The sequence below is a fragment of the Kribbella sp. NPDC051952 genome, assembly GCF_040680855.1.
Lineage (GTDB): Bacteria > Actinomycetota > Actinomycetes > Propionibacteriales > Kribbellaceae > Kribbella.
Genome location: NZ_JBFAXQ010000007.1, coordinates 225813 through 340890, shown reverse-complemented (window position 1 = coordinate 340890; position 115078 = coordinate 225813). Strand labels below are relative to the sequence as shown.

At 67.9% G+C, this 115078-nt stretch carries 110 protein-coding genes (2 of these 110 only partly in view); 54 read left to right on the top strand and 56 right to left on the bottom strand.

Going from position 1 to position 115078, the window contains the following annotated elements; translation table 11 throughout:
• The 4 genes from AB0L70_RS16715 to AB0L70_RS16700 form a co-directional block, all read right to left on the bottom strand.
• Positions 1 to 2873 carry the 5' portion of a S8 family serine peptidase gene (locus AB0L70_RS16715; RefSeq protein WP_363684764.1) on the bottom strand. 1000 nt of this gene lie to the left of the window's left edge, so 2873 of the gene's 3873 nt are visible here — the first part of the coding sequence; it begins with the start codon at positions 2871 to 2873; its stop codon lies beyond the left edge, outside the window.
• Between the two features lie 176 nt (positions 2874 to 3049).
• Entirely contained in the window at positions 3050 to 3925 is an 876-nt protein-coding gene (locus AB0L70_RS16710; RefSeq protein WP_363684762.1) for a hypothetical protein, read from the bottom strand.
• Between the two features lie 5 nt (positions 3926 to 3930).
• Complete coding sequence (locus AB0L70_RS16705) at positions 3931 to 4845, bottom strand: hypothetical protein (RefSeq protein ID WP_363684760.1); 915 nt, start codon at positions 4843 to 4845, stop codon at positions 3931 to 3933.
• A gap of 37 nt (positions 4846 to 4882) precedes the next feature.
• A complete protein-coding gene (locus AB0L70_RS16700; RefSeq protein WP_363684758.1) occupies positions 4883 to 9004 on the bottom strand; it encodes a S8 family serine peptidase in 4122 nt (1373 codons plus the stop codon).
• Positions 9005 to 9280: 276 nt separating this feature from the next.
• On the opposite strand from AB0L70_RS16700, the gene AB0L70_RS16695 reads away from it, so the two are divergent.
• Together AB0L70_RS16695 and hypB are read left to right on the top strand one after the other, a co-directional pair.
• On the top strand, positions 9281 to 9610 hold the full coding sequence (locus AB0L70_RS16695) for a hydrogenase maturation nickel metallochaperone HypA (protein ID WP_363684756.1): 330 nt from the start codon (positions 9281 to 9283) through the stop codon (positions 9608 to 9610).
• A gap of 1 nt (position 9611) precedes the next feature.
• A complete protein-coding gene (gene hypB / locus AB0L70_RS16690) occupies positions 9612 to 10382 on the top strand; it encodes a hydrogenase nickel incorporation protein HypB (protein WP_363684754.1) in 771 nt (256 codons plus the stop codon).
• Here the strand turns inward: hypB and hypE are convergent.
• From hypE to AB0L70_RS16665, 5 genes are all read right to left on the bottom strand, one after another.
• On the bottom strand, positions 10379 to 11440 hold the full coding sequence (gene hypE, locus AB0L70_RS16685; protein WP_363684752.1) for a hydrogenase expression/formation protein HypE: 1062 nt from the start codon (positions 11438 to 11440) through the stop codon (positions 10379 to 10381). The two genes, hypB and hypE, sit on opposite strands and share 4 nt — an antisense overlap.
• Positions 11433 to 12551: a hydrogenase formation protein HypD gene (gene hypD, locus AB0L70_RS16680; protein ID WP_363684750.1), complete on the bottom strand. Its 1119-nt coding sequence runs from the start codon at positions 12549 to 12551 to the stop codon at positions 11433 to 11435. Before hypD ends, hypE begins: the two co-directional genes overlap by 8 nt.
• The gene (locus AB0L70_RS16675) at positions 12548 to 12886 is read right to left on the bottom strand and encodes a HypC/HybG/HupF family hydrogenase formation chaperone (protein ID WP_363684748.1); all 339 of its coding nucleotides are present in this window, start codon (positions 12884 to 12886) and stop codon (positions 12548 to 12550) included. Before AB0L70_RS16675 ends, hypD begins: the two co-directional genes overlap by 4 nt.
• A 25-nt stretch (positions 12887 to 12911) precedes the next feature.
• A complete protein-coding gene (hypF, locus tag AB0L70_RS16670; protein WP_363684746.1) occupies positions 12912 to 15191 on the bottom strand; it encodes a carbamoyltransferase HypF in 2280 nt (759 codons plus the stop codon).
• Between the two features lie 82 nt (positions 15192 to 15273).
• Complete coding sequence (locus tag AB0L70_RS16665; RefSeq protein ID WP_363684744.1) at positions 15274 to 15741, bottom strand: helix-turn-helix transcriptional regulator; 468 nt, start codon at positions 15739 to 15741, stop codon at positions 15274 to 15276.
• Between the two features lie 180 nt (positions 15742 to 15921).
• Here AB0L70_RS16665 and AB0L70_RS16660 point away from each other — a divergent pair, with 180 nt between their 5' ends.
• The 9 genes from AB0L70_RS16660 to AB0L70_RS16620 all read left to right on the top strand — a co-directional run bounded on the left by AB0L70_RS16660 (position 15922) and on the right by AB0L70_RS16620 (position 23748).
• Positions 15922 to 16995, top strand: coding sequence for a hypothetical protein (locus tag AB0L70_RS16660; protein ID WP_363684742.1), 1074 nt, complete (start codon positions 15922 to 15924; stop codon positions 16993 to 16995).
• Positions 16996 to 16998: 3 nt separating this feature from the next.
• A complete protein-coding gene (locus AB0L70_RS16655) occupies positions 16999 to 18798 on the top strand; it encodes a nickel-dependent hydrogenase large subunit (protein WP_363684740.1) in 1800 nt (599 codons plus the stop codon).
• 28 nt (positions 18799 to 18826) lie between these two features.
• Positions 18827 to 19672, top strand: coding sequence for a NifU family protein (locus AB0L70_RS16650; protein ID WP_363684738.1), 846 nt, complete (start codon positions 18827 to 18829; stop codon positions 19670 to 19672).
• The gene (locus AB0L70_RS16645; RefSeq protein WP_363684736.1) at positions 19669 to 20337 is read left to right on the top strand and encodes a DUF5947 family protein; all 669 of its coding nucleotides are present in this window, start codon (positions 19669 to 19671) and stop codon (positions 20335 to 20337) included. The genes AB0L70_RS16650 and AB0L70_RS16645 overlap by 4 nt, the downstream gene beginning before the upstream one ends.
• The gene (locus AB0L70_RS16640; RefSeq protein WP_363684734.1) at positions 20330 to 20962 is read left to right on the top strand and encodes a DUF6084 family protein; all 633 of its coding nucleotides are present in this window, start codon (positions 20330 to 20332) and stop codon (positions 20960 to 20962) included. The genes AB0L70_RS16645 and AB0L70_RS16640 overlap by 8 nt, the downstream gene beginning before the upstream one ends.
• Positions 20959 to 22257: a hypothetical protein gene (locus AB0L70_RS16635; protein WP_363684732.1), complete on the top strand. Its 1299-nt coding sequence runs from the start codon at positions 20959 to 20961 to the stop codon at positions 22255 to 22257. The genes AB0L70_RS16640 and AB0L70_RS16635 overlap by 4 nt, the downstream gene beginning before the upstream one ends.
• Entirely contained in the window at positions 22254 to 22730 is a 477-nt protein-coding gene (locus AB0L70_RS16630) for a hydrogenase maturation protease (protein ID WP_363684730.1), read from the top strand. Before AB0L70_RS16635 ends, AB0L70_RS16630 begins: the two co-directional genes overlap by 4 nt.
• A gap of 110 nt (positions 22731 to 22840) precedes the next feature.
• Positions 22841 to 23059, top strand: a complete 219-nt coding sequence (locus tag AB0L70_RS16625; protein ID WP_363684728.1) for a HypC/HybG/HupF family hydrogenase formation chaperone — start codon at positions 22841 to 22843, stop codon at positions 23057 to 23059.
• Positions 23056 to 23748: a DUF6390 family protein gene (locus AB0L70_RS16620; RefSeq protein WP_363684726.1), complete on the top strand. Its 693-nt coding sequence runs from the start codon at positions 23056 to 23058 to the stop codon at positions 23746 to 23748. The genes AB0L70_RS16625 and AB0L70_RS16620 overlap by 4 nt, the downstream gene beginning before the upstream one ends.
• On the opposite strand, the gene AB0L70_RS16615 is transcribed toward AB0L70_RS16620, so the two are convergent.
• Genes AB0L70_RS16615 through AB0L70_RS16605 form a run of 3 tightly spaced genes read right to left on the bottom strand, consistent with a single transcriptional unit; the run spans position 23700 to position 25788 of the window.
• The gene (locus tag AB0L70_RS16615; RefSeq protein WP_363684724.1) at positions 23700 to 24086 is read right to left on the bottom strand and encodes a hypothetical protein; all 387 of its coding nucleotides are present in this window, start codon (positions 24084 to 24086) and stop codon (positions 23700 to 23702) included. The two genes, AB0L70_RS16620 and AB0L70_RS16615, sit on opposite strands and share 49 nt — an antisense overlap.
• A gap of 42 nt (positions 24087 to 24128) precedes the next feature.
• Positions 24129 to 24407, bottom strand: a complete 279-nt coding sequence (locus tag AB0L70_RS16610; RefSeq protein ID WP_363684722.1) for a muconolactone Delta-isomerase family protein — start codon at positions 24405 to 24407, stop codon at positions 24129 to 24131.
• A 1-nt stretch (position 24408) separates the two neighbouring features.
• Positions 24409 to 25788 (bottom strand): NAD(P)H-quinone dehydrogenase, encoded by a 1380-nt coding sequence (locus AB0L70_RS16605; RefSeq protein ID WP_363684720.1) that lies wholly within the window; start codon positions 25786 to 25788, stop codon positions 24409 to 24411.
• 31 nt (positions 25789 to 25819) lie between these two features.
• Between AB0L70_RS16605 and AB0L70_RS16600 the strand changes: the two genes are divergently transcribed.
• Together AB0L70_RS16600 and AB0L70_RS16595 are read left to right on the top strand one after the other, a co-directional pair.
• On the top strand, positions 25820 to 26281 hold the full coding sequence (locus AB0L70_RS16600) for a gamma-glutamylcyclotransferase (protein WP_363684718.1): 462 nt from the start codon (positions 25820 to 25822) through the stop codon (positions 26279 to 26281).
• Between the two features lie 38 nt (positions 26282 to 26319).
• Positions 26320 to 27957: a phospho-sugar mutase gene (locus AB0L70_RS16595; RefSeq protein WP_363684716.1), complete on the top strand. Its 1638-nt coding sequence runs from the start codon at positions 26320 to 26322 to the stop codon at positions 27955 to 27957.
• Between the two features lie 28 nt (positions 27958 to 27985).
• Here the strand turns inward: AB0L70_RS16595 and AB0L70_RS16590 are convergent, their stop codons facing one another.
• From AB0L70_RS16590 to AB0L70_RS16575, 4 genes are all read right to left on the bottom strand, one after another.
• Complete coding sequence (locus tag AB0L70_RS16590; protein ID WP_363684714.1) at positions 27986 to 28438, bottom strand: hypothetical protein; 453 nt, start codon at positions 28436 to 28438, stop codon at positions 27986 to 27988.
• A gap of 178 nt (positions 28439 to 28616) precedes the next feature.
• Positions 28617 to 29552 (bottom strand): neutral zinc metallopeptidase, encoded by a 936-nt coding sequence (locus tag AB0L70_RS16585; protein WP_363684712.1) that lies wholly within the window; start codon positions 29550 to 29552, stop codon positions 28617 to 28619.
• Positions 29553 to 29664: 112 nt separating this feature from the next.
• Positions 29665 to 30528 (bottom strand): alpha/beta hydrolase-fold protein, encoded by an 864-nt coding sequence (locus AB0L70_RS16580; protein WP_363684710.1) that lies wholly within the window; start codon positions 30526 to 30528, stop codon positions 29665 to 29667.
• A gap of 11 nt (positions 30529 to 30539) precedes the next feature.
• Entirely contained in the window at positions 30540 to 31100 is a 561-nt protein-coding gene (locus tag AB0L70_RS16575; protein ID WP_363684708.1) for a PH domain-containing protein, read from the bottom strand.
• Between the two features lie 46 nt (positions 31101 to 31146).
• On the opposite strand from AB0L70_RS16575, the gene deoC reads away from it, so the two are divergent.
• The 4 genes from deoC to AB0L70_RS16555 are packed head-to-tail and all read left to right on the top strand — an operon-like array spanning position 31147 to position 35421.
• Entirely contained in the window at positions 31147 to 32103 is a 957-nt protein-coding gene (gene deoC / locus AB0L70_RS16570; protein WP_363684706.1) for a deoxyribose-phosphate aldolase, read from the top strand.
• A 5-nt stretch (positions 32104 to 32108) separates the two neighbouring features.
• Entirely contained in the window at positions 32109 to 33545 is a 1437-nt protein-coding gene (locus AB0L70_RS16565) for an aldehyde dehydrogenase family protein (RefSeq protein WP_363684704.1), read from the top strand.
• On the top strand, positions 33535 to 34410 hold the full coding sequence (locus AB0L70_RS16560; protein ID WP_363684702.1) for an aldehyde dehydrogenase family protein: 876 nt from the start codon (positions 33535 to 33537) through the stop codon (positions 34408 to 34410). The genes AB0L70_RS16565 and AB0L70_RS16560 overlap by 11 nt, the downstream gene beginning before the upstream one ends.
• On the top strand, positions 34411 to 35421 hold the full coding sequence (locus AB0L70_RS16555) for a S66 peptidase family protein (protein WP_363684700.1): 1011 nt from the start codon (positions 34411 to 34413) through the stop codon (positions 35419 to 35421).
• Here the strand turns inward: AB0L70_RS16555 and AB0L70_RS16550 are convergent.
• Complete coding sequence (locus AB0L70_RS16550; protein WP_363684698.1) at positions 35418 to 36032, bottom strand: hypothetical protein; 615 nt, start codon at positions 36030 to 36032, stop codon at positions 35418 to 35420. The two genes, AB0L70_RS16555 and AB0L70_RS16550, sit on opposite strands and share 4 nt — an antisense overlap.
• A gap of 32 nt (positions 36033 to 36064) precedes the next feature.
• Positions 36065 to 37081, bottom strand: a complete 1017-nt coding sequence (locus AB0L70_RS16545; RefSeq protein WP_363684696.1) for a serine/threonine-protein kinase — start codon at positions 37079 to 37081, stop codon at positions 36065 to 36067.
• Positions 37082 to 37135: 54 nt separating this feature from the next.
• Here AB0L70_RS16545 and AB0L70_RS16540 point away from each other — a divergent pair, with 54 nt between their 5' ends.
• Positions 37136 to 37675, top strand: a complete 540-nt coding sequence (locus AB0L70_RS16540; protein ID WP_363684694.1) for an RNA polymerase sigma factor — start codon at positions 37136 to 37138, stop codon at positions 37673 to 37675.
• Here the strand turns inward: AB0L70_RS16540 and AB0L70_RS16535 are convergent.
• From AB0L70_RS16535 to AB0L70_RS16520, 4 genes are read right to left on the bottom strand one after another with little or no spacing between them, the layout of a single operon-like run.
• The gene (locus tag AB0L70_RS16535; RefSeq protein ID WP_363684692.1) at positions 37662 to 38975 is read right to left on the bottom strand and encodes a S28 family serine protease; all 1314 of its coding nucleotides are present in this window, start codon (positions 38973 to 38975) and stop codon (positions 37662 to 37664) included. The genes AB0L70_RS16540 and AB0L70_RS16535 overlap by 14 nt on opposite strands.
• 43 nt (positions 38976 to 39018) lie before the next feature.
• Entirely contained in the window at positions 39019 to 41460 is a 2442-nt protein-coding gene (pepN, locus tag AB0L70_RS16530; RefSeq protein ID WP_363684690.1) for an aminopeptidase N, read from the bottom strand.
• Positions 41438 to 41833, bottom strand: coding sequence for a hypothetical protein (locus AB0L70_RS16525; protein WP_363684688.1), 396 nt, complete (start codon positions 41831 to 41833; stop codon positions 41438 to 41440). Before AB0L70_RS16525 ends, pepN begins: the two co-directional genes overlap by 23 nt.
• Positions 41830 to 42711: a LysR family transcriptional regulator gene (locus tag AB0L70_RS16520; protein WP_363684686.1), complete on the bottom strand. Its 882-nt coding sequence runs from the start codon at positions 42709 to 42711 to the stop codon at positions 41830 to 41832. The genes AB0L70_RS16525 and AB0L70_RS16520 overlap by 4 nt, the downstream gene beginning before the upstream one ends.
• An 83-nt stretch (positions 42712 to 42794) precedes the next feature.
• On the opposite strand from AB0L70_RS16520, the gene AB0L70_RS16515 reads away from it, so the two are divergent.
• The 3 genes from AB0L70_RS16515 (at position 42795) to AB0L70_RS16505 (ending at position 45225) form a co-directional block, all read left to right on the top strand.
• Positions 42795 to 43538: a sulfite exporter TauE/SafE family protein gene (locus AB0L70_RS16515; protein WP_363684684.1), complete on the top strand. Its 744-nt coding sequence runs from the start codon at positions 42795 to 42797 to the stop codon at positions 43536 to 43538.
• Positions 43535 to 43813 (top strand): hypothetical protein, encoded by a 279-nt coding sequence (locus AB0L70_RS16510; protein WP_363684682.1) that lies wholly within the window; start codon positions 43535 to 43537, stop codon positions 43811 to 43813. The genes AB0L70_RS16515 and AB0L70_RS16510 overlap by 4 nt, the downstream gene beginning before the upstream one ends.
• 176 nt (positions 43814 to 43989) lie before the next feature.
• Positions 43990 to 45225, top strand: coding sequence for an MFS transporter (locus tag AB0L70_RS16505; RefSeq protein ID WP_363684680.1), 1236 nt, complete (start codon positions 43990 to 43992; stop codon positions 45223 to 45225).
• On the opposite strand, the gene AB0L70_RS16500 is transcribed toward AB0L70_RS16505, so the two are convergent.
• From AB0L70_RS16500 to AB0L70_RS16475, 6 genes are read right to left on the bottom strand one after another with little or no spacing between them, the layout of a single operon-like run.
• Complete coding sequence (locus AB0L70_RS16500; RefSeq protein WP_363684678.1) at positions 45113 to 45622, bottom strand: YkvA family protein; 510 nt, start codon at positions 45620 to 45622, stop codon at positions 45113 to 45115. The two genes, AB0L70_RS16505 and AB0L70_RS16500, sit on opposite strands and share 113 nt — an antisense overlap.
• A gap of 19 nt (positions 45623 to 45641) precedes the next feature.
• Positions 45642 to 46571, bottom strand: a complete 930-nt coding sequence (locus AB0L70_RS16495; protein ID WP_363684676.1) for a trypsin-like peptidase domain-containing protein — start codon at positions 46569 to 46571, stop codon at positions 45642 to 45644.
• Positions 46572 to 46582: 11 nt separating this feature from the next.
• On the bottom strand, positions 46583 to 47521 hold the full coding sequence (locus AB0L70_RS16490) for a VWA domain-containing protein (RefSeq protein WP_363684674.1): 939 nt from the start codon (positions 47519 to 47521) through the stop codon (positions 46583 to 46585).
• Entirely contained in the window at positions 47518 to 48459 is a 942-nt protein-coding gene (locus AB0L70_RS16485) for a DUF58 domain-containing protein (RefSeq protein ID WP_363684672.1), read from the bottom strand. Before AB0L70_RS16485 ends, AB0L70_RS16490 begins: the two co-directional genes overlap by 4 nt.
• Positions 48456 to 49439, bottom strand: coding sequence for a MoxR family ATPase (locus AB0L70_RS16480; protein ID WP_363684670.1), 984 nt, complete (start codon positions 49437 to 49439; stop codon positions 48456 to 48458). Before AB0L70_RS16480 ends, AB0L70_RS16485 begins: the two co-directional genes overlap by 4 nt.
• Positions 49436 to 49624 (bottom strand): hypothetical protein, encoded by a 189-nt coding sequence (locus tag AB0L70_RS16475; protein ID WP_363684668.1) that lies wholly within the window; start codon positions 49622 to 49624, stop codon positions 49436 to 49438. Before AB0L70_RS16475 ends, AB0L70_RS16480 begins: the two co-directional genes overlap by 4 nt.
• 125 nt (positions 49625 to 49749) lie before the next feature.
• Between AB0L70_RS16475 and AB0L70_RS16470 the strand changes: the two genes are divergently transcribed.
• Entirely contained in the window at positions 49750 to 50442 is a 693-nt protein-coding gene (locus AB0L70_RS16470; RefSeq protein ID WP_363684666.1) for a response regulator transcription factor, read from the top strand.
• Complete coding sequence (locus AB0L70_RS16465) at positions 50439 to 51698, top strand: HAMP domain-containing sensor histidine kinase (RefSeq protein WP_363684664.1); 1260 nt, start codon at positions 50439 to 50441, stop codon at positions 51696 to 51698. Before AB0L70_RS16470 ends, AB0L70_RS16465 begins: the two co-directional genes overlap by 4 nt.
• Before the next feature lie 276 nt (positions 51699 to 51974).
• Here the strand turns inward: AB0L70_RS16465 and AB0L70_RS16460 are convergent, their stop codons facing one another.
• Together AB0L70_RS16460 and AB0L70_RS16455 are read right to left on the bottom strand one after the other, a co-directional pair.
• Entirely contained in the window at positions 51975 to 52766 is a 792-nt protein-coding gene (locus tag AB0L70_RS16460) for a phosphotransferase (RefSeq protein ID WP_363684662.1), read from the bottom strand.
• 6 nt (positions 52767 to 52772) lie between these two features.
• On the bottom strand, positions 52773 to 53726 hold the full coding sequence (locus AB0L70_RS16455; RefSeq protein WP_363684660.1) for a sugar-binding domain-containing protein: 954 nt from the start codon (positions 53724 to 53726) through the stop codon (positions 52773 to 52775).
• Between the two features lie 137 nt (positions 53727 to 53863).
• On the opposite strand from AB0L70_RS16455, the gene AB0L70_RS16450 reads away from it, so the two are divergent.
• The 7 genes from AB0L70_RS16450 (at position 53864) to AB0L70_RS16420 (ending at position 61432) form a co-directional block, all read left to right on the top strand.
• Positions 53864 to 55228 carry a sugar ABC transporter substrate-binding protein gene (locus AB0L70_RS16450; RefSeq protein WP_363684658.1) on the top strand — a complete coding sequence of 455 codons (1365 nt, stop codon included), beginning with the start codon at positions 53864 to 53866 and terminating at the stop codon, positions 55226 to 55228.
• A 93-nt stretch (positions 55229 to 55321) separates the two neighbouring features.
• Positions 55322 to 56284, top strand: a complete 963-nt coding sequence (locus AB0L70_RS16445; protein WP_363684656.1) for a sugar ABC transporter permease — start codon at positions 55322 to 55324, stop codon at positions 56282 to 56284.
• Complete coding sequence (locus tag AB0L70_RS16440; protein WP_363684654.1) at positions 56281 to 57123, top strand: carbohydrate ABC transporter permease; 843 nt, start codon at positions 56281 to 56283, stop codon at positions 57121 to 57123. The genes AB0L70_RS16445 and AB0L70_RS16440 overlap by 4 nt, the downstream gene beginning before the upstream one ends.
• On the top strand, positions 57120 to 58601 hold the full coding sequence (locus AB0L70_RS16435; RefSeq protein WP_363684652.1) for a mannitol dehydrogenase family protein: 1482 nt from the start codon (positions 57120 to 57122) through the stop codon (positions 58599 to 58601). Before AB0L70_RS16440 ends, AB0L70_RS16435 begins: the two co-directional genes overlap by 4 nt.
• Positions 58602 to 58610: 9 nt before the next feature.
• Positions 58611 to 60074 carry an FGGY family carbohydrate kinase gene (locus AB0L70_RS16430; protein ID WP_363684650.1) on the top strand — a complete coding sequence of 488 codons (1464 nt, stop codon included), beginning with the start codon at positions 58611 to 58613 and terminating at the stop codon, positions 60072 to 60074.
• A gap of 10 nt (positions 60075 to 60084) precedes the next feature.
• Positions 60085 to 60684 (top strand): ATP-binding protein, encoded by a 600-nt coding sequence (locus tag AB0L70_RS16425; protein ID WP_363684648.1) that lies wholly within the window; start codon positions 60085 to 60087, stop codon positions 60682 to 60684.
• 85 nt (positions 60685 to 60769) lie between these two features.
• Positions 60770 to 61432 (top strand): hypothetical protein, encoded by a 663-nt coding sequence (locus tag AB0L70_RS16420; RefSeq protein WP_363684646.1) that lies wholly within the window; start codon positions 60770 to 60772, stop codon positions 61430 to 61432.
• A 14-nt stretch (positions 61433 to 61446) separates the two neighbouring features.
• On the opposite strand, the gene AB0L70_RS16415 is transcribed toward AB0L70_RS16420, so the two are convergent.
• From AB0L70_RS16415 to AB0L70_RS16390, 6 genes are all read right to left on the bottom strand, one after another.
• Complete coding sequence (locus AB0L70_RS16415) at positions 61447 to 62721, bottom strand: thymidine phosphorylase (protein WP_363684644.1); 1275 nt, start codon at positions 62719 to 62721, stop codon at positions 61447 to 61449.
• Positions 62718 to 63125, bottom strand: a complete 408-nt coding sequence (locus AB0L70_RS16410) for a cytidine deaminase (RefSeq protein WP_363684642.1) — start codon at positions 63123 to 63125, stop codon at positions 62718 to 62720. The genes AB0L70_RS16415 and AB0L70_RS16410 overlap by 4 nt, the downstream gene beginning before the upstream one ends.
• 4 nt (positions 63126 to 63129) lie before the next feature.
• Positions 63130 to 64392, bottom strand: a complete 1263-nt coding sequence (locus tag AB0L70_RS16405; RefSeq protein WP_363684640.1) for an ABC transporter permease — start codon at positions 64390 to 64392, stop codon at positions 63130 to 63132.
• Entirely contained in the window at positions 64389 to 65498 is a 1110-nt protein-coding gene (locus AB0L70_RS16400) for an ABC transporter permease (protein WP_363684638.1), read from the bottom strand. The genes AB0L70_RS16405 and AB0L70_RS16400 overlap by 4 nt, the downstream gene beginning before the upstream one ends.
• Positions 65498 to 66997 (bottom strand): ABC transporter ATP-binding protein, encoded by a 1500-nt coding sequence (locus AB0L70_RS16395; RefSeq protein ID WP_363684636.1) that lies wholly within the window; start codon positions 66995 to 66997, stop codon positions 65498 to 65500. The genes AB0L70_RS16400 and AB0L70_RS16395 overlap by 1 nt, the downstream gene beginning before the upstream one ends.
• A 141-nt stretch (positions 66998 to 67138) precedes the next feature.
• Entirely contained in the window at positions 67139 to 68197 is a 1059-nt protein-coding gene (locus AB0L70_RS16390) for a BMP family ABC transporter substrate-binding protein (protein WP_363684634.1), read from the bottom strand.
• Between the two features lie 333 nt (positions 68198 to 68530).
• Between AB0L70_RS16390 and AB0L70_RS16385 the strand changes: the two genes are divergently transcribed.
• The 5 genes from AB0L70_RS16385 to AB0L70_RS16365 all read left to right on the top strand — a co-directional run bounded on the left by AB0L70_RS16385 (position 68531) and on the right by AB0L70_RS16365 (position 72987).
• Positions 68531 to 69082, top strand: a complete 552-nt coding sequence (locus AB0L70_RS16385; RefSeq protein WP_363684632.1) for a hypothetical protein — start codon at positions 68531 to 68533, stop codon at positions 69080 to 69082.
• Positions 69083 to 69096: 14 nt separating this feature from the next.
• Positions 69097 to 69480: a hypothetical protein gene (locus AB0L70_RS16380; protein WP_363684630.1), complete on the top strand. Its 384-nt coding sequence runs from the start codon at positions 69097 to 69099 to the stop codon at positions 69478 to 69480.
• A 17-nt stretch (positions 69481 to 69497) separates the two neighbouring features.
• Entirely contained in the window at positions 69498 to 70679 is a 1182-nt protein-coding gene (locus AB0L70_RS16375) for an amidohydrolase (RefSeq protein WP_363684628.1), read from the top strand.
• Between the two features lie 24 nt (positions 70680 to 70703).
• Entirely contained in the window at positions 70704 to 72002 is a 1299-nt protein-coding gene (locus AB0L70_RS16370; protein ID WP_363684626.1) for a hypothetical protein, read from the top strand.
• Between the two features lie 112 nt (positions 72003 to 72114).
• Positions 72115 to 72987, top strand: coding sequence for an alpha/beta hydrolase (locus AB0L70_RS16365; protein ID WP_363684624.1), 873 nt, complete (start codon positions 72115 to 72117; stop codon positions 72985 to 72987).
• Between the two features lie 657 nt (positions 72988 to 73644).
• Here the strand turns inward: AB0L70_RS16365 and AB0L70_RS16360 are convergent.
• Positions 73645 to 74355, bottom strand: a complete 711-nt coding sequence (locus AB0L70_RS16360) for a hypothetical protein (RefSeq protein WP_363684622.1) — start codon at positions 74353 to 74355, stop codon at positions 73645 to 73647.
• 138 nt (positions 74356 to 74493) lie between these two features.
• On the opposite strand from AB0L70_RS16360, the gene AB0L70_RS16355 reads away from it, so the two are divergent.
• From AB0L70_RS16355 to AB0L70_RS16340, 4 genes are all read left to right on the top strand, one after another.
• On the top strand, positions 74494 to 75111 hold the full coding sequence (locus AB0L70_RS16355; RefSeq protein WP_363684620.1) for a hypothetical protein: 618 nt from the start codon (positions 74494 to 74496) through the stop codon (positions 75109 to 75111).
• On the top strand, positions 75108 to 75704 hold the full coding sequence (locus AB0L70_RS16350; RefSeq protein WP_363684618.1) for a hypothetical protein: 597 nt from the start codon (positions 75108 to 75110) through the stop codon (positions 75702 to 75704). Before AB0L70_RS16355 ends, AB0L70_RS16350 begins: the two co-directional genes overlap by 4 nt.
• A 648-nt stretch (positions 75705 to 76352) precedes the next feature.
• Positions 76353 to 76658, top strand: coding sequence for a type II toxin-antitoxin system prevent-host-death family antitoxin (locus AB0L70_RS16345; RefSeq protein ID WP_363684616.1), 306 nt, complete (start codon positions 76353 to 76355; stop codon positions 76656 to 76658).
• Positions 76655 to 76906, top strand: a complete 252-nt coding sequence (locus AB0L70_RS16340; RefSeq protein ID WP_363684614.1) for a type II toxin-antitoxin system RelE/ParE family toxin — start codon at positions 76655 to 76657, stop codon at positions 76904 to 76906. Before AB0L70_RS16345 ends, AB0L70_RS16340 begins: the two co-directional genes overlap by 4 nt.
• Positions 76907 to 77503: 597 nt before the next feature.
• Here the strand turns inward: AB0L70_RS16340 and AB0L70_RS16335 are convergent.
• Positions 77504 to 79084, bottom strand: a complete 1581-nt coding sequence (locus AB0L70_RS16335; protein ID WP_363684612.1) for a methylmalonyl-CoA mutase family protein — start codon at positions 79082 to 79084, stop codon at positions 77504 to 77506.
• A 153-nt stretch (positions 79085 to 79237) separates the two neighbouring features.
• Here AB0L70_RS16335 and AB0L70_RS16330 point away from each other — a divergent pair, with 153 nt between their 5' ends.
• The 3 genes from AB0L70_RS16330 (at position 79238) to AB0L70_RS16320 (ending at position 84774) form a co-directional block, all read left to right on the top strand.
• Entirely contained in the window at positions 79238 to 82321 is a 3084-nt protein-coding gene (locus AB0L70_RS16330; RefSeq protein WP_363684610.1) for a M14 family zinc carboxypeptidase, read from the top strand.
• A 192-nt stretch (positions 82322 to 82513) separates the two neighbouring features.
• A complete protein-coding gene (locus AB0L70_RS16325; protein WP_363684608.1) occupies positions 82514 to 83638 on the top strand; it encodes a glycosyltransferase family 1 protein in 1125 nt (374 codons plus the stop codon).
• Complete coding sequence (locus AB0L70_RS16320) at positions 83635 to 84774, top strand: glycosyltransferase (RefSeq protein WP_363684606.1); 1140 nt, start codon at positions 83635 to 83637, stop codon at positions 84772 to 84774. Before AB0L70_RS16325 ends, AB0L70_RS16320 begins: the two co-directional genes overlap by 4 nt.
• Before the next feature lie 91 nt (positions 84775 to 84865).
• Here the strand turns inward: AB0L70_RS16320 and AB0L70_RS16315 are convergent, their stop codons facing one another.
• Positions 84866 to 85681, bottom strand: a complete 816-nt coding sequence (locus tag AB0L70_RS16315; protein WP_363684604.1) for an MBL fold metallo-hydrolase — start codon at positions 85679 to 85681, stop codon at positions 84866 to 84868.
• Positions 85682 to 85820: 139 nt separating this feature from the next.
• Here AB0L70_RS16315 and sdhC point away from each other — a divergent pair, with 139 nt between their 5' ends.
• The 8 genes from sdhC (at position 85821) to AB0L70_RS16275 (ending at position 94278) form a co-directional block, all read left to right on the top strand.
• On the top strand, positions 85821 to 86198 hold the full coding sequence (gene sdhC / locus AB0L70_RS16310; protein WP_131352855.1) for a succinate dehydrogenase, cytochrome b556 subunit: 378 nt from the start codon (positions 85821 to 85823) through the stop codon (positions 86196 to 86198).
• Position 86199: 1 nt separating this feature from the next.
• A complete protein-coding gene (locus tag AB0L70_RS16305) occupies positions 86200 to 86655 on the top strand; it encodes a succinate dehydrogenase hydrophobic membrane anchor subunit (RefSeq protein WP_363684602.1) in 456 nt (151 codons plus the stop codon).
• A gap of 7 nt (positions 86656 to 86662) precedes the next feature.
• On the top strand, positions 86663 to 88405 hold the full coding sequence (gene sdhA, locus AB0L70_RS16300) for a succinate dehydrogenase flavoprotein subunit (protein ID WP_363684600.1): 1743 nt from the start codon (positions 86663 to 86665) through the stop codon (positions 88403 to 88405).
• Positions 88405 to 89109, top strand: coding sequence for a succinate dehydrogenase iron-sulfur subunit (locus AB0L70_RS16295; RefSeq protein WP_363684598.1), 705 nt, complete (start codon positions 88405 to 88407; stop codon positions 89107 to 89109). The genes sdhA and AB0L70_RS16295 overlap by 1 nt, the downstream gene beginning before the upstream one ends.
• 196 nt (positions 89110 to 89305) lie before the next feature.
• Complete coding sequence (locus AB0L70_RS16290) at positions 89306 to 89785, top strand: hypothetical protein (protein ID WP_363684596.1); 480 nt, start codon at positions 89306 to 89308, stop codon at positions 89783 to 89785.
• A gap of 138 nt (positions 89786 to 89923) precedes the next feature.
• Positions 89924 to 92416 carry an ice-binding family protein gene (locus AB0L70_RS16285; RefSeq protein WP_363684594.1) on the top strand — a complete coding sequence of 831 codons (2493 nt, stop codon included), beginning with the start codon at positions 89924 to 89926 and terminating at the stop codon, positions 92414 to 92416.
• A complete protein-coding gene (locus AB0L70_RS16280) occupies positions 92413 to 92985 on the top strand; it encodes an LPXTG cell wall anchor domain-containing protein (RefSeq protein WP_363684592.1) in 573 nt (190 codons plus the stop codon). The genes AB0L70_RS16285 and AB0L70_RS16280 overlap by 4 nt, the downstream gene beginning before the upstream one ends.
• A 129-nt stretch (positions 92986 to 93114) precedes the next feature.
• Positions 93115 to 94278: a hypothetical protein gene (locus AB0L70_RS16275; protein ID WP_363684590.1), complete on the top strand. Its 1164-nt coding sequence runs from the start codon at positions 93115 to 93117 to the stop codon at positions 94276 to 94278.
• A gap of 10 nt (positions 94279 to 94288) precedes the next feature.
• On the opposite strand, the gene AB0L70_RS16270 is transcribed toward AB0L70_RS16275, so the two are convergent.
• Both AB0L70_RS16270 and AB0L70_RS16265 read right to left on the bottom strand, forming a co-directional pair.
• Positions 94289 to 94675, bottom strand: coding sequence for a DUF2000 domain-containing protein (locus tag AB0L70_RS16270; RefSeq protein WP_363684588.1), 387 nt, complete (start codon positions 94673 to 94675; stop codon positions 94289 to 94291).
• 85 nt (positions 94676 to 94760) lie between these two features.
• Positions 94761 to 95591 (bottom strand): M55 family metallopeptidase, encoded by an 831-nt coding sequence (locus tag AB0L70_RS16265; protein WP_363684586.1) that lies wholly within the window; start codon positions 95589 to 95591, stop codon positions 94761 to 94763.
• A gap of 22 nt (positions 95592 to 95613) precedes the next feature.
• On the opposite strand from AB0L70_RS16265, the gene AB0L70_RS16260 reads away from it, so the two are divergent.
• A complete protein-coding gene (locus AB0L70_RS16260) occupies positions 95614 to 96405 on the top strand; it encodes an AraC family transcriptional regulator (protein WP_363684584.1) in 792 nt (263 codons plus the stop codon).
• Here AB0L70_RS16260 and AB0L70_RS16255 read toward each other — a convergent pair.
• From AB0L70_RS16255 to AB0L70_RS16220, 8 genes are all read right to left on the bottom strand, one after another.
• The gene (locus AB0L70_RS16255) at positions 96377 to 96613 is read right to left on the bottom strand and encodes a hypothetical protein (RefSeq protein ID WP_363684582.1); all 237 of its coding nucleotides are present in this window, start codon (positions 96611 to 96613) and stop codon (positions 96377 to 96379) included. The two genes, AB0L70_RS16260 and AB0L70_RS16255, sit on opposite strands and share 29 nt — an antisense overlap.
• 147 nt (positions 96614 to 96760) lie before the next feature.
• On the bottom strand, positions 96761 to 99517 hold the full coding sequence (locus tag AB0L70_RS16250) for an AAA family ATPase (protein ID WP_363684580.1): 2757 nt from the start codon (positions 99515 to 99517) through the stop codon (positions 96761 to 96763).
• Between the two features lie 227 nt (positions 99518 to 99744).
• Positions 99745 to 101280, bottom strand: a complete 1536-nt coding sequence (locus tag AB0L70_RS16245; RefSeq protein WP_363684578.1) for an amino acid permease — start codon at positions 101278 to 101280, stop codon at positions 99745 to 99747.
• Between the two features lie 72 nt (positions 101281 to 101352).
• Positions 101353 to 102072, bottom strand: coding sequence for an FCD domain-containing protein (locus AB0L70_RS16240; RefSeq protein WP_363684576.1), 720 nt, complete (start codon positions 102070 to 102072; stop codon positions 101353 to 101355).
• A gap of 9 nt (positions 102073 to 102081) precedes the next feature.
• Complete coding sequence (locus tag AB0L70_RS16235) at positions 102082 to 102858, bottom strand: 3-oxoacyl-ACP reductase (RefSeq protein WP_363684574.1); 777 nt, start codon at positions 102856 to 102858, stop codon at positions 102082 to 102084.
• Entirely contained in the window at positions 102859 to 104205 is a 1347-nt protein-coding gene (locus AB0L70_RS16230; RefSeq protein ID WP_363684572.1) for an aldehyde dehydrogenase family protein, read from the bottom strand.
• Entirely contained in the window at positions 104202 to 104909 is a 708-nt protein-coding gene (locus tag AB0L70_RS16225) for a gamma-glutamyl-gamma-aminobutyrate hydrolase family protein (protein ID WP_363684570.1), read from the bottom strand. Before AB0L70_RS16225 ends, AB0L70_RS16230 begins: the two co-directional genes overlap by 4 nt.
• Positions 104890 to 106251: a glutamine synthetase family protein gene (locus AB0L70_RS16220; RefSeq protein WP_363684568.1), complete on the bottom strand. Its 1362-nt coding sequence runs from the start codon at positions 106249 to 106251 to the stop codon at positions 104890 to 104892. The genes AB0L70_RS16225 and AB0L70_RS16220 overlap by 20 nt, the downstream gene beginning before the upstream one ends.
• A 187-nt stretch (positions 106252 to 106438) precedes the next feature.
• Here AB0L70_RS16220 and AB0L70_RS16215 point away from each other — a divergent pair, with 187 nt between their 5' ends.
• Positions 106439 to 107413, top strand: coding sequence for a zinc metalloprotease (locus AB0L70_RS16215; protein ID WP_363684566.1), 975 nt, complete (start codon positions 106439 to 106441; stop codon positions 107411 to 107413).
• 55 nt (positions 107414 to 107468) lie between these two features.
• Complete coding sequence (locus tag AB0L70_RS16210; RefSeq protein ID WP_363684564.1) at positions 107469 to 108596, top strand: D-alanyl-D-alanine carboxypeptidase; 1128 nt, start codon at positions 107469 to 107471, stop codon at positions 108594 to 108596.
• Here AB0L70_RS16210 and AB0L70_RS16205 read toward each other — a convergent pair.
• Genes AB0L70_RS16205 through trpS form a run of 3 tightly spaced genes read right to left on the bottom strand, consistent with a single transcriptional unit; the run spans position 108593 to position 111299 of the window.
• Positions 108593 to 109672 (bottom strand): YihY/virulence factor BrkB family protein, encoded by a 1080-nt coding sequence (locus AB0L70_RS16205; protein WP_363684562.1) that lies wholly within the window; start codon positions 109670 to 109672, stop codon positions 108593 to 108595. The genes AB0L70_RS16210 and AB0L70_RS16205 overlap by 4 nt on opposite strands.
• A gap of 44 nt (positions 109673 to 109716) precedes the next feature.
• Positions 109717 to 110229, bottom strand: a complete 513-nt coding sequence (locus tag AB0L70_RS16200; RefSeq protein ID WP_363684560.1) for a 2'-5' RNA ligase family protein — start codon at positions 110227 to 110229, stop codon at positions 109717 to 109719.
• 8 nt (positions 110230 to 110237) lie between these two features.
• The gene (trpS, locus tag AB0L70_RS16195; RefSeq protein WP_363684558.1) at positions 110238 to 111299 is read right to left on the bottom strand and encodes a tryptophan--tRNA ligase; all 1062 of its coding nucleotides are present in this window, start codon (positions 111297 to 111299) and stop codon (positions 110238 to 110240) included.
• Positions 111300 to 111372: 73 nt separating this feature from the next.
• On the opposite strand from trpS, the gene AB0L70_RS16190 reads away from it, so the two are divergent.
• Positions 111373 to 111918, top strand: a complete 546-nt coding sequence (locus AB0L70_RS16190; RefSeq protein WP_363684556.1) for an alpha/beta hydrolase — start codon at positions 111373 to 111375, stop codon at positions 111916 to 111918.
• A gap of 1 nt (position 111919) precedes the next feature.
• Here the strand turns inward: AB0L70_RS16190 and AB0L70_RS16185 are convergent, their stop codons facing one another.
• From AB0L70_RS16185 to AB0L70_RS16170, 4 genes are all read right to left on the bottom strand, one after another.
• Positions 111920 to 112321 carry a hypothetical protein gene (locus AB0L70_RS16185; RefSeq protein WP_363684554.1) on the bottom strand — a complete coding sequence of 134 codons (402 nt, stop codon included), beginning with the start codon at positions 112319 to 112321 and terminating at the stop codon, positions 111920 to 111922.
• A 54-nt stretch (positions 112322 to 112375) separates the two neighbouring features.
• Positions 112376 to 113395 carry an iron-siderophore ABC transporter substrate-binding protein gene (locus tag AB0L70_RS16180; RefSeq protein WP_363684552.1) on the bottom strand — a complete coding sequence of 340 codons (1020 nt, stop codon included), beginning with the start codon at positions 113393 to 113395 and terminating at the stop codon, positions 112376 to 112378.
• Between the two features lie 50 nt (positions 113396 to 113445).
• Complete coding sequence (ngcE, locus tag AB0L70_RS16175; RefSeq protein ID WP_363684550.1) at positions 113446 to 114789, bottom strand: N-acetylglucosamine/diacetylchitobiose ABC transporter substrate-binding protein; 1344 nt, start codon at positions 114787 to 114789, stop codon at positions 113446 to 113448.
• Positions 114790 to 114854: 65 nt separating this feature from the next.
• A protein-coding gene (locus tag AB0L70_RS16170; RefSeq protein WP_363684548.1) for an SIS domain-containing protein crosses the window boundary here: on the bottom strand, positions 114855 to 115078 show its 3' portion. The gene runs 565 nt beyond the window's last position; only the last 224 of its 789 coding nucleotides appear in the window; its start codon lies off the right edge, out of view; its stop codon occupies positions 114855 to 114857.

Below are 115078 nucleotides of genomic sequence, written 5' to 3'. Positions count from 1 at the left end.
GAGTACACCTTGCCGTCGAGCACCGCCGAGCCGACCGCGCCCCACGGTTTCGGGTTGGCCGCGCCGGTGCTCCAGCGATCGGCCGCGGGGTCGTAGATCAGCGTCTGAGCGGACGCGAGATCCTGCGGACCCCATCCGCCGACCACATACAACCTGCCGTCGACGAAACCGGCCGCGGGCTTGCGACGCGACTCCGGCATGTCGGCAAGACGCCGCCACTGCAGCGTCGCCGGGTCGTACACGTATGACGTCGTGATGACCTGGCCACCGGAGAGTCCGCCGACCGAGTACACCAGACCGTCATGGGTGGCGACTGCGTTGTCGTTCACCGCCACGGGATAGTTGGCCGCGGACTTCCACCATCCGGCCACCGACTGCTCCGAGCTCGCCTGAGCACTCCCTCGAGCGGCGGCGCCAGCCAGGGTGTGACCGGGCTCGGGCCGGATCGGTTCACGGCGTACCGGCGCACCAGTGGTCCGATTTACTCCCTGCAACTCGAAGCCGAGCTGCGTGTCGGCCAGCGAGTACGACGCCGGCGCCGTCCCGTCGTTGGAGATGGTGAGCTCGCGCGTCGCCGACTTGCCGAGTCGCAAGGTCACGTCCACAGCGGACTGCTGGACCGTGAGCATCCCCGCGGCGAGCGAGAAGTTCAGCGGCTTCACCCAGTCGGTCTGAACTGCGACCGCCTTCTTCTGCTGCTGGTACCCGTGCATCCCGGCGGTGGCCTTCTCCGCGCTGGCCGGCGCGAACAACCAGTACAACCCGTCCGGCAGAGCGGGATCGTCCGGCGTCGTGACAGTCGTCGCCGTCTGCCCGGCGCGGGTGACGGTCGCCCCATTGACCGGCTGCTTGGTGTTCGCGTCGGTGACGAGTCCTTCCACCAGACCACCACGCACCTTCTGACACTGGGCGTCGTACCCGGGTGCCTTGCAGGTCTTCGTATCGATCGGTACGGCGACGTCCTGCACCAGATCGTCCGTGAGCTTCACATCCACGCTCGTGTCGGCGTATCCGCCGTACACGGGCTGCACCTTCAGCTTGTGGGTGCCCCCAACGGGCAGGTCGATCGCGTAGCGGCCGGTGGACGGCTTGGTGAACCACACCCCGGGCACACCCTCGATCGTCAGCTTGGCGTAGAGCGGCCAGCCGTGCCCCGAGCCGTCGCGGACCAGCCCGCTCAAGGTCGCCCGCGGAGTGGCTACGAGCTGGACATCCTTCGTGATCGTGGTCTGCTTCTCGACCGTGACCGTGAAGACCTGGGTGTCGTAGCCGAAGCCCTGCGCGGTCACTTCGTGGTCACCCGCGTCGAGATACAGCTGGTACCGGCCGTCCGCACCGGTCGTCACGACATTGCTGTCCGGCGTGCTGAGACTGATGCCGGCGATCGGCTTGCCGGCGCCGTCGGTGACCGTCCCGGTCACCTGGCCGGCATCCGGGCGCGGCGAACCGGCGACCGCATCGGCGATGTCGAGCATCCCTTCGCCGTAGACGTTGTTGTCCGCCGCCGTACCGCCGCAACTGGTGTCGTCGTGGTCGTGCGCGGTCCGGTCGAGGACGGCCCGGGTGGCGGCCACGTCTCCGATCAGGGCCGGCGACGCCGACCACAGCAACGCGACGGCACCGCTGAGATGCGGCGCGGCCATCGACGTACCGCTGTAGTAGGCGTACCGGTCGCCGGGAACGCTGGACAGGATCATCTGGCCCGGCGCGACGATGTCGGGCTTGATCCCCTCCACGGCCGGGTTGCCGCGCGACGAGTAGCTCGCGATGGCTCCCGTGTTGTCCACCGCGCCGACGGCGTACGCCTCCGGGTAGTCGCCGGGCGAGCCGACCGTGGAACAGCCCGGTCCGTTGTTGCCCGCCGAGTACGTCGTGAAGATCCCGGCCGCGACCCACTGCCGGACCCACTCTTCGAACCACGGGTCGCTCGCCGGGCTGGACCAGGAGTTGTTGATGATGTTCGGCCGCTTCGCCGGGTCCGGGTCGGAACCGTCCAGCTTGGTCGGCGCCAGCATCCACTGCGCACTCAGGGCCAGCGTGAGGTCGTCGCATCCGTCGGTCGCGCAGCCCTTGGCCGAGATCCAGCGGGCGCCGGGAGCGACGCCGACCTGATGGCCGGCGTGGTCGTCGCCGACCATCGTGCCGATCGTGTGCGTGCCGTGCCCGACGTTGTCGCACGGCGCGGCGGTGGCGCAACCCTGGCCCGGGTCGTACCAGTTGTAGTCATGGCTGAAGGTGCCGTCGCCGTTGGCACCCCGGTACGACGAGACCAGCGCGGGATGGTCGTACTGCGCGCCCGAGTCGATGCTTCCGACCACGATCCCCTGGCCGGTCGAGTGATAGCGGCTCCACACCTGGTCGGCGTGGATGGCCGAGACACCCCACTCGACACCGACGGTGGCGGCCTTCGGCTCGACCCGCGCCTCCGGAAGCGTGTACGTCGTCGGCGTCCGCAGCGACAGCACCTTCGGGTCGGCGGCGAGCTTGGCCGCGAGCTCCCGGCTGCCGCTGCGGACGTAGATCGAATTGTCGATATAGAGCGGGACGAAGTCGGTCTTCGCGTCCCGCAGCAGCTTCGTCGCGCCGGCCTGATCGACATCGGCCTTGCCGCGCAGCGCGGAGACCACGGCCTTGCCGCGCTCCGTCCAGTCGGTGATCCGCGCGGCCGCGGTCAGCTCGGGCTGCCGCTCGAACCGCACCCAGAAATCCGCCCGGCCGTCCTCGAGCTGCACGGCGAGCTTCGGTTCGAGCTTGCCCGACTGCTCGGCCGAGGCGGTGGGGAGGTTGACCGCGGCCGCTGCCACCAGGGCCGGCGACAACACCCCGATCAGGATGCTGCGCAGGCGTCGCCGGAACGGCGCGGAGATATCCACGGATCCTCCAAGGAAAAGGGGCGTCTGCGTGATCCTCGCTACCCGCCACCCCCGCAGACAAGACACTTCACTGGCCTGAAACCGCCATGTCGCGTCCCTGCCAAGTTGCCCGCAGCAAACAAACCGAGGCCCCGGTGACCACCTGGTCGCCGGGGCCCGGTCATCCGCTGCCCGGATCAGCCGCCGTTGAGAGCCGGCGCTCCCGCGACGGTCCGGCGGTAGTAGATGGGGTCCTTGTAGGTGCCTGGCACCTTGCCCAGCCCCTGGATCACGGTCGACGCACCGTTGGCGTGGCCGACGGCGTACAGGTACGCCGAACCGGTCTCCTTGTCGATCGCGGTGAGCAGGGTGCTCTGGGTCCCACACTTCTCCGCGACCAGCGACTCGAAGGTCTGCCAGGTGGACGTGCGGATCTTCGTGACCACCGGCTTCAGCGCGGGGTCGGCGTAGATGCGGATCGTGTAGAGCGCACCGCCACGGGCGTTCGCGAGGAACGTGTCGTAGGTGTTCGTCTGTGTGATCAGGGCCATCGTCTTCACCGCGGAGAAGCCCGGGTAGCGAGCAACCTTCGCGAACGAGTTGTCCGGCCAGCGGTACAGCACTCCGTCGTTCCGCAATCCGTAGATTCCCCAGTGGGTCGCGCCCTTGTGGTACGACGTCTCCACCCAGGTGTAGTCGCCCATACCGGTGGCAGTCGTGCTCAGCCCGGTCGGCGGGAGACCGGGCTCGTCGGTGTAGTACGCCGAGTACAAGGTGTTGTTCAGGATCACCATGCCGCTCGTGATCGACCCGGTCGGCTCAACCGAAGTCGACCAGCTGCCGCCGGCCTTCGCGATCCCCGGCGTGAACAGGTGAGTCCCGACCGACTGCTTCGCCGTGATCGGCGCCGAAGCCGTAATCGCCGCCGTACCGAGGTCACCGCCACTCGTGATCGAGCCGACGGTCGTCGTGCAGGCTGCGGTCGCGGACGCGTTCGCCGGGAGAGCAGTCGTGGCCAGTCCGCCGAGCAGTACGGCGGTCGCCGAGAAGGCAGAAACGAGTTCCCGCTTCATGGGTGTCATTCGCCGTAGAGGGGCGGGGTTGTTTGGTCGGTGCGGAGGTAGTAGACGGGGTCGGTGTACGTGCCAGGAACCTTGCCGAGGCCCTGGATCACGGTCGATGCGCCGTTGGCGTGGCCGACGGCGTACAGGTAGGCCGCGCCGGTCTCCTTGTCGATCGCGGTGAGCAGCGTGCTCTGGGTGCCGCACTTCTGCGCGATCAGGTTCTCGAAGGTCTCCCAGGTCGACGTGCGAAGCTTCTTCACGACCGGCAGCACCTTCGGATCCCGCGCGAACCGGATCGTGTACAGGGCTCCGCCGCGGGCGTTCGCGAGGAAGGTGTCGTAGCTCTTGGTCTGGCTGATCAGCGCCATCGTCTTCACCGACGCGAAGCCGGTGTAGCGGGCGACGTCGCCGCCGTTCTCACCGCTCCAGCGGTAGACCACTCCGTCGTCCCGCAGCCCGTACTGAGCACTCCAGTACGGCGAACCCGTGCTCGAGAAGGTGGAAACGCCAACGAAGTGGTATCCCTGCCAGCCCTTGCTGCCGTTGCTGATCCCGTTCTGCGGCGTCCCGTCGGCCTTGGTGCCGTACCAGGCCGAGTACAGCGCCGAGTTGAGTACGACGCGGCCGCCGGTGGACCGGCCGGACGGTGGGGTGAGCTGGGTGGTCCAGGTCGAGCTGAACTTCGCGACGCCAGGCGTGAACAGGTGGACGCCGGCGGTGCGCTTGGCGGTGATCGGCGACGTCGCGGTGACGTCGGTGTTGGCGATGTCGCCGCCGCTCGTGATCGAGCCGACGGTCATCGTGCAGGCGGCGGTCGCCGCGGTGGTGGCAGAAGTGGTCGCGGCCGCCGGGAGGGCAGTAGCCAGTCCACCGAGGAGTGCGGCGGACGCCAGTACGACGGAGGCGCGTTTCGGGTTGAGTGGGTTCACACTCTTCTCGATACGGCCTCCGCCGTAAAGGTTGCGATTATCTGGTGATCTTGATCGGGACGGACAGGGCAGCCGGAGCCGTGGACGGGCCGAGGAGCAGCTCGCCGTTGTAGGTCTGGCCGGGTGTCATCGCCTTGTTGTAGTCGACGTGCAGCGTGACCGGGGTGTTGGCCGGGACCGCACCGGTGGGTACGCCGGTCACGGTCAGGTCGTTGCCCTGGATCGCGTTGACGTTGAGCGTGAATGACGGCGTACCGGAGACCGAGAAGCCGTGCACCCAGATCTGGTAGTTGCCGTCCGGCGGGTTGACCAGCGAGACCGCTTCGTTCGCCGTACCACCGGCGGACGAGGCAACGATCTCCGACGGCGAAAAGACACCGTCGTTGTTCGCGTCCCGGAGCACGTACAGGTCCAGGTCGTTGCTGTCGAGCGCCGTACTCACGTCCAGCTTGGACGCGTGGGTGAGCGTGAGGTTCTTCTTCACACTCGCCGTCGACGGGTCGTTCGGGTCGTCCTGGTGGGCGACCTCACTCGTCGTACTCGGCTGGCTGAGGCCGTAACCGGCCGCCTTCAGCCCGTCCAGCGCCACGCTCGACTCGAACGTCACGTCGAACCCGCCGGTGTTACCGGTCGCGGTCTGGACGACCGACGACGGCGTGACCGACGCACTGCCGAGCTGCACCTTGAACGGGGTGTTGAACTTGTCACCCTGCCAACCGACCTGGTGCAGTGCGAGCGCCTGCAGGCCTTCCTGCGCCGGCGCGGTCACCACGTCGGCCGGTCCACCGGTCGCCGTGTCGAACCGCCAGGCACCCGCCCGGACATTGGTGTTCGGACTCTTCCCGACCGTGTTGATCGTGTACGGCGCGCCGTACACGGAGTCGGGTTCGATCTGGAAGTGGTTCTCCGACCGGCCCATGATCAACGTGTCCAGGTCGGTGTACGGACCGGAATCCTCCCAGCTGGTGTTGGCCAGGAACTTCGTCCCGTCCGCGGGTGTCTTCGGTACGTCGAGATAGAAGAATCTCCAGTCACCGGACTCGGCCCGCCAGGTCCAGTCGTTCGCACCGAACACCGACCCGTTGTTGTAGGTCAGGTTGCGTTGCGCCTGCGCGACGTCGTCGCCGCCGAAGGTGATCGCACCGGTGATCTTGCCGTTCGCGTCCTGCGTCGCCTTGGCCGCGACCGCCACGGACACCGGCACCACCATCGAGTCCGAGCCCCGGTTCAGTACGACGGCACCGGAGTACATCCCGTACGGCGCGTTGCCCGGCACCTTGATCGACGCCGTGAACGAGCCGCTGGCGTGGCTCGGCGTGCTGACCCACTTCCAGTCGCTGTTCTTGTACCAGTCGATCGAGATCTTGAACTGGGTGGTCGGGATCGAGGTGTTCTTGGTGGAGTGCTGCAGGCCCAGGAACAGGCCGTCGGCCATCCGCTTGGCCGGATCGGCGACGAACGACTGCAGCGCGTTCGAGCCGGCCCGGTGGTACATGAACCGCTCGTACTCGCCCTGCTCCATGTCCGACTTGGCGAAGTCCAGGTCGAGGAAGTTGTCGATGTTCGAGCTGGTCGTCTTGTCGGTGTGGTTGACGACGCCGTTGTGGTTCTTGTCGGTCCACAACTTGCCGTCGTGGTTCACGTCGGTCCAGTTGTAGGTCAGCAACCGCCACGCCTGGTCCTCGGTCAGGTCGTTGTTCCCGTCGAACTGCGCGCGGGGATACTCGAGCTTGACCACCATCAGATCGGCGTCTTTGTGCTGTTTGACCTTCTTGGTCAGATCGATCAGGTAGTCGGGTGCGTTGAAGTTCCCCGTACTCTCCTGGCTCAGATCCTTGCTGCTGAAGGACATCGTGTCGCTGTCGGTCCGGACCAGCTGCCGGTCGCTGACCTGCCAGACGCCCGGGCCGTTGAGCTTGAACTTCTGGCTGTCGGTGCCACCTGGCGAGATGACGTTCGCGAACACCGGGTACTCGGTGCCGCGGTAGTCACCGACCCGCCATTCGGTCGGCGAGACGGTGGCCCGGCGGCCGAGGGCGCCCGAAACCGCCTTGCCGACGTCGATTGATCCCGAGCCCTGCACGTTGGCGTCGTACCCGAGGTCCTTCGAGGTGGACTTGAGGATGTCCTGGGCGGTCGAGTAGAACCCGGCCGGCACGGAACCGCCGTGTGCCTTCTTGTAGGCCTGGTAGACCAGGGCCGTCGCACCCGCAGCGACTGGCGTCGAGCGACTGGTGCCACCCCAGGTGACCCAGGCGTTCCGGCCGTCGAGGATCGTGTTCAGGGTCGCGTCGCCCGGTGCATAGGAGCCGTCGGCAACGACATCGACGCCGTTGGTGGCGTTCGCGCCGAAGCCGCGGTTGGACCAGACCATCACGTCGTTGTCGGTGATCTGGCTGGTCCGGACGATCGAGTCCCAGCCGGTCCCGCCGAACTGCGTGGACGCGCCGACCTCGATCGCGGTCGACGGCGCGGCGGCTGTCGACGTACCGAAGCCGGGTGCGCCGTTACCGGTGGAGAACAGGGCCGTCGTCTTGGAGCCGTCGTGGATCACGTCGGCTTCCTGGCTGGCCGCGTCCCAGCCGTCGTTGTCCGAGGCGGAGTCGCCGTACGAGTTCGACGTGACGTCGACGCCTTGCCGGGTGGAGAGCAGGTACCCGAACTGGTCGGAGAACTCGTGGCTGAAGTAGATGTCGCCGAACGGAGCCAGCTTGGCCTTCGGAGCACCACCGAGGACGGCACCGGCGTACTTGCCACCGGGGATGTCCTTGAAGGTCGGTGCCTTGCCGTTGATCACGGCCTGGCCGACGACGTTCGACGCGGTCAGCGTGCCGTGGCCCTCGATGCCCGGGTCGAAGTCGCCGGTCCAGGCGACCAGCTGACCGGATCCGAACGAGGTGTCCAGGTCCCCGAACGCGTCCAGACCGCCGGGGATCGGGGTCTTGCCGTCGGAGATGTAGTACATGAGTCCACCGGACAGGTCGGTGTAGCCGTCACCGTTCATGTCCCGGTAGGACGCGGGCGACGACTTGCTCACCGGCTTCTCGTCGGCGAACGAGAAGTCGTCGTCCAGGTCGACGTACACGGTGTCGTAGACGCCGGCCGTGTGCGGGTCGGTGACCAGGAAGCCCGGGCGCTCGCCGTACAGGTCGAGCATGTAGTCGTCCGGATGGCTGCCGAGCATGACCTTGCCGGACTTGCTCCACTTCGCCGGGAACGTGTACGTGTGCTGCTTGGTCCCGGCCGGCAGGCTGAAGTTGCGCGACGGTCCGGTCATGGTGGCGAAGTCCACCGAGCAGGTGCCACCCGACGTGGTGCAGGTGGCCGGCGTCGTCTTGGTGTACCAGGACAGGCCCTGGTCGACCTGGGTCGGGTCGGACAGCCACTGCAGCGTGCCGAACGGGTCGAACGCCTTCGGCCAGCCGTTCCAGCCGGCCTTCGCGCCGGTCTGGCCGGACCAGGTCTGCCAGGTGTTGAGCAGGTCCGGGTGGCCCCAGTCGGTGCCACCGTCGAGGACGCCGACGGTCACGCCGTCGCCGGTGTAGCCCGCGTTCCAGGCGCCGGTGAAGTTGTGCGTCTTGGCGTCGAGCAGGTTCTGCTTGCGCAGCTTCTCGAAGTTGGATCCGCGCAGCGGCGGCGCCTCGTTGTACGGGACATCGTCGGACTTGACCTTGGCCAGCGCGGCCTGCTTCTCGGCGGCGGTCGGCGCCTTGTGCAACTCGGGATCGGGGTCGGACAGCGGCTGCCCGGTCTTGGTCATGTCGATCGGCTGGATCCCGACCACACCCGGTACGGCGGCCAGCTTCGGCAGCGCCTGGGCCGGGATCGACCCGACCACCAGGCTCGCGTCGCCGGACTTCGCCACCTTCGCGTTGTCGAGGACCTGCAGCGCCTGGGTGGCGTCGCCCTGCACGGTCGCGAACACCGGCACCGAGCCGGTGTCACCCTTCTTGACCTTGGCGGCCAGCTTCGGGTCGAGCTTGGTGAGAACGGCATCGGTCGCCGACTTCACCTGGAGTGCGCCCGGGCCCTGCCCCGGCGGCGGATGCTCACCGGTGGTGGCGGCCTGCACCGGCGCGGTCAGCGACACCAGGACCAAGGTGGCGACGGCGGTGACCGAGGCAGCGAGCGCACGGGTGTGCTTGGAGCGTCGTCTCATGAGTTCCCCTCCGGACAGGAGCGGTCCCCCCGCGGACCGCAGGCTCAACTGCGGTGAGAGTAAGTCCGTCCGGCACCCTTGCGACAGCGATCGGAACGGCCGATTTTCCCCGCTCCAAACGGTTGCTTCACGCAACAGTAACTATTCGTGGCCAATGTATTTCGCCGGCATCGATTCTGCCCGGAAGACCGCGGAAGACCCCGGTCACGCTCGGTGATCTGCGCCGGTGCAGGTTTTCCCGTGACTTCCAGGCTGCCCGGGCTTACGGTCGTTGGCGTGCACGAGCTCGCCATCACGGAGAGCATGGTCGATGCGATCGTCGAGAAGATCGGCGACGGACCGGTCGCCTCCGTGCGGCTGGAGATCGGCCGGCTGTCCGGGGTGGTGACGGACTCGATCCGGTTCTGCTTCGAGATCGTGGCCGGCGGCACCGGGCTGGAAGGCGCCCGTTTGGACATCGACGAGCCGTCCGGGCGGGCGTACTGTCGAACGTGCCGGCAGGAGTTCAGGCTCGACGATCCGCTCCTGTTGTGCACCTGCGGCAGCGCCGATCTCGACATCCTGGCCGGCCGCGAACTGCGGATCGTCTCGGTGGAGGTGCGTTGACATGTGCAGCACCTGCGGATGCTCGGACGCGACCACCCGGGTCAGCCTGGTCGACGGGCACGAACACGAACACGAACATGGCCATGATCACGGATATGGTCACGGCCATCCCCATGAGCACGAGCCGCAGACCAGAACAGTCCTGCTCGAACAGGACATCCTGGCGAAGAACGACGTACTCGCGGCCTCGACCCGGCACCGGCTGGCCGAGCACGCAATCACGGCGATCAACCTGATGAGCTCCCCCGGCTCCGGCAAGACGACCCTGCTGGAGCGCACCGTCCGCGATCTCGCCGGGCAGCGCGAGGCCCTCGTCATCGAAGGCGATCAGGAGACCTGGCTCGACGCCGAACGGATCCGGTCGACCGGCACCCGCGTGGTGCAGATCAACACCGGCGCCGGCTGTCACCTGGACGCGGAGATGCTCGACCGCGGGCTGGCCGAGCTCGCCCCGCCGGACGGCTCGCTGGTGTTCGTCGAGAACGTCGGCAACCTGGTCTGCCCGGCGCTGTTCGACCTCGGCGAGGCGGCCCGGGTGGTGATCATCTCGGTCACCGAGGGCGCGGACAAACCGGCCAAGTACCCGTACATGTTCCGCACCGCCGACCTGGTCCTGCTCAACAAGGTCGACCTGCTGCCGTACGTCGACTTCGACGTCGACCTGTGCTTCGACCTGATCCGGCGGCTGAAGCCGGACGTCGAGTTGCTGCCCGTCTCCGCGACCCGCGGAGACGGCCTCGACGCCTGGCACAGCTGGCTGGCCGAGCGCTAGCAGATCCGCGGCAACTGCTCCCCGATCGGCGTATCCACGACCCGCGTCGCTCCGAACGCCGTCTTCGTCACGACCATGCCCGGATGCGCCTCCACACACTGACCGATGATCGCCGCGTCCGCACCCAACGGATCCCGCCGCATCGCCGCCAGTACGGCGTCCGCATGGTCGCGCGCCACGATCGCGAGCAGTTTGCCCTCGTTCGCGACGTACAAGGGATCCAGGCCGAGGAACGAGCAGGCGTTGGCGACCGTCTCGGGCACCGGTAGCGCACTCTCGGTCAGCTCGATGCCGATGCCGGCCGCCTTGGCGATCTCGTTCAGCGAGGTTGCCACGCCACCTCGCGTCGGATCGCGCAGGACGTGGATATCAGGACAGACGTCGAGCATCGCCGACACCAGCCCGTTCAGCGGGGCACAGTCGCTGACCACCTCCGTGCCGAACGAGATGCCCTCGCGCACGCTCATGATCGCGACCCCGTGCACCCCGATCTGCCCACTGACCAGCACGACGTCTCCGGGCACCGCCCGCTGCGGCCGGATGTCGACGCCGGCCGGGACCAGCCCGACGCCGGCCGTGTTGATGTACACGCCGTCGCCGTGACCCGCGTCCACGACCTTGGTGTCACCGGTCGCGATCGTCACGCCGGCCCGCCGCGCGGCCGCCCCGAGGTCTGCCGCGATCCGGCCCACGACGGACAGCTCGACGCCCTCCTCGAGGATGAACCCGCAGGACAGGTACGCCGCCTGCGCGCCACTCATCGCGAGATCGTTGACCGTGCCGTTGACGGCCAGATCGCCGATACTGCCGCCCGGGAAGAACAGCGGCTGGACCACGAACGAGTCCGTCGAGAAGGCCAGCCGGGCGTCCCCGAGGGTGAACACCGCCGAGTCCGTGAGTCCGCCCAACACCGGATTCGCGAACGCCGGCACGAAGAGGTGCTCGACCAACTCGCCCGACATCTGCCCACCACCCCCGTGGCCCATCACGACCCTGGGGTGGTCGCGCAATGGCAGTGGGCAGGTCCAGCCTTCGAAGTCGACCACCTGCTCAGCCACCGGTGGTCACCACCTCGACCGGCGTCTCCAGCCGACGGTAGAGGTAGTACGCCGCACACGCGCCCTCACTGGAGACCATGGTCGCGCCGAGCGGATTGCGCGGCGTACACAGCGTCCCGAACGCCGAACACTCGTGCGGCTTGATCAGGCCCTGCAGCACCTCGCCACTGCGGCACACGGTCGACTCCTCCGTGGTGATGTCGCGGACCTTGAACCGGTACTCGGCGTCGTACTCGCGGTACCGCTCGGACAGCCGCCAGCCGCTCTGCGGGATCATCCCGATCCCCCGCCAGGCCCGGTCGGTCGACTCGAACACGTCGGCCAGCATCGCCTTCGCGGTCGGGTTGCCCTCGTCCTGGACGGCCCGCCGGTACGCGTTCTCGACCACGTGCTCGCCCTGCTCGAGCTGGGTGACCGTCCGCAGGATTCCGGCCAGGATGTCCAGCGGTTCGAACCCGGTCACGACGATCGGTACGGCGTACTTCTCGGCCAGCGGCGGGTATTCCGTCGTACCCATCACGCTGCAGACGTGGCCGGCGGCCAGGAAAGCCTGCACCCGGCAGCTCGGCGACTGCATGATCGCCTCGATCGCCGGTGGTACCCGGACGTGGGAGACGAGCAGGCTGAAGTTCGGGATGCCGAGCCGCTTGGCCTGGTAGACGGTCATCGCGTTCGGAGGTGCGGTGGTCTCGAAGCCGATGCCGAAGAAGACCACCTCCTTGTCCGGGTTCTGCTGAGCCAGCCGGAGCGCGTCGAGTGGCGAGTACACCACCCGGACGTCACCGCCCTCGCTCTTGACCCGGAACAGGTCGCGGCCGCTGCCGGGCACCCGCAGCATGTCGCCGAACGAGCAGAAGATCACGCCTGGCTGCGAGGCGATCTCGAGTGCCTTGTCGATCACTTCCAGCGGGGTCACGCAGACCGGGCAACCCGGTCCGTGGATCATCTCGACGCCGTCGGGCAGCAACTGGTCGATGCCGTGCCGGACGATCGTGTGCGTCTGACCGCCGCAGACCTCCATCATCGCCCAGGGCTTGGTCACCGTGGCGTGGATCTGGTCGACCAGCTTGCGGGCCAGCACCGGATCGCTGAACTCCTCCAGGTACTTCATCCCGTCACCTCCCCATTGGTGGTACCGGCACCACTCCATTCGGTGCCGGGCGGGCGGCGCTCACCGGCCTGGCGTGCGGCCAGTCCCCATTGATCGCCGAACTCCTCCTCGAGCGCGCCGAGCTTGCGGAACAGCTCGAGCGACTGCATCGCCGACTCCTCGTCCAGCCGCTGCAACGCGAACCCGACATGCACGATGGTGTACTCGCCCACCCGCAGGTCCGGCAGATACTCCAGGCAGACGTCCTTCAGCACCCCGCCGAAGTCCACCATGCCCATCCGGGTGCCGTCCTCGTCCCGGATCTCCACGACCTTTCCCGGTACGGCCAGACACATACTGATCCCCTCCCTCGGTGTTTCCTCATCGGGCCAGGCCGGCCGCTACAACCAGCTGCCCGAGTGCAAGTCCGGCGTCGGTCGGCGGTACCCGGCGCGGCCGCAGCACGGTGAACCCGGCTCCGGTCAGCGCCCTGGTAGTTGCCGACAGCAACACTGTGTTGACGAACACGCCACCGGACAGCGCGACGGTGTTCAGTCCCTGGACGGCGCGGACCCGATCGGCCAGCGTCACCATGAGTTCGGCCAGGCCTTGGTGGAACCGGGCACTGACGACGCCCGGTCCCACCCCACCCAGCACATCCCGTACGACGGCGGCCAGCATCGGCGCCGGATCGATCTCCTCCCCCGTAACCGCGAACTCGTACCTCCCGAGTCCTCGATCGGACGAGACCAGTCCTTCCAGCTCGATCGCGGCCTGTGCTTCGTAGCCGGACCGGTGACACACACCGGCCAGCGACGAGACCGCGTCGAACAACCTGCCCATGCTGGACGTCGGCGCGCACGCGATGTCCCGATCCAGTTGTACGGCGAGCAGTTCCAGCTCCGCCCGTGCACACGCACGGACCGACGGCAGGTCCGGGTGCCACGGCAACCCCGCCGCCCGTAGATGTGACAAAGCCATCCGGCAGGGATTACGAACCCCCGCGTCCCCGCCCGGCAACGGCACGTACTTGAGGTGCGCGACGCGTTCGAACCCGGCGTAGTCGGCCAGCAGTACCTCGCCGCCCCACACCGCGCCGTCGTCGCCGTACCCGGTCCCGTCGAAGGCGAAGCCGATCACCCGGCCCTGATGCCGATGCTCGGCCAGCACCGACGCGATATGCGCGTGATGATGCTGTACGCCGATCACCGGCCGCCCGTCCGCGTGCAGCTCGGCCCATTGCCGCGACCGGTACGCCGGATGCTTGTCCGCCACCAGCACCTCGGGCCGAACCCCGGTCAGGTCCTCGAGATGCCGTTCGGCCCGCTCGAACGCCTGCAGGGTTGCGAGATCGTCCATGTCCCCAACGTGTGCGGACAACCACGCGTACTGCCCGTCCCCCAGACAGAAGGTGTTCTTCAGGTCCCCACCCACCGCCAGAGCGGGCAACACCGGGACCGGCAGATCGATCGGGAACGGTGCATAACCACGCGACCGGCGTACCGGCAGCTCGACCGCATCCACGATCCGTACGACGGAGTCGTCGCACGGCACGTGGATCGGGCGATCGTGACCGAGCCACGCGTCCGCGAGACCGGAGAGCCGGGTCACGGCCTCGTCGTCGGTGGTGACGATCGGCTCACCGGACAGGTTTCCGCTCGTCATCACCAGTACACACGGGCCGGGCTGGTCGAACAGCAAGTGGTGCAAGGGGGTGTACGGCAACATCACCCCGAGGTCTGGGTTGCCGGGGGCAACGGCCTCGGCGACGGCCGCACCGGTCCGGCGGCGGAGCAGCACGATCGGATGCCGGCTGCCGGTGAGGAGCTCCTCCTCGGCCGCGTCGATCCAGGCGATCCGCCGGGCCGCGTCCAGGTCGGCAGCCATCACGGCGAACGGCTTGTCCCCACGATCCTTGCGCTTGCGCAGCGTGCTCACCACCGCCTGGTCGCCCGCGTCGCAGACGAGATGGAAGCCACCGAGCCCCTTGACCGCGAGGATCGCGCCGTCGACCAGCAGCCCGTGCGCGGCCGCCAACGCGTCCTCGTCGTACGCCGTCTCGAGGCCGGGCTGGACCAGTTGCAGCCGGGGGCCGCAGGCGGGACAGGCGATCGGCTGGGCGTGGAACCTGCGGTCGGCGGGATCGGCGTACTCGCGGGTGCAGTCGGGGCAGAGCGGGAAGTCGGCCATGGTGGTGGCCGGACGGTCGTAGGGCAGCTCGGTGATGATCGTGAAGCGCGGGCCGCAATTGGTGCAGCTGATGAACGGATGCCGGTAGCGCCGGTCGGACGGATCGGTGAACTCGGCCAGGCAGTCCGCACAGGTCGCCACATCGGGTGAGACCAAAGTCCGGCCCGGACCGGCCGTGGAGTCGAGGATGGCGAACTCGGTGCCGCCGCGCGAAGGCACCGGCTCGAAGGTGACGGTGGCGACCGCGGCCAGGGGTGGGGCGTCCGTGCGCACCCGGTGGCCGAAGGCGTCGACGGCTACCGCCGCACCCTCGACCTCGGCGATCACGCCGGCCGCGGTGTTACCCACCTGACCGGACAATCCGAGTTCGCGCGCGAGCGAATAGACGAACGGGCGGAAGCCGACGCCCTGGACGACGCCGGTGACCAGAAACCGGCCGCGCACACGTTCCGGCTCGTTCGTGATGCTCACCCACCGGGCGAAGGAAAATGACGAATTCCGCGATCAGCGGACAATTCGAACCCTAGACCCGGGCCAAGGTAGACGCCAGAGATCATGGACCGAAGATCTCATGCACTTTTCGCAGGTCCCGCAGCCGCGGTTCGGTGTCGCCGCGCAACCACCGGCTGATGGTCCGCACCGACACCCCGATCCGCTGCGCGGCGGCCTGCTGGGACAGTCCCTGACCACGCAGTACGCCGTTCAACCAGTCCGCGAACGGCTCTGCCGCAGGCTGCATCCGGCGTACGCCGGCACCGTTCAGGACCTCCACCTCCACGCCGTCGGGAAAGATCCGAACGGTCACGTCGAAGACGCCGTCCTGCGGTCCGGCGGCCGCCAGCAGTGCGGTCGTGATCGCCTTGTAGAGCGCCTGGTTCTCCTCGGGTTCGAGCGTGACCGGGTCGAGCGCCTCGCGGACGAACTGCTCGGCGTCCGGTATCGACCCCGGCCGGGCCGGAAAGGACTGCGTCGCCACGACCACGGGCGAGACGAACACCTCGCGATCGGGATCGTCCTCCATTGCCCAAGAATAGCGACGGAATGCTTGAGGGAACGCTGTCCTGATTGTCCTGGAATCCGGGAATCGGGGATTTCCGGACACCGACATTAATACCTGACACATGTGTCTGTCGGACCACCGGCGACGGCAGTACGGTCGAAAAGTGCCGCTGGGATGGGCCACTGGTTAGGGAGGCTGGTCGTGTCCACGACGCTGGAACCGGAACAGGCGAAGCAGGAGACCGACGAGGGTGTCGTCCACATCCTCTGGATGAACGGCGGACTCAGCTGCGACGGCGACTCGGTCGCCCTCACCGCGGCCACCCAGCCCAGTATCGAGGAGATCGTCCTCGGTGCGCTGCCGGGGCTGCCGCGGATCGCGGTGCACTGGCCGCTGATCGACTTCGAGTGCGGTCCCGAGACGGGCGCGGACAACTTCATCGAGTGGTGGCACAAGGCCGACCGCGGTGAGCTCGAGCCGTTCGTCCTGGTGGTCGAGGGATCGATCCCGAACGAGGCGATCCACGACGGCGAGGGCTACTGGGCCGGCTTCGGCAACAACCCGACCACCGGGCAGCCGATGAAGACCTCCGAGTGGCTGGACCGGCTGGCCCCGAAGGCCACCGCGGTGGTCGCCGTCGGCACGTGTGCGACGTACGGCGGGATCCACGCGATGGCCGGCAACCCGACCGGTGCGATGGGAGTGCCCGACTACCTGGGCTGGAGCTGGAAATCCAAGGCCGGCCTACCGATCGTGTGCGTGCCAGGTTGCCCGATCCACCCCGACAACCTGTCCGAGACGCTCGTGTACCTGCTCTACCAGGTGGCCGGGCAGGCGCCGATGATCCCGCTCGACGCCGAACTGCGGCCACAGTGGCTGTTCGGCCGGACCGTGCACGAAGGCTGTGACCGGGCCGGGTACTACGAGCAGGGCGACTTCGCCAAGGAGTACGGCTCGCCGAAGTGCCTGGTGAAGCTCGGCTGCTGGGGCCCGGTCGTCAACTGCAACGTGCCCAAGCGCGGCTGGATCAATGGTGTCGGCGGCTGCCCGAACGTCGGCGGCATCTGTATCGCGTGCACGATGCCCGGCTTCCCGGACAAGTTCATGCCGTTCATGGACGAACCACCGGGCAGCAAGATCTCCACCACCGCGAGCATGGTCTACGGCACCGTGATCCGGCGGCTTCGCAAGTACACCCTGAACGCAGGCAACAAAGAACCGAAGTGGCGGCGCAAGGGCTCCGAGCTCAGCACCGGCTACGAGAAGGTGTGGTAGGCCATGACGACCACCGATGCCAAACCCTCCACGACCAGCTCGAAGAGCTCCGATGTCGTCGAGATGGCGTGGGACCCGATCACCCGGATCGTCGGCAGTCTGGGCATCTACGCCAACGTGAACTTCAAGACCAAGGTGGTCGAGGAGTGTCACAGCACCTCGTCGATCTTCCGCGGCTACAGCATCTTCATGAAGGGCAAGGACCCGCGCGACGCGCACTTCATCACCAGCCGGATCTGCGGCATCTGCGGTGACAACCACGCCACCTGCTCGGTCTACGCGCAGAACATGGCGTACGGCGTCGTCCCGCCTGCCCTCGGTGAGTGGATCGTGAACCTCGGCGAGGCCGCCGAGTACATGTTCGACCACAACATCTTCCAGGAGAACCTGGTCGGGGTGGACTACTGCGAGCGGATGGTCAAGGAGACCAACCCCGGCGTACTGGAACTGGCGAACCGCACCGAGGCGCCGCACGCCGGCGACCACGGCTACCGGACCATCGGCGACATCATGCGTTCGCTGAACCCGCTCGAGGGTGAGTTCTACCGCGAGGCGTTGCACGTCAGCCGGTACACGCGCGAGATGTTCTGCCTGATGGAGGGCCGGCACGTCCACCCGTCGACGCTCTACCCCGGTGGTGTCGGCACGGTCGCGACGATCCAGCTCTTCACCGACTACCTGACCCGGTTGATGCGCTACATCGAGTTCATGAAGAAGGTCGTGCCGTTGCACGACGACCTGTTCGACTTCTTCTACGAGGCGCTGCCCGGTTACGAGCACGTCGGCGAGCGGCGCGTCCTGCTCGGCTGCTGGGGCAGTCTGCAGGACCCGGCGCACTGCGACTTCACCTACCGCAACATGGAGTCCTGGGGCCGGAAGATGTTCGTCACCCCGGGCATCGTGGTCGACGGCAAGCTCGTCACCAACAGCCTGGTCGACATCAACCTCGGCCTGCGGATCCTGCTCGGCAGTTCGTACTACGACGACTGGGCCGACGGCTCGCACGAGAAGTTCGTCGACATCGACCCGCTCGGCAACCCGATCGACGTCCGGCACCCGTGGAACCAGCACACCATCCCGAAGCCGCAGAAGCGCGACTTCTCCAACGCCTACAGCTGGACGATGTCGCCGCGCTGGTTCGACGGCACCGACCACCTCGCCCTCGACACCGGCGGCGGCCCGATCGCCCGGCTGTGGTCGACCGCGCTGTCCGGCCTGGTCAACACCGACTACGTCCAGGCCACCGGCCAGAGCGTGAAGATCCAGCTGCCGCGGACGGCGCTCAAGCCGGCCACGGAGTACGAGTGGAAGATCCCGCGCTGGAGCAACGCGCTCGAGCGGAACCGGGCCCGGACCTACTTCCAGGCCTACGCGGCCGCCCTCGCGCTGCACTTCTGTGAGAAGGCGATGGCCGAGGTCCGTGCCGGTCACACCGAGACGTGGACGCCGTTCAAGGTGCCGGACGAGGCGATCTCGTGCGGATTCACCGAGGCGGTCCGCGGAGTGCTCTCGCACCACATGGTGATCCGTGAGGGCAAGATCGCGAACTACCACCCGTATCCACCGACCCCGTGGAACGGCAGCGTCCGGGACACCTACGGCACACCTGGTCCGTACGAGGACGCCGTCCAGAACACACCGATCTTCGAGGAGAACCCGCCGGATCGGTTCAAGGGCATCGACATCATGCGGGCTGTCCGCAGCTTCGACCCGTGCCTGCCGTGCGGCGTGCACATGTTCGTCGGCAACGGGCAGGAGAAGACGCACCTGCATTCACCCACCATCGCCGTCAAACCGTACTGACCCAGTTGATCCGGGTAGGGGGAGTGAGATGGACCGGCATGACGTCCAGGCACTGAGTGAACGAATCGACGTGCTCCTGGACGAGGTCCAGCGACGGGCCGAACCGGCGGTCGCCGGGCAGGTCGAAGAACTGGTCCGCGCCGTGCTCACCTTGCACGGCGCCGGCCTCGGACAGCTGCTGAACCTGCTCGACGAGCCGCAGGTACGGCAGTTGGCCGGGGACGACCTGGTCGCGGGTCTGCTGCTGTTGCACGACCTGCATCCCGACGATGTCGCGACCCGGATCCAGCACGCCCTCGACGACGTACGCCCGTACCTGGGCTCGCACGCCGGTGGCATCGACTACCTCGGGATCGACGACGACGGTGTCGTCCATCTCAGCCTGCAGGGCAGCTGCGACGGCTGCCCCGGATCCACCGCGACGGTCCGGCTGACCGTCGAGAACGCCGTACTGGACGCCGCCCCCGAGGCGATCGCCGTCGATGTCGCGGGCATGGTGAAAGAGAAGGAACCGCAGAACCTGTTGACCATCCAGCCGTTCCGCCCCCACCGGGACGGCTGGCACCAGCTGGACCTGGTACCACCCCCCGGCCAGGTCCAGCACCTAACCGTTGCCGACCTCGACGTGCTGGTCGCGAACCTCGACGGCACCTTCCTTGCCTACCGCAACAACTGCCCGATGTGCTCGTCGGGTCTGCACCACGGCCAGCTCACCGGTGACCGGCTCATCTGTCCACGCTGCACGGCGGAGTACGACGTACGGCTGGCCGGGCGGGCGCTCACGCCGGAAGGCGCGCCACCACTGGAGGCACTTCCGCTACTGCCCGAGGGCACCGGCTGGAAGGTCGCCATCCCCGGGGTGCAGCCGGCGTGAGAACGTCGCCGACGCTGCGTTCACTCGCACGACCCAAACCTCAGCAGCAGGTCGACCCGGTCGCGGTTCTGCGGCAGTTCACCGGTGGAGTCCGCGAGCAGCGGGCGCCGGGTGAGCAGTGCGAGATGTGCGCCGTACCGATCGGGCCGGAGCACTCGCATCTGGCTGATGTCCAGGGCCATCGACTGCTGTGCACGTGCCGGCCCTGCTACCTGCTGTTCAGCGACGGCGGCGCGTCGCACGGGCACTACCGCGTCGTCCCCGACCGCTACCGCTCCAATCCGGACTTCAGCATGTCGGCGGTGCAGTGGGAGACGATGGGGATCCCGGTCAACCTGGCCTTCCTCTTCTACCAGTCCGACCAGGACCGGTACGTCGCCTTCTACCCGAGCCCCGGTGGTCCCACCGAGTCGTTGCTCGACCTGGCCGCATGGGACGAGGTGGTTGCCGGCGATCAGCTGCTGCAGGAGTTGGCTCCCGATGTCGAGGCCGTCCTGCTGCGCCGGCTCGACGACGGGTTCGAGTGCCACCTGGTCCCGATTGATGCGTGCTACGAGCTGGTCGGGATCGTGCGCCAGTACTGGGAAGGCTTCGCCGGCGGCGAGGACGTCTGGCAGCGGATCGACGCCTTCTTCGCGGCAATTCAGGAGCGCGGCCGTGGTTGACCTGACCTTCACCTGCGTCGACGCGGAAGCGGACCGGTACGCCGCGACCCCGTTGATCCAGCTGCACCTGCGCGTCGAGGAGACGACCGGTACGCCGGTGCACGCGTTGGCACTACGGTGCCAGATCCGGATCGAGCCGATCCGGCGCCGGTACAACGACGAAGAGGCGGAGGGTCTCGCGGACCTGTTCGGGGACCGCACCCGCTGGGGCGAGACGCTGAAGCCGATCCAGCTCGCCTTCGTCACCCAAATGGTTCCCGGCTTCACCGGCACGACCGAGGTCGACCTCCAACTGCCGTGCAGCTACGACTTCGATGTCGCCGCCCACAAGTACCTGTACGCCGTCCGTGAAGGCGGCGTACCGCTGTTGCTGCTGTTCAACGGGACGATCTTCACCGGTAGTCCCGGCACGCTCTCGATCACACCGGTCGCCTGGCAGAAGGAGACGACGTACCAACTGCCGGTGGCGGTGTGGCGGGCGGCGATGGACCAGCACTTCCCGGGTGCCGCGTGGATGCGGCTCCGGCAGGACACGTTCGACCGGCTCTATCGCTATCGCACCCGGGAGGCCCTGCCCGGCTGGGACGACGCGATCGAGCGACTCTTGAAGGAACAACAGGAATGAACAAGTTCGACGCGGTCCAGCAGGTGGCGGACGCGCTGTTGTTCGAGGGATACGTGCTCTACCCCTACCGGGCGTCGGACGGGAAGAACCGGGTGCGCTGGCAGTTCGGCGTACTGATGCCGTCGGCGTACTGCCTGGTCGATCCGTCCGAACGCAGCCGGTCGCAGACCGAGTGCCTGCTCGACGGCGACGAGGCCGAACTCACCGTGCGGGTGCGCTTCCTGCAAGCGCAGTGCCGGGCCGTCCTCGACGCCGATGAGGTCGAGGTCGCCGTACTCGAGACCGAGGACGCGACGTACCTGCCCTGGGACGAGGCCGTCGTCGGGACCTTCGACCTGCGCACCAACCTACGGAAGTTGCCGCTGGAGATGCCGTTCCGGCTTCCCGGCGGGACCGAGACCGAGGCGGTCGGAACGGTCGGTTTCCTCCGCCGGACCCGGGAAGCGATCAGCGGAACCGTCTCGTTGAGCCTCCAACCGCTCCCCGGCCCGTACGGCGCCACCCGGTTGCGGATCCAGGTCGAGAACACCACGCCGGACGGCAGCTCCGAGCGGATCGGGGCACTCCGCCAGGCGCTGATCGCGCACCACGTGATGGCGGCCGTCGACGGCTGCCGGTTCATCTCCCTGCTGGAACCGCCCGAGTGGGCCCGCGCCTTCGCGGCCGGCTGCGAGAACCTCGGCCTGTACCCGGTGCTGGCCGGCGACCTGATGCTGTCCTCGCCGATCATCCTGTACGACCATCCGCAGATCGCGCCCGAGAGCCAGGGCGACATGTACGACGCGACCGAGATCGACGAGATCCTCAGCCTGCGCACGATGACGCTGACCGAGGAGGAGAAGCGCGAGGTCCGTGGCACCGACGAACGCGCGGCCGAACTGCTGGCCCGGGTCGAGTCGATGCCGCCGGAGCTGATGGACCGGCTGCACGGCTCGATCCGCTATCTGCGCAAGGTGACCGAGCCGGAGCCGGGCTCGCCCTGGTGGGACCCGGGCAGCGATGCCTCGGTGTCCCCGGAGACGGACACGGTCCAGGTCGGTGAAGTTGCCGTTGGCAACGGTACGCGCGTCCGCCTGCAGCCGGGCATACTGCGCCATGGGACGAGGGGAGCGGACGCGCAGGACATGTTCCTGACCGGGCGGCTCGGCACAGTGGTCGCCGTCCTGTCCGATGTGGACGGCGAGACCCACGTCGCGGTCGCACTGGACGGCGAGGAAGGTGAGGTCCAGCGATCCCACGGTCGCTATCTGTACTTCAGCCCGGACGAGCTCGAGCCCTTGGGGAGTGCGACATGACCGTGTTGGTGGCCGGGTTGGGGAACGTGTTCTGCACCGACGACGCCTTCGGGGTAGCGGTTGTCGAGGAACTCGCCAGGCGGGAGCTGCCACCGGGGGTCGAAGTCCGGGATTTCGGGATCCGCGGGATCCATCTGGCGTACCAGTTGCTCGAGCCGTACGACCTCGTCGTACTGGTCGATGCGGTACAGCGGAACGGTCCGCCGGGGACGCTGTACGTGATCGAGGCCGAGCCGGCGGCCGAGCCCGGACCCGAGGTCAGTATGGACGCCCACGATCTAGGTCCTGACGCTGTGCTCTCGCTTGTACCGCGACTCGGTGGCACTGTGGGTCCTGTAGTGGTGGTCGGGTGCGAGCCGGGCGGCATCGAGGCGGGGATCGGGCTGACGCCGGCAGTGCGGGACGCGGTCGACACCGCCGTACAGATGGTGCTCGACCTGGCCGCGCGGCCGGTGGGAGCCGTAGAGGGGTGACGTCATGCGCTGGATGGTGATGGGAGTCGTGCTCCTGATCCTCGTCGGAGTCGGCTACTACGGGGTCGAGGATATGCGCCGGTATCTCCGGCTGAGAGACATGTAGACCGATGTGCCTGGGGATCCCGGGCCGGGTGGTCGACTGCCCGGATGGCGCGGACCTCGGCAAGGTCGAGGTGGCCGGAGTCGTCCGGGACATCAACGTGTCCCTGGTAGACGGACCCTTGGTGCCCGGTGAGTACGTGCTGATCCACAGCGGTTTCGCACTCGAGCGGATGTCGCCGGAGCGTGCCGCGGACGCGCTCGCGTTCTTCGGAGCCGAGCTGTGAGCGGGCCGGCGCTGTTCGTCCGGTACGCGTTCGCGCCCAACCGCCTGGGGTACTGCGGTCCTGCCGACGCCGGCTCGCTACTCGAGTACGGCGCGCTGGGCCGCAGCGGCAAGGGGTTCCGCAAGCTGGCGAAGCAGTTCGAGGGCGCCTGGCCGCAGCTGAGCGTGATCGCCGCGGCCACCGGTACGGCGGATCCGCTCGACCAGGAGGTGGTCGAGGCCTATTGGGTCGGCAATCGCCTGCTGGACCGGGCCGCGAACGACCAGGGCGGCTTGCCGCATCACAGTTTCCAGGTGTTCTGCCTGTATCCGTGGGCGAATCTGCTGCTGGACGAACGCCGTACGGAGCATGCGCTCCAGGTGCTCGACCAGTGCCGGATCCGGTGGGGCAGGGTGATCGCGGACACCACCGACCATGTCGTGGTGGAGTCACGCCCGCTGGTGTGGGACGGCGGCGAGCTCAGTCTCGGTCTGCCCTGCCAGGAGACCGCTATCCGGGGCTTCGACGGGGTGAACCTGATCGAGCGCTTGAATCCGGGCGAGTGGGTCTCGCTGCACTGGGGCTGGGTCTGCGACCGGCTGACCCCGGACCAATTGGTTGCCTTACGCCACTATTCGGCGTACCACCTGGGGCTGGTGAATCAGCGTCTGCGCGGACGGGCCGGGATATCCGGGCCGAGGATCCAGTGACCGTCGGGCTGCCCGACCTTCGGGGTGCTGAGGATGGCCGGCCGGTGGTCTGAGTTGCCGGACCGGTCGGGCTCCCAGCGGTCCGGGTCCTCGGTCAGGCCGAGCAGATAGGTGACGGTGCAGTCGAGCGCGGCGGCGAGCTCGGGCAGCCGGACCACGTCGACGCCGGCGCCGTGCTCGAAGCTGGAAAGGGTCTTGTTGGTGGTGCGGATCCCTCGGCGGGCCAACCGGCTGACGAGCTGCTTCTGGGTCAGGCCGAGCTGCAGTCTGCGGGCGCGCAGACGATGGCTGACGACCAGATGACGATCAACGGCCAGGTCGGTGCGGTCCTCGAACATGGACACCCCCTGCAGTCACGATCCACCGGCGCCGCGACCGCGTCAATCGCCCGACCGCGGTGAATCCATCTCAGCCAGTGCATGCACCGTGTACCGAGCGAAGTTGAACACCGGCGCCCGCCCGAGCAACCGCTCGAACTCCTCGTGCGAGTCCACCTGATAGATCCACGCCCCACCGTGCGAACCCACCACGTGATACCGCGCCAGCACCTTCCCCTCCCGCTCCAGCCGCTCCCCGTACTCCGGCATGGCTCCCACCGCCCGAGCCATCTCAGGCGACAACAGACTCAACTCCATCCGCCACAACACGAGGAACTTCATCTCAGCTCCGGAGGTGGAGACGACGGGCCGCTTCGGCTACGGAGCCGGAGACGGAGGGGTAGACGGTGAAGGACTGGGCCATCTGGTCGACGGTCAGGCGGGCGCCTACCGCGAGGGAGATGGGGTGGATCAGCTCGCTGGCCCGGGGGGCTACTACTACCCCGCCGACGATGATTCCGGTGTTGGGAAGGCAGAAGAGTTTTACGAAACCGTCTCGGACGCCTTGCATCTTGGCGCGCGCGTTGTCGGCCAGCGGGACCTTCACGACCATCGCCGTACTGCCGCCGGCGTCAACCACCGCTTGCGTCAGCCCGACGGTGGCGATCTCGGGGGCGGTGAAGACGTTCGACGACACCGTCGACTGGTCCAGCGGGGCGACCGCGTCGCCGAGCGCGTGGGACATCGCGATCCGGCCCTGCATGGCGGCGACCGAGGCGAGCATGAGTACGCCGGTGCAGTCACCGGCCGAATAGACCCCACGAGCCGTGGTCCGCGACACCCGATCCACCTGCACGAACCCGCCGTCGGTCAGCGACACGCCCGACTCGACCAGATTCATGTCATCGGTGTTCGGCAGCGATCCGACCGCGAGCAGTGCGTGCGATCCCTCGACCGTCCGCCCGTCTGTCAGCGTGACCACGACCCCGTCACCCTGCCGCCGTACCGACTCGGCCCGGGACTTGCCCAGCACCGTCAGCCCGCGCCGCTTGAACACGTCCTCCAGGACAGCCGCCGCATCCGCGTCCTCTCCCGGCAGCACCCGGTCCCGCGAAGACACCAGTACGACGTCACTGCCGAGCGCGTCGTACGCACTCGCGAACTCCGCGCCCGTCACCCCGGACCCGACCACGATCAGCCGCTCCGGCAGCTCCTCGAGCTCGTAGACCTGCTCCCAGGTCAGGATCCGCTCGCCGTCCGGCTCGGAGCCCTTGAGGATGCGAGGCCTTGCTCCGGTGGCGATCAGGATCACATCGGCATCCAGCCGCTCGTCGCCGACCACCACCCGCTCCGGCCCGTCCAGCCGGCCGCGACCCTGGATGATCCGGACCTTGTCACCGTCCAGCCGTCGGGTGATCCCGTCGGACTGGGCCGCCGCGAGCGCCTTGACCCGCTTGTTGACGACCGAGAGATCGACCCGGACCGAGTTGGCCGGATCGTCGTCACCGTCGTCCAGCCGGACGCCCAGCTCGCCGGCCTCCTCCACCTCGGTCATCACCTCGGCGGTGGCGATCAACGTCTTGCTCGGGACACAGTCCGTGAGCACGGCGGAACCGCCGATCCCGTCGGAATCGACGACCGTCACCTCCGCCCCGAGCTGGGCGGCCGCACTGGCCGCTTCGTACCCGCCGGGACCGCCTCCGATGATCACAACTCGCGCCACGAGAGGCCATTGTTCCGTATCCTGTGTCTCCGTGACCCTGTACGCCGCGTTTGCGTCGAATCTGGACCCGAACCTGATGGCCGAGCGGTGCCCGTACTCGCCCCTGCGCGGCACCGGCTGGATCACCGGCTGGCGCCTCACCTTCGGTGGCGAGGAGCTCGGCTGGGAGGGTGCGATGGCCACCGTGGTCGAGGACCCGGCCGACCCGAACAACCAGGTCTTCGTCGCCATGTACGACATCCACCCCAAGGACGTCGAGCGCCTGGACGAGTGGGAGTGGATCGACCAGGGCGTCTACCGCAAGATCCAGGTCCGGGTGATGACCCTGGACGGCGAGCAACTGGCCTGGATGTACGTCCTGAACGCCTACGAGGGCGGTCTCCCCTCGGCCCGCTACCTCGGCATCCTCGCTGAGGCCGCCGAGGCGGCCGGTGCACCCGACGACTACGTCGCCGACCTGCGCGCAAGGCCCTGCCAGTCGTCCGGGCATTAGCTCCTGCCCGTCGTCCCCGCATTAGCTATCGTGCGGAGGTGACCGATGACCTCCGGAGCGCCGCCGAAGCCTGGCTGAGCGAAGACCCAGACCCCGACACCCGCGCCGAGCTGCAGAAGCTCCTGGCGGCCGGTGAGACCGCTGAGCTGGCCGACCGCTTCGCCGGCACCCTCGAGTTCGGTACGGCGGGACTCCGCGGAGCCGTCGGCGCCGGGCCGAACCGGATGAACCGGGTGGTCGTGATCCGCGCCGCCGCCGGCCTCTGCGCCTACCTGAAGGCCAAAGGCCTCACCACCGGCCCGGTCCTGATCGGGTACGACGCCCGCCACAAGTCCGACGTGTTCGCGCAGGACACGGCGGCCGTGGTGCGTGGGGCCGGACTGGACGCCGTACTGCTGGATCGGCCGACGCCGACCCCGGTAGTTGCCTTCGGGATCAAGCATCTGAAGGCCGTGGCCGGGGTGGTCGTGACCGCGTCGCACAACCCACCCCAGGACAACGGCTACAAGGTCTACCTGGGCGACGGCTCGCAGATCGTCCCGCCCGCGGACGCGGAGATCGCGGCCGCCATCGCGGCGATCGGCGCGCTGGACTCGGTGCCGCGGGGGAAAGACTGGCAGTCGGCCGGCGACGACCTGCTGAACGCCTATCTGGACCGCATCGCCGAGCTCGTGCCCGAGGATGCGCCACGGGACCTGAACGTCGCTTACACACCCCTCCACGGCGTCGGGCGGACCCTTGTCGAGGGCGCGGTCGCTCGCGCGGGGTTCGCCGTACCGGCGGTGGTGGCGTCGCAGGCGGACCCGGATCCGGACTTCCCGACCGTGTCGTTCCCGAACCCGGAGGAGCCGGGCGCGATCGACGCCGCCCTGGAGCTGGCCCGGTCGGTGGACGCGGACATCGCGGTCGCGAACGACCCGGACGCGGACCGGTGCGCGGTTGCCATCCCGGACGCCTCGGCGACCGGTGGCTGGCGGATGCTGCGCGGCGACGAGCTGGGCGGACTACTCGGGGAATTCCTGCTCTCGTCGCAACCCGACGGAGTCGCCGCCTGCTCGATCGTCTCGTCGTCCCTGCTCGGCAAGATCGCGGCATCGTACGGCGTCCGGTACGTCGAGACGCTGACCGGGTTCAAGTGGATCGGGCGGGTGCCGGAGCTGGTCTTCGGCTACGAGGAGGCGCTCGGGTACTGCGTCGACCCGGAGGCCGTGAAGGACAAGGACGGGGTCTCGACGCTGGTCCGCGTACTGCAGCTGGCCGCCGGGGCCAAGGCCGAGGGACGCACGCTGCAGGATCTGCTCGACGATCTGGCCGTGAAGTACGGCCTGCACGCCACCGACCAGCTGTCGGTCCGGGTCGACGACCTGTCCCTCATCCAGTCCGCCATGAGCCGACTCCGCGCCACTCCCCCCACCGAGTTGGGGAGTCACACGGTCGAGCGGGTCGACGACCTGAACGAGGGAACCGAGACGCTGCCGCCCACGGACGGCCTGCGGTACACGCTGTCCGACGGAGCCCGGGTGGTGGTCCGGCCGTCCGGGACCGAGCCGAAGCTCAAGTGCTACCTGGAGGTCGTCGTACCGGTGACCGGGTCGGACGTGGCGAGTGCCCGCAGCCGGGCAGGTGAAGACCTGACCGGCATCAAGCAGGCACTCTCGACCACGCTGGGGATCTAGGAGCACCTGGCGGGTAGCTCCCGGAAGATCAGCGGGCTGCGGCTGCCGCGGCTTCGGCCTCTTCGCTGCGCAGTGAGCTCTGCAGCGAGGAGTGCAGGATGCGCAGCGTGCTGGTCGACTGCATCAGCGCGTCCCGCTCGTCCGGGTTCCGGTTGGCGAGGCTGACGATGTCGTTGATGCTCGCCTCGATCCGGGCGATCCGGTCCGCGACCGAACCCTCCTGGCTACTGGCCTTGCGGATCGCGTCCGACGTGACCGTCCAGACGTCTTCCTTGTCGTTGGTGCGCCGGGACATGTCGACCATCTGGCTCAGCGCGGCCAGGTCGTGGTCGATCTGGGTCCGCTCCACCGGCTCGGTGATGCCGGCGGTCGCCTGGCGCAGCCGGGTGACATGACCGGACAGCTCCGACCAGCTGCACCGGCCGCTCTTGATCTTGTCCAGCACCTTCGCGTACTCGGTGTTGAACTCGTCGTAGTTCACAGTCCTTGACTCCTGCCGTTCGACGCTCGACTCAGAACTCTAAGGCGTGCGGCCCCGAAACAAGTAACCACACGATCGCAGATCGTGCAGGTGTCTCCAAAACGCAACAGCCGCCCGGTACGCCAACGCGTCCCGGGCGGCTGAGTTACGTCTTATCGGACCTTACGGCACTGACCGGTCAGGCGACGTACGCCGAAGAGGCGCCGTACGTGTTGCAGTTGCCCGCGACGGTGTAGGTGTGCTTGGCGTTGAAGCCCATGGTGGACCAGAACGCGTGGTTCTTCGGTGCACCGTGGTCACGGGCGTGACCCGGCTGGTCGCCCATGTGGGTGACGAGGTAGTTGAACTGCGTCAGCAGACCGCCGCTCATCGGGTAGTACCGCTTGTCGGCGCCGATGTAGGCGGCGCTGAAGCAGGACGCCTGCAGCTCGAGACGACGGCTCTCCTCGAGCTTCGCGGCGTTCGTGCTGAAGGCCGCCCGGCGCTGCGACGACGCGCTCAGGATGCCGGTCAGGTACTGGATGTGGTGACCGTACTCGTGCCCGACCATCTGGGTCAGCCACGCACGGGCGTAGGTCGGGTTCTGCTTCCAGGTGTTCATGATCTGCGCGGCCGGGATGTAGATGGTGCCGTGGTTCGCGCTGCAGTAGTAGCCGGTGGTGTTGTAGAGGATCCCACAACCGGTGTTGATCTTGGTGCCGCTGTGAACAGACAGCCCCGGCTTGATCTTGTACGCCGCACCGGCCGCCTTCAGCGGGACGGCCCACGCCGCGTACATGCAGGTCCAGAGCTTGGTGGCGTAGGACGCGACGCCCGCCTGGGTGCGCAGCGAGACGTTCACCTCCTTGCACTTCGACGGCGTGACCGGCGGGGTCTTGTAGATCTTGTTGTAACGGACCACGTTCGTCAGCGAGGACTTGGTGGTCAGACCGTCACCGGCCGGCGGCTCGCTGACCGACATGTTCGGCGTCGCGGCCGGCTGCGGCAGGGCCGGGTAGACCACAGGGTCCGCCTGGGTGGTGGCCTGAGCGTTCGGAAGGGCCAGAGCTGCGAAAACGGCAACGGCTGCGGCGCCGGCCAGTCCACGCAGGGTGGTACGGGAGAGGTTGACCATGACTCCACTCTCGAATGATGAAGGGACCTGTCATGCCCATCCTGGGGTGAACAGGGGTTCATCCCGGGGGTGGACACGTGCTCTGACGTAGCGAAGTACGCCACAGTTCCGCTCAGCGCACCAGTTTCGCGCCGAGAAATCTCAACTGATCGGGCAACATCCTCCGCCAGTACCCGGGAGTATGCGCCCCGGCCTGCTGCCCACCCGCGGCGCTCAATTCGGTCCGGAGCTCCCGCGCGGCGTCCGCGAACGGGTCGTCCCGGCCACAATCGATGCGTACGGCAACATCCTTCAAGCCGTCGCCGCGGACCTGGTTGCCGGCGAAATCCTGGGCGTCGTCGAAGGCACCGGCCGCGGCGTCCCCGTAATGGCGGTAGAGCGCCGGGCTGAGCGCTCCCACCGCCACCGCGGAGTCGCGTGCGGCGAACAGGAGGGCGCCGAATCCGCCCATGGACCAGCCGAACAGGCCGTAGCGGTCGGTACGCAACCCCCGCTTCGCCAACAGCGGCAACAGTTCCTGGTCGAGCATGAAGACCGGATTGTCGCCGCTGGCCCGGGCATGCCAGTAGTTGTCGCGCCCGCCGTCCACAGTCGCCAGGGCGAAGGGCGGCGTACCTGCCTGGACGGCGGCGGTCAGGTAGCGATCGATGCCCAGATCGTTGACGGCCGACGTGTGATCGCCACCCCGGCCGTGCAGCACCAGTACGACGGGCAACTGCGCGGAGGGTGCGTGTCCGTGGGGATAGATGACGCTGTAGCCGACCGTCGTACGGCGAGCCTTCGACGCGAACGTGCCCGAAACCACCGGACCGGCCGGGACATCGGGTACGACGCCATCCGGGCCGCTCAAGCCGAGGACGTCGTGCACCCGGCCGCGGCCGGGGACAATCCCTGTCTCCAGGCCGGTGACGGCTGCTACACCTACAGCAGTGGCGGCGGCGCCGGTACGGAGGAGGGCGCGACGGGACAGCCGCATCCGCGCCGGGCTCAGCGGACCAGCGCCGCCACGACGGCGGCGACCGCGAGCACACCGATGACGATCAGCTCCGGCCGGGCCCACGCGGTGACCTGCTCCCCGCCGGACTGGTCGCCGTACTGGTTCATGTGGGACTCGATCCGGTCGACGACGAAGTCGGCGCGGGAGACCGAGCTGTCGGCGGCGAGCTTGGCACCGCCCACTCGTTGCTTCCTGAGGTCACGCATGACGAGTACGACGCCAGGAGCGCGCAGCCGGTTGTCACCGACATGCACACGGAGGATGTCGGTCACGTCGACGCCGGTCACCTTGCTCCACGGCACCAGGTGGTCCCGCAGGTGGTTACGCAGCAGGATGTGTTCGGGGCTGAGGGTGACCGACGGCCGGATCAGGCCGACGTACGCGAGCATCATCAGGATGCCGATGATGCTCCCGACCAGCACACCACTCGCGGTGCGCCACTCCACCACGATGTCGATCAGCGCAAGCACCCCGACCCCGATCACCAGCCACCCGGTGATCCGGTTCGACGTCGACAGGTACTGCTCGGACTCCGGCGATGTCAACTTCACCAGCACAAAGTAACTGGCCATGCAGAACGGCACTAGACTGCCTGAGGTGACCACTCTCGACAGCGGCGTCGACTCGTTGGCCGACGTGACCTCGTCCGAGGACCGGCTGCGCCGGTTCCTGCTCGGCCTGCCGGGCGTCGACCAGGTCGGCGCCGAGGCCAGGGCCGCCACACTGAGCACCCGGTCGATCAAGACCACCGCGAAGGCGTACGCGCTGGACCTGGCGATCAGCATGATCGACCTGACCACGCTCGAAGGCCAGGACACCCCCGGCAAGGTGCGGGCCCTGTGTGCGAAGGGAAAGCGGCCCGACCCGGCCGACCCGACCGCGCCACAGGTCGCGGCGATCTGCGTCTACCCGGACCTGGTGGCGACGGCGAAGTACGAGCTGCGCGGCTCGGGGATCAACGTCGCGAGTGTCGCAACCGCCTTCCCCAGCGGGCGTTCCAGCCTCGCGATCAAGATCCAGGACACCAAGGACGCGGTCGCGGCCGGTGCCGACGAGGTCGACATGGTGATCGACCGCGGCGCCTTCCTCTCCGGGCGGTACGGTCTGGTCTTCGACGAGATCGCCGCGATCCGTGAGGCCGCCGGAGACGCGCACCTGAAGGTGATTCTGGAGACCGGCGAGCTGGTCACCTACGACAACGTCCGCCGGGCGTCCTGGCTGGCGATGCTGGCCGGCGCGGACTTCATCAAGACTTCGACCGGCAAGGTGTCTCCCGCGGCCACGTTGCCGGTGACGCTGGTGATGCTGGAGGCGGTCCGCGACTACCACGAGGCCACCGGCCTGCACATCGGCGTCAAACCGGCCGGCGGCATCCGGACCGCGAAGGATGCGATCAAGTACCTGGTCACGGTCAACGAGACGGCCGGACCGGACTGGCTGGACCCGGAGCTGTTCCGGTTCGGAGCATCCAGCCTGCTGAACGACCTGCTGATGCAACGCACCAAGCTGGCCACCGGGCAGTACGCCGGCCCCGACTACTTCACCTTGGACTGACAGGCATGAGCAGATTCGAGTACGCACCGGCCCCCGAGTCGCGGGCCATCGTCGACATCAAGTCGTCGTACGGGCTGTTCATCAACGGCCAGTTCACCGACGCGACGGACGGCAAACCGTTCAAGACCGTCTCCCCGGCCTCCGAGGAGGTCCTCGCCGAGGTCAGCGAGGCCGGACCGGCCGATGTGGACAAGGCCGTTCGGGCCGCCCGCAAGGCGTTCGAGAAGGTCTGGGGCCCGATGGCCGGCCGGGACCGGGCGAAGTACCTGTTCCGGATCGCGCGGTTGATCCAGGAGCGCGCCCGTGAGCTGGCGGTGCTGGAGTCGCTCGACAACGGCAAGCCGATCCGCGAGTCGCGTGACGTCGACATCCCGTTGGTGGCCGCGCACTTCTTCTACTACGCGGGCTGGGCCGACAAGCTCGAGTACGCCGGAGTCGGCGACGACCCGCAGCCGTGGGGTGTCGCGGGTCAGGTGATCCCGTGGAACTTCCCCATGCTGATGCTGGCGTGGAAGATCGCCCCGGCGCTGGCCGCCGGCAACACCGTCGTACTGAAGCCGGCCGAGACGACTCCGCTGACCGCGCTCGCGTTCGCGGAGATCTGCCAGCAGGCGGATCTGCCGCCGGGTGTGGTGAACATCGTCACCGGCGCCGGCCGGACCGGTCAGGCGCTGGTCGAGCACCCGGACGTGAACAAGGTCGCCTTCACCGGTTCGACCGCCGTCGGTCGGGCGATCGCCAAGTCGGTCGCCGGCACGGACAAGGCGGTCACGCTCGAGCTCGGCGGCAAGGCGGCGAACATCGTCTTCGAGGACGCGCCGATCGACCAGACCATCGAGGGCATCGTCAACGGCATCTTCTTCAACCAGGGTCACGTCTGCTGCGCGGGTTCGCGGCTGCTGGTCCAGGAGAGTGTGTACGACGAGGTCCTGGCCCGGCTGAAGCGCCGGATGGGCACACTGCGCGTGGGCGACCCGCTGGACAAGAACACCGACATCGGCGCGATCAACTCCGCGGCCCAGCTGGCCAAGATCCGCGAGCTGTCCCAGGTCGGTGAGGACGAGGGCGCCGAGCGCTGGTCGCCGGAGTGCGAGCTGCCGCCGCAGGGCTACTGGTTCCCGCCGACCGTCTTCACCGGGGTCTCGCAGGCCCACCGGATCGCCCGCGAGGAGATCTTCGGGCCGGTGCTGTCCGTGCTCACCTTCCGCACGCCGCAGGAGGCGGTGGAGAAGGCGAACAACACCCCGTTCGGGCTGTCCGCGGGGATCTGGACCGACAAGGGCTCCCGGATCCTCTGGATGGCGAACCAGCTGCGCGCCGGCGTGGTCTGGGCCAACACGTTCAACCGCTTCGACCCGACCTCGCCGTTCGGCGGCTACAAGGAGTCGGGCTACGGCCGCGAAGGCGGCCGTCACGGCCTGGAGGCCTACCTTGCCCACTAAGGATTCTTCTCGGCTCGAGATCCGTAAGACCTACAAGCTCTACATCGGCGGCGCTTTCCCACGTAGCGAGTCCGGCCGTTCGTACGTCGTGAACGATGCCAAGGGCAAGTTCCTGGCGAACGCGTCGCAGGCCTCCCGCAAGGACGCCCGGGACGCGGTCGTCGCGGCCCGGAAGGCGTTCGGCGGCTGGTCCGCGAAGACGGCGTACAACCGCGGGCAGGTGCTGTATCGCATCGCCGAGGTGATGGAGGGCCGGCACGAGCAGTTCAGCTCGGAGGTCTCGCTGTCCGAGGGCCTGTCGATCAGCAAGGCCCGTGCGATCGTGGACGCGGCGATCGACCGCTGGGTCTGGTACGCCGGCTGGGCCGACAAGCTGGCCCAGGTGGTCGGGTCCAGCAACCCGGTGGCCGGCCCGTACTTCGACTTCTCGTTGCCTGAGGCAACCGGTGTGGTCGCGGTGCTGGCGCCGCAGGACTCCAGCCTGCTGGGACTGTCCAGCGTGATCGCGCCGGCGATCGTCTCCGGCAACACGGTGGTCGCGGTCTCGTCGTTCGAGCGTCCGCTGCCGGCCGTGACGCTGGGCGAGGTGATGGCGACTTCCGACGTACCGGGTGGTGTGGTCAACCTCCTCACCGGTTCGGCCTCCGAGGTCGGTCCGTGGCTGGCGTCGCACATGGACGTCAACGCGATCGACCTCTGCGGTATCGAGGACCCGGACGAAGCACGTGACCTGGAGGCCGCGGCCGCGGACAACCTCAAGCGGGTACGCCGTCCGGCCGAGGAGGACTGGACCGAGTCACCGGGCCTGTCCCGGCTCACGCAGTACCTCGAACTGAAGACCGTCTGGCACCCGATCGGCGTCTGAATGGTCCAGCCTGGTGACCGGGTCGCGATCGTCTCGCCGTCCGGTGGACTGCCCGAACTCTTTCCGGCGCCGTACGAACTGGGGCTCGAACGGCTCCGGTCGTTCGGACTGGAGCCGGTGGAGTATCCGACCACCCGCAAGCTCGGGACGACGCCGCAGGAGCGCGCCGCCGACCTGCATGCGGCGTGGTCCGATCCGACCATCCGTGCGGTGATCGCGAGTATCGGTGGCGACGATCAGCTGACCGTGCTCAAGCATCTCGAGCCGGCCATCTTCCAGGCGGACCCGAAGCCGTTCTTCGGGTACAGCGACAACACGAACCTGCTCAACTTCCTGTATTCGTTGGGGTTGCCGGCCTTCCACGGCGGCAGCGTGATGGTGCAGTTCGGCCGCGGCGGCGCGATGCACCCGGACAGCGAACGCTCGCTTCGCGCTGCCCTCTTCACGCCCGGCGACTTCGAGCTGACCCCAGCCAGTGGCTGGACCGATCACGACCGCGATTGGGCCGACCCAGTCAATCTGGAGACCGAGCCGCCGATGTTCCCCGGCACCGGGTGGACCTGGCAGGGCTCGGCGCCGGTCAGCGGAAGGCTCTGGGGCGGCTGCCTGGAGATCCTCGACTGGCAACTGTCCGCGAACCGCTGGATGCTGCCGACGGACTCGTACGGCGGCGTGCTCTTCCTCGAGACCAGCGAGGAGCTCCCGAACTCCGAAATGGTCTACCGCATCCTCCGCAACTTCGGCGAGCGCGGACTGCTGGAACGCTTCGACGCGGTGTTGTGGGCGCGGCCCAAGTCGTGGTCCCTCGACCATCGGTTCACCGCCGAGGAGTCCGTCGCCTACGTCACCGGCCAGTACCTCGCCGTCGACCGGGCGCTGATGGAGTACAACCCGTCGGCCGTCGTGGTCAAAGGCCTCGACATCGGTCACACCGACCCGCAGCAGGTCCTCCCGTACGGCGGCCAGGTCCGCATCGACCCAGCCGCCGAACGGATCACCGTCACCTACTAGCGGACGACCGTCCTGGTCAGCGCCGGATTCGGATCGGGATAGCAGGCGACCGGCGCGGTGATCGTGAGGAACTTCCATTTGATCTTGGCCTGCAGGGTGAGGCCGGGGTCGTCGTAGCTGGAGCCCTTCACCCTGGTCTCGATGGCGGCGCCGCGACGGCCGGCCTTCAACCGGACGGTGAGGGTGGGGAGTTGGTAGCTGGCGCCACCGGGGATCGGACCGGGGACCTTGATCACCACGACGCTGCCGTCCAGTTGGACAGTAGGAGTGGAGTTGAGGCCGGAGCCGCCGGTGAGTTTGGCGCTGACGTACGACGAGTTGGCCGGTACGGGCACGCGGAGAGCGAGGTCGCGGACCTCCTGGAGCTTGAAGCCCTTGACGTCGCCGGGCAGGGAGCCGGGCTGAAGATCGACGGCGATCGTGAAGCGGCTGTTGGGCCGCACGGTCGCGGGCGCCTTGGCGTCGACCCCCTGCCGCAATGACAGCTGCTGACGGCCGAACTTGGTGTCCGCTCGGCAGGCGAAGCTCGCCACCGGCGACGCGGCTGACGCGGTCGGCGTGATGAGAAATGGAAGCAGGGCGAGCACCACAAGACTGCAGTGAGTAGTCATACGACTACTCTATGCAATCAGAAGCCTTTCAGTCACTGGCCGAACAGGAACCAGCCGCCGACGCCGGCCAGGACGAACGCGACCGGCAGGGCCAGCAGGAACCACGCCCGCATCTTCCGGCGACGGCGTACGGGTGGGTCGGTGGCGACCGTGGTCGGGAGCTCGTTGTCGGTGATGCTGGTCCGCTCCTCGGCGCGTAGCGGCGCCTCCTGCTCCAGCCGGTAGGCCTCCGCCTCGAGGTGCTCCGCGAGGCTGTCGGCCCGCTCCCATCGCTCGGGCACCCGGTAGGCCAGGGTCCGGGCCATGATGTCGTCGAGGGCGCCGATCGACTCGTGCAGCACCGGGCGCAGGCTCGGTGGCGGCAGATCCGGGTCGCGGTTGAGCACGTCCCCGATCGAGGCCGCGTTGTACGGCGGATGCCCGGTGATGAGCGCGTAGGTCACCGCGCCGACCGCGTAGATGTCCGCCCGCTCGTCGAAGCCGCCATCACCCCGCCCCTGCTCGGGCGCCATGTACGACGGCGTACCGACGGCCTGGGTCAGTCCGGAGGCCTCCGCGGCCCGCTTCGCCAGCCCGAGGTCGGCCAGCACGATCCGGTGCGTGCCGCCGCCGGACTCGCCGCCCTGGTTGGCCCGGAGCAGCAGATTCGCCGGGGTGACATCACGGTGTACGACGCCCTCGTTGTGCAATGCGGCGACCGCCCGGGCCAGGTCCGCTCCCCACCACAACGCATCCACGACATCCAGCGGCCCATGCCGCAGTACGTCGCCGAGCGTGCCACCGCCGACGTAGTCCATCACGAAGTACGGACGCCCGTCCGGGAGCTTGCCGAGGTCGAAGACCCGGACCACCCGGTCGCTGGCGATCCGGCGCATCAATCGGGCTTCGGACAGGAAGCGTTCCCGGACGTCGGCACGCGACGCCCAGTTGTCGGCGAGGATCTTGACGGCGACGTCCACATCGAGGTCGTCGTCGTACCCACGCCACACGGTCGCGAACGCGCCCGCGCCGATCTTGTCCTGTAACCGGTACCGTCCGATGACATCCATCCCGGCTATTGTCATGCACAGCCGGGTGTATCGGCGTATTGACCCTGGGGGAGTATGAACGAGGAACTGGAACAACTCGCAGCCCGAGCGGCGACGGGGGACCAGTCGGTCGTGCCACAAATCCTGCAGGCGATCCGTCCGCAGGTGCAGCGACGGGTGGCCAAGTTCCTGCCCCACCGTGAGGACGCCGAGGAGGCGGTCCAGGACACCCTGCTCCAGGTGGCGAACAAGATCCACACCTTCAAGGGCACCGGCAGCTTCGCCGGCTGGGTCACGATCGTGGCCACCAACCAGGCCCGGCAGACCTACCGCTCGCTGAAGCGGCGCGCGGTCGAGCAGTCCGCCGAGATCCTCCCCGAGTCGGTCGACCCGCGGACGACCTCGGTGATCGCGGGTTCCCGGCTGGACCTGCTCGAGGCGCTCGAATCCCTCGAGTCCAGCCATCCCCAGCTGGTCCAGCCGCTGGTCCTGCGTGATCTGGGCGCGATGACGTACGCCGAGATCGCCGACGAGCTCGACGTACCGCTGGGCACGGTGAAAGCCCGCATCCACCAGGCCCGCAAGGCCGTCGCCGAACGCCTCACGGTCCGCTGACCCAGCCCCGCAGAATCTTCGTGGCCTCGGCCCGGGGAGCCGCGGGCAGACCGGCGATCTCCGCGTTGTGATTGCCGGCGGGGACCGTGTACCAATGTGAGTCGCGCGTCCCGGGGCCAGGCTCGAACTTCTCCGCGCTCCACGGGTCGTTCTCGCCGTACACGAAGAGCATCCGGGTCGCGGAGGTCTTCACCCACCGGTCTACGTCCTCGAGTGCCTTGGCATCGTGCTTCGGTTCGATCGCGGCCGGGACCGAGGCGGTGGCGGCACCTGCCTCCCGGTAGTGCAGGAGTCCTTTGAGCCACGTCGTACCGGTGGCGACGTCCGGCCAGTTGAGCTGGGCGGCCGCCTGGTAGTAGTACGCCAGGTACGGCGCGATGCCCGAGTCGGAGTACGACGACCAGTCGGCGATCTCGTCGATGAAGCTGAACAACTGCTGGTCCGTGGCAGTGCGGCCCGGGACGAGCAGACAGCTCAGTTGCGAATGGTACTGCCAGAACTTGAACGGCGTGTCGAGCACCGCGGCCTCGAAAGCGCGGTCGGCCGTTCCGAAGCTCTGGTCGTACTTCAGCCCTAGCTTCACCAGCATCGGGAGCAGCGTGGCGCGGTGATACAACGCGTTCCGCTGGACGGTCCGGAGCGCATCGTTGCAGGCGGCATCGGTCCCCACGTGCTGGATGAAGTCGACGTACGAGTCCTGCTCGTTGACGACGTCCTGCGGTGCCACGTACGCGACCGTTGCGTCCACGTCGGTCGGGTAGAAGCGGCGGTGGTAGACCGACGTCATCCCGCCTTTGCTGGCTCCGGTCGAGACCCATTTACCGTCGTACAGGGCCTTGAAGGCCTGGGCGATGCGGTGGTGATCGGTCGCGGCCTGCCAGAGGTCGAGCTTCGTCCAGTCCTTCGTCGCCGGAGTCGACTTGCCGAAGAAGCGTTCCTCGACGTTGAGCTGGTTGCCGTCGACGAGGCGGGTCGGCTCGGCGGTGAAGGCTCCGGCGACGCCGGCGTACCCGGTTGTCTGCAGGATGGTCGGGCGGTCGAAACCCTTGTGCCACAGGGTGATCCGCTGCTCGAACTGTGCGCCGTCCGGATGATGCTGATCCACGGGCTGCTTGAACCACAGCACGAAGAACGGCTTGCCGTTGATCAGCTGCCCGCTCTCGATCCGCAGCCCGGCGATCGTCTCGAGCCGCGCCCGCACGACCGCGACCGAGTCCACCGGCGCCGGGTCCACCGCGATCGCCGGTGGGGCGACCACGGTAAGGAACCCGAGCACGAGAAGGAACCTGATCAGACGCATTTGGTGACTCCTCGGGCTCGGGGCGACACTCTGCGTAATCAGACTACCCGTAGGTGCGGCGTACCTCCACGGCCCGACGGAGGTCGTCGAGGAAGTTGGCGGTCTGCCGGCGAATGGCCGGGCCGACGGTCTCGTCGGTGACCAGCGCCTGGGCCGGGACGATCAGTCCCGCGTCGACCGCGTACCGCGGCGCGATCCGCTGCACGGTCAGCCCGACCACCATGCCGGAGCGGATCTCGGTCGTCTGCGCGATATCGGTGAAGAACCGACCGACGTACGGCGCGGTGAGCGCGGCCTGACCGGGATGCCAGAAGCCCTCGGCCGCGGCGAGCAACTCCTTCACCCCGATCGCCGGATCGGTCATGATCCGCGTCCAAGCGGCCTCCTTGCCGTCCGGCAACGCGGCCCGGCAGCGGGCGGCGTGGTTGACGCCTTCGGTCGACGTGTCGCGCGCGAGCTCGGCGTCGATCTCCGCGGCGCCGAACGCGTTCAACTGGACCAATCGGAGCACCAGCGACCAGCGCAGATCCGCGTCGATCACCAAGCCGGCCGGGGCACCGGAGCCGTCCAACCAGGACTTCAGGAGCGCCGCGTCGTCCGTGGTCGCGATGAATCCACGGGCGGTGATCAACTGCAGGCTGCTGCCCGGCTCGGTGCTCGCCAACTTGTTGCCGAGGGCATCCGCGACAGGGCCGCGATACTCGTCGTACTCCACATAGCTGCCGAGGACGCGCTCCTCGATCCACCGGACCAGCGAGCCGACAGCGATGTCGCTGTCCTCGTGCTGGAGGGTGGTGAGGAAGAGGTCGAGCGCCTGCCGGGGATCCAGCTCGGCGTTCAAGGTGGCGTCGCGGATCGCGTTCCAGATCACGGCGCGGGTCGTGCCGTCGGTGATCTTCGGCAACACGTCCGAGAGGTTGGCGAGGCTGGTGGCGTCCAGGCGGATCTTCGCCCAGGTGTCGTCGTTCGCATCCGGCACGATCACCGCATAATCGTTGCCGAGTGCAACTTCCACGGTGTCCTGGTCGAGGACGACGTCGACGATCGAGCCGGCGCCGGTTTCGTCGTACCCGCCGACGCTCAGCTTGTGCAGGCGGCGTGAGCTGTCGGGGCTCCGGCGGTGCAGGACGACGCCGGTGGCGGTGCGCTCGACCGTGATCGTGTCCAGGCCGGACGTCCGCAGCCACTGATCGGACCACGTGTCCAGATCCTTGGCACCGGCTTCGGTGAGCTTCGCGATGAACTCGTGCAGGTCGGCGTTGCCGTACTCGTGCGCCTCCAGGTGCGCGTTCACGCCCTTCAGGAAGACCTCGTCACCGAGGTACTTCGCCAGCTGCTTGAGTACGGCGGCACCCTTGGCGTACGAGATCCCGTCGAAGTCGTCGAGCGACTGGCGCGCGTCCTTCAGGCTGTCCGGGGCGACCGGGTGGGTGGAGCTGCTCTGGTCCGTCTGCAGCCCCCACCACTTGCGCACGAAGGCGAAGTCGGTCCAGTTGTCGTCGTAGCTGGTGGCGTCCTCGGACACCCGGTGCGCCATGTACTCGGCGAACGACTCGTTCAGCCACATGTCGTTCCACCAGCGCATGGTCACCAGGTCACCGAACCACATGTGCGCCATCTCGTGCACGACGATCCGGGCCCGCGTACTCCGTTCCGCCTCGGTCGCCTGACCGCGGAAGACCAGGTGGTCGGCGAACGTCACGCAGCCCGGGTTCTCCATCGCGCCGAGGTTGAAGTCGGGCACGAAGACCTGCCAGTACTCGCCGAACGGGTACCGCTGCCGGAACATCCGGTGGTACTCGTCGAACGCTTCCCCAGTGGTTCGGAACAGATCCTCGGCGTCGCGCTCCAGCGACTCCTGGAGGGATTGCCGGCAGGCGAGGCCGAGCGGGATCCCGTCGTGCTCGCTCCGGATCTGGTGATACGGCCCGGCGACGAGCGTGACGAAGTACGTCGACAGCGGCTTGGTCTCCGCGAGCCGCCACTCCCCCGGCCCGGTCTGCGTGGCCGCGCCGTTGCCCATCACCACCCAGTCCTCGGGACACTTCACCGAGATCGTGTACGGCGTCTTGAGGTCGGGCTGGTCGAAACACGGGAAGTAGCGCGGCGCTGACTCGAGCGACGACATGCCGTACGTGTACACACGCCCGTCGGCCGCATCGACGGATCGCTGCAGGCCCTCGCCGTCCACGGAGTACTTCAGCTCGGCACTCACCACGAGTTCGTTCTCCGCCTGCAGCCCGCTCAGCGGGAACCGGCCGTCGTCGAGGGCGGCGACGTCGAGGGACTGCCCGTTCAGTACGACGCTGATCAAGCGCGCCGGCTTCACGTCCACCCAGCTCGCCTGGGTGGTGGCCGCGAACCGCAGCGTGCTCACCACCCCGAAGGTCGTTTCGCCGCCAGTCAGATCGAACGCGATCTCGGCGGATCGCACCGTCAACCCGGCGGCACGCTCACGAGCTTCAGTCACTGTCAGGGCGGGCATTCGTCTCCTCGGTAGGTACAGCGGCGGCCGCGAGCTGTGCGACTGCCTTGACCTGGTCGTTGGTGGTGGTTGCGAGAACGCGGGCGATCAGCTCGCCATCCTCTGGCTGGGCAAGGCTGCTCAGCACATTCAGTGCACTCACATGGTCGAACCCGGCCGGGGTCTCCTGGTCACCCTCGACGGGTGGGCCGGACAGGATCCGGCGCGCGACCACCCGGACCTCACCACCGAGCGGCTCGAGCGGGTTGCCACCACTCAGCCGGGTGTACGCCGCGGCTACCTGATACATGTTCAGCGCCCGGCACACGGTCGCGATGTTCTCGCTGTGCAACAGCGCACTGAAGGCCTGCAACGGGATGTCGGGCACGCTCATGGCTGCACGCTAGCTGCCGCGTGCAAGTGGGTTGCCAGGAGGTGGGCGGGCTCAGGGGCGTCGGTGGCGTAGCAGAGCAGGTGGGCGCGGGTGGACCACGAGTCCTGCAACGGGCAGATGTCGATCGAGGCGATCGCGGCGACGGCTCGGCGCGGGACGATCGCCAGTCCTGCACCAGCGGTGGCCAGCGTGATCAGGGTGTGCAGGGTCGGTACGACAGTGCGGTAGCGGGGAGCCGGGGCGTGCGGGCCGAGGCGTTCGTCCATCCACTGGGTGAGTGGCGAGTTGCGGTCGAGACCGACCAGGGGATGTTCGGCGACTTCGGCGTACGCGATCGAGGTGCGGCCGGAGAGGGTGCCGCCGGCCTGGCCGATCACGACCAGGGAGTCGTCGGCGAGTGGTTCGGTCCGGAGCGCGGTCGGTTCGTCGTCGAGGATGACGCCCAGGTCGGCCTCCCCGGCGGCGAGCAGGCGGACACTGCGGACGGTCCGGCGCTCGTGCACGTTCACGTCGTACTCGGGGTGGTCGCGGAGGAACGTGGCGAGCGCGACCGGGACGAGCTGGTGCATCGCGGAACCACCGGCGACCAGGCGGATCGGGGCCGTGCGGGAGACGGCGTACGACGCGACCGCGCTGTCGAGGCGGGTGGTCTCGGCCAGAACCTCGCGAGCGTGCCGGGCCAGGGTGGCGCCCGCGGGGGTGAGCCGGACGCCGCGGCGCTCGCGGATGAGCAACGGGACGCCGGCCTGCGCTTCGAGGGCTCTGACCCGCGCACTGGCCGAAGGCAGACTGAGGTGCATCACCCGCGCACCGCCGGTGATCGAGCCTTCGGCCGCGACGTACGTGAAGAGCCTGAGATCGTCCAGGTCGTACCGCATGGGCTAAGCCTACGTCTCAGCCTAAGGCTGGGTTCGTGGATCGCGCATTGTGCGGTGACAGGTCGAGCCCTGATCCTCGAAGGGTGCTGCTCATCCTCCTCGCCGGTGTCGCGGCCGGCGCGCTGAACGCCGTCGGTGGCGGCGGGAGCTTCGTGGCACTGTCCGCCCTGGTCGCGGCCGGGATGCCGCCGGTCACCGCGAACGCGACCACGACCGTGGCGCTGCTGCCGGGGAACGCGACCAGCGCGTGGGTCTACCGGCGCGAGATCGAAGGGCTCGCCCGGCCGTCGATCCCCGCGGTGACGCTGGCGAGTGTGTTCGGCGGCGCGATCGGTGCGGCCCTGCTGTTGTTGTTGCCATCGGCATCATTCGAGGCGGCGGTGCCGTGGTTGCTGGCGTTCGCAACCGTCGTACTGGCGTTCGGCCGGCGGCTGACCCGGGCGCTGCGGCTCGGTACGCCGGGGCCGGTGGCGATCCTGGTCGGGCAGTTCGTGCTGTCGATCTACGGCGGGTACTTCGGCGGCGCGGTCGGGCTGATGATGCTCGCCTTCTGGACCGCGACGACGTCGCTGGACCCGGCCCGCGGCAACCCACTGCGGGTGATCCAGGTCGCCGCCGTCTACCTGACGGCTGCGATCGTTTTCGTCTTTGCCGCAGACGTTCTGGCGCAACCGTGGCAGTTGGTCGCCCTCCTGGCCGGCGCCGTCTTCGGTGGGTACGCCGGTGCCCACCTCGTGCGGCGACTGCCCGCGACAGTCCTTCGCGCGCTGGTCTTGACCACAGCTGTCGCGATGACCGCGCTCTTCTTCGTCCGGGCGTTCCGATGAACCGGGCCCAGCTCGCGATGGCCTACCAGGCCTGCGAGGTCGTCGATCTCGCCCGCGCCGCCTTGTCCCTGGAGGATCCCGCGGAGGCCGCGGACCAGGCATCACGAGTCCTGGCAGCCGCACAGGAACTCGTTGCCGCCGCCAACCGTCTCGCCGAGCCGTCCGCCCCGACCGATCCCCTGCAACTGTTCGCCTACGAGAACCCCGAGGAAGCCGCCGACGACCTGGCCGACTGGGTACGCCGCAACCCGGCCGACGGGTGCGGGACGTCCTAGGACCCGCACCCGCGGGCTGTCACCAGTCCTTGTTCGGGGCCTTCAGGTCACGATCGCGCATGGCTGCACCTCCTTCCACGACTTGATGTTCCGGTGAGTCTGGCCGCCGCTGCTTTCAGGTCGCTTTCAATCCCGGCTGACAGCGATCTGTAAGAAGGTCGACCTAGCTTCCGTCCATGGACCAGCGGCCGACTGTTCGGGACGTCGTGGGCGTGGCCGAGTTCCGGGCACTGTGGATCGCCCACGCGCAGTCGCGCCTCGGCGATCAGCTCGCCCGCGTCGCGATCGCGATCCTCGTGTTCGACCGGACCAGTTCCGCGCTGCTGACAGCGGCGACGTACGCGTTGTCGCTGCTGCCGCCGTTGGTGAGTGCGCCGCTGCTGACCGGGCTGGCGGATCGGTTCCCGCGGCGGCGGGTGATGGTGACGACGGAGCTCACCCGGGCCGGGTTGGTGGCGGTGATGGCGATTCCCGGCGTACCGCTCGTCGTACTGGCGGTGCTGGTGGTGGCTGTGGTGAGTCTGCAGCCGCTGTACAGCGCGGCGCGGAACGCGATTCTGCCCAACGTGCTGGAAGGCGACCGGTACGTCGTCGGGGTCGGGCTCGCCGGGGCTACCGACAGTGTTGTGCAGGTGGTCGGGTTCGCGGTCGGTGGAGTGTTGGTGACTCTGACCGGGTCGCACGTCGCGATGGGGATCAATGCGGTGACGTTCCTGGTGTCGGCGACGCTGGTGCGGGTCGGCGTGGGGTTACATCGGCCGACGGGTGGAGCGCCGCGGACGGTTGGTCGGTCGGTGACCGCTGGGGTGCGGGTGATCTGGGGCGATCGACGGCTGCGGGCGCTGCTGGGATTGCTGTATTTGTACGGGTTCTATGTGGCGCCGGAGGGCCTTGCGACCGCGTACGCCGCTGAGACGGGCACCGGGGATGCGGCGGTCGGGCTGTTGATGGCGGCCGATCCGGTGGGGGCGATGCTGGGTTCGCTATTGCTGACTCGATGGCTGCCGGTTGCGTGGCGGGAACGGTCTTTGGGGCCGCTCGCGGTGGTGTCCGCGGTGCCGTTGGCGGTCAGTGCGGTGTATCCGTCGGTGCCGGGGGCGATTGCACTATGGACGCTGGTCGGCGTGCTGTCGTCGTACACGATGCTGGTGCACGCGATGTTCGTGCGGTTGGTGCCGGATGCTCAGCGCGGGCAGGTGGTCGGGCTGGCGTCAGCGGGGTTGCAGGCCTCGCAGGGGCTCGGGGTCGCTGTTGCCGGGGTGCTGGCCGAGCTGAGTTCGCCCGCGCGGGCCGTTGGGGTCATGGGCGTGGCCGGCGGGCTCCTCGCGGTCCTTGCGGGTCGGTCGTGGTCCCGGGCAGTTGGTCGCGCTCGCGGCGGAGGTACAGGCCTGCGGCGGTCGAGACGCTGGTGAGCAGCCAGACCGCTACGCCTGCGTCGTCAGTGACTCCGATGACGGGGAGGAGGTCCGGGAGGATGTCGATGGGTGAGATCAGGTAGACCAGCGCGACCAGCCACAAGGTGATGCGGCTCTTCGGGAGGTCGCCGTACGTGCCCTGGCGGGTCTCTCGCAGGAGCCTGGGCAGCGCCTGGGCGCGCTCGAGCACGTTCCCGACCGGGACGGGCTCGCCACGGGCGATCTTGCGCCGACGGACCACTCGCCGCCGGACCACGCCCAGCGCACCGATCCCGACCCCGAGCACCAGCAGTCCGGCGCCGACGACCCACGCCGGCAACCCGATCACGTCCCCGTCCCGAAGGACGAGCGTCAGTAGCCCGATCAGTCCGAGCAGCCCACCGAAGTACACCATCCACCAACTGTAGGGGTCTTCAGTCCAATAAGTTCTTCACGATCGTGGTCATCCGGTCCACCGGGATCGCGAAGCCGATGCCGATGTTGCCTGAGCGGGAGTTGCCGAGGGTGGCGATGGCGGTGTTGACGCCGACGACCTGACCGGCGGCGTTCACCAGCGGCCCGCCGGAATTGCCGGGGTTGATGGCGGCATCGGTCTGGATCGCGGACTGCCTGGTGTTGTTGTCGCCGAAGCGGGCCTGGCGGTCGACGGCACTGACGATGCCCGCCGTCACCGTCCCTTCCAGTCCGAGCGGTGAACCGACGGCCAGGACCGGGTCGCCGACGCGCAACTGTGCGGACCGGCCGAGCGTGAGCGCGCGCAGGCCCTCGGCATCGGCACTCGAGACCTGGAGTACGGCGAGGTCGTTGTCCGGATCGGAACCGACGACATCCGCGTCGACAGTACGTCCGTTCGACAGGACCAGGGATACATCACTCGCTCCTTCGACGACATGCGCGTTGGTGACCACGTGTCCCTGCTGGTCCACCGCGAACCCTGACCCAGTGGCCCGACCCGCCCGAACCGAAACAACCCCCGGCAGAACACTCGCCGCCGCAGCGGAGATCGACCCCTCGGCGGCCGCCGGCGGGGCGGCCGCTTGAGGCAGCTCGACCGGCCTGTCTGCGCCGGAGTCGAGCGATCCGGTCACCGCACCGGCGACCCCGCCCGCGGCGAGGGAGAGCGCGAGGGAGCCGAGCAGGAAGCCACGGCGGCCGAGCCTCCCCGGCTGCTTCGGCTGGACCGCCGTCGTCGGTTGCGTCGGAGGGGCGTCCGTCACCCCGGCCCGAGGTGCCGCCGCCGGAGAGGGGGGAGCCGAGGCGGAGGCCGGGGTGACGGAGTTCGAGGGTGGCGGACCGGGGAGGTAGTCCGGGCCGCGGAACGGGTGACCTAGGTGTGGAGGCATGAACGGCTCCTTCACGGGAGGCGTGAGAACCAGAGGAGGGAGGCCAGGGCGGCGAGAAGTGCCGCGGCCAGGGCGATCCCGGCGACCAGGTTGGTGATCTCGCGGGATTCGGTGGTCCAGCCGATCGACGACTGGAGATCGGAGTAGACAGTGCGCAGCTGCTCGTCGCTCTCGGCGGAGTAGAAGGTCCCCTTGGTCGCGTCGGCGAGCCCCTGAAGCGCCTCGCCGTCAGCGGGCACCGGGATCGTCCGCCCGTCCAGGTCGACCGTGCCCTCAGGCGTCCCGTACGCGATCGTCGACACCGGCACCCCGGCCGACGACGCAGCCTGCGCCGCCTCGTCGATCGGTGAACCGGCCGTGTTCCCACCATCGGACAGCAACACGATCCGGCTGGGCGGTGGATCGTCCGGGTCGATGGTCCGGATCGCCTGCAGGCTCGTCAGTACGGCGTCCCCGATCGCGGTGCTGTCGTTCAGTTCCAGCCCGTTGATCGCATCCACCGTCGCCTGATGATTCGTACTCGGCGCCGCGACCACGGTCGCCGTCCGGGCAAACGACACGAGCCCGACGTTGAACTTCGCCGGCAGGTCCTGCACGAACTCCACCGCCGCCTGCTTGGCCACCTCGAACCGGTTCGGCGCCACATCGGTCGCCGCCATCGAGTTCGACACATCCATCGCCACCAGCACGGTCGCCCGCTCCCGCGGCACGCGTACGTCGGCAACCGGTCGCGCGATCGCGATCGTCAACACCGTCAACGCGGCAAGGAAAGCCACCGCCGGCGCGTGCCGACGCCAACCCGGCCGCACCGGCGCGACCTTCTCCAACATCGGCAGCGTCGCAAAACGTACGGCGTACTTGGTCCGGCGGCGCTGTGCGACCAGGTACGCCGCGACCAGGACGGCCACCAGCACCAGCAGCCAGAGCCACAGTGGTTGCTCGAATCTCATCGGATACCGGTCCTCCCGGTTGGGTGCCGCCGGGTCCCGGCCCGTCGGCGGGCGGTGGCGAAGGCGGCGACGTCACGAACCCAGTCGGAGTCGGTGCGCAGAACGAGGTGCGCGGCACCGGCGGTCCGGATCGCCTGGGTTGTCTGTTCACGGTGCGCTGTCATCGCCTCGGCGTACCGGCGACGCAGCTTGCGGCTGGCGGTCTGCACCTCGCGCCGCCGGCCGGTCTCCGGATCGACGAGCGTGAGCAGGCCGACCTCGGGTAGTTCGAGTTCGCGCGGGTCCAGCACCTCGACCGCCAGCACCTCGTGTCGCGCGGCCAGCCGGCGGAGCGGATCTGCCCAGCCGTCCTCATGGAAGTCGGACACGACCACCCGCAGCCCCGGCCGGGGATGCTCACGATTCAATCGGGTGATCGCCAGGCCCAGGTCGGTCCGCGGCCACTCACCGGGCGTTGCCCTAGGCAACGACAGCAAGGTCCGCAACGACCGCCGGAGCTGCACGGCACCACCGGCGGCCGGGAGCCGGCGGACCTCGTTGCCGAGAGCAACGCGTACGCCGAGCCGGTTGCCGGGACGATCGGCCAGCAGACCGATCGCCCCGACCACGGCGATGGCGAGGTCACGCTTCTCGCTGAGCGCGGTCCCGAAATCCATACTCGCGGACGCGTCGAGCAGCGCCCAGGTCTCCAGCTCCCGCTCGGCCAACGGCGAACGGACGTGCGGCTCCAGCGATCGTGCGGTGACGTTCCAGTCCATCCGGCGTACGTCGTCCTGTCCCGCCTGATACGGCCTCGCCTCGTTGGGCTCGCTGCCGGGACCGCTGCGCAGACCGGTGATCTCGCCGTGCAGGAACCCTTCCAGCTTGCGCTTCACCGACAACTCCAGCGCCCGCAACGCCCGCTCCCGCCCGGCCAATAAATCAGGTCCCGTTGTCATGCCGCTGAACCCTCGGCATCAGCAGGGACCACGTGCGGCTGCTCGATCGTGTGCAGGATCCGCGCGATCACCGATCGCGGGTCGACGCCATCGGCCAGCGCATCGAAGGTCAGCACCAGCCGGTGCGCCATCACGTCGAGGGCAACGTCGTACACATCGGCCGGCAGCACATAGTCGCGCCCGCGCAGCAACGCCAACGCCCGCCCGGCCGCGACCAGACCCAGCGTGGCCCGAGGACTCGCCCCGAACTCCAGTACGCCGGCCAGATCATCGATCCCGTACTGCCGCGGCTCCCGGGTCGCATGCACCAGGCGTACGACGTACTCCGCCACGGCATTGTGGACGAACACGTCATCCGTTGCCTCTTGCAACTGAACGACCTGCTCCGGTGTGAGTACGGCGCCGGCGTGCGGCCGGTGCGCGCTCATCCGGTGCAGGATCGTCAATTCCTCCAGCGGCGTCGGGTAGTCGACCGTGATCTTCAGCAGGAACCGGTCTCGCTGAGCTTCGGGCAGGGCGTAGACACCGTCGGACTCGATCGGGTTCTGCGTCGCGAGGACCAGGAACGGGTCGGGCAGCTTGTAGCTGGTGCCGCCGATGCTGACCTGCTGCTCAGCCATTGCCTCGAGCAACGCCGATTGCACCTTGGCCGGTGCGCGGTTGATCTCGTCCGCGAGTACCAGGTTGGCGAAGACCGGGCCGAGTTCGGTGTCGAAGCCCTCGGTGGACGGCCGCCAGATCCGGGTACCCATGATGTCGCCGGGAACCAGGTCGGGGGTGAACTGCAGCCGGGCGAACCGGCCGCCGATCACCTCCGCGAGGGTTCGCACCGCGAGCGTCTTCGCGACACCCGGCACGCCCTCCAGCAGACAGTGGCCGCGGGCAAGCAATCCGACCAGCATCCGCTCGACCAGCTGGTCCTGGCCGACCACCACCTTCTTCACCTCGAACAACGCATGTTCGAGAGCGGCTGTGGTCATGCGTTCCCGCCTGGATTCTCGGCGCTCTTCTCCGGACAGTCCGGGGTCGGTGTGGTCGCCCCGTCATCCACGGTCACGTAGCCCTGCTCGGGTGTCGGGTCGTCCGACGCGGCATAGGCAACGCCGCCCGCACCGAGCGCCGCCACCACAATCGCCCCACCGAGCACCAATCGCCTGACATTCATGGCATCTCCTTCTCGTCGATGGGTCCTCACCTCATCAACTGGGTGCGAAAACGACCGGAAAGCGGAGCGAAAGTCCGGCGAAAGAGCAGGGCGGCCGACGTCGTTCGTCCCGCTACCTTGGTTGCGTGCGACTACTGGTGGTGGAGGACGAGGAAGGCCTGGTCAGTGCGCTGCGCTCCGGACTCGGCCGGGCCGGGTACGCCGTCGACGCGGCGACGACCGGCGCCGAGGCGATGGAGAAGCTCGCGACCACGGCGTACGACCTGGCGATCCTGGACATCACGCTGCCGGACACCAACGGTCTCGACCTGTGTCGTGCGGTCCGGCGCGGGGAGATCGAGGTGGCGTCGGGACGGGAACTGCGGGTACTGATGCTGACCGCGCGCGCCTCGCTGGCCGACCGGGTCCGCGGGCTCGACGAGGGCGCCGACGACTACCTGACCAAACCGTTCGCGCTGGTCGAGCTGCTGGCCCGGATCCGCGCGCTGCTCCGCCGAGATGTCACCAACGGCACCACCCAGTTGCACGTCGGCGATCTCGTCCTCGACTCGTCGCGTCACCTCGCCACCCGCGACGGCCGCGAACTCCCGCTGACGTTGAAAGAATTCGGCGTACTGCGCTATTTGATGTCACGACCCGGACACGTCGTCTCGGCCGAGGAACTCCTCGAGCACGTCTGGGACGAGAACGCGGATCCCTTCACGCAAAGCGTCCGGGTGACCGTCGGAACGCTGCGCCGCAAGCTCACCCAGGACGGCGAGGAACCCGTCCTGGAGACCGTGATCGGCCGGGGCTATCGACTCAGAGGTGACACGTGAAGCTCAAGCGCCCGCCGTGGACCCAGACCATCCGGTTCCGCCTCACGCTGACGTATTCCGCCGTACTGATCGTGCTCTCGGCGCTGCTGCTCGGCGGGGTGTACCTCGCGCTCTCGCAGATCCTGGATGCCAAGCCGCTCAACCAGATCGAGGTCCAGAAGTACTACAAGGACCACGAAGGCGTCCTGCATCTCAAGGACGGCCAGGTGATCCAGGCCGCGGAGATCTCCAGCCTGCAGTCCGCGGTGAACTACCAGACCCTGGAGAGCCTGCGGAACTACTCGGCCGCCGGGATGGCCGGTCTGTTCCTGGTGAGCCTCGGGACCGGCTGGTGGTTGTCCGGCCGAGCCCTCCGGCCGGTACGGCGGATCACCGCAACCGCTCAGGAGATCTCGGCGACCGACCTGTCCCGCCGGATCGCGTTGGACGGACCGCGGGACGAGTTGAAGACTCTGGCCGACACGGTCGACGACATGCTCGGCCGGCTCGAGTCGGCATTCGTTTCGCAACGCCAGCTGGTCGATGACGCGTCGCACGAGCTGCGCAACCCGCTCGCGGTGATCCAGGCGAACGTCGACGCCGTACTGGCGCATGACGACACCCCACCCGAGGATCGCGCGCAGGCCACCGCGATCGTGAGCCGCGCGATCCAACGCATGACGCGCCTGGTCGAGGACCTGCTCGCCTCGGCCCGGCGGTCGTCGCCGGCCTTCGTCGATGCGGATGTGGATCTCGCCGCGATCGCGGGCGAAGCGGCCGAGGAGTACGAACTCCTCACGGCCGATCGCGAACTACACGTCGTACGCCGGCTCTCCCCCGGACCGACCGCGGCCGGGGATGCGTCCGCGCTCCGGCGCGCGGTCGACAACCTGCTCTCCAACGCGGTCCGGCTGGCCCGTGGCGGCAGCGAACTCGTCCTCGCCGTCGGTAGTCGCAACGGCTGGGCCTGGATCGCGGTTCGCGACGAGGGTCCGGGGATCGCCGCCGACGACGCCGACCGTGTCTTCGACCGCTTCTTCCGCGCCGGCGAGCGTCAATCCCCCGCAACCGTCCCGTCCACCGGCCAGCGCCGGGCCGGCCTAGGTCTCGCGATCGTCCGCCAGATCGCCGAGTCCCACGGCGGCACCGTCAGCCTCCACTCCGAGCTGGGCGTCGGCAGCACCTTCATCATCTGGCTCCCCGAACGCTCCCTCACCAACACCACCCGCCGAACCCCAACCCCACCCGAACAAGACCCCCTCGGCCCCCGCCTCTAATCCACGAGCCGCGGCAGGCCACCCCCATCGAGCCCCCGCCACCACCCACCGCCGGTCTGGGGAGGGTTTGCCCCCGGGCGGGAATGGTGCAGTTGGACAGGAGGTGTCTGGTGGTCGAGCCGGTTTCGTCCCGCATCCAGGCGGGAAGCCGCGGGCAGTAGGTCTATACGTCCTGTCGATCTGCACCCCTACCCACCCGCCCAGCGCCGGCCGTGTTCCTGCCGCACTTCGTCCGGCGGCTGGAGGAGTCCTACTACGGCGGCGTCGCTGAGCGGGTCAGGGAAGGAGAGCCTGACGGAGGGTTTGGGCTTCGTCTTTGAACCATTGGTTGGTTCGGTCGGTGAGTTCGGATTCGCCGGTGGTCCAGCGTTGGTGGAACCAGGGGTGGCCGGTTTCGGCGCCGCGGCGGACGTAGTCCATGCACCAGACGTGGTTCTCGGCGGCCGCGTCGACCAGGCGGAGCCGGTCGGACTCGGTCATCCCGTAGGCGTCCGCGAATCGGCGCAGCCGCGTCAGCGTGCGACCTCGTCGTACGTCGGCAATATCGGCATCGGGACGCAGTGGGGCCCACAGGCGGACCGCCGTGGCGATGTCCCACAGCGGCGAACCCGGGCCGGCCAGGTCGAAGTCGATCAGCGCGACCGCGACCCCGTCCCGGAAGACCACGTTGTCAAGGTTCGGATCGTTGTGGCTGATCAACCCGGTCACGTACGCCGACGGCACCGGCTCGGCCCACTCCAAACCGACGGGCCGGAAGTCCGCCACCGCCTCGTGGTACGAACGCAGCAGCCGGGCAACGCTGTCCAGCGCCTCGTCCGTCATCGACCAGGCCGGGTACGGCGCGGTCACGGTCTCGCCGCGGAGATACGACAACACCTCGCGGCCCTGCGGATCGATCCCCAGCAACGTCGGCGCACCGGTGAACCCGACCCGGTCCAAATGCTCGAGCAGCGCATGCGTAGCCGCGCTACTGGCGCGCAGCGGCCGTCGGACGGTATCGCCGACCCGCACGACCAACCCACGGTTCGCGGTACCGCCGAGCAGCAACGTCTCCACCTCAGAGGGCATCGCCGGTCAGTGTGTCTCTTCCAGCAGGGCCTTCGCCAGGGGTGCGTGCGTAACGATCCCGTTGACCAGCCCGCCGCGGACCGCCGAGCGAACCGCTTCGACCTTCGCCAGCCCGTACGGAATCGCGATCACCTCGTCGATCTTGTCCATCTGCTCGGCGCTGATCGCGATCACCCGATCGGTCACCCGGCTCTGCACCGGCCGGCCGGCCGCGTCCACGAAAACCCCGGAGATGTCTGCGACCACCCCGCGCCGGTCCAGCTGATCACAGGCCTTCTCGTCCATCGCGTCGTACAGCGTGGACTGCCCGGCAGCCCACGATCCGAGCCCGACCACGGCCTTGGTGACCGAGTCGAAGTGGCTGATCGCCTCCGCCACCTCCGGCTGCTGCCGCAACGCGCGAGCGGTGGCCGCATCGGGTACGACGAGCGGCGCGTAGAAGAGGAACGCCGGTCCACCCGACAACCGAGCCGTGTGCCGGACGAGCTCGACCGAGTTGGCCTCGACATCCGGGCGGGTGAGCGCACCCGTGAGCTGGACAACGGGGACGGGCGCCAGCGTGGTCAGCTGCTCGGTCATCGCGGTGACCGCGCGGGCCCACGCGAGGCCGAGAACGTCCTCGGCCGTGACGATCTCCGAGAGCAGGTCCGCGGCCGCCTTGCCCAGCTGGGTCCGCAGTGCGGCCTCGTCCTCCTCCGGGGTGTCGACCACGATTGCCCGGCGCAGACCGAGCGACTCCTGCAATCGCGCGGACAGGTCGAGGTCGATGGCCCCCGGATGACTGATCTCGATCCGCACCAATCCACTACTGCGCGCCTGGTCGAGCAACCGCGCGACTTTGAACCGGCTGAGCTGGAACTCGTCGGCGATCTCCACCTTGGACCGGCCGTCGACGTAGTACCGCCGGGCAATGGATGCCGTCAGCACCAACTGTGCCGGTCCGCCCGCCATGGGCTCCATCGTGCCTCCCCGCTCATATGAGCATGACTCCGCACTAGTGTTGCACAGACCCTTGACAGGTCAAGGGGCTTCCCGGTTCACTCATGCTGTGAGCAGAGGCATGCTCAAATGAGCGGACCACCAGCGAGGGAGCAACCGTGCTGAGTAGGCGCAAACGGATCGGAGCGGTCGGGGTCGCACTGCTGCTGAGTGCGGTGACCGGCTGTGCGGGCTGGGGAGGCGGTGCGGGCGGCGGTGGCGCCGACAGCATCAACGTGCTGATGGTGAACAACCCACAGATGGTCGACCTGCAGAAACTCACCGCGGACAACTTCACCAAAGAAACCGGCATCCACGTGAACTTCACCGTGCTGCCGGAGAACGACGTCCGGGACAAGATCAGCCAGGAGTTCTCCAGCCAGGCCGGTCAGTACGACGTTGCGACCGTGAGCAACTTCGAGATCCCGATCTATGCCAAGAGCAAGTGGATCGCCCCGCTGTCGGACTACATCGACAAGGACTCGTCGTTCGACCAGGACGACATCCTCAAGCCGATGACGCAGTCGATGTCATCGGACGACGGCAAGATCTACGGCGAACCGTTCTACGGCGAGTCGTCGTTCCTGATGTACCGCAAGGACATCCTGGCCGCCAAGGGCCTCACGATGCCGGCCAAGCCGACCTGGCAGGAGGTTGCGGACATCGCGGCCAAGGTCGACAACGCACAGCCCGGGATGCGCGGCATCTGCCTGCGCGGCCAGCCCGGCTGGGGCCAGATCTTCGCGCCGCTCACGACCGTCGTGAACACCTTCGGCGGCACCTGGTTCAACCAGGACTGGCAGGCCCAGGTGAACGCGCCCGAGTTCACCGAGGCGACCAAGTTCTACGTCGACCTGGTCCGCGCGCACGGCGAGGCCGGCGCACCGCAGGCCGGCTTCACCGAGTGCCTGAACAACACCATCCAGAGCAACGTCGCGATGTGGTACGACGCCACCTCCGCGGCCGGATCGCTCGAGGCACCGAACTCGCCGGTCAAGGGCAAGATGGGCTACGCCCCCGCACCCGTGGTCAAGACCGACAGCGCCGGCTGGCTGTACGCCTGGGCCTGGGGTATCCAGGAAGCCTCGAAGAAGAAGGACAACGCCTGGAAGTTCATCTCCTGGGCGTCCGGCAAGGACTACGAGAAGCTCGTCGGCCAGAAGGTCGGCTGGTCCAACGTCCCGGCCGGCAAGCGGGCGTCGACGTACGAGATCCCGGAGTACGTCAAGGAGGCCTCGGCCTTCGCCGAGCCGACCAAGCAGGCGATCGAGAACGCGGACCCGAAGAACCCGGGCACCCAGCCGCGGCCGGCGATCGGGATCCAGTTCGTCGACATCCCGGAGTTCCCGGATCTCGGCACCCAGGTCAGTCAGGACGTGAGCTCGGCGATCGCCGGGCGGATGAGTGTCGATGAGGCACTGAAACGCGGGCAGGAGCTCGCCGACGACGTCGCCGAGCGCTATCGCTCGCGACAGGCGAAGTGAGGGGAGCGGTTACATGAACGAGCGAAGCGAGTTCATCATCAAGCGCAGTTGTCCTCGATGCTCATCGGCGCCCGGAGCGAAGCGAGGACGCCGATGAGCATCGACGCCAAGACCGATACCGATACCAAGCCGGGTCGTCACAGCGCGCCCCCTGGCTCCGAGGGCACGATGATGCGCCGGGCCGGCGACTGGGCCCGCCGCGCACCCCTGCTGCCCGCGCTGGTCTTCATGGTCATCGTGACGCAGTTGCCGTTCGTGGTCACGATCATCGTCTCGTTCATGGACTGGAACGCGTACTACCCGGACGAGCGCGGGTTCGCCGGGGTCGACAACTTCCGCCGGGTGCTGACCGACGCGAACACCCGGCACGCGATCTGGATCACGATCCTGCTGACCGCGGGCGTCGTCCTGATCAGCCTGGTGCTCGGGCTGCTGATCGCACTGCTGCTCGACCGGAAGTTCCGTGGCCGCGGTGCAGTCCGGACGATGATGATCACGCCGTTCCTCATCGTCCCGGTGGCGGCGGCCCTGTTGTGGAAGCACGCGCTGTACAACCCGACGTACGGCTTGTTCAACGGGGTGCTGAAGTGGATCTTCGGTGACAACGCGCCACAGCCAGACTGGATCAGCAACCAGCCGTTGTGGTCGATCATCTTCGCGCTGGTCTGGCAGTGGACGCCGTTCATGATGCTGATCCTGCTGGCCGGCCTGCAGAGCCGTCCGCTCGACGTGATCGAGGCGGCCGGGATCGACGGCGCGAACCAGTGGGAGATCTTCCGGTACATGACGCTGCCACATCTGCGTCAGTACCTGGAGCTGTCCGCGCTGCTCGGGTCGATCTACGTCGTACAGAACTTCGACGCGGTCTTCACGATCACGTCGGGTGGCCTCGGTACGGCGAACCTGCCGTACACGATCTACCAGACCTTCTACACCGCCCACGACTACGGCCGGGCCTCTGCGGCCGGCGTGATCGTGGTGATCGGCACGATCGCGATCGCGACGTTCGCACTCCGGTCGGTGTCCACGCTGTTCCGAGAGGAGACGGGCCGATGAGTGGGCAGGTCACGATGGTGACGGGTCGGAAGAACCGTGGTGGTGCGGTGCTGTCCGTGGTGGCCTGGGTGGTCGGGCTGCTGTTCGTACTGCCGGTGATCTGGATGCTGCTGACCTCGTTCCACACCGAGGAGGACGCGGCGAAGAACCCGCCGGACATCGCGGCACCGCTGACGCTCGACGGCTACCGGTCGTTCTTCGACACCGGACCCTGGCCGTCGATCGCGAACTCGCTGACCGCGAGCATCCTGTCCACCGCGCTGGTCATCCTGCTCGCGTTCCCGGCGGCGTACGCGCTGTCGATCCGGCCGGTGCGGAAGTGGACCGACGTGCTGTTCTTCTTCTTGTCCACCAAGATGCTGCCGGTGGTGGCCGGCCTGCTGCCGATCTACCTGTTCGCCCAGTCGATCGGGTTCCTCGACAACATCTGGCTGCTGATCATCCTGTACACCTCGATGAACCTGCCGATCGCGGTCTGGATGCTGCGCAGCTTCCTGTCCGAGGTACCGGTCGAGATCCTCGAGGCGGCGTCGGTCGACGGGGCGAACCTGCCGCGCACCCTCCGCTCGGTGGTGGCACCCATCGTCACACCGGGTATCGCTTCGGCCGCGCTGATCTGCTTCATCTTCAGCTGGAACGAGCTGCTGTTTGCCCGAGTGCTGACCGGCACAGTGGCGCAAACGGCGCCGGTGTTCTTGACTGGGTTCGTGACCAGCCAAGGATTGTTCCTCGCCAAGGTCTGTGCCGCGTCGCTCGTAGTGTCGCTGCCGGTACTGATCGCCGGATTCGCCGCACAGGACAAGCTCGTCCAGGGTCTGTCGCTGGGGGCGGTCAAGTGAGATTGACCGCTGCCGCACTGGATGCCCTGGGCAAGGACGTCGGAGTGCCGTCGTACGACCGTACGGCGGTACGCCCCGGGATCGTGCACTTCGGGGTCGGTGGGTTCCACCGGGCCCACCAGGCGATGTACCTGGACCAGTTGATGAGCGAGGGCAAGGCGCTCGACTGGGGCATCGTCGGCGTCGGCGTCCTGCCCCACGACCGGAAGATGTACGACGTCCTGTCCGCGCAGGACCACCTGTACACGCTGGTGCTCAAGTACCCGGACGGGACGCTCGAGCCGCGGGTGATCGGGTCGATCGTCGACTACCTGTTCGCACCGGACGACCCGTCCGCCGTCCTGGACCGGCTGGTCGACCCGGCCACCCGGATCGTCTCGCTGACGATCACCGAGGGCGGCTACCACGTGAACCAGGTGACCGGGGAGCTGGACACCTCCGACCCGGCGCTCGCGGCCGACCTGGAGCCGGACGCGACGCCGGGGAGCGCGTTCGGGTTCATCGTCGAGGCGCTGGCCCGGCGGCGGGCGGCCGGCGTACCGCCGTTCACAGTGATGTCGTGCGACAACATCCCGGGCAACGGGCACGTCGCGAAGAAGATGCTGGAGTCCTTCGCGCGGTTGAAGGACCCGTCGCTGGCGGACTGGATCGATGAGGCTGTCAGGTTCCCGAACTGCATGGTCGACCGGATCACGCCGGTGACCACGGATACCGACCGGGAGGCCCTGTCCGAGCGGTTCGGGATCGAGGACGGCTGGCCGGTGGTGTGCGAGCCGTTCACGCAGTGGGTGCTGGAGGACGACTTCGGCGGTATCAGGCCGCCGTACGAGGATGTCGGCGTACAGATCGTGGGTGACGTCGAGCCGTACGAGTTGATGAAGCTGCGGCTGCTCAACGCCAGTCATCAGGCGCTGTGCTACCTCGGTTATCTGGCCGGGTACCGGTACGCGCACGAGGTGTGCCAGGACAAGCTGTTCATCGACTTCCTGCTCGGTTACATGGACAACGAAGGGACGCCGACGCTGCCGCCGGTGCCCGGGGTCGACCTCGATCGCTACAAGCACCAGCTGATCGAGCGGTTCGCGAACCCGGAGGTCCGGGACACCCTCGCGCGGCTGTGCGCGGAGAGCTCCGACCGGATCCCGAAGTGGCTACTGCCGGTGGTCCGCGAGCAGCTCGAGGCCGGGCGCGAGATCTCCCGGTCCGTCCTCGTCGTCGCCTCCTGGGCCCGGTACGCGGAATCCGTCGACGAGCAGGGTGATCCGATCGAGGTCGTCGACCGGCTCCGCGACAAGCTGGTCGAACGGGCGCAGCACAACACCGACGATCCGCTCGTGTTCATCTCCGACCCGGACCTCTTCGGCGACCTCGCGTCGAACGAGCAGTTCGTCACGCCGTACAAGGCAGCCCTCAAGTCACTCCACGAGATCGGCGCCCGCGCAACGCTCGAAGCGCGGGATCACCAGACACGGCCTTAATGTGGGCCTATGACTGAGCAGAGGTTGGTCGCCGGGGTGGACTGTTCGACCCAGGCGACCAAGGTGGTCGTGTGCGATGCCGGGACCGGAGCGGTTCTGCGGGAAGGGCGCGCACCACACCCGGACGGGACCCAGGTCGATCCGGCCGAGTGGTGGAAGGCGTGGGAGATCGCGTCCGACGGCCTGCTCGACGGGGTCGAGGCGATCTCGGTCGGCGGTCAGCAGCACGGCATGGTCTTGCTCGACGAGGCCGGCGAGGTCGTCCACCCGGCCGTGTTGTGGAACGACACGAGCTCGGCGGACGCGACGGTCGAGCTCGTTTCGGAGCTCGGCGGTCCGAGCGCGTGGGCGGAGGCGGTCGGTTCGGTCCCGGTGCCGTCCTTCACCGTCACCAAGCTGCGCTGGGTCCGCGACGCGGATGCAACCGCTGCCGGTGATGCGCCCCGGCGCGAGGCGCTCGACCGGGCGGCGGCTGTGGTGCTGCCGCACGACTGGATGACGCATCGGCTCGCGGCCGATCGACACGGCATCGACGGGATCACCACCGACCGCGGTGATGCATCCGGCACCGGTTGGTGGTCACCCGCGAGCAACAGCTACCGGCCCGACCTGGTCGAGCTCGCCTTCGGGCGGCGGCTCAAGCTCCCCCGCGTCGCCGGCCCGGCCGAGATCGTCGGGCACACCGCAGCCGGCGCCGCTCTGGCCGCCGGCACCGGCGACAACGCGGCCGCCGCACTCGGCCTGAACCTGCAGCCCGGCGACGTCGCCGTCTCGCTAGGCACCAGCGGTACGGCGTTCGCCCGGTCCACGCACCCGACCGCCGACCCGAGCGGCCTGGTCGCCGGATTCGCGGACGCCACCGGCGAATACCTGCCGCTCGTCTGCACCCTCAACGCCGCCCGCGTCCTGTCCGCGACCGCGGGCCTGCTCGGCCTCGACCTCGACGCCTTCAACGACGCCGCACTCGCCGCGCCGGGCAGCGACGGCCTGGTCCTGCTCCCCTACCTGGACGGTGAGCGCACTCCCGACCTCCCGCACTCGACCGGCCTGATCTACGGCTTCACCCGCGCGACCGCGCAGCCCGCGATCATGGCCCGCGCCGCCGTCGAGGGCCTGCTCTGCGGCCTCGCCGACGCCGTCGACGCCCTCCGCGCCCAAGACCTCCCGGTCCACCGCATCCTCTTGCTGGGCGGAGCCGCCCGCTCCCGCGCCGTACAAGCCCTGGCCCCGGCCCTCCTGGGCGCGGAGGTCATCCTCCCGGAGCCCGCCGAGTACGTCGCCCTGGGCGCCGCTCGCCAGGCCGCCTGGGCCCTCTCGGGTGCCGACGCCCCACCCACCTGGCAGGTCCCAGTCAGCAAGCCCGAGCCGTCCGCCATGACGGAGGCCGAGGCCGCCAAGGTCCGCTCGCTCTACGAGCAGGTCCTGAAGAGCACCCAGCCCCTCCTCTCGACCCCCTACAACCGCCAGGTGTGAGAATGCTGCGGTGAGTGCGCGGGTGGTGTTGCTGGCGGGGCCTTCGGGGGCGGGGAAGTCCCGACTGGCCGAACTGGTAGGGCTGCCGGTAGTCCGGCTGGACGACTTCTATCGCGACGGCGACGACGAGGCGATGCCACGGTCCCCGCTCGGGATCGTGGACTGGGACGATCCCCGGTCCTGGGACGCCGACCGCGCCGTCGCAGCCCTCGAGCAGCTGTGTACGACGGGATCCGCCGAGCTCCCGATCTACGACATCGCCGCCGACGGCACCGTCGGTCACCGGCCCGTCACCACCGCGGGCTCACCACTCATCGTTGCCGAGGGCATCTTCGCCGACCAGATCACCGGCGCACTCCGCGACCGCGGCCTGCTCGCCGTCGCGATCTGCGTCCGCCATCACCGGCTGGTGACGTTCGTACGGCGCTTCCAGCGGGATCTCCGCGAACACCGCAAACCCCCACTGACGCTGCTCCGGCGCGGCCTGCTGCTGCTCCGCGACGACCCGCAGGTGGTCCGCCGTTGCGTCGCGGCCGGCTGCGAACCCCTGCATCCCAAGGCCGCCCGGCGCCGGATCGAGATCCTTGTCACGCAGGCGACCTCGCAGTAGTTAGTTTGGTGTTAACTTTCGTCTGATGGCATCTCTGCGGAGCCATCATGGCCTCGGGGGCGAGTATCGGGACGGGAGTTGGACCGTGAGGCGGACTGCGCCGGCCGTTGCCGCTGTAGTGAGCGCGCTGCTGCTGGGGGTGACCGGCTGCGGCAATGATTCCGGCGCCGGGGTGAGCAGCCTGCAGACACCCGCTCCGAAGAACCCGGCGCCCGCAGCCCCGTCCGACAAGGGCAAGCAGAGCACCCTGGCCGGCCTGGCCGTGCTCCCCCGCGGCTACCTCGCCGACACGCGTAACGGCACCGGCCCGTTCACCGCGACTTCCTACCTGACCAGCTGGTCCGCCGATCCCGCCACCGACCGGGCCCTGCTGCTGAACGCGAGTTTCGTCGAGGGTTACCGCGCGACCCGGATCAGCCCGGACAAGAAGAAGCGCTTCACCCTGCAGCTGTTCAAGGCCGGCTCGGTCGCCAAGGCGAAGGCCTTACAGCAGGGCTTCTGGAACCAGGACACCCACGAGCGCTCGTTCGACGTACCGGACGCTCTCAGCGACGCCAGCGTCCAGTACGACGGCGGCGCCGGTCAGTCCGTCGCGGTCGCCGAGGTCAGCATCGTCGTCGGCGCGCTGGTGGCCGAGATCAGCGTCCAGGAGAACGGCGCCCTCGGCAGCAACCTGAAGCCGGACACGCCTCTGCTCACCACCCTGGCCAAGGAGCAGCGCGTCCGCCTCAGCGCCCGGTCGAGCTGAGCGTCGAGCTGAGCTCAGCCGACGCGGTCGATCACCAGCGGCCCGGCTTCGTACGACGCCGAGACCTCGACGGCGTCCGTCAGCGACTCCAGCGCCCGCTCGATCCGGCTCGCGTCGTCAGTGTGCAGGGTGAGCAACGGCGTACCCGCCTCGATCCGGTCGCCGGGCTTGGCGTGCAGCTCGACACCAGCGACGGCTGACACCGGGTCCTCCTTACGCGCACGACCGGCACCCAGCCGCCAGGCCGCGACGCCGACCGCGAGTGCGTCCAGCTTCGACAGGACACCCGAGGCAGGAGCGGGTACGACGTGCCGCTCCGGAGCAACCGGGAGTTCGGCGGCGGGGTCCCCGCCCTGCGCCGAGATCATCCTGCGCCAGGCGTCCATCGCCGTACCGTCGCGAAGCTTCTCGGCCGGATCGACATCGGTGACACCGGCCGCGGCGAGCATCTCGGCGGCCAGGGCAACGGTCAGCTCGATCACATCCGCCGGACCACCGCCGGCCAGCACCTCGACCGACTCGCGGACCTCCAGCGCGTTGCCGGCGGTCAGGCCGAGCGGGACGGACATGTCGGTGATCAGGGCAACGGTCTTCACGCCGGCATCCGTGCCCAGGGCAACCATGGTCTCGGCGAGCTCGCGCGCGTCGGCCAGGTCCTTCATGAACGCGCCGGAGCCGACCTTCACGTCCAGCACCAGCGCACCGGTGCCCTCGGCAATCTTCTTGCTCATGATCGAGCTGGCGATCAGCGGGATCGCCTCGACCGTTCCGGTCACGTCCCGGAGCGCATAGAGCTTCTTGTCGGCCGGCGCGAGCCCGTCACCGGCCGCGCAGATCACCGCACCGACCTCGTCCAGCTGCCGCATCAGTTCGTCGTTCGAGAGGGCTGCCCGCCAGCCGGGGATCGACTCCAGCTTGTCCAGCGTGCCGCCGGTGTGACCGAGCCCGCGCCCGGACAACTGCGGTACGGCGACGCCGCAAGCGGCCACGACCGGGGCCAAGGGCAACGTGATCTTGTCGCCGACCCCACCGGTCGAGTGCTTGTCCGCGGTCGGCCGGGACAGCTTGCCGAAGTCCATCCGCTCGCCGGACGCGATCATCGCCGCGGTCCAGCGGGCGATCTCGCGCCGGTTCATCCCGTTCAGCAGGATCGCCATCGCCAGCGCCGACATCTGCTCGTCCGCGACGTCGCCCTTGGTGTAGGCGTCGATCACCCAGTCGATCTGGCCGTCGCTCAACTCACCCCGGTCCCGCTTGGTCCGGATCACGTCGACGGCGTCGAAACTCACTTCTCCTCCAGGAACTCGGGCCCGAACGCTTCGGGCAACAGCTCACGCAGCGGCCGCGAGCCGGTCGTTGTCTCAAGCAACAGGTCGGGACCGCCGTGCTCGTGCAACAGCTGACGGCAGCGACCGCACGGGGTGAGCAACTCCCCATGGCCGTTCACACAGGTGAACGCGACCAGCCGTCCGCCACCGGTGTTCAGCAGCTCCGACACCAGCCCGCACTCCGCACACAACGACAGCCCGTACGACGCGTTCTCCACATTGCACCCGGTCACAACCCGGCCGTCGTCGACGATCGCGGCCGCACCGACCGGGAAGTGCGAGTACGGCGCGTACGCCCGTCGCATGGCCTCGACAGCGGCCGACCGGAGCGCCGGCCAGTCGACCGTCGTTGCGTCCCCCGGCACGGCCCTAACCCGCCTGACCGCGTCGATATCTCAGTCCGTCAGCCGCCGGCATCCGCAGCCGCTGGGCGGCCAGCCCGAGCACCAGGATGGTCGTCACGTACGGCGTCATCCGGGTGAAGTCGGCCGGCACCTCGTCGGTCGTGAAGAACCAGACCGCGAAGCCCACGGCGAGCACGAGCGAGGTAGCGGCGGCGATCTTCAGTCCACGGCGGAACTGCAGCACGGCCACACCCAGCAGGATGATCGCGACCAGGATCAGCAACGCATGCACGGCCTCGCCACCGGCCCGGAGCTGGAGCGCGTCGGTGTAGCCGAACAGCACCGATCCGATCACCAAACCGGCCGGACGCCAGTTGCCGAAGATCATCGCGGCCAGGCCGATGTACCCACGACCGCCGGTCTGACCGTTCTGGTAGATCCCGGACGACACCAGCGCGATGAACGCGCCACCGGCGCCGGCGATCGCACCCGAGGTCAGGACGGCGATGAACTTGTACCGGTAGACGTTGATGCCCAGGGTCTCGGCCGCCGTCGGGCTCTCGCCGCAGGACCTGAGCCGGAGGCCGAACGCCGTACGCCACAGCAGCAGTGCGCTGCCGACGATCAGCACGATCGCCAGGATCGTCATGGCCGACAACTCGGTCGTGACCGCGGCGGCGATCGAGGCGAGATCGGAGACGACGAACCAGTGCTTGGCCTGCAGGGTGTCCATCGCGTCCGCGATTCCGGGGATCGTGATCGACAGTGGGGCGTCGAGTGGCGGGGACTGGGTCGGGCCACCGCCGCGGAGGCCGGAGAACCAGGTGTCCGCGAGGAAGGCGGCGGCGCCGAGCGCGATGATGTTGATCGCGACGCCCGAGACGATGTGGTCGACCCCGAACGTCACCGTCGCCAGTGCGTGCAGTGCCGCGCCGATCATCCCGAAGATCATCGCGCCGACGATGCCGGCCCACGGCCCGTACCAATAGCCGAAGTAACCGGCGCCGATGGTGCCCAGGATCATCATGCCTTCGAGGCCGATGTTGACCACGCCGGCCCGCTCCGACCACAGACCCGCCAGCGCCGCGAGGGCGATCGGGACCGAGGCGTTCACGGCCTCGCGCAGGGTGCCGGCCGAGTCGACCTCGTGGGCACCGGTCAGCACGCGGACCGCGGAGATGAGGACCAGGCCGACGATCAGCCAGACCCAGATGCTGATCTTCCGCCGAGGCACGAGTGCCTCGGCCGGCGCTCCGGCGGGCCGGAGTTCTTCGGGAGCCATCGTCATCGGGTCGCCTCCGGGGTCGCCGCGGCCGGGGCCGGCGTACTGAGTTCTACTGCGACCTGCCGTTGCTCCAGCGCGGTCCGGTACCGGCGTACCACCTCGTAGGCGATGACGACGGCGAGCACGATGACGCCCTGGGTGATGGCGACGATGTCCGGTGAGACCTGCGCCTTGATCTCGAGCAGGTTGCTCTGCTCGGTCAGGTAGGAGAACAGCAGCGCGCCGAACGCGATGCCGACCGGGTTGTTGCGGCCGAGCAGCGCGACCGCGATGCCGGCGAAGCCGATACCGCCCTGGAACGTGGTGCCGTAACTGTGCGAGTTGCCGAACAGCAGCGGCAGCCCGATCAGGCCGGCCACCGCACCCGAGATCATCATCGAGGTGACGACCATCCGGCGTACGTCGATGCCGCTGGCAACTGCCGCGCTCGCCGACGTGCCGGTGGCGCGCAGCTCGAAGCCGAACTTGGACCGGTTCAGCAGAACGCTGTACGCGATCCCGCCGACGACCGCCAGCAGGGACAGGCCGAGCAGCTGGTTCGGTGCCCCCGGCAACAACGGGATCCCGGACACCCAGCTGTCCTTCGGGAGCTCCTTGGTGGACAGGTTGCTACCCGTCGACACCCCGACTTTTCGGAGCAGGTACGCCGTGAGCGAGCCGGCGATCGCGTTGAGCATGATCGTCGAGATCACCTCGCTGACGCCGCGGGTGACCTTCAGGACGCCGGCGATCGAGGCCCATACCGCGCCGACCACCATCGCCAGGACGATGGAGACGACCACGTTGATCGGACCGGGCAGCCAGCCCTGGGCCGCGAAGACCGCGGCGGTGAAGACCGCCATCTGGTACTGGCCCTCGACGCCGATGTTGAACAGGTTCATCCGGAACCCGATCGCGGCCGCCAGGCCGGACAGGTACAGGATCGACGCGTTGTTCAGGATGTTGATGACGTTGCGGTCGGCCGGCGCGGTGAAGATCGTGCTGAGGAAGCCCGAGACCGAACTGCCGGCGAGCAGCAGGATCACGCAGGTGATCAGCAGGGCGGCGATGATGGCGAGCACCGGCGCCGCCAGTGCCAGGCCGATCCGCCGCAGGTCGAGCTTGGCCATCACTCCTCTTCTCCGGCACCGGTCATCGCGGAGCCGAGCTGCTCTGGGGTCACCGTGTCAGGGTCGAACTCGCCGACCAGCTTGCCGCGCAGGATCACCTGGATCTGGTCCGACAGGCCGATCAGCTCGTCCAGGTCGGCGGAGATCAGCAGCACCGCCAGGCCGCGCCGTCGCGCCTCGCGGATGTGGTCCCAGATCGCGGCCTGGGCACCGACGTCCACGCCGCGGGTGGGGTGCGACGCGATCAGCAGGACCGGGTCGCCGCTCATCTCCCGGCCGACGATGAACTTCTGCTGGTTACCGCCGGACAGGGCCCGGGCGGTGGTGTCGATCGACGGCGTACGGACGTCGTACTGATCGACGATGCGCTGGCTGTCCTTGCGGGCGCCGGCCTTGTTGATCCAGGGCCCGCGCACACTCGGCGGCCGGTCCTGGTGACCGAGGATCCGGTTCTCCCAGAGCGGGAAGTCCAGCAGCAGGCCGTGCCGGTGCCGGTCCTCGGGGATGTAGCCGATCCCCGCGCCGCGACGGGTCGCGGTGGACCACTCGGTGATGTCCTCGGCGCCGAGCAGGATCCGTCCGGACGTCGCCGGCCGCATCCCCATCACCACCTCGACCAGCTCGGTCTGACCGTTGCCCTCGACCCCGGCGATCCCGAGCACCTCGCCGCGGCGGATGCGCAGCGATACGTCGTCGAGAAGGGCGCGCGAGCCCGGACCGGCCAAGGTCACGTCCTCGACCGTCAACTGGACGTCCTCGGTGACGGTCGACTCTTCCGTGCTGGGTGACGGCAGCTCGGATCCGACCATCAGCTCGGCCAGTTGGCGAGCGGTGACGGAATCGGGCTGCACGGCCGCGACAGTGGTACCTCGACGCATCACCGTGATGTCGTCGGCGACCGCGAGTACCTCGTCGAGCTTGTGCGAGATGAACAGCAGCGTGTAGCCGCGCGCCTTGAGCTGGCGCAGGTTGCCGAACAGGGACTCGACCTCCTGCGGCACCAGGACCGCGGTGGGTTCGTCCAGGATGATGATCTTCGCGCCGCGGTACAGGACCTTCAGGATCTCGATCCGTTGCCGCTGGCCCACACCGAGGTCCTCGACCAGGTCGTCGGGTGACAGACCGAAGCCGTAGGCGTCGGAGAGTTCCTTGATCTTGGCCCGGGCGCGGTCACCGATGCCGAACAGCTTCTCGGCGCCGAGGACGACGTTCTCCACGACGGTGAGGTTGTCGGCGAGCATGAAGTGCTGGAACACCATGCCCACGCCCTGCTTGATGGCGTCGGCCGGCGAGCTCAGCACGACCTCGTCGCCGTTGATCTCGATCGAGCCCTCGTCGGGCTTCTGCACGCCGTACAGGATCTTCATCAGGGTCGACTTGCCGGCGCCGTTCTCACCGACCAGCGCGTGCACGGTGCCGGTCCGGACGTCGATCTCGACGTCGTGGTTGGCCACCACACCAGGGAAACTCTTGCCGATTCCCCGCAGCCGGACGGCCATCGTCTGAGTCGTGGTGTCGGTGTTGGTGTCGATGTCACACGCTCCAGATCTGCTGCGGCGACCCCGTTGTCACCGCGACGAGCCGCGGGCCCGGGCCAGAACGCTACCGCGTCACCAGCCCGAGCCCGAGGGTTTCAGTCGTCAGAGTTTCGACGGCGCCTTGAGCTCACCTGAGATCAACTTCGCCTTGTACTCCTCGATCTTCGGCGCGATGTCGTCGACGAAGCCACCGCTGGTGGCGTAGCCGACACCGTCCCGCTTGATGTCGTACAGGTCGTAGCCGGCCTTGGCGCTGCCGTCCTTGACCGCCTTGACGAAGTCGAAGACCGCGACGTCGACCTTCTTCAGCGACGACGTCAGGATGTGCTTCTGCTGCTCCGGGGTCGCGGTCTGGTACTGGTCGGAGTCGACCCCGATCGCCCAGGTGCCGTCCGGCTTGGTCGCGACCGTGTCGAACAGACCACCACCCGACAGTCCGGAGGCGTGGAAGACGATGTCGTCACCGCCGTCGTACAGCGCGGTGGCGGCGGTCTTGGCGCCGGCCGGGTTCGCGAACGCCTTCTCGTCGCCCTTGTCGGACAGCCACTTCATGTCGACCTTGATGCTCGGGTCGACCGCGGCCACACCGGCCTTGTAGCCGGCCGCGAACGGATCGATGATCGGGCCACGGGCACCGCCGATGAAGCCGACCTTCTTGCTCTTGGTCTTCAGGCCGGCGGCGACACCGACCAGGAACGAGCCCTGCTCGACCGAGAACACCAGGTTGGTGATGTTCGCGCCCTCGGAGAATCCGTCCACGACGGCGAACTTGACGTTCGGGTACTCCTTGGCGACCTTGTTGACCTCTTCGGTGTAGACGAAGCCCACGCCGACGATCGGGTTGAACCCAGCCTCGGCCAGGGTCCGCAGCCGCTCTTCCTTCGCGGAGTCGGGCTCCTGCGCGGCAGCCTCGGACTCCTCACAGGTGGCGTCGAGCTCGTCGACGGCCTTCTTCACGCCCGCCGCGGCGAGGTCGTTGAAGGAGTGGTCGCCGCGACCGCCGATGTCGTAGGCCAGGCCGATCTTCGGGCCCTTCCCCGACTTGTCGGCGCACAGCTCGTCACTTGCGGCGGCACCACCTGGTTGTTCCTTCTTCGCGCAGCCCGCCACCATCAGCACCACAGTGACGGCCAGAGCCGCCAACTTGGTCGTGTGCCGCAAGATGCCCCTCCTAGATATTTGCCCGCCCCGTGCAGGCGTGTGCAGCGACACCCTAGACCCGCTCGGACCCCCCAGCCACTGACGATGCGTCACTGAAATGCTCGTTACTTAATCGTAGTTTCCGCTGTGACCCTCAGCCAGAACGTCGCTGCGCGCGGTGAGATACGCGGCGTTTTTCCGGCCTGAGGCCCTCGATACCGGAAAGTGACCGGCGATTAGGTCACAGCAGGTGCAGGTTGTTGCAGAACGTTTCTTCCTGGCCCCCACGGAGCGTTAGATTCCGATAGCGAAGAGTGACCGGATGGCTGGTCACTTCCAACGGGAGGACGAAAGATGCGATCACGAACAGTACGGATCGGAGCGATCGCCGCGGGCCTGGGCCTGGTCGCGGGCCTGATCACGCTCCAGGCGCCGGTCGCCTCGGCGCAGTCCACCGCACTGGCGACCCGGTGCCGGACCGGTTCGAACTACCAGGCCTGCAGCACGGTCGACGCCCGGATCCCGGTGTCGTTCCAGGTCGGCTACCGGGACTCGATCCGCAACGACCTGGACAACACGGCCACCGGGAAGTGCGAGTCGAACACCAGCAAGACGATCAAGTTCGGCATGACCGCCGGGATCAAGGTCGAGATGAAGGCCGCGATCTTCGCCAGCATGGAGGCGTCGCTGTCGGCGAACATCGAGACCTCGATGGTGACCGGGTACGTGACGAGTGCGACCTTCTCGATCAAGCCGCACAAGACCATCTACTGCGATCGTGGCATCGTCCAGGAGAACGTGAAGGGCCGCAGCGTCCTCAACTGGTACGGCGGTGGCGCCGGCACCATCCGTAAGTCGTACGTGGCGCACGCACCGAGCCGGGCCCAGTGGCGCATCTACTACTGAGGCTGAGCGGGCTGGTGGCGTTGGCGGGTCTGGTCGCTGCATGCGGCGGCCAGACCCCCGACGCCACCGTCCCGACGGTCGCCGCGCCACCGGACGACGGCATCGCGATCGCTCCGATGCCGTCGGACCAGATTGTGCTGAGCCGGGCCGGCAAGGGGCCGGAGTCCACGCCGATCGAGGGTGACTACGGCCCGCAGTACGTGCTGTACGCGCGTTGTCGTGGTGACAGCCCTCTCCTCGTGACCGATGCCGACAGCGAACCGTGGGTCGTCATGTGTGACGGCGTACCGTCCCGGCAACAGGTGCTGTCCAAGCGGACCGCACTGACGCTCCGGCTCACCACCGGGGCCCAGGTGGAGTGGTCGTTCGCGGTGGCGAAGCAACGAGCTGAAGGCTGAATGGCACAATCGGCTGGATGAGTCATCAGTTGCTGGTCGCGGACGTCCTGGCGCGCGTCGAGGCGGTGCGCGAGGAAATGGTCGACGTACGGCGTGACCTGCACGCACACCCCGAGCTCGGCTGGCACGAGGTTCGTACGACGGAACTCCTCGAGCGGAGGCTGGTCGAGGCCGGGTTGTCGCCGCGGGTGCTCCCGACCGGGACCGGGCTGATCTGCGACATCGGTTCCGGTGACTCGTGCATCGCACTGCGAGCCGACATCGACGCGCTGCCGGTGCCCGACGCGGTCGAGGCGCCGTGGCGGTCGACCGTTGACGGAGTCGCGCACGCCTGCGGTCACGACGTACACACCTCGGCCCTGCTCGGTGCGGGTCTTGTGCTGGCCGGGATGGCCCGCGACCGGCAACTGGATCGACGGGTGCGGCTGATCTTCCAGCCGGCCGAAGAGGTGATGCCGGGCGGCGCGCTCGGCGTCATCGCGGCGGGCGGACTCGACGGGGTCCGCCGTATTTATGGGCTGCACTGCGACCCGCGGCTGCAGGTCGGTCAGGTCGGTCTGCGGGTGGGCGCGCTGACCGCAGCCGCCGACCGGATCTTGGTCCGGCTGACCGGGCCGGGCGGTCACACGTCCCGCCCGCACCTGACCGCTGACCTCGTGTACGCGCTCGCCACCCTGGTCACCGAACTCCCAGCAGCACTCTCTCGGCGCGTCGATCCCCGCGCCGGCATGTCACTCGTCTGGGGCCGCATCACCTCAGGCTCCGCCGCCAACGCGATCCCGTCCCGCGGCGAGGCCGAAGGAACCCTCCGCTGCCTCGACGCCAACGCGTGGCGCCTGGCCGCTGAACTGATTCCCACGCTGGCGTCTCAGCTCGTAGCGCCGTACGGCGTCGATGTCGAGACCGAGGTCACCCACGGCGTCCCACCGGTGATGAACGACGCCGCGGCGATCGACGTACTCCACAACGCCGTCCAGCAAACCCTGGGCGCCGGCGCCATCGCCCCCACCGACCAGTCCCTCGGCGGCGAAGACTTCGCCTGGTACCTGGAACACACCCCCGGCGCCATGGCCCGCCTAGGCGTCCGCCCCACCACCCTGGACACCACCGGCGACCTGCACACCCCCACCTTCGACCCCTCCGAAGAAGCCATAGCCCTAGGCACCACAGTCCTAACCACAACCGCCTTACTGGACTGAGCTGCCACACTTCAGGAGCCGACGATGGACGACGAGATTCAGCTGATCAGTGACGGCGACGGGCTGGCGGTCATCGGGGAGCCGGCGGCTGTCGAGCGCTTCCTCGTCTCTGAGGGACTGCCATCGAAGGACCTCGGGCTGCCACGGCTCGGAGCTGTCCTCAGTACGGGGGCTGCAGCCGCACAGGCGGGTTCCGAGATTGCCGCCAACTCGGGACGCTGGGTGAAGCTGACCAAGAAGTCCGCCGAGAGTCTCAACAAGTACAAGCTGATGAAGGGATCGAGCCCGGGCGTCAGCCGTGCTGTGTTGACGGATCACGGCAAGGTCAAAGGACTCGTCGAATTCGTGAAGCCCGGAGCACTGTTGTCCAACCCGGCGATTCTGGCTGGTGCCGCCGGCATCATGGCGCAGCTTGCGATGCAGCAGGCGATGGACGAGATCACCGACTATCTCGCCACGATCGACAAGAAGGTCGACGACGTACTGCGTGGTCAGAAGGACGCTGTCCTGGCGGACATGATCGGCGTGGACTTCGTGATCGAGGAAGCCATGACCATCCGGGAGCAGGTGGGACGGGTCTCCGACGTCACGTGGTCGAAGGTGCAGTCCACCACGCTCGCGATCGCACGAACGCAGGCGTACGTGTTGCGTCACCTCGACGCGCTCGCGGAGAACCTGGAGCGCGAGACCAAGATCGGTGATCTCGCCGACGCGGTTACGTCTGCCGCGTCCGAGGTCCAGGAATGGCTCGCCGTTCTGGCCCGCTGCTTCCAACTGCAGGACGCGATGGCCGTGCTCGAACTCGACCGTGTGCTGGATGCGTCTCCGGAAGAGCTGGACCGGCATCGCGTCGGACTGAAGGCTGCACGCAACAATCGGCTGGAGCTCATATCCCGGAGCACCGAGCGGCTGATGGCCCGCATGGATGCGGCCGCCGGCACCGCCAACACAAAGGTGCTGCTGCATCCGACCTCGTCCCGGGCTGTGGTGGACTCGAGCAACCACGTCGCGAACGCGGTCGTCGAGTTCCACGGGCGCCTCGGGATCGAGGGCGGCCGACAGTCGCTGGAGGCGAGGCGATGGGCGGACGCGGCCACCGAGGTGAAGGACAAGGCCTTTGATGCGGGAGCAGACGGCGTCGACGCAGCCAGGCGCCTCGGCGGCGAGACCTTCGGCCGGGCCAAATCGGCAACCGGCAAGCTCTCCAGCCGATTCACCGACCGAGCCTTCCGTCGCCGTCCCGACAACGACGCAGCCGAGAACGATACGGCAGACGAGCAAGCCTCGGGTGGCGCCGACAATGCGGCCGACGAGCAGGACTGAGCTGCGGGACGAGCGCCGTGCTGAACACCTCGCCGGCCAGGAGGTGGCGCCGACCGCGGCCGGTGCTCCGCGGTCCTGAGCGCTGTCGAGTTGTCCGGGGCATAATGCCGGGATGCGTGTGGCCGTCGAAGATGTGTCTCTCTACTTCGATGTCGAAGGCTGTGGCCTGACGGCTCAGGGGGACGCGATGCTGTCGCGGCCGACTCTGCTTCTCCTGCACGGAGGACCAGGTGCGGATCACAGCCTGTTCAAGCCAGAATTCTCGGTCCTCGCCGACGTCGCTCAGGTGATCTACCTCGATCAGCGCGGTTCCGGCCGGTCCGACCACAGCCGGCCGGAGATGTGGACCTGGACGCGCTGGGCCGACGACATCGCCGCGTTCTGCGACGTACTCGATATCCGTGCCCCGGTGCTGGTGGGTTCCTCAAGTGGCGGCAGGGTCGCGATCGAGTGCGCAGCTCGGCATCCGGACCTGGTCGCGGGTCTGGTCCTGGAGAGCACTCTCGGCGTGCCCACCTCTCTCGAAGAGAGCCTCGATGTATTCGAGCGCCGCGGAGGGCAGGTAGCCCGGGATGCTGCCGCCAGATACCTGGGCGGTGACACCAGCCCATCGGCGACCAAGGCGTGGGCCGATCATGGGTTGCCGTTGTATGCCGGCGCTTCGGACGGTGACTTGGCCTCGCGCAGGGCACGAGCGATGATCAACGACGAGGTTCAAGCGCACTTCCGGGCGGGCCGCTGCGGGCCTGCCGAACTGACCCCAGCTCTCGCGACCGCAGTCACCTGCCCGACCCTGGTCCTAGCAGGCGAAGACGACCCAGTATCCCCCGCAGCCGCAGCCCGCCGCCTACCGGCAATACTCACCAACACCGCCACCCAGGTAGAGGTGCTGGCCGCCGTAGGACACGGAGTATTCCGCCAATCCCCCCACCAGTCCTTCAAACCCCTACGCAACTTCCTCCACAACCTCCCAGCCGAGTCCTGAGACATCACAGGAATGCCGCAACTGTCGGTCGCCGATGGGCCAGCGATCCACAGGACGAGCACCTACGAACACCGCCCGAACCTGACCCTGGCACGCCGAGCTCACGACTCGGCAGGGCGAGATCGGACACTGGAAGGTGGGAATGATCGCCACCTGCGTGCAGCCTCCCTCCGCATCCAGCAGGCCGACGAGGTCGGGCCCAATTCCTGCGCGACCTGCTCATCCGGATCGCCCAGGCCGGACCAAGACCTCTCGGGAGCCGGTCGGGTCTCGGCCGCCGTTGTTGATCTATTAGCCGTCAGAGCGAACCCGTTCCTTTACGGCGCGAGCATCCGCGCCAGACAGTTGAACGGGCACCCTTCTTGTCTCGTCTGTTCCTGATCGGTCGCGCGCGGCTTGATCTAGATGCACGGCGCCTCGCGGTTGGCGACGTTCTTGGTGCCGGGGTGATCTCGCACGACGTGCACACATGCGATGCTCTCTCCACAGCCGGCCGAGCGATCGTTGCCGTCGAGGTCGTCGGTGAGCAGGATCCCTACCTCTGAGCCATCAACGCCTCCGTGATTACACCAACGCACACCATCGTGCGCCGACGAGCAGCGGTCGCGGACCGACACCACAGCTGCGGACGCGCTCCTGTCCTAGCAACAGCCTTGGTCAGGTGGAGCCGGCCTCAGTGGGCCCGGTCTGCGCCGGCGACTTGCGCGGCGGAGAGGGCTTCGGCGCGGGCTTCGGCGAGCGCATTACACCGGGACGTGGCGTGTGGTTCGCGGACATAAATTCTGCGACATAGTCACGGACGCGAGACCGGCCCTCTTCTTGTTTGACGCCGGCGCTCCGCGCGAGCTCCATGGCTTCCACCAACCGAGTATTGAGCGCGTTCTTCGCCTTGTCATCGATTTCTTGCCGGTTGATCCGGGCGGTAACTTTATATGCCTCTGTCAGCAGAGATTTTATTGGTAGGTGATTTACCCAGGTCTCGATCGCTCGATCAGCTCGAGTGTCGAGGAGGGAGGTCGTCCACTTAAGGCTTGCATTTAGGAGTGACGCAGCCTTAGTCATCTCGGTTTGGTGAGGACTTGTCGATCGAACATGACGGCTACTGAAGTCGGCGCGCAGTGCGAAAGACCCAGCGATTCCGTAGATGATGCCGTCAACCCACGGGTTCTGCGTAGGGCTTGCCTTCATCGCCACTTCTGCAGCAAACCATCCGAGGAATCCGCCGCCGCCTCCGGCCAGGGCGAGATAGATGACGGTTCCAACGATCGTTCCGATGGGTGTCCAGGTGAACCAGTACTGGTAGAGCACGTATGGCGGCCCGAACACCGCAAAGAGTGTTGCTGTGAGGACAGAGACCAACAGAGTCAACGCCCCGCCTCCCCCCTGGATGGCGCTGGCCAGATCTATCTACTTCGCGTGCGTATCAGCGTATTATGCACCGCGGGGAAGGGATTGGAAGAGTCTGAAAGCGATCGGATGCCCACGGCTCCGACTCGCGGGGGGAGTATGACCGTTTTGGCTGACCAAGACGCGCTTTTGCGCGCCGCCAGGCACGCCGCCACACGGCTATCCGCAAGGCTTAGCCGTCGCCCACGCGCCGTTGTCACCGCGGAGGACTACGCAGATCTACATGAGCGTTTGCTCGCATACCTGCGCGCACGCTTCAAAACCTGTCTGGACGACAGCCAGTACTGCACGATTGTTCAGCGCAGCATAGATGCCTACGTGGCGCCGTACTATGTTGCCGGAACGCCAAAGAATCCGATGGATCCGGAAGATCTTTTCAAACACATCATTGATGCCGCCCTGGAAGAATACAAAGCTTCCGGTATCAGTACGGCCGGCGTCGATGGCTTGAGCGACGATGAGCTGGTCCAGGAGACGTTCGGAGCACACGCCAACGCCGCCGTGTTCCGAGCAGCGCTGGCGCAGCTGCGTTTGGAGGACAAGCAGATCGACTACCTAGTGGTCCACCAGTTCGCTGACCTCTTCGACGAGAAGCTGAGGAAGCCCGCGTGGCAGGAGGTCGTCGACCGCCTGCGAAATCCTCAGATCAGCACAGCGCGTGTGGAGTCCATCGTGTTGCGCTTCTCCAACCGCCTCAGCCTGGTGGCAGCACAGTGAGCGATGAAATCGACTCCGACGACCAACGGGCTCCTCGGGAGTCGCCTCCAGGAGGGCTGACCGAGGATGACTACAGGTCCGCCCTGCTTTTGGTGCGTGCGTTTGTTTCGAGGCGCTTCCGCGGGCTAGCACCCCAGGATGTTGAAGACATCGCAAGCGATGCCATGGTGCGCCTACTCCGGCTCAAAGGCGACGGTCAACTCGATCTCGAGAACAATCCGTCCAGCTACCTGATGAAGCTAGCTGAATGGACAGCCACAGACTTTCTGCGGTCACGGATCAGGAGACAGCGTGAGGTGCTTATAGAGCCCGACCTTCTGCCTGAGTCGCCCCATACCGACGACGACGTGGCGGCCGCGCTGGACGGCTCAGCGACAGCCCAGATTGTGCGCGCGGCACTGAGCGAGGCTAGACAAGTTGGAGATCACACTGCTTACGTCGTTGTCACGCGCCTGCTCGATGAGGTCGATAGGACCGGATCCCGACCTAGCAATCGGGAGTTGGGGCGGAAAATTGACGTCAGCCATACGGCAGTTGCCAAAGCACTCGTTCGATTCCAGTCCTACATGAAGTTGGCGGATGGAGATCCATAGGATCGCATCCCAAACCCGATGCCTCGACCAGGCTCCTCGCGACCGTGCGTCTTTCGCAAGGCCGTCTAAGGATCAAGCCGAAATCCTGGGCTCAATCCGCGAACTGCGCAGCCCTCTCCGCCCGCTCCGCCAGTGCGGCCACACCGTTGGGGTCCGCATTGGCTCTGCGCGCTGCGACCGCCATCACCTCGAAGGCTAAAGGGGTCAGCTTGACCCGTCGACGCCCTCCTCCACCACTAGCACCAGGATCAGCAGTGGCCAAACATTGATCCTCCAGCACGGCCCGCGACCCAAACGGAAGTAGCTGAACGACCGCGTTCGCAACCGCAGGCGGTGCACCATCCAGGCTCGCAAGGGTCGCCTCAAGATCAGGCGTCAGCCACTGCAGGACCTGCTCCGCCGAGTCTCGCTCGACATCACTGCCTTTTGGTCTTTCCAGCCAAGTCCTGAAGGTGCCCATGCCTATACCTCGCTCGCTTTTAGTTGCTCTTCACAGAGAACTACGTGCCGGCCGTCCTCGTGGCAACCGCAGCGTCGTGACCGCAAGCACACCTCGCTTCGTACACCTAGAACTACGTACAGTGGGCCCCAGTGGCAACCACCGACTCAATGGCAGCGTGAAATCCTGAATCTCAGTAATTTACTGAGATGAGGAGTATCGTGGTGGTCATGTCGACGATGTACAGCATGACCGAGGCGAACCGCCACACGGCGGAGATGGTCAACGCGGCCCGGTACGGGCACGAGCCGGTGATGATCACCGACCACGGCAAGGTCGCGGCCGCCGTGATCTCCCCGGAGATGCTGGCCCGATTCCAGGCCCTCGAAGACGCGGCCGATCAAGAGCTGATCGACGAGATCAATGCGCGGGGCCCGAAGTGGATCCCGGCCGAAGAGGCTTTTACCATGATGGAAGAGGCGCTTGCCGAGGCTGAAGCGGCCCAGGAGCAGTGACCGAGCGACACCTGGTTGTCGAGGTCGGCTTCCTCGACGGGTACCGCACGCTCGCGGCTGACGACACCGTGGCCGCTCGCCGGGTGCTTGCCGCGGTTAGAGGGCTGGTAAAGAACCCGGCGCCGCCAGGCAGCGTGCACTGGGGCGACAGCCTGATCTATCGACTCCACGTCGGCGATCATCGGATCATGTACGAGGTGACTGACGACAGCGTGCGAGTGTGGTCCCTCGGCCGAGAGCCGGGCTGAACATCCACACGGGCCCAGGGTCGAGAGGCCGGCGCCTGATCACGTCGGCGAGCGGCCGGCGAGCACGCGACGTAGGAGCGCGCGTAGCGGACGCGTTCAGCTCGTTCGGTTGCGCGTCATTCATTGTGAAGCGCGCGACGACAGGAGCCCGCGTGCCTCGGGTGGGCGGGAGCGCCGGCGAGTACGCGACGTAGGAGAGCGCGTACCGGTGCGTGGAAGGTCTTCCCGCTCATCGCGGTCGGGCCGCGCCAATCCCACCCGCGCGTGATCAGGTCCGCGCCCCCGCCGAAGGCGGCGAAGGGCTGTCGCCGCGAAGCGGTGTCCTTTGCGGTCTCACCACATATGCCGCACACCGACCACAGCTGCGCGGCATCACTGTTGTGCACCCTGCCGAAGGCGGCAAAGGACTGCCGCCGCCAAGCGGTGTCCTTCGAGTGCCTGGCGCCGAGGTTGAGCGCCGACTCTGCGATCTGATCCCTCCCCGCTCACCACAGTCCTTCCGCGCCAACCACACCCGGGCCAGACCCAGATCCGCGCACCCGCCGAAGGCGGCAAGATGCTGTCGCCGCGGAGCGGTGTCATTTGGCGGGCGGTGGGTTAGAAGGTGTCGGCGGGGACGTAGACGCCCCAGACTTCTCTTAATGTGTTGCAGACTTCGCCTACGGTGGCTTTTGCTTTTAGGGCTTGTTTCATGGGGTACAGGCAGTTTTCGTTGCCCTCGGCAGCTTTCTTCAGGGCCGCCAGGGCCTCGTCGACGGCCGGCTGGTCTCGGTCGGCGCGGAGTTTGGCCAGGCGTTCTACTTGCTGGGCCTCGATCGTAGGGTCGACGCGGAGGGGTTCGTACGGTTCCTCGATGTCGACCTTGAACTTGTTCATCCCCACGACGACCCGTTCGGCCGAGTCGATCTCCTGGGCGATGCGGTAGGCGGACCGCTCGATCTCCTGCTTCTGGAAGCCCTTCTCGATCGCAGCCACGGCGCCGCCGTACTCCTCGACCTGATCCATCAGCTCAACAGCGGCCGCCTCTACCTCATCGGTCAGCGCCTCGACGACATACGAACCAGCAAAGGGATCCACCGTCGCCGTCACGTCGGTCTCATAAGCGAGCACCTGCTGCGTGCGCAACGCCAACCGGGCCGCCTTCTCGGTCGGCAGCGCGATCGCCTCGTCGTACGAGTTCGTGTGCAGCGACTGCGTTCCACCCAGTACGGCGGCCAGCCCCTGGATCGCGACCCGGACGAGATTGACCTCCGGCTGCTGCGCGGTCAGCTGCACCCCGGCCGTCTGCGTATGGAACCGCAGCATCAACGACTTCGGGTTCTTGGCACCAAATGAGTCCCGCATCACCCGAGCCCAGATCCGCCGCGCGGCCCGGAACTTGGCGACCTCTTCCAGCAGCGTCGTACGGGAGACGAAGAAGAACGACAGCCGGGGCGCGAAGGTGTCGACGTCGAGGCCGGCGGCAACCGCCGTACGGACGTATTCGATCCCGTCGGCCAGCGTGAACGCGATCTCCTGCGCGGGCGTCGCCCCGGCCTCGGCCATGTGGTAGCCGGAGATCGAGATCGTGTTCCAGCGCGGCAGCTCCGTCTGGCAGTACGCGAAGATGTCGCTGATCAGCCGCAGCGACTCCTTCGGCGGATAGATGTAGGTGCCGCGAGCGATGTATTCCTTCAGTACGTCGTTCTGGATCGTCCCGGTGAGCTTGTCCCCGGCGACCCCCTGCTCCTCCGCGACCAGTTGGTACAGCAGGAGCAGCACCGAGCCCGGCGCGTTGATCGTCATCGAGGTCGAGACCTGGTCCAGCGGGATGTTGTCGAACAGCACCCGCATGTCGTCGATCGAATCGATCGCGACGCCCACCTTGCCGACCTCGCCGTGCGCGATCGGGGCGTCGGAGTCGTACCCCATCTGGGTCGGCAGGTCGAAGGCGACCGACAGACCCATGGTGCCGTGGTCGATCAGCTGGTGGTACCGCTTGTTCGACTCGGCCGCCGTACCGAATCCGGCGTACTGGCGCATGGTCCAGGGGCGCTGGGTGTACATCGTCGGGTAGACGCCCCGGGTGAACGGAAACTTCCCCGGCTCGCCCAGCTTCTCCGCGGGCTCGAACCCGTCCAGTGCGTCGGCTCCGTACACAGGCGCGATCTCGAACCCCGACTCACTTCGATGACTCATCCTCCCACCGTAGGCCGAACCACACTCGCACTGGTATGTACGGCCCGGGTGAGATCGAGCACGCCCGGTGATCGAGAGCCACCGGCTGTTGACTTGTGACCTGGGTCACAGGAGGCTGCCAGCCAGATGCATCGTTGACCGGGGAGGGGCGACATGCGTAGATCTCCTGTTCTCATCGCAGTACTGGCCGTCATGGCGGGGGCGTTGGCCGCCGGACCGGCAGCAACCGCGGCACCCGGGCCGGGGGGTGACAACCTCGAGGTGTACGTCGGTCAGGTGGACCAGCAGCAACTGCAGAAGCTGGCGGACATCGGCGTCGACCGGGAGGCGGTCACGACCGGCAAGGCCGCCAACGGCAAGGTCAGTGTCGAGGTCATCGTCACTGATCGGCAGGCCGACAAGCTCCGCTCCGACGGCGTCGACCTGAAGGTCAAGAAGGTGAAGGGCCGGGACGCGTCCGACGAAGCCGCGCGCCTCACCGCGGCCGGCCCGACGGTGTTCCGCCCGTACAGCGGACCCGGCGGACTCGCCGAGGAACTGGCGGCGACCGCGGCCGCGAATCCGGCGCTGGCCAAGCTGGTCAGGATCGGTACGACGGTGCAGGGCAAGCCGATGCTCGCCGTCAAGGTGACCAAGAACGCCCGCCAGTTCAAGGACGGCAACAAGCCCTCGGTGCTGTACATGGGCGACCAACACGCCCGCGAGTGGATCACGCCCGAGATGGTGCGGCGGCTCATGCACCACGTGATCGACAACTACGGCAAGAACGCCGACATCACCAGGATGCTGAACACCACCGAACTCTGGTTCCTCCCGGTCGCGAATCCGGACGGGTACGACTACACGTTCACCGGCGACCGGCTGTGGCGGAAGAACCTGCGCGACAACAACGGCGACGGGGCCATCGCCCCCGGCGACGGTGTCGACCTGAACCGCAACTTCGCGGTCAAGTGGGGCTACGACAACGAAGGCTCGTCCCCCGATCCGAACAGCGACACCTACCGCGGCACCGGTCCGAACTCCGAGCCGGAGACCAAGGCCCTCGACGGCCTGATGCGCACCGTCCGCTTCACCGAGATGATCAACTACCACTCCGCCGCGCAGCTCCTGCTGTACGGCGTCGGCTGGCAGGTCAGTACGCCGTCACCCGACGACATCCTGTCTGCCGCCATGACCGGTGACGACGCGAATCCCGCCGTACCCGGCTATGACCCGGACATCTCGGCCGAGCTCTACACCACCAACGGCGAGACCGACGGCCACGCGACGAACAAGTACGGCACGCTCGCGTTCACCCCGGAGATGTCGACCTGCCAGACCGCATCGGCGGTCGACCCCAACGACCAGTGGCTGCCCGAGGACTGTGTCAGCGTCTTCACGTTCCCCGACGACGAGGGCCTGATCCAGGCCGAGTTCGCCAAGAACGTCCCGTTCGCGCTGTCCGTCGCGAAGTCCGCGCAGGACCCGGACGACCCGGTCTCCGTGGTCGGTCTCAAACCCGCCGACCTGGTCGCCGATCCCTTCGCGGTCTCGTACGGGACCACCCAGCCGGTCGCGGTGACGGCCAAGCGGGCCGTGAAGAACCTGCGGCTCAACTACAAGATCAACGGCGGCCGCACCGTCACCGACAAGGTGTCGGAGTGGAAGGGCGGCGAGCGGTACGGCGACTCCGACAACCACTACTACGGCGAGTTCCGCGGGACCGTCCGCAAGACCAGGCCCGGCGATTCGGTCGAGGTCTGGTTCACCGGCAACAACAAGGGCACGGTGGCCAGCGAGCACTTCACCTACAAGGTCGCGACCGACATCGGCGGGAAGGTACTGATCCTCGCCGCCGAGGACACCACCGGACTCAGCCCGGCCCAAGGTACGACGAGCAACAAGTACGCCACCAAGTACGCCGCCGCACTCGCGGCCTCCGGGATCAGCTCGGACGTGTACGACGTGGACGCGAACAACCGGACCGCGCCACATCATCTGGGCGTTCTCTCGCACTACAGGGCCGTCGTCTGGGAGACCGGCGACGACATCATCACCCGGGACGTCGGTCAGGTCGCCGGCACCGCAGCCGAACTGGCGCTCGACCTCGAACTGTCGGTCCGCGACTACCTCAACGAAGGCGGCAAGCTGCTCTACACGGGCAAGTACGCCGGTTACGCGAGCAGTCAGGACGGTGGGTACTTCTACAACCCGTTCGAAGAGGAGCAGGGTGAGTGCACCACACCGAACCAGTACCCGTGTCTCCCGCTGCTGAACGACTTCGAACAGTACTGGCTGGGCGCCTACAGCTACGTCGACAACAGCGGCAGTGATGCGAACGGTGCTCCGGTCCCGATCGGTGGCGTGAGCAGCGCCTTCAACGGGTTCGCCGGGACTCTCAACGGTGGCGACTCCGCGAACAACCAGGACCACACGGCGGCGTTCGTACTCACGTCGAGTGTGTTGCCGAAGGCACAGTTCCCGCAGTTCGCCAGTACGGCGCCATTGAAGTGGAACCGGCCGGGCGGTGCACCGTTCTCGCCGTTCACGGGTTCGCAGTACGTGTACAGCCAGCGCGCGGACGCGAGCTACAAGCGGCTGACCCGGACAGTGAATCTCGCTGGGGTGACGAGCGGCTCCTTGTCGTTCAAGGTCTCAGCCGACACCGAGGCGGACTGGGACTTCGTGTTCGTCGAGGCGCACACCGTCGGGCAGAACGACTGGACGACCTTGCCGGACAGCAACGGTCACACGAGTCAGGCCACCGGTGAGAGCTGTCTGTCCGGGGTGCAAACGTTGCATCCGTTCCTGTCCCACTACCAGGGCGCGGACTGTTCACCGACCGGGACTACCGGTGCGTGGCACGCGTTCTCCGGATCCAGCGGTGGCTGGCAGGACTGGACCGTCGACCTGACGCCGTACGCCGGGAAGCAGGTCGAGGTCTCACTCACGTACATGAGTGACTGGGAGACCCAGGGCCTCGGTGTCTTCGTCGACGACACCTCGGTCACCGCCGGGACCACCGAGCAGACCTCGTTCGAGACCGACTTCGGCGGCTGGACCGTCCCGGGCGCACCGGCCGGCTCGGCCGCGAACCCGAACGACTGGATCCGCACCACGGCCGCCTTCGACGAAGGCGCGGGCATCGCCACCAGGGACACCGTCTACCTCGGCTTCGGGGCGGAAGGCCTGACCACACAGGCGATGCGCACGGACCTGGTCCGCCGCTCGATGATCCAGCTGTTCAGTACGCCGTAACCGGCCGCCGGCGACCCCGATCCCCGCCCGGACCGGGGTTGCCGGTGAACCTGAAGTGAACACGAAGTTTGGTGGCCGATGGCCCCGGTCACCTGACGGCCATCCCCCGGCCCCGGACCCGTCGATAGGGAATCCACGGCCTGTCACGAAGGTGTCGCCGAGGGTTCATGCGCGGTGGGGAACCTCCGGAGTGTGCGCATCGTGATGGTGGCTGAGACCTTCCTGCCTCAGATCAATGGCGTGGCGAACACGGCTCGCCACGTCGCCGACCGGCTGCGTGCCCGCGGGCACGACCTGCTGATCATCGCCCCCGGCCCCGGTCCCGACCGGTACGCCGACGTCCCGGTGATCCGGGCCCGGAGCTTCCGGACACCCGGCTACAAGGAGTTCCCGGTCGGTCTGCCCGATCCCTCGATCGAACGGGCGATGGCCGACTTCAGACCGGACCTCGTCCACCTCGCGTCGCCGTTCATCATCGGCGCGTACGGCCTGCGCGCGGCCCGCAAGCTCGGCCTGCCCACGGTCGCGATCTTCCAGACCGACATCGCCGGGTTCGCACGGCAGTACCCCTGGTTCGCCGCTGCGGACCGCGGGATCTGGCGCTGGGTACGGCGTACCCACTCGCGCGCCGACCGGACGCTGGCCCCCTCGACCACGTCGGTGCGGTCCCTGGTCCAAGGCGGCGTACCGCGGGTGCACCTGTGGGGTCGCGGCGTCAACCTCGACCTCTTCGACCCGCAGCACCGCGACGAGGCCTGGCGCCGGGAGATCTCCCCGGACGGCAAGCCGATCGTCGGGTACGTCGGCCGGCTGGCCGCCGAGAAGAAGGTCCGCCGGCTCGCCGAACTGACCGACCTGGATTGCCGAATCGTCGTCGTCGGCGACGGACCGGACCGGGCGTCGCTCGAGCATTCCTTGCCGAACGCAACGTTCCTCGGGATGCGCCGGGGCGCCGACCTGGCCTCGATCTTCGCGGGCCTGGACGTGTTCGTGCACACCGGCGAGCACGAGACCTTCTGCCAGACGATCCAGGAGGCGCAGGCCTCCGGCGTCGCGACCGTCGGCCCAGCCGCAGGCGGGCCGCTCGACCTGATCCACCCGGGTGAGAACGGCCTGCTGTTCGAACCGGGCCAACCGGGATCGCTACGGCAGGCGGTCAAGACCCTGCTCGACCACCCGACAGCCCGCGCCCGGATGGCCGTCAGCGGCCTGGAACGAGTGCAGACGAAGACCTGGCCGGCGGTCGTCGACGACCTGGTCGACCGCCACTACGCCGAGGTCCTAGCCGAAGCCGCAGCCCTCCGGCGAGCCGCATGACCCGGTTGCGCATCGCCCAGCTGGCCAACTTTGTCGGGCCGACGTCGGGAGGGATGCGGACCGCGATCGAGCACGTCGGTCAGGGGTACGTCGAAGCCGGCGCCGAGCGGATCGTGATTACCCCGGGCGAGAAGGACGTGGTGGTCGAGACCGAGTTCGGCACCGTGGTCCGGACGAAGGCGCTGAAGATCGCCGGTGGATATCGCCTGATCACCGACCCCTGGAAGGTGATCGAGACGCTGGAGAAGTTCCGCCCCACGACCGTGGAGATCTCGGACAAGTCCACCCTGCTCCCGGTCGCGCGGTGGGCCCGCAAGAACGACATCGGCTCGATCCTGTTCAGCCACGAACGGCTGGACGCGATGCTCTCGCTGTACACGGCCCGGCCGCGCAAGCTCGGCGGCGAAGGCGCCCAGTACCGCCAGGGCGTGATCGCCGGGGTCGGCGCGCTCTACAAGATCCTCAGCCGGACGTACGACGCCGTCGTGGTGACCTCGCGGTATGCGGCGGCCGAGTTCGACGAGGTGACCACGCCGCTGGTCCGCATCCCGCTCGGCGTCGATCTGGACACCTTCCACCCATCACTGGCCGAGCCGGTGGACGACGGCGTACTCAAGCTGGTGCACGCCGGGCGGTTGTCCCGCGAGAAGAGCCCGCACCTCGCGGTCGCCACCGCGGCAGAGCTGCACCGTCGCGGTGTGAACGTGCGGATGGACGTCTACGGCTCGGGTCCGCACCTCGACGAGCTGCTCGAGATCGCCGGCGACGCCCCGATCATCTTCCACGGTTACGTCGACGGCCGGCAGACCCTCGCCCGTCACCTCGCCGAGGCTGACATCGCCTTGTCCGTCTGCCCCGGCGAGACCTTCGGCCTGGCCGTCCTGGAGGCCCTCGCCGCCGGCACTCCCGTGGTCACGGCGAACGCCGGTGGCGCCCGCGAACTGGTCGACGAGAGCTGCGGCCGCTGGGCCCCCGCCAACGCGGCTTCCCTGGCCGACGCCGTCCTAGACCTGGCCGAGCTCCCCGGCCGCAGAGCCGCGGCCCGCCGCCGGGCCGAGCTCTACGACTGGGACTCCTGCATCCGCCACATGCTCGCCCTCCACACCCGCCTCGCCGAAGGCCGGCTCGCTGCATAAGAACAGGAGGTAGTGCCGGGATCGGCACTACCTCTCACTCTCCTGAGCGTGCCGCCGGGTCCAGTGGGCGTATACGTCCTGTCGTTATGGATCAGGTGAGGTGGTCGTAGTCGCCGCGGGTCCAGGCGGCGTGGCGGTCGGCGGAGCGGCGGACGACGGCCTTGGCGTCGACCGGGATGACCGAGCCGAAGTTGTTGTAGAGCCGGTCGTACTCGAACGGCTCCAGCGAGCGGGCGACCCGGTCGACGACCGCGCCGGAGAGCGGGATCCGGTTCGGGTAGCTGCGCATGAAGCTGACCGAGGTGCGGTCCGGGTTGGCGAAGATCGTGTCGCCGGACAGGATCACACCCTTGCCCTCGGCACCATTCGCCCAGTGCACCACCGCGCTGCCGGGGAAGTGCCCGCCCGGCTGGATCACGGTCACACCCGGCAGCGGGTTGAGCTTGCCGGACCAGGTCTTGATCACCGGGTCCTGCCGCGCCACCCACTCCGCGTCGGCCTCGGACACGTACACCGGGACGTCGCCGAGCCGGTGACTCCACTCCACCTGGACGCCGTACATATGCGGGTGGCTGGCGATGATCGCGACCACGTCGCCCAGCTCACGAATCCGGCGTACGGCGTCGTCGTCGACGTACCCGACCGGGTCCCAGAGCAGGTTGCCCTCGGCGGTCCGGACGAGCATCGACTGCTGGCCGATCCCGACCGGCGGCTTCGAGCGGACGCCGTACAGGTCCGGCTCGACCTCCTCGATGGTGACCTCGGTGCCGGCCGCGGCCAGCTCCTCGAGGGTGGTCCAGTGCTGGCCGTCGGCCGGCACCCACTGGCGTTCGTCGGCACAGATCGCGCAGACCTCCACCTGTTCGGAGTGCTCGACCGCACAGGTCGCACAGATCCAGAAACTCACCGTAATCTCTCCCCTCGGTCAGGCATCGACGCGACCGAGATCACACGCTCGCGATCGATGTCACATCTGTCAGGACATTTCACCTCAAGCAGCGGGTCTAGCATCAAGACGACCTGGTGATTTCGACGAGGAGGACCTGGTGCCCAGCAAACCAGCCGGCACGCTCTACCGCGGCCGGGAGGGCATGTGGTCGTGGGTGGCGCACCGCATCACCGGTGTGGGGATCTTCTTCTTCCTGCTGGTGCACGTGCTCGACACCGCGCTGGTCCGGGTCTCGCCCGAGGCCTACAACGAGGTCATCGGCACCTACAAGAACCCGATCGTCGGCCTGCTCGAGGTCGGGCTGGTGGCGGCGATCCTGTTCCACGCGTTCAACGGCATCCGGCTGATCCTGGTCGACTTCTGGGCCAAGGGCCCGCGCTACCAGCGGCAGCTGATGATCGGTGTCGGAGTGATCTGGGTGGTCCTGTTCGTGCCGTTCGTCATCCGCCATCTGACCCACGTGTTCGGAGGCTGAGATGTCCGACATCGCTGCCCCGCGGTCGAGTTCGCGCAGCCGCTCGCTGAAGGGCGGCGGCCGGAACCGGTCCGGTCAGACCAACTTCGAGCTGTACAGCTGGCTGTTCATGCGGCTGTCCGGGCTCGCCCTCGTCATCCTGGTGCTCGGTCACCTGTTCGTGAACCTGATGCTCGGCGGCGGGATCACCGCACTGGACTTCGGCTTCGTGGCCGGCAAGTGGGCCAACCCGCTCTGGCAGGTCTGGGACCTGCTGATGCTGTGGCTGGCGATGCTGCACGGCAGCAACGGCATGCGCACGATCATCAACGACTACGCCGAGAAGGACCAGACCCGGTTCTGGCTCAAGGCCTTGCTGATCACGGCGGCGATCGTCATCGTCGTCCTCGGCACCCTGGTGATCTTCACCTTCGACCCCTGCCTAGACCCGAACAGCACGCTGTCGGTCTGTAAGTAAGGAAGAAATGCAACAGCACCAGTACGACGTCATCATCGTCGGCGCGGGTGGAGCGGGTATGCGCGCCGCCCTCGAGTCGAGCAAGCGGACCCGGACCGCGGTGCTGACCAAGCTCTATCCGACCCGGTCGCACACCGGCGCGGCCCAGGGCGGCATGTGCGCCGCGCTGGCGAACGTCGAGGAGGACAACTGGGAGTGGCACACCTTCGACACGGTCAAGGGTGGTGACTTCCTGGTCGACCAGGACGCGGCCGAGGTGATGTGCCGCGAGGCCGTCGACGCGGTCCTCGACCTGGAGAAGATGGGCCTGCCGTTCAACCGGACCGCCGAGGGCAAGATCGACCAGCGGTTCTTCGGCGGACACACCCGTAACCACGGCGAGGCCGTCGTACGCCGGTCCTGCTTCGCGGCCGACCGGACCGGCCACATGATCCTGCAGACGCTGTACCAGCAGTGCATCAAGCAGAACGTCGAGTTCTTCAACGAGTACTACGTTCTCGACCTGCTGATGACCGACGGCAAGGCCAGTGGTGTGGTCGCCTACGAGCTGGCCACCGGTGAGCTGCACGTGTTCTCGGCCAAGTCGGTGATCTTCGCCTCCGGCGGTTTCGGCAAGGTCTTCCGGACGACGTCCAACGCGCACACGCTGACCGGCGACGGGATGGGCATCGTCTGGCGCAAGGGCCTGCCGCTGGAGGACATGGAGTTCTTCCAGTTCCACCCGACCGGCCTGGCGGGTCTCGGCGTACTGCTGTCCGAGGCCGCCCGTGGTGAGGGCGGGATCCTGCGGAACAAGGACAACGAGCGGTTCATGGAGCGGTACGCCCCGACCGTGAAGGACCTCGCACCGCGGGACATGGTCGCCCGCGCGATGGCGAACGAGGTTCGCGAGGGTCGCGGCTGCGGTCCGGACGGCGCGTACGTGATGCTCGACCTGACCCACCTGGAGCCCGCGCACATCGACGCGAAGCTGCCGGACATCACCGAGTTCGCGCGGACGTACCTGGGCGTGGAGCCGTACACCGAGCAGATCCCGGTGTTCCCGACCGCGCACTACGCGATGGGCGGCATTCCGACCAACATCAAGGGCGAGGCGCTGGCCGACAACGACAACGTGATCCCCGGCCTGTACGCCGCCGGCGAGGTCGCCTGCGTCTCCGTGCACGGCGCGAACCGGCTGGGCACGAACTCGCTGCTCGACATCAACGTCTTCGGCCGGCGCGCCGGGATCGCGGCGGCGGAGTACGCCGAGACCGCGGACTTCGAGGAGCTCCCGGCCGACCCGCAGGCGTACGTCGTCGACCTGGTCGAGGGACTGCGCAACTCCCCCGGCGAGGAGCGGATCGCGGCGATTCGGTTCGACCTGCAGGCGACGATGGACCTGAACGCGCAGGTGTACCGGACCGAGGGTTCGCTGAAGCAGGCGCTGGTCGACATCGAGGCGCTCAAGCTCCGCTTCGCCCAGGTCGGCGTACAGGACAAGGGCAAGCGTTTCAACACCGATCTGCTCGAGGCGGTCGAGCTGGGCTTCCTGCTGGACCTGGCCGAGGTGCTCGTGGTGTCGGCGCTGGCCCGCAAGGAGTCCCGCGGCGGTCACTTCCGCGAGGACTACGCCACCCGTGACGACGTGAACTTCATGCGGCACACGATGGCGTATCGCGAGATCGATGCCGAAGGCAACGTCAATATCCGGCTCGACTACAAACCGGTCATCCAGACCCGGTACAAGCCGATGGAGCGCAAGTACTGATGGACGTCAAGGTCAAGATCCTCCGGTACAACCCCGAGGTCCTCGACGAGGCCGAGTGGAAGACGTACTCCGTCACCCTGCAGCCGACCGACCGGGTCCTGGACGCGCTGCACAAGATCAAGTGGGAGCAGGACGGCACGCTGACGTTCCGGCGGTCCTGCGCGCACGGGGTCTGCGGCTCGGACGCGATGCGGATCAACGGCCGCAACCGGCTCGCCTGCAAGACGCTGATCAAGGATTTGAACCCGCACAAGGAGATCACCGTCGAGCCGATCAAGGGCCTCGCGGTGCTCAAGGACCTGGTCGTCGACATGGACCCGTTCTTCGAGGCGTACCGCTCGGTGATGCCGTTCCTGGTCACCAGCGGCCACGAGCCGACCCGGGAGCGGATCCAGTCCCCGGAGGACCGGGCCCGGTTCGACGACACCACCAAGTGCATCCTCTGCGCCGCCTGTACGACGTCCTGCCCGGTGTTCTGGTCCGACGGCCAGTACTTCGGCCCGCAGGCGATCGTCGGCGCGCACCGGTTCATCTTCGACAGCCGCGACGAGGGCACCGAGCAGCGGCTGGAGATCCTGAACGACAAGGAAGGCGTCTGGCGCTGCCGGACCACGTTCAACTGCACGGACGCCTGCCCGCGCGGTATCGAGGTCACCAAGGCGATCCAGGAAGTGAAGCGCGCCCTGATCTTCCGCCGCGTCTGAGCGTTGCCGTCCTGTTTCGTTGTCCACGACAACGAAGTTTGCTGTATCACGGTTGAAAGGTTTCTGCGTACTTTTCCGTACAATCCGGAGTCGAGGTGTTACGTTCGGTGTGGTAGCCCCCGTCTGGGGGGCGGTCCCTGCGGTGAATCGCGTTGTGGCTGCGTGCCAAATGCACATCAATCACGGGGAGGCCGTCATGGCCGGTACGAACTCACGCCGCAAGAAACGCATCATCATCACTCTCCTGGCAGTGCTCAGCCTGACCGGCGCCGGCGTCGCGTTCGCGTACTGGACGTCGACCGGTACCGGATCTGGCGCAGCGTCGACCGGTACGAGTACCGCGCTCACCATCACCAGCGAGGACGCTGTCGGCACCATTGCCCCGGGCAACGCCGGCCAGACAGTCGGCTTCACCGTCACCAACCCTGGACCCGGCGTTCAGTCTCTGACGAATGTGACGGTCACGATGGCCGGGCCTACCGGGACCGCCTGGGTGCCGCCCACGGGTTGTCTGATCGCTGACTACACCGCCGCCGTCACCACCGCACCCGTCGCCGGAGCCATTCCCGTCGGCGAAAGTAGGACAGGCACGGCAACGGTGACACTCGCGAACACCGGCCTCAACCAGGATGCGTGCAAGAACGCAGCGGTCCCGCTGTACTTCGTCGCTTCCTGACCCTCTGGAGCGCACCTCCGGGTGGGTTGCCGTCACGCGGCTCGCCCGGAGGTGTCCGGCCGAACGATTCTGCTCTGACGCGGCGACGTATCCCCGTCGCTGCTGCCACGCAAGGCAACAGATTGCCGATGTACCACCATGAGCACACCCAGGATGCGCGCCCACGGCAAGCATCATGCCACCCGTGCCAGCACCCGACATCCGGCGTTCGTCCTGCTCGTCGTCGTCGTGGCGATCCTGACCGCAACAGCATCAGCATCCGCGTACTGGTCCTCGTCCGGCTCGACGTCCACGACCGCGATGACAGGCACCCTGGCACCGCCTGCCACCGTGACCGTGCCTGACACCGCGGCCTCGGATGTTCCGCTCAGCTGGGCGCGCGGGAGCGGTGGCGTGGATCCAGCCGGTTACTACGTCATCCGGCAGATCGGTACTACGACCGCGGCGGCCTGCGCCAGCAGCCCCACCGCGCTCATCGGCGCCACCACCTGCATCGACGCCGGCGTCCCGGACGGGCAGTACATGTACGTCGTCATCGCCGTCTACGCATCCTGGACCGCTCGCAGCGCACCCTCCGAGTCCGTGACGGTCGTCAACGCTGCCATCCTCGCGTTCGTCACCCAGCCCTCGGACACCACCGCCGATCTGTCGATCACGCCGCCTGTGACCGTCGCCCTCCGAACAGCCGCCGGCGACGCCTTTCCGGCGTCTGGAGTCGTGGTGACGATCGCGATCGGCACCAACCCGGCGAACGGGACCCTCAGCGGTGCGATCACAGCGACGACCGGCTCCGACGGAGTTGCCACCTTCGCCGGCCTGTCGATCGACCAGCCCGGCACCGGATACACCTTGATCGCCACGAGCCCTGGCTTGGCTGCGGCGTCCAGCGCCCCCTTCGTGGTGTCCGCGCCGCTGTTCCTCGGCGCCGCCCACACCTATTCGGTGCTAGCGGCAACCGCTGTGGTGAACACCGGTCCGACGGTCGTCAGCGGTGACCTCGGGGTGAGTCCCGGCACGTCGATCAGCGGATTCGGCCCAGGCGTCGTCGGCGGACAGATCCATGCCGGCGACACCCATGCCGCCAACGCGCAAACCGCCCTGAACAGTGCCTACAACGAGCTGGCGGCGAGGCCGGCGAGCGTCGAAATCACACTGGACCTCGGGGGCACCACCTTGACGCCGGGCGTCTACCACAGCACCGCCGCACTCGCCGTGACCGGCACCTTGACCCTGAACGCCGAAGGCGACGCGAACGCGGTCTTCATCTTCCAGACCGGCGCCGCCTTCAACACCGCCGCAGCCAGCCACGTCACCCTGACCAACGGCGCACAAGCCGCCAACGTCTTCTGGGTCGTCGGCGGCGCGGTGACCACTGGCGCGAACTCGTTCCTGTCCGGCACCATCCTGGCCCAAGGCGCCATCACCCTCGGAGCGAGCACCGCACTGATCGGACGAGCCCTCTCCCGCGACGCCGTCACCCTGGCCGGAGACCTCATTCGCTTCACCGACGCACCTGCCCCCACCATCACCATCGACGGCGGCGGTACGGCGGTCACCAAAGACACCACGCCCACCTTGACCGGTACCAGCAACGCAGCCGCCGGGAGCCCCGTCACCGTGACGCTACCCGGACAGACACTCTCCACGACCCTCGCCTCGAACGGCACCTGGACCGTGACCAGTACCGCCCTCGCGGCGGGTTCCTACAACGTCGTGGCCAAGGTCCGCGACCCCTCGGGCAACGGCACCGGCGCCGTCCAGACGCTGACCGTGGAGGTCAACCCCGCCATCGTGTCCCTCGGTTCCGCGGCAACCTACTCGGTGCTGGCAGCGACCGCTGTGGTCAACGACGGCAGCACGCATCTGAGTGGTGATCTCGGCGTCAGCCCGGCCGATCAGATCAGCGGATTCCCGCCAGGGACTCTCGACGGCACGACACATGCCGGCGATTCCGCCGCCGCCGCGGCCCAGGACGCCCTGGGCGCAGCTCTGCTGGACGGCTCCTCGCGCGTCCTTCACACCGAGATCGTCGGGGATCTGGGTGGCCGGACCTTCCACATCGGCGTACATCACAGCACCGCCGCGCTTGCGGTGACCGGCACCGTCACCCTGGACGGTGAAGGCAACCCGAACGCGGTCTTCATCTTCCAGACCGGCGCCGCCTTCAACACCGCCGCAGCCAGCCACGTCACCCTGACCAACGGCGCACAAGCCGCCAACGTCTTCTGGGTCGTCGGCGGCGCCGCGAACACCGGCGCGAACTCGTTCCTGTCCGGCACCATCCTGGCCCAGGGCGCCATCACCCTCGGAGCGAGCACCGCACTGGTCGGACGGGCCCTCTCCCGCGACGCCGTCACCATCGCAGCCGGGACGCTCACAGGCGTCCAGCCCGCACCAGCCGCTCCCAGGCCGTTCGCGCGCAGCCCTCAACCCACACCCACCGCCCCCGAATCACCCACCCCGAGCCCGCAATCCACACCCGTCACGCCCGAATCACCCACCCCCAGCACCGAACCCACACCCACCGTCCGCGAAACCACCACCCCAAGCCCTCAGCCCACCCCTGCCGGCCCCCTGACGACCACACCCGGCACCGAACCCGGCCGAGCAGACGAGGCGGCGACTCGATGACCTGCGACCAACTGCCGAACACCGGTATCGGCGCTGCCGCCGGCCTGATCTTGATCATCGCGGCCGTCTGCCTCGCTTTGGGCACGATCCTGCTGGTGTTGTCCCGGCGCCGGAAAGGCGCTCCTACAGCCCTGGTGATCCTGTTGGTCGCGGGCGCTGCCGTCGCCCTGACCCCCGGAACACCCGCACAGGCAGCGGACTCGGACTGTGTCACGGGCAACAATTCGCTGACCATCACCCAGACCTCAACCATGCAAGGCCTCGCGCCGGAGGTCGCGCCCGTGGCTGTCACCGGCCTCGTCGTGAACAACAGCACCGACAGCACCTACATCACTGCGGTCGACGTGGAGATCGTCTCCGTCACCCGCCGGCCCGGGTCACCGCCCGGGACCTGCGATGCCAGTGACTACGTGCTCCTCGACACCCGAATGCCCGTCGAGCGAACGCTCGGGCCCGGAGGGTCGACATCCTTCGCCGGAGCATCCATCGGTTTCCACAACAAGACCACCAACCAGGACTCCTGCCGGAACGCCACCATCTCGCTGCTCTACACCGCCAACCCCCACTGAGCGTCAAGTGCATCCGCTGCGCCGCGGGTACGACGTCGTGCCCGGACTGGTCTCCGGCGACGGTAAAGTACTGCCTGCCGCGCTAGGCGTCCGACCTCCGCGTGTGACCGGTCGCTATCAGGGGGTGAAGTGGAACGCCTGCGCGAGATCTACGACGACTACTTCCGCGACGCGGTCGAGTGGTTGTCGCGGCATCGTGGCCGGCGCCGGTTCCGGCCGCTGATCATCGTCGGTGTCGCGGCCGCCGCGCTGTCCGTCGTACTCGCGTCGGTCCTCTGGATCACCGAGCGGGCCGGGTCCGGGCGGCCGCCGATCGCCTACACGCCCGCGGCGGCTCCGAAGGACGGCCACACAGTGGTGAACGCGGAGGACGCGCAGGTGCGGTCGATCGCGATGGTGACCAAGGACCGCTGGGCGGCCGGCTGGTCCGACTGCGCCAAGGAGCCCGGCTGCCGGTACTCGGCGGTGATCGACCGGGACGGCGACAAGGCCGTCGCGCCGGAGTGGCCGGTGCCGTACGTGACGCTGCGGACCGGGAGCGAGGCGATCGCGGTGGCTCCCCCGCCGGAGGGCACGCTGACCGGCGACGCGACCCTGCTGTTCCGGTTGACCTTCGACGGCCCGGTGACGTCGAAACTGCGACCCGTCGGGTCGACCACGACGTTCGAGAACGGTGAGATCCTCACCGATCGGATCGTGCCGGGCGCGATCGTCGTCGTGAACCTCGACGACTCCACCGTCCGGATGCTGCAGACCCCCGGCACCCGGTCGCCGGTCTGCGACCTGACCGGCCGGTGCTGGCTCCTGACCGGAGTCGGCCGGACCGACATCGTCTGGACCGACGACGGCGGTGAGTCGTGGGACTCGGCAACGCTGGACGAGAAGAACCAGCGCGGGCGGCTCACGGTCAGCCCGGACGGCCGCACCCTCGTCACCACCGCGGTCGACATCGGCGACTCGTTCGAGACGGTCGCAACGATGCGGATCTCGACCGATCGCGGCTTGCACTGGACGACGGTCGAACACCCGCCGTGGCGCCTGAACGCGGCCCCGGTCGCCTTCAACGACGGGACCGCGGTCGTCCTCGGCAGCCGGGACGGCGCCCGAACTCCGCAGCTCTACCGCATCGCCGAGGGCTCGGCGCACCCGGATCGCGGCTCACCGGGCATGCTCACGAACCTGACCACGAACGCCGAACTCCTCTACAGCCCGCAAACCTCCGGCCGCCATGCCACCCAGGTCGCAACCAGCGGCGACCACGGCGCCACCTGGGACTACTTCGTCCCGCGGTGATCCCGGACGCTCACGGGTGTTTGGCGGCGCCCTTGAGGACCTTGTCGACGGCGTTCTTGGGGCCGTAGAGGGCGATCCCGACCAGGTCGAGCTCACTCGTCGCAACCGCCTTCACGGCCGCGCGGTTGTCCCGGTCATTGCCGGTGGCAAACAACTCCTGGGTGAACACCGCGCACTCGAGCTCACGCTTCACGGCTCGCTCGTGCGCCACCGCCATGAACTCCTTGCTGCCCTCGAACACCATCACCGGCTGCCGGAACATCGGCAGGTAGCGGGTCCCGTCCGCATCCTCGTACGGCTCCCCGACGACCTCCGCGTGCGTCCCCGCAATCCCACTCACCAGAAACGCGGTCACGTTGAGTCGCTGCCAGCTGGCCAGGTCATCCCGCAACAGCACAGCGATCTTCGTATCAAATCTGATCGGCTCGTTATCCACAGCTCACAACTCTGCCCTCGGACCAGGGGGCGAGTCTTGTACGTTCTTAACAGTATGGAGCGTTCGAGGTGATGGCGGTGGCTACGCGGAGGTAGAGGTTGAAGAGGCGGTAGAGGTGGAGCATTTCGCCTTCGACGGTGACTGTGCGGTCGTCGCGGCGAGTTACGCCGGGGATGGCGGTTAGGTGGGAGGCCACCGAGGCTGATTGCCAGCGGACGGCGAGGGTGCGGGTGGCCGGGGCGTCGGCGGTGAGGCCGGGGAGGGCTCGGAGGGATTCGGTGGCGGTCGTCTCGATGGTGGACTGGGCCTGGGCGACCGGGACGAGTTGGGCGGCGAAGCGGTCCTTGGCGTACTTGACCGCGACGGTGGCGACGGTCGGGTCCCACGCCTTCATCTCGGCGCAGGCGGTGTCGTCGCCGGTGAGCAGCGCGACGGGTACGCCGTACGCCGTCGAGGCGGCGTGGAAGAGGCCGATCTCGCCGGTGGCCTCGTCGTCGAGCCAGATGTCCTCGATCTCGTGCCCCATGAAGCTGTGACTCAGTACGCCGAGAACGCCGGCCCGGGCGTGGAATCCGACACACAGGACCGCGTCGTACTCGGGTGTCAGGCCCTCCATCATGCCCATCGGCTTCGGGCGGCCCTTGATCAGCGTGGCGCGGGGGTCGAGCAGGTCGGGGAGGAGGTTGCGCATCGGGCCGTGGGCGTCGTTGACCATGACCGCGGTCGCGCCGGCCGCGTAGGCACCGCAGACGGCGGCGTTCACGTCCTCGGTCATCAGCACCCGGCCGCGTTCGTAGTCCCGGCCCGGGGGCTGGACGTCCTCCGCGTCGACCAGTCCAGTGACGCCTTCCATATCCGCGCTGATGTAGATCTTCACGACACGAGCGTATGTTCTAACTGTGAGCGGCAGCGCTGAGGTCCGGGCGTGGCGGCCCAGCCTGAGCGGGGTCGTCGAGGTCCTGCACGCCCACTTCCCGTCCCACGTGTATCCGAGCCACACACACGACGCCTGGACCGTCCTGATCGTCGACGAGGGCGCGGTCCGCTACGACCTGGACCACCGCGAACACGGCCTGGCCCAGGCCCAGGTCTCGTTGCTCCCGCCGCACGTCCCGCACGACGGCCGGTCGGTCCGGCCCGAGGGCTTCCGCAAGCGCGTGCTCTACCTCGAGCCCCAGCGCCTCGGCGACAACCTGATCGGCGCGGCCGTCGACCAGCCCGAGTACGTCGACCCGCTGCTCAGGCACCGGATCCACCAGTTGCACGGGGTCCTCGTTGACGGTCTGGAGGACCTGGAGGCGCAGAGCCGCCTGACGCTGATCGAGGAGCGACTGAAGCAGCACCTCAGTCGGCACACGATCGGTCCGGTGAACCGGCCGGATCCAAGCGTCGCTTCGCACCTACGCGATCTACTGGACGCCAATGTGTCGGCCGGGATCACCCTGGACCAAGCGGCTCAACGTGTGCACGCCCATCCGGCCCACCTGGTCCGGGCGTTCAGCCGTGAGTTCGGGATGCCGCCGCACCGGTATCTGACCGGGCGACGGGTCGATCTGGCCCGGCGGTACCTACTCGACGGGTACCCGGCCGCCGAGGTGGCGACGCTGGCCGGGTTCTACGACCAGTCCCACCTGAATCGGCACTTCCGCAAGATGCTCGGGGTCACGCCGACGAGTTTTGTGAAGCGTTGACCCGGGCCGACTTGTAGGCACGGACACCCCAGGTGCCGAGCAGCGCCGCGATCAGCAGGTTGACGATGATCAGGATCGTGTGGGCGACGTAGTACCCGGTCGGCCGGCCGCTGTCGTCGACGAGTGCCTTGATGAAGCGGAGGTACGTGACGACGTTCCAGACCGCGATGGCGAGCAGGATCAGGGCGTGCTTGCGTTCGAGCTTCACCCCTTCATTGTGACCAACGGGGCGGCCGCGCCTCACTCGGCCGCCCCGTTGAGGGGTGGTCACGTGAATGAGACTTGTCGATGCGGGATCCGAGGGCAACGGATACAAAGCTACTGACGGGTCACTACAAGGGTTTCCCTGCGTCACTCAGGGGCTTGGGCGGTCGACCGTCCGCAACAGCTGGGTCCGGTTGGCGACGCCGAACCGGCGGTAGAGGCGGGTGAGCTGGGACTCGACCGCCTTGACCGAGAGGTACAGCGCGGCGGCGATCTCGCGGTTGGTCGAGCCGTCGCGGACCATCGCGACGATCTGCTGCTCGTTGTCGGTCAACTCCGACGGCTGCCTGCTGCGGCTCGGTACGTCGAGCCTGGCCAGCTCGGTCTCGGCCACCTCGCGCCAGGCGGGAGCGCCGTACGCCTCGAACTGCTCGATCGCGTCCAGGAACGCCGTCCGCGCGACCGAACGCCGACGCGCCTGCCGGGCGACCCGGCCGCGGGTGAGCTCGCAGCGGGCCAGGTCGAGCGGGTACACGCGGTCGCCCGCCGTGCTGATCGTTTCCTCCAGCAGATCCAGCGCCGCGGCCGGATCGCCCTGCTTGGCGATCAGGAGAGCCTCGGACCGGGCCAGCCCGACCCGCACGACCGCGCGGTCCAGCTTGTCCGCGCGGCTCCGGATATCGGCGATCAACGCCGCCGCGTCCTCCAACCGCCCGGCCGCGACCAGGGCCTCCGCGTAGTCCGCGTGCCACGGGATCACCGCCGGGTCGAACGGCATCGCCGCCTCGCCCGACTCCGCGATCGCGTCGAACGACTCGACCGCCCGCTGCGGATCACCGGTCAGTACGCCGATCAGCCCGCGCGAGGCCAACGCCGGTCCGGTCCATTCGTCGTTCCCGACCAGCTTGCAGCCTTCGAGCGCCGCGTCGGCCAACTGCCGGCCCATCTCCGCCGAACCGCCGACCCACTCCGCGCGGCTGGCGATGATCATGCCGACCTCGGCCTCTTCACCGATGTCCTGCATCAGCTGATAGCACTCGTGACCGGCCGCGAGCGCGTCCACGCCACGCCCGCTGCGCTCGTAGATCGCGGTCGCGGAGATCAGTACGGACGCCAACCACCGCATCGCGCCGTTGTCCCGGACCTCGTCGACCAATGCGCTGATGGAGGTGATCGCCTCCGCGGTCCGGCCGCGGAAGAGCTCCCGCATCGCCGCCATCTGACGCGCGTTCACCACGGTCTTGGTCAGCGGCAGGTCCCGCGCCAGCTCAGCGGCCTGCTGCAGCAGCGAATCCGCGGTCTGGTCGGCATCTCGAGCGATCTGCACCGAGCTGGCCGCGCTCAGCGCGTCGACCAACGCCTCGGTGTCACCGCATTCGCGGGCCAGCCGCTCGGCGATCCGCGCGTCCTCCTGCGCCTCGTCGAGCCGGCGGTCGAAGTACTCGCTGTGGCTGCGCAGGATCCGGACCCGCGCCTCGAGCTGCGGATCCCCGACCGACGCCTCGAACGCCTCGTCCAGCAACGCGACCCGATGATCCCGATCCGGCCACGCCGCATCCGCGAGCAGCAACAGCGCCGGCACCTTGGTCTCGGCCGTCGTCGCAGCCCGTACGGCGCTGTGCGCCATGTCGGCCGACTCCGCCAGATGCCCGGCGGCCGCCGCATCATCGGCGGCCCGGGTCAGGCGGCGGGCACGTTCGTCGGGCAGGGTGATCGGCGTACGCTCCGCCGCTAGCCGCCACAGCGTCGCGGCGGCACCAGGCGCACCCCGACCGGCGGCGACCGCGGCGGCGGCTTCGATCGTGGTGGCGAGCTCCGGGTCGGCCTCTTGGGTCGCGAGCGCTCGGTGGGTCGCGTTCTCCACCGGCTCGTCGACGACCGCGGCCAGCTGCGCGTGTGCCTGGCGGCGAGCCGCTGAGGTGGCTTCGGCGTACACGAACTCTCGGAGCAGCGGGTGCGTGAACCGCAACCGCTCAGCGGAGACGTCGATCAGCCCAAGGGCTTCCGCTTCGGCGAGCTCGGTGTCGATCGACCGATGCAAGGACTGCGTGAGCTGGGTCGTGGTCGGGCGCGGCGACGACGCCGCGTGCAGGAGCAGTTCGTGCGTGCCCGGCGTGAGGTCGGACAGGCGGTCGCCGAGCAAGGTCTTCAGGCGACTCGACACCGGCAGCGGATCGTTCGGCGAGACGCCTTGCGGATGCCGCAGTACGGCGCGACCGAGCTCGAGCGCCATGAACGGATTGCCGTCGCTCGCCGTGAAGATGCGCCGGGCCGTACGCACCGGGAGAGGGCTGGACAACCGCTGCCGGAGCAGGCCGAGTACGTCGGGCTCCGTGAGCGGCGGGACCTCCAGCTGAAGCACCGGCTCCGGGCACGCCTCCGCCATCACCGGCAGATCACCGTCGGCCACCTGCTCAGTGGCGAGCATGTGCACGCCTTCGGACAGCCGGCGAGCGCAGAACGTCAGCACTTCCAGGCTCGACGGGTCCACCCACTGGATGTCGTCCACTACGAGCAGGACCGGCCCGGTGGCGGCGAGGCGCCGTAATACATGAAGTACGGCGAGGCGCACCGCGAGCTCGTCACGCACAGTGTCCGGCGCGCTGGCCTTCAGGAGTGCGACCTCAAGCGGCTGACGGAGGTGGTCCGGCAGGACCTGCCAGGCGAGCTCGAGCTGGTTGGAGAGGAGGTCGAGGAGCGTGACGTACGGGAGACCGGCTTCGGACTGGGACGGGGCAGCACTGAGGACCCGGGCACCTGCGCGAGCCTGTTCCGCGACGAGCGCACGACCGAGGGCGGACTTGCCGATCCCGGTCGGACCGTAGAGCAGCACGCTTCCGCTGGTCTCGAGCTGCTTGTTCGCACGCTCGGCCAGCCCGGCTCGCCCTACCAACTCGTCGTCAGTCATCTATCTCCTCGAAGGATTACCTTCGCCGATTATCACAGTCAACGACCATCCGACACGGCGAGTGTCACATGAGGAAACTGTCTCGTCACCATCCTGTCACCCGTCGCTGCCCAGATATGAGCAGTCACGACGGCACGAAAGTGCCGGGGCACCGATGGCCCACCCGGTTGTACACAAAGGACACCGCTTGCCGCGCAAGTGCACGGCAAGCGGCTGAAATTCGTTGATCAGATCGAGTCGAGATCGCGTTCGATCGCGGCGAGTTCCTCCTCGGTGCCCTGGACCTTGGGACCGGTGAACCAGTGGCGAGCGGAGACGAACCAGTAGATCGCGGCGAAACCCAGCACGACCAGGACGGCGAGCGGGGTGTAGTTGAACGTGCTGCCGCTGACCGGACTGACCTGCGGGAGCATGAACAGAATCGTGATGAACACGACCCAGACGATCGCGATGATGCCGATCGGGCGGCTCCAGCGGCCGAGGTTCCACGGTCCGGGCTGGAAGCGGTCGCCCTGCAGCAACCGCAGCAGCGTCGGCAGCACGTAGGCGATGTAGAGGCCGATCACCGCGATCGAGGTCACCGCGGCGTACGCCGTCGCGTTCCACAGGTAGGGCAGGCCGAGGATGAAGGCGCCGCCGGCGGCCAGCCAGATCGCGTTGGTTGGTGTCCGGGTCTTCGGGTTGATCCGGTGCCAGAACGCGGACCCCGGCAGGGCGCCGTCGCGCGAGAACGCGTAGATCATCCGCGAGTTCGCGGTCACCGACGACATCCCGCAGAACAGCTGCGCGCCGATCACGACCAGCAGCAGGATCTTGGCCGTCACCGTGCCGACCGCGTCGATGAAGATCTGGGCCGGCGGTACGCCGATATCGCTGTCGAGGGCACCGTCGTAGCTCTGGATCGCGAAGGTCAGACCGATCAGCAGGACCCAGCCGGCGCCGAGTGACACCAGGATCGACATCACGATCCCGCGCGGACCGGACCGGGCGGCGTCGTGGGTCTCCTCGGTCATGTGGGCGGAGGCGTCGTACCCGGTCAGGGTGTACTGCGCGAGCAGCAGACCGAGCAGGGCCACGTAGAAGGTGGAACCCCAGCCGGTGTTGTTGACGAAGTGACCGAAGACGAAGCCGGCCGACTGGTGCTTGTCCGGGACGAAGACGAGCGCGCCGACGATGAACAGCACGCCGACGATGTGCCACCACACGCTGATGTCGTTGAGCCGCGCAACCAGCTTCACGCCGAACGAGTTCAGCAGGCCGTGCACGACCAGGATGATGCCGAACAGCAGGATGGTGTGACCGGGTGTGGTGCTGAAGCCGAACTGCAGGTCCAGGAACGCGTTCAGGAAGAAGGCCGCGCCGAAGTCGATGCCGGCGGTCACCGCGACCTGGCCGAGGAAGTTGAACCAGCCGGTGAACCAGGACCACGCGGCGCCGTTGGACGGGGCGAGTTTGGCGGACCAGTAGTACAGCCCGCCGGCGGTCGGATAGCTCGAGCACACCTCGGCCATCGCGAGGCCGACGAACAACGTCATCACGCCGACGATCGGCCAGCCCCAGATGATCATCACCGGGCCGCCGGTGTTCATGCCGAACCCGTACAGCGTCAGGCAGCCGGACAGGATCGAGATGATCGTGAAGGAGACCGCGAAGTTCGAGAAGCCGGACATGGTCCGGGACAGTTCCTGCGCGTACCCGAGTTGGTGCAGGCGTTTCTCGTCGTCGGTCTGGGTTGAGGGCTCAGCAGTCTCGTCCGTGCTCACCGGGGCCTCCTCAATGGTCCGCCTCTAGACCTTTGAGCAATTGAGACACGCGTCACATGTGGTGTCAAGCAATCAGGCGAGAAAGGCGCGGAGCAAAGCAGCAGTGCCGGAAAGGTGTTCGTGCATGGCTTGGCGGGCGTGCGTCGGATCTCCGGCGAGGATGGCTTCGACGATCGCTTGATGCTGGTCGTTGGAGTGCTCGATATTGCGTTCCAGGAGAGGGATTGCATCGAGGAGCTCGTTCAACCGCATCCGGACGTCGGCGGTCGCGGAAGTGAGGGATGGAGAGCCCGTCACCTCCGCGATCGCCAAGTGCAGGCGGGAGTCGAGTCGGCGGTAGTCCGTGAGTGTTGCGGTGGAGGTTTCGGACAGGCACCGGCGCAGATGCTCTTGTTCAGCAGCACTCAACTCACGAGACGCAGCAGCCTCCGCAGCTCCGGTCTCCAACGCAGAACGCAGTACGAGCGCGTCCTCCAACCCGTCGCCCAACTCCTGCGCCAACTTCTTCGCCGGCGTACGACGCGGCTTGGGCAACTGCTCGTTCACAAAAGTCCCGCCGTACCGCCCGCGCCGCGACTCGACGTACCCCGCCTCGGCCAGCGCGTGGATCGCCTCCCGGAGCGTGACCCGGCTGACGTTCAGCCGGGCGGCCAGATCGCGTTCGGACGGCAACCGATCGCCAGGCACGACGACACCGAGCTTGATTGCCTGCAGCAACCGCTCGACCGTCTCCTCGAACGGGTTCCCGGTCCGTACCGCCCGGAACACCGCGTCGTCCGCCTGGCCCACCATGAGCACAGACTAGATCGGAGTCACGTAGGCACCCGAGATTCCACCGTCGACGAGGAACGTGTTGGCGGTGATGAAGGAGGAGTCGTCACTGGCCAGGAACGCGACCGCGGCGGCGATCTCGTCGGGTTCACCGAAGCGGCCCATCGGGACGTGGACGAGCCGTCGCTGGGCCCGCTCCGGGTCCTTCGCGAACAGCTCGGTCAGCAGCGGCGTGTTCACCGGGCCCGGGCAGAGCGCGTTGACCCGGATCCCTTGCCGGGCGAATTCCACGCCCAGTTCGCGGCTCATCGCGAGTACGCCGCCCTTCGACGCGGAGTACGAGATCTGCGACGTGGCCGCACCCATCACCGCGACGAACGAGGCAGTGTTGATGATCGATCCCTTGCCCTGCCGTTGCATATAAGGGATCGCGGCCTTGCAGCACAGGTACACCGAGGTCAGGTTGACCTCCTGCACCTTCCGCCACGCCTCCAGCCCGGTGTCCAGGATCGACGCGTCGTCGGGCGGCGAGATGCCCGCGTTGTTGAACGCGATGTCCACGCTGCCGAAGCTGTCGAACGCCTGCTGGAACAGGTTCTCCACGCCGACCGGGTCGGTGACGTCGGTCGCGACGAACAGTCCACCGACCTCGTCCGCGGCGGCCTTGCCCGCGGCCGGGTCGAGATCACCGATCACGACCTTCGCTCCCTCGGCGGCAAGGCGCCGTACCGTGGCCAGGCCGATCCCGCTCGCGCCGCCGGTCACCACCGCGACCCGGCCCTCCAGCCGGTGTGCCTTGACGTCCATTCAGTCCTCCGTACTGATGAAGATGTTCTTGGTCTCGGTGAACGCGTCCAGCGCGTCCGGGCCGAGCTCGCGACCGAGCCCGGACTGCTTGTAGCCGCCGAACGGCGTCGAGTACCGCACCGACGAGTTCGAGTTGATCGACAGGTTGCCGGCCTCGACGCCGCGGCCGACCCGCAACGCGCGACCGACGTCCCGGGTCCAGATCGAGCCGGACAGCCCGTACTCGGAGTCGTTCGCGATCCGGACCGCGTCCGCCTCGTCCTCGAACGGGATTACTGCCACGACTGGCCCGAAGATCTCCTCCCGCACGGCCCGCTCACTCGCCGGTGCCAGCACGGTCGGCGGGAACCAGAATCCGGGACCGCTCGGCGCCGTGCCCTGGATCGCAGGATTGTCGACAAAGGACGCCACGGTCTCGAGCTGATCCCGAGAGATCAGCGGCCCCATCTCGGTGGCCGGATCGCTCGGGTCACCGACCTTGAAGTTCTTCACAGCCGGCTCGAGCAACTCCATGAACCGGTCGTACGCCGTCCGCTCGACCAGGATCCGCGACCGCGCACAGCAGTCCTGCCCGGCGTTGTCGAACACGCCGTACGGCGCCTGGGCCGCGGCCTTCCCCAGATCCGCATCGGCGAAGACCACGTTGGCCGACTTCCCACCGAGCTCTAGCGTCACCCGTTTCACCTGCTCGGCGCACCCGGCCATGATCTGCTTCCCGACCACCGTCGACCCGGTGAAGACCACCTTGCGTACGGCGGGATGCGTCACGAACCGCTGTCCGACCACGGTCCCCTTGCCCGGCACGACCTCGAACACCCCGGGCGGCAGACCCGCTTCCAGCGCGAGCTCACCCAACCGGATAGCGGTCAACGGGGTGAGCTCGGCCGGCTTCAACACCACTGTGTTGCCCGCGGCAAGGGCTGGAGCGAATCCCCAGCCGGCGATCGGCATCGGGAAGTTCCACGGCACGATCACGCCGACCACGCCGAGCGGTTCCTTGAAGGTCACATCGATGCCGCCGGCAACGGGAATCTGCTGGCCGAACAAGCGTTCCGGACTTGCGGAGTAATACGTCAGGACATCACGGACGTTGCCCGCCTCCCAGCGCGCGTTACCGATCGTGTGGCCCGAGTTCTCAACCTCCAGCGCAGCAAGGTTCTCCAGATCGGCGTCGACCGCGTCCGCAAATCGCCGCAGCAGCTTCCCACGATCCGCAGGAGTCACGTTTCGCCAGGTATCGAAGGCGGTTGCGGCCCGGCCGATCGCCGCATCCGTCGCGTCCTGGTCGGCCAGCGAGATCGTGCGGACCACTTTCTCAGTAGCCGGGTTGATCACGTCGTACGTCATGAGGCACTCCTGATCAGAGCCGTGAAGAGTCGTAGGTCGTCGGCGTTCTCCTCCGGGTGCCACTGCACACCGAGGGCGAAGTCGTGGCCCTCCACCTCGGCGGCCTCGATGGTTCCGTCGCCCGCACGGGCGGTGACGCGCAGGCTCGGCGCGACCACGTCGAGGGCCTGGTGGTGGTAGCACCGTCCGGTTGCACGGTCGCCGAGAATCTCTGCCGCCAGCGAGTCCGGCTCGGTCTTGACCTCGGTCGTCGCGAAGATCGCGGGCGCCGGGCGATGCTCGTCATTGGCAACGACTTCGGGCAGGTGCTGGTGCAGGGTGCCGCCCAGCGTGACGTTGAGGATCTGCAGACCACGGCACACCGCGAGCAGCGGAAGGTCCCGCTCAAGTGCGGCTTCGATCAGTACGCGCTCGTGCTCATCCCGGCCGGGCCGGGTGTCGACCGTCTCCGGATGCGGCACCGCGCTGTACGACCCGGGATCCACGTCGCATCCACCGGCCACGACCAGTCCGTCCAGGATCTCGAGGACACTCGGATCGGTGCCGACCGGCGGAAGCAGGAGTGGAACCCCTCCCGCTGCTACCACCGAATCCAGGTACACCTTCGGCAGCACGGCGGCCTCACGATTCCAGATCCCCCAGCTCACCGGCTCGAGGTACGTCGTGATGCCGATCCTCGGCCGCTTAGAGTCGTTCGAAACCACGGACCCGCTCCCAGTCGGTGACGGCGGCGTCGTACGCATCGAGCTCGACCCGCGCCGCGTTGGTGTAGTGATCGACCATCTCGTCGCCGAACGCCGTACGGGCGATCTTCGAGCCGGTGAACAGCGCGGACGCCTCACGCAGCGTGGACGGGACGTGATCCTTGTCGGACTCGTACGCGTTGCCCTCCAGCAGCGGCTCGAGTTCCAGTTCGTTCTCGATGCCGTGCAGGCCGGCGGCGATGATCGCGGCGACTGCGAGGTACGGATTCACGTCGCCGCCGGGGAGGCGGTTCTCGACCCGGAGCGAGTCGCCGTGTCCGACCACGCGAAGCGAGCACGTCCGGTTGTCCAGACCCCACGCGACCGCGGTCGGCGCGAAGCTGCCACGGACGAAACGCTTGTACGAGTTGATGTTCGGCGCGAGCAGATAGGTGAACTCGGGCAAGCAAGCGAGCTGCCCGGCGATGAATCGCTCCATCAGCTCGGAGAAGCCGTGCTCCCGGTCCCCCGCGAGGACGGCGTCACCGTCGTCGGCGCGGAAGCTCAGGTGGATGTGGCACGAGTTGCCCTCGCGTTCGTCGTACTTCGCCATGAAGGACAGGCTCTTGCCATGCTTGGCGGCGATCTCTTTCGCACCGGTCTTGTAGATCGAGTGGTTGTCGCAGGTGACCAGGGCCTCGTCGAACCGGAACGCGATCTCGTGCTGACCGAGGTTGCACTCGCCCTTGGCGGACTCGACGTACAAGCCGGCGCCGGTCATGCCGTTGCGGATGTCGCGCAACAGCGGCTCGATCCGGGCGGTGCCGAGGAGCGAGTAGTCGACGTTGTACTGGTTCGCCGGGGTGAGGTCGCGGTAGCGCTTGTCCCAGGCCGCCTCGAACGAGTCGTCGAAGACCATGAACTCGAGCTCGGTCCCGACGTACGCCTTCAGGCCGCGCTCGGCGAGCCGGTCGAGCTGGGCCCGCAGCACCTGCCGAGGCGAGGCCACCACCGGCGAGCCGTCCAGCCACTGCACGTCGCAGAGCACCATCGCGGTGGCTTCGAGCCACGGGATCAGCCGGAGCGTGTCCAGGTCGGGCGCCATCACCAGGTCGCCGTACCCACGCTCCCAGGACGACATCGCGTAGCCGTCGACGGTGTTCATGTCCACGTCGACCGCGAGCAGGTAGTTGCACCCCTCGGTCCCGTGCTTCAGCACCTCCTCCTGGAAGTACCGGGCCCCACACCGCTTGCCCTGCAACCGCCCCTGCATATCCGTGATGGCGACCAGCACGGTATCGATCTGACCCGCGTCGATCAGCGCCCGCAGGTCCCCCACAGTCAACTTCCCAGTGCTCGCCACGGCCACTCCCGGAGTCTATTGGTCTACGGCCAGTCCATTGACTCAAGCCTAACGGCGACTGTCAATGCGGCGCGGTGGTGCCGTGGCACCGTGCGGACAGTGAACGCCTAGGCACTGTGCGAGATCGCGGGCAAAATCGCCGGATTCGGCCGCACCGCCCAAGCGGCCCGATCCCGGAGGACGCACCATGCGATCTTTCATACCTTCCCCGCCCCACCGCCCCAGTCGTTTCATCACCCGCCCCCGCGCCTTGGCCGTTCTGCTGGCCGGTACGGCGCTCGCCTTCAGCCCACTCGGTGGCCAGGCAACCGCACAACTGCCCGCCGACCAGGCCGGCAATCCGTGTCTGACCCCGGCTGAGGGACCGGCCGCCCGTAGCGGCCACGGCGCGGACCACCGTGACCTGTCCACCGCCGAGCAGCAGTCGATCGAGGCCAAGACGGCCGCGATTCTCAAGGCGAAGGCAGCCCGCGGGCTCGCGCCCAAGGCCGGAAAGCTGGCCGCGGCGACCGTTCCGGTCTACATCCACGTGATGCGGAGCAGCTCCGGCGCCGGTGACGTGACCGCGACTCAGATCAACCAGCAGATCGCCGAGCTGAACCAGGACTTCGCCGGCGGCGAGTCGTCCGCGGCCGCGAACACCGGCTTCACGTTCACGCTGGCCGGCACGGACCGGTACAACAACAACACCTGGCACACCGACGGACAGAGCACGACGTACCGTTCACAAACCCGCAAGGGCGGCAAGAACGCGCTGAACATCTGGCTGGTCGACTTCAGCTACCTCGGCATCGCGACGTTCCCGTGGGACTACGCGAGCAACCCGAAGATCGACGGCATCCGGGTGCAGTACAGCTCGCTGCCGGGTGGTTCCGCGACCAACTTCAACCTCGGCAAGACCGCGTCCCACGAGGCCGGCCACTGGTTCGGGCTCTACCACACGTTCCAGGGTGGCTGCACGAGTACGAACGACTCCGTGAGCGACACGCCCGCCCAGAGCAGTGCCAGCAGCGGCTGCCCGACCGGCCGGAACTCGTGCTCGCTGCCGGGTGTGGACCCGATCCACAACTACATGGATTACTCCTACGACTCCTGCTACAACCAGTTCACTCCCGGTCAGAGCACGCGGATCAGCAACATGTGGACCGCCTACCGGGCGTGACGGGGACCCCGAGGCCAACTGGCGAGTGCCCCGCGGGCCGTCTAGGCTGCCGCCGATGCGTTTGCTTCTGACGGCCTGCGCGACCACCGCACTGGTGGCCTCCGGACCTCTGACAGCGACCGCCGCCGGTCTGGGCTCACAAAGCCCGGTCGGCGGCGACCTGCTGACCGCGAAGCCGACGGTCGTCGCCGACGGGGCGGCACCGCCGGCTGTCCAGGCATCGGCGTACGTCGTGGCCGACCTCGACACCGGCTCCGTCCTGGCCGCGAAGGCGCCGCACGCCAAGCTGCGGCCCGCGAGCACGCTCAAGACCCTGACAGCCCTGGTCCTGCTGCCTCGACTCAAGAAGACCGATCCAGTGGTCGGCTCGGACGCCGATGCGGGGATCATCGGCAGCAAGGTCGGGGTCTATCCCGGGCTGCACTACACGGTCGACCTGCTCTTCCAGGGCATGTTCCTGGCCTCCGGGAACGACGCCGTGCACGCACTCTGTGCACACGACCAGGGTGGTGTCCCGGCAACCATCCAGCGAATGAACCAGAAGGCCGCGGAGATCGGTGCGCGCGACACCCACGTCACCGACCCGACCGGCCTCGACGCCGACGGGCAGTTCTCCAGCGCCTACGACCTGGCGCTGTTCGCCCAGGCCGGTCTGGCCCGGCCGGACTTCGCCAAGTACGCGTCGACGAAGTTCACGAACTTCCCGAACGCCGGCAACAAGGGCACGTACCAGGTCGCGAACCAGAACAAGCTCCTGTTCAACTACACCGGTGCGCTCGGCGTGAAGACCGGCTACACCACGCTGGCCCGGAACACGTTCGTCGGCGCGGCCCGGCGGAACGGCCACACGCTGGTCGTGACGATGATGAACGCACCGCACGGCATCACCGAGGACGCCAGCAACCTGCTGACCTGGACGTTCAACAACTACGCCAAGCTCAGCCCGGTCGGCACCCTGGTCAAGCCCGCCGCCGCGCAAACGCCGAAGACCACCACCACGGACAAGAAGACCGAAACCGCCGGTACGCCGAAACCGCCACGCAGCCGCACGGTCCTCAGTCCCGGCCAGGCCGTCCAGTCCCTCGCGCTGCGCATCCCCACCTGGGCGTACGCCGCCCCGCCGGTCCTGCTCCTAGGACTCTTCCTCCGTCGGCCCCGCGGCCTGCGGCGCCGGCGACACTAGCGCCGGAACGAGCGAGCGGCCTTACCGAGCTGCGAGGCCATGAAGGCCGCAGTGAGACCGATGACAGCGCCTGCCGCGACAGCGACCGTGTCTGCTCTTCGCTGCGGCACCGGAATCACCTTGTAGCGCTTCCCCGGCGGCCCCGGCAGTAACGGCTCCTCCACGGACTGCTCCGGCGGCAGTGGCTCCTCCGCAATCCGGAGCCGGCCTTCCGGCGTGACCCGCGCCTGCGCATCCAGCCCGGCTTCCTTCGTCCACGCGGCGATCAGCATGATCACGCGCGTCATCAGGTAGATCCACACCAACAGCGCCAGCGGCAACGCCAAAGCGCCGTACGCCGCATTCGCACCGATCACGTGCTTCACGTACACGTTGCCGAGCCGCTGCGCGAGATAGAAGACGATGCCACCGGCCAGAGCGCCGATCAGCACGACCTTCCGCGGCGGGACGATCCGCGGCAGCGCGGTCTGCAGGTAGCCGAAGAGGACGGCACCGGCCGCGATGCCGACGACGATGCTGATCAGGTCCAGTCCCCAGCTGGCCAGCCAGGTCCCATCGAGGCCGATCCAGCCCACGATCCGCTCGGACAGGCCGGTCAGGATCGACGAGGCGCCGGTGGCGATCAGGCCGATCAGGCCCAGGCCGAGCAGCGCGCCCAGGTCGGTGACCTTCAGCTTGAACGTGTTGCCCGGTTCGTCGTCGAGCTCGTGCATCGACCGGATCGAGGCTCGCAGGGAGTCGATCCAGCCGAGGCCGGTGAGGAGCAGCGACACCCCGGACACCACGCCGATGGTGCCGGCGTTGGCGATCAGCGCATCGATGTCGATCTTGTCGCCGATCCCCGGCAGGTTCGACTGCAGGCCCTTCTTCAGCGCCTTGACCGCCGGGTCGCCGAGCAGCGGACCCGCGATCGCCGCAGCCAGCACGATCAGCGGGAACAACGAGAGGAACCCGAAGAAACTCGTTGCCCCGGCCAACCGGTTGCCCCGGCGGTTGCCGTACCGCTGCCAGGCGCGCCACACCTGCGTGCGGCTGAACCGCGCCCATATCGCCTTACCCCGTTGGATGATGCTCATGCCGCTCCTGTACCCGAGAGTCCGGAGGCTAGCCTTTCAGGGCGTCAGCCCTTCAGGGCGAAGGCACGCTGTGGTCGCCACACGCCGTCGGCGCCGTGTTCGTAGCGGCTGAAGGCGTCCACGTCGAAAGCACAGTCGTACTCGGACAGAGCGTCGTACGCACGGTCGAGTGCGTCCTTGTCCAGGTCGTGCGCGATCGTGACGTGCGGGTGGTACGGGAAGCGCAGCGCGACCTGCAGCGGGCCGGAGCGGACCTGCGACTGCAGCACCTCACACGACGAGATGCCCTCGGCCAGCGGGACGAACACGACCGGGGAGATCGGCCGGAACGTCGCCGTACCGCGCAGCCGGATCCGGAAGTTCGGGAACCGGGCCGCCACCTCGGTCAGGTGATCGTCGATCAGGCCCAGGTCCGCGTCGTCGATCTCGGTCGGCGGCAGCAGGGTCACGTGGGTCGGAATCGACGCGGCCATCGGATCGCCGAACTCGGCCCGGTACTTCTGCAGCTCCGTGCCGTAGGGTTCCGCGATCGGGATCGCGACACCGATCGTCGCCATCCGCGGCCCTACCGGCCCGATCCGAGGGCCGGTCCGGGCACGAAGCCCAGCCGGTCGTAGACCCGGGCCAGCGTCGGCTCGGTGACCGCACGGGCCCGCTCGGCGCCGGCGGCCAGGATCGCGTCCAGCTGCGCCGGGTCGTCCAGGTAGCCGAGCGTCTTCTCCCGGAACGGCGTGACGAACTCGACCACGACGTCGGCCAGGTCCTTCTTGAAGTCGCCGTACCCGCGACCGGCGTACTCGTCCTCGAGCTCGCTGATCTTCTTACCGGTCAGGGCCGAGTAGATCGTCAGCAGGTTGGCCACGCCGGCCTTGTTCTCCGGGTCGAAGACGACATCGCGGCCGGAGTCGGTGACGGCGGAGCGGATCTTCTTCGCGCTCACCTTCGGGTCGTCCAGCAGGTCGATGATGCCGGCCGGCGACGACGAGGACTTGCTCATCTTGGCGGTCGGGTCCTGCAGGTCGGAGATCTTCGCGGTCTCCTTGACGATGTACGCCTCGGGCAGCCGGAAGGTCTTGCCGAACCGGTGGTTGAACCGCTGGGCCAGGTCGCGGGTCAGCTCCAGGTGCTGGCGCTGGTCCTCGCCGACCGGGACGCGGTCGGCCTGGTAGATCAGGATGTCCGCGGCCTGCAGGATCGGGTACGTGAACAGGCCGACGGTGGCGCGGTCGGCGCCGCCCTTGGCGGACTTGTCCTTGAACTGCGTCATCCGGCTGGCCTCGCCGAACCCGGTGATACAGCCGAGCACCCAGCTCAGCTGGGCGTGCTCGGGCACGTGCGACTGGACGAACAGCGTCGACCGCTCCGGGTCGATCCCGGCCGCGAGCAGCTGTGCCACCGAGCGACGGGTCCGGTCCCGCAGTTGCTTCGGCTCGTACTCCACCGTGATCGCGTGCAGGTCGACGACGCAGTAGAACGCGTCGTGGTCGTCCTGCAGGGCCACCCACTGCCGCAACGCTCCGAGGTAGTTGCCGAAATGGAAGGAGTCCGCCGTCGGCTGGATCCCGGACAGCACCCGAGGGCGACGCTGGGAACCGGCTGCGGAGGGGTCAGACGCAGCGAGGGACATACCCCCGATTCTGCCAGCGTCCCGAGTTCGATCAGCACCCGGGCGGGTCCCCGGCCCTCATAGACTCCGCATTATGACTTCACGCACAGTGGTCGTGCTGCCCGGCGGCCAGAACGGCCCGACCGCGCCCCTGCTGATGTTCGCCTCCGACGCGGCCGAACAGCGGGGTGCCGCCGTCCTGCCGGTGTGGTGGGACGACCCCGGCCGCCCACCCACCCTCACCGAGCAGGAACGCGGCCCCTGGGTCCTGCCGCAGGCCACGAAAGCCGTGGCCGGCGCCACCGGTGACGTGCTGCTGATCGGCAAGTCCTTCGGGACCTACGGCTCGGTGCTGGCAGCCGAGCGAGGACTGCCGGCGGTCTGGCTCACCCCCGTGCTGACCAGCGAGTGGGTGGTGGACGGTCTGCGCCGGTCGACCGCGCCGTTCCTGCTGGTCGGCGGTACGGCGGACCCATTGTGGGACTCGGCTCTCGCGCGCGAGCTCACGCCGTACGTGTTCGAGAAGCCCGGGGCCGACCACGGGATGTATGTGCCGGGGCGGCTCGCGGCGTCGGCCGCCGTACTCGGTGAGGTTGCGACCGCGGTCGAGGACTTCCTGGATCAGGTGGTCTGGCGGTAGGTCACCAGGACCAGCCGCGGGAGGCCAGTTCCTGTTCTTCGTGCCAGCGCTTGGCTTCGTCCCGTTTGCGGTCGGCGTCGGCCGGCACGCCGGCCAGCCGGCAGGCCTCGTCGAGGAGATCGTCGTACGCCGCCTCGAGCGCCATCAACCGGTGTGCCTTGGCATACATCCGGGCCGACTCGACCCGGCGGATCTCCCCGGCCAGATGGCCGAGTCTGGTCTGCAAACGCAAGGTGTCAAAGGGATCCGGGTCAGGAACGGCGGGCCGGCGCAGGCGTGCGGTCACGCGCCGCGTCGACCGGCCGAGACGCCGGCGCCAACGTGACTGCGGCGGCTGCGGCAACAGGAGGTTGAGCAGCACACACAAGAAAAAGAACAGGAGCAGCAGAGCCACCCACTCCATCGGACCTCACCTCTGTCAACGAGCGTACGACCGCACGCGCGCCACGGCGAGGGGTTAAGCGTTGGTTGCAGGGTTCCCGTCGACGGCCGCGGCGAGTTTCGGGACCAGCTCGTCGAAGACGATCGGCAGGCTCAGCACCGAGACGAAGCTCGTCGCGCCGTACAGCTGATCGTCGTAGTTCTCCTCGACGAAGACGTCGCGCCCCTCGGTCCGCACCTTCAGGTTCTTGTACAGCGGGTCCGCCTTCAGCTTCGCCGTGCCGCCCTTGGTCGGGAACCAGACCAGCGCCTGCTGATCGAGCAGCGAGATCCGCTCGGCACTGACGTTGCCACCGAACTTGTCGCCGATCACCTTGTCCAGCCCGGTCGGCAGCGAGAAGCCGAAGTCGGTCAGCAGCCGCGACCGCGGGTCCTCGGTGCCGTAGATGAAGTACCCCTCGTACGGCGTCGCCATCAGTGCCGTTCTGCCTTTGAACTCAGGGTGATCCGTCCGCACCTTCTCGAACCGCTGCTCGATCCCCGACACCAGATCCTTGGCCTGCTGGGGTTTCCCGACCGCGGCACCCACCGTGGTGGCGACCTGCTGCCAGGACACCCCGTAGTCCGGGACGCCCTTCGGCTGCGCGACCGTCGGCGCGATCGCGGACAGCTTCTTGTAGTCGTCGGCGGTCATCCCGGAGTACAGCCCGACGATCAGATCCGGCCGGAGCGCGGCGATCTTCTCGAACTGGATGCCGTCCTTGTCGCTCAGCACCTGCGGCAGGGCGGCGTCGCCGAGCTTCTCCTTCGCCCAAGGGAACAACGCCCCCGGCTTCTCGCCGAACCACTCCGTCGTCGCCACCGGTACGACGCCCAGCGCGAGCAGGGCGTCCTGCTCGACCAGCCCGACCGCGACGACGCGCTGCGGCGCCGACTTCACCACGGTGTCGCCGTACTTGTTCGGGATCGTGGCCGGGAACACACCCTCAGCCGACGAGCCGGCCGCCGCCGGGGTGTCGTCAGAACCGCTGCCACAGGCGGTCAGGACGAGCAGGGGAACGACGAGCAGCGCGAGCAGACGCAGCGGGTGACGCATCGGAGCCTCACAAGTCACGATGGTTAGGTTGCCCTAACCTAACTCATGGCTCAGTCGCGGTGGTACTTGGTGACCGCGTTGTCCTGCTTCAGCTTGTCCGCGGCCGCCTGGATCCGGGCCGTCCACTCCGACAACTGCAGTCCGCCGGCCAGGAACTGACCGGTCGCCTGCGCCGCGGTGGTGGCGAACTCCGGATACCAGCTGTCGAAGTACCACGTGATCGCCTGATCGCCCGCCGCCGAGAGCAGGTCCCGCGCGGAGCGGAGCGCCGTACCGATCTCCAACCCGTCGGCCGCACCACGCACGATCGTCAGCTGGTTGGACTCCGAGGTGACCTGCGCCGCGACATCCTTCGACAGCGTGGCCCGCAGGTACTCGAACCCGCCGGCCCCGTTCTTCGCCTTCGCCGGCACCAGGTACGGCGCGGTCGCCGCAACATGCAACCCGCGGGCCAGCTCCGGCGACCCGTCCAGCGCCGGTACGGCGGTCATCGTCAGCGCGAACTCCGGTGGGATCAGCGCCTTCATCTCGTTCTCGAGCCAGTTACCGCACGGCAGCAGGCCGGCCTTCAACGCGAGGAACCGTTTCTGCGAGCCGATGTGGTCGTACTCGGCGGCGCCTGTCGCGATCAGCCCGCGTTTGCTGAGCTCGCCGATCGCGGTCATCGCCGCGGTCAGGCTCTCGTCCTTCCAGGCGCCGTCGTCGAGGTTGTCGATCCGCTTCACCACGTCGTGGCCGCCGGTCTTGGCGGCGAGCGTGAGCACCATCTCCAGCAGGTAGTACGGATGCGCGCCCGCGTAGATGAACGGGCCGAGGCCGGCCGCCTTCATCTCGGTGCCGAGGGCAAGCAATTCCGGCCAGGTCCGGGGAACGTCCCAATCGTTGTGCTGGAAGAGATTCGCCGAGTACCAGAGCCCGTACACGGTGGCGACGTAGTTCAGCGAGCGCTGCGAGCCGTCGTACTGACCGCTGGGCAGCATCCCTGGCAGCAGGGTGTCGCCGACGGACGTGTTCGGGTCGTCCCAGGAAGGGGCCGTGAGCAACGACTGCAGGTCGGAGAGCTGGTTGTCCCGCACCAGCCGGCCGATGTCGAGCGGCTCGTCCCCGGTGTTCAGGACCACGTCCGGCGGATTCCCGCCGGTGAACCGTGGCAGCAGGGCATCCGACAGCTTCACGTTCACCGTCGGTGTGACGGCAGCCGCCGCGTACTTCTTCCGGTACGCCGCCGCCGCGAACCCGCCGTACTCCTCGGAGACGACCGCGTCGACGGCGGCGTCAGCGGGCACGTTGAACGGGTTGTCCGGGGACACCGGCGGCGGTGCCGGATCGGACGAGCATCCGGTCAGCACCGCCCCAGCCAGCACCCCTTGCAGCAATGTCCGCCGAGTCAGCACCCCGGCAGATTACTTCAGCGCCTGGCCAGCCGGACCCGTCTTGAGGCCCGTCTTGAGGCCCGTCTTCAGGCCGAACGCCGGATGCGGCCGGCGTACTGCGCTTCGAGGGCATGGTTGTGGTCGTCGCCGCCCGGGATGTTCGCGGACAGGTAGACCGGCGGCGTCTCACCGGCGTCGGTGAGACGGCGCAGGACCTCGGCGACGAGCATCTGCGCCAGCAGCGCCGCGGTGATCGAGGAGACGGCGCAGACCTTCCCACCGTCGGGCAGGTCGAGCACGGAATCGCCGT

Bases quoted from the DNA above. Each gene is read 5' to 3' on its own strand.
- AB0L70_RS16710 (WP_363684762.1), bottom strand. From the start codon at position 3,925: ATGAAGCGGGAACTCGTTTCTGCCTTCTCGGCGACCGCCGTACTGCTC.
- AB0L70_RS16700 (WP_363684758.1), bottom strand. From the start codon at position 9,004: ATGAGACGACGCTCCAAGCACACCCGTGCGCTCGCTGCCTCGGTCACC.
- hypB (WP_363684754.1), top strand. From the start codon at position 9,612: ATGTGCAGCACCTGCGGATGCTCGGACGCGACCACCCGGGTCAGCCTG.
- hypD (WP_363684750.1), bottom strand. From the start codon at position 12,551: ATGAAGTACCTGGAGGAGTTCAGCGATCCGGTGCTGGCCCGCAAGCTG.
- AB0L70_RS16675 (WP_363684748.1), bottom strand. From the start codon at position 12,886: ATGTGTCTGGCCGTACCGGGAAAGGTCGTGGAGATCCGGGACGAGGAC.
- AB0L70_RS16665 (WP_363684744.1), bottom strand. From the start codon at position 15,741: ATGGAGGACGATCCCGATCGCGAGGTGTTCGTCTCGCCCGTGGTCGTG.
- AB0L70_RS16655 (WP_363684740.1), top strand. From the start codon at position 16,999: ATGACGACCACCGATGCCAAACCCTCCACGACCAGCTCGAAGAGCTCC.
- AB0L70_RS16650 (WP_363684738.1), top strand. From the start codon at position 18,827: ATGGACCGGCATGACGTCCAGGCACTGAGTGAACGAATCGACGTGCTC.
- AB0L70_RS16635 (WP_363684732.1), top strand. From the start codon at position 20,959: ATGAACAAGTTCGACGCGGTCCAGCAGGTGGCGGACGCGCTGTTGTTC.
- AB0L70_RS16630 (WP_363684730.1), top strand. From the start codon at position 22,254: ATGACCGTGTTGGTGGCCGGGTTGGGGAACGTGTTCTGCACCGACGAC.
- AB0L70_RS16625 (WP_363684728.1), top strand. From the start codon at position 22,841: ATGTGCCTGGGGATCCCGGGCCGGGTGGTCGACTGCCCGGATGGCGCG.
- AB0L70_RS16615 (WP_363684724.1), bottom strand. From the start codon at position 24,086: ATGTTCGAGGACCGCACCGACCTGGCCGTTGATCGTCATCTGGTCGTC.
- AB0L70_RS16610 (WP_363684722.1), bottom strand. From the start codon at position 24,407: ATGAAGTTCCTCGTGTTGTGGCGGATGGAGTTGAGTCTGTTGTCGCCT.
- AB0L70_RS16585 (WP_363684712.1), bottom strand. From the start codon at position 29,552: ATGGTCAACCTCTCCCGTACCACCCTGCGTGGACTGGCCGGCGCCGCA.
- AB0L70_RS16580 (WP_363684710.1), bottom strand. From the start codon at position 30,528: ATGCGGCTGTCCCGTCGCGCCCTCCTCCGTACCGGCGCCGCCGCCACT.
- AB0L70_RS16565 (WP_363684704.1), top strand. From the start codon at position 32,109: ATGAGCAGATTCGAGTACGCACCGGCCCCCGAGTCGCGGGCCATCGTC.
- AB0L70_RS16555 (WP_363684700.1), top strand. From the start codon at position 34,411: ATGGTCCAGCCTGGTGACCGGGTCGCGATCGTCTCGCCGTCCGGTGGA.
- AB0L70_RS16550 (WP_363684698.1), bottom strand. From the start codon at position 36,032: ATGACTACTCACTGCAGTCTTGTGGTGCTCGCCCTGCTTCCATTTCTC.
- AB0L70_RS16545 (WP_363684696.1), bottom strand. From the start codon at position 37,081: ATGGATGTCATCGGACGGTACCGGTTACAGGACAAGATCGGCGCGGGC.
- AB0L70_RS16540 (WP_363684694.1), top strand. From the start codon at position 37,136: ATGAACGAGGAACTGGAACAACTCGCAGCCCGAGCGGCGACGGGGGAC.
- AB0L70_RS16535 (WP_363684692.1), bottom strand. From the start codon at position 38,975: ATGCGTCTGATCAGGTTCCTTCTCGTGCTCGGGTTCCTTACCGTGGTC.
- pepN (WP_363684690.1), bottom strand. From the start codon at position 41,460: ATGCCCGCCCTGACAGTGACTGAAGCTCGTGAGCGTGCCGCCGGGTTG.
- AB0L70_RS16525 (WP_363684688.1), bottom strand. From the start codon at position 41,833: ATGAGCGTGCCCGACATCCCGTTGCAGGCCTTCAGTGCGCTGTTGCAC.
- AB0L70_RS16520 (WP_363684686.1), bottom strand. From the start codon at position 42,711: ATGCGGTACGACCTGGACGATCTCAGGCTCTTCACGTACGTCGCGGCC.
- AB0L70_RS16510 (WP_363684682.1), top strand. From the start codon at position 43,535: ATGAACCGGGCCCAGCTCGCGATGGCCTACCAGGCCTGCGAGGTCGTC.
- AB0L70_RS16505 (WP_363684680.1), top strand. From the start codon at position 43,990: ATGGACCAGCGGCCGACTGTTCGGGACGTCGTGGGCGTGGCCGAGTTC.
- AB0L70_RS16500 (WP_363684678.1), bottom strand. From the start codon at position 45,622: ATGGTGTACTTCGGTGGGCTGCTCGGACTGATCGGGCTACTGACGCTC.
- AB0L70_RS16495 (WP_363684676.1), bottom strand. From the start codon at position 46,571: ATGCCTCCACACCTAGGTCACCCGTTCCGCGGCCCGGACTACCTCCCC.
- AB0L70_RS16490 (WP_363684674.1), bottom strand. From the start codon at position 47,521: ATGAGATTCGAGCAACCACTGTGGCTCTGGCTGCTGGTGCTGGTGGCC.
- AB0L70_RS16485 (WP_363684672.1), bottom strand. From the start codon at position 48,459: ATGACAACGGGACCTGATTTATTGGCCGGGCGGGAGCGGGCGTTGCGG.
- AB0L70_RS16480 (WP_363684670.1), bottom strand. From the start codon at position 49,439: ATGACCACAGCCGCTCTCGAACATGCGTTGTTCGAGGTGAAGAAGGTG.
- AB0L70_RS16475 (WP_363684668.1), bottom strand. From the start codon at position 49,624: ATGAATGTCAGGCGATTGGTGCTCGGTGGGGCGATTGTGGTGGCGGCG.
- AB0L70_RS16460 (WP_363684662.1), bottom strand. From the start codon at position 52,766: ATGCCCTCTGAGGTGGAGACGTTGCTGCTCGGCGGTACCGCGAACCGT.
- AB0L70_RS16455 (WP_363684660.1), bottom strand. From the start codon at position 53,726: ATGGAGCCCATGGCGGGCGGACCGGCACAGTTGGTGCTGACGGCATCC.
- AB0L70_RS16445 (WP_363684656.1), top strand. From the start codon at position 55,322: ATGAGCATCGACGCCAAGACCGATACCGATACCAAGCCGGGTCGTCAC.
- AB0L70_RS16440 (WP_363684654.1), top strand. From the start codon at position 56,281: ATGAGTGGGCAGGTCACGATGGTGACGGGTCGGAAGAACCGTGGTGGT.
- AB0L70_RS16430 (WP_363684650.1), top strand. From the start codon at position 58,611: ATGACTGAGCAGAGGTTGGTCGCCGGGGTGGACTGTTCGACCCAGGCG.
- AB0L70_RS16405 (WP_363684640.1), bottom strand. From the start codon at position 64,392: ATGACGATGGCTCCCGAAGAACTCCGGCCCGCCGGAGCGCCGGCCGAG.
- AB0L70_RS16400 (WP_363684638.1), bottom strand. From the start codon at position 65,498: ATGGCCAAGCTCGACCTGCGGCGGATCGGCCTGGCACTGGCGGCGCCG.
- AB0L70_RS16395 (WP_363684636.1), bottom strand. From the start codon at position 66,997: ATGGCCGTCCGGCTGCGGGGAATCGGCAAGAGTTTCCCTGGTGTGGTG.
- AB0L70_RS16385 (WP_363684632.1), top strand. From the start codon at position 68,531: ATGCGATCACGAACAGTACGGATCGGAGCGATCGCCGCGGGCCTGGGC.
- AB0L70_RS16375 (WP_363684628.1), top strand. From the start codon at position 69,498: ATGAGTCATCAGTTGCTGGTCGCGGACGTCCTGGCGCGCGTCGAGGCG.
- AB0L70_RS16370 (WP_363684626.1), top strand. From the start codon at position 70,704: ATGGACGACGAGATTCAGCTGATCAGTGACGGCGACGGGCTGGCGGTC.
- AB0L70_RS16365 (WP_363684624.1), top strand. From the start codon at position 72,115: ATGCGTGTGGCCGTCGAAGATGTGTCTCTCTACTTCGATGTCGAAGGC.
- AB0L70_RS16355 (WP_363684620.1), top strand. From the start codon at position 74,494: ATGACCGTTTTGGCTGACCAAGACGCGCTTTTGCGCGCCGCCAGGCAC.
- AB0L70_RS16345 (WP_363684616.1), top strand. From the start codon at position 76,353: ATGAGGAGTATCGTGGTGGTCATGTCGACGATGTACAGCATGACCGAG.
- AB0L70_RS16335 (WP_363684612.1), bottom strand. From the start codon at position 79,084: ATGAGTCATCGAAGTGAGTCGGGGTTCGAGATCGCGCCTGTGTACGGA.
- AB0L70_RS16330 (WP_363684610.1), top strand. From the start codon at position 79,238: ATGCGTAGATCTCCTGTTCTCATCGCAGTACTGGCCGTCATGGCGGGG.
- AB0L70_RS16320 (WP_363684606.1), top strand. From the start codon at position 83,635: ATGACCCGGTTGCGCATCGCCCAGCTGGCCAACTTTGTCGGGCCGACG.
- AB0L70_RS16305 (WP_363684602.1), top strand. From the start codon at position 86,200: ATGTCCGACATCGCTGCCCCGCGGTCGAGTTCGCGCAGCCGCTCGCTG.
- sdhA (WP_363684600.1), top strand. From the start codon at position 86,663: ATGCAACAGCACCAGTACGACGTCATCATCGTCGGCGCGGGTGGAGCG.
- AB0L70_RS16295 (WP_363684598.1), top strand. From the start codon at position 88,405: ATGGACGTCAAGGTCAAGATCCTCCGGTACAACCCCGAGGTCCTCGAC.
- AB0L70_RS16290 (WP_363684596.1), top strand. From the start codon at position 89,306: ATGGCCGGTACGAACTCACGCCGCAAGAAACGCATCATCATCACTCTC.
- AB0L70_RS16285 (WP_363684594.1), top strand. From the start codon at position 89,924: ATGAGCACACCCAGGATGCGCGCCCACGGCAAGCATCATGCCACCCGT.
- AB0L70_RS16280 (WP_363684592.1), top strand. From the start codon at position 92,413: ATGACCTGCGACCAACTGCCGAACACCGGTATCGGCGCTGCCGCCGGC.
- AB0L70_RS16250 (WP_363684580.1), bottom strand. From the start codon at position 99,517: ATGACTGACGACGAGTTGGTAGGGCGAGCCGGGCTGGCCGAGCGTGCG.
- AB0L70_RS16240 (WP_363684576.1), bottom strand. From the start codon at position 102,072: ATGGTGGGCCAGGCGGACGACGCGGTGTTCCGGGCGGTACGGACCGGG.
- AB0L70_RS16235 (WP_363684574.1), bottom strand. From the start codon at position 102,858: ATGGACGTCAAGGCACACCGGCTGGAGGGCCGGGTCGCGGTGGTGACC.
- AB0L70_RS16230 (WP_363684572.1), bottom strand. From the start codon at position 104,205: ATGACGTACGACGTGATCAACCCGGCTACTGAGAAAGTGGTCCGCACG.
- AB0L70_RS16215 (WP_363684566.1), top strand. From the start codon at position 106,439: ATGCGATCTTTCATACCTTCCCCGCCCCACCGCCCCAGTCGTTTCATC.
- AB0L70_RS16210 (WP_363684564.1), top strand. From the start codon at position 107,469: ATGCGTTTGCTTCTGACGGCCTGCGCGACCACCGCACTGGTGGCCTCC.
- AB0L70_RS16205 (WP_363684562.1), bottom strand. From the start codon at position 109,672: ATGAGCATCATCCAACGGGGTAAGGCGATATGGGCGCGGTTCAGCCGC.
- AB0L70_RS16200 (WP_363684560.1), bottom strand. From the start codon at position 110,229: ATGGCGACGATCGGTGTCGCGATCCCGATCGCGGAACCCTACGGCACG.
- trpS (WP_363684558.1), bottom strand. From the start codon at position 111,299: ATGTCCCTCGCTGCGTCTGACCCCTCCGCAGCCGGTTCCCAGCGTCGC.
- AB0L70_RS16190 (WP_363684556.1), top strand. From the start codon at position 111,373: ATGACTTCACGCACAGTGGTCGTGCTGCCCGGCGGCCAGAACGGCCCG.
- AB0L70_RS16185 (WP_363684554.1), bottom strand. From the start codon at position 112,321: ATGGAGTGGGTGGCTCTGCTGCTCCTGTTCTTTTTCTTGTGTGTGCTG.
- AB0L70_RS16180 (WP_363684552.1), bottom strand. From the start codon at position 113,395: ATGCGTCACCCGCTGCGTCTGCTCGCGCTGCTCGTCGTTCCCCTGCTC.